This window comes from Flavobacterium lotistagni, from assembly GCF_011392125.1.
GTDB classification, from domain to species: Bacteria; Bacteroidota; Bacteroidia; order Flavobacteriales; family Flavobacteriaceae; genus Flavobacterium; species Flavobacterium lotistagni.
In genome coordinates this window covers 230,686-317,589 of sequence record NZ_JAAJBU010000003.1, presented here as the reverse complement: position 1 = coordinate 317,589, position 86,904 = coordinate 230,686, and the positions used below count along the sequence as shown (strand labels likewise).

The following is an 86,904-nucleotide window of genomic DNA, read 5'->3' as shown; positions in this document are numbered from 1 at the left end:
CCAATGTGATGGGGATATTCGCTCCACTAGCGTTGATTTGATAATTTACTGTGGCATTCGGCGTTCCGGTGAAACTAATAGTAGTAGTACCTCCAGAGCAAATCGTCGTCGTGCCCGATATCGTGGCGGTTGGAATCTGAATCACACTCACCAAAACCGAACCCGTCAAGATCTGGCTACAGTTCGGGGTGCCGCCGGTTTCAACACTAAGAATATTATATGTCGTATCTGAAGTGAGATTGCCCGTGGCGATACTCGCATTGCCCGTAGCATCCAAAGTAATACTCTGGCTGGTGCCGCCATTGATGTCATAATTCACTATCGCATTGCTTGTACCGGTGAAACTAATCGTGGTTCCTGTTCCGGCGCAAATCGTCGTGGCTCCAGAGATACTCGCTGTAGGAAGCGCTATTACAGTAATAGTAACCGATCCGGTTTGGGTTTGACTACAACTCGCTCCTACAGATACATCCACCAAATCAAATGTAGTGGTTGATGTTAATGGTAAAGTCGTAAAACTAGCTGTTCCTGCTCCGTCCAAAGTAATACTCTGAGCCGAACCGGTATTGTTTATCAAGTAAGTCACTGTAGCATTGGGCGTACCGGTAAAGGTTATCGTAGCAGTGTCGCCTGAACAAATCGTTGTGCTACTAGAGATAGACACCGTTGGCAGGTTGGTGATGCTAATGGTCGAAGAACCCGTAAGGCTCTGGCTGCAATTCGGTGTGCCGTTAGAATCAATGCTGATTAAATTGTAGGTCGTCGCGGTTGTTAAAGTACCCGTGTTGATTGTCGCGTTACCCGAAGCATCTAAGTTCGTGGTAGTGTTCGGACCTGTTCCAACGTTATAAGTTACCGTAGCGCCCGGGGTGCCCGTGATAGTCAAGGTTGTGCTCGTGCCTGAACAAATCGTAGTGCCTGACGATAGGGTGGCCGTGGGGAGTGGTTTAACCGTTATCAATACTGAGCCAGTCAATACTTGACTACAGTTAGGTATTCCTCCGGTTTCAACACGAACAATATTATATGTCTTATCACCCGTTAGATTTCCAGTAGAAATACCGGCATTTCCCGTCGCATCCAAAGTGATGGTTTGGTTGGCTCCTCCATCAATATTATAGGTTACAATCGCATTGGGCGTTCCAGTAAAACTGACCGTCGTTCCGGTTCCAGAACAAATAGTTGTCGTTCCCGAAATAGTAGCAGTTGGCGTTGGTTTCATCATCACTGTTACTGAACCTGAAACTGTTTGACTGCAATTGGGCGTTCCTCCTGTTTCAACACTTACCAAATCGAAAGTAGTGGTGGCTGTTATAGGCAGTGTAGTTAAAGTTGCGGTTCCTGCTGCGTTTAAAGCAATGGTTTGATTAGCACCAGAATTGTTAATCAGGTAATTTACGATAGTGCCCGGAGTTCCGGTGAAAGTAATCTGAGCTGTATCCCCAGAGCAAACTGTTGTCGTCCCGGAAATACTGACAGTTGGAATCGGCTTTACTTCGATAGTGGTAGTCGCGGTGCAAGAATCCGTAATTCCGGTTTCTAATGTTACGGTAAAAGTATAAGTTCCGGCTGTTGTAGGCGTTCCGGAAACCGTAAATGTCCCCGCAGAGAAAGACCCAATAACACCTGGCGGCAAATCAGCTAGAGGAACTGAACCAGTAGTAGCGCCCGTTGAAGAGGTATAGGTTATTGGAGTAATGGTATTTCCCACACAAACCGACTGGGTCGTTGATGAAGCCGTAACGGTACAAGTACAATTGTCAATAGTAACGGGTGCTGTCGTAGAAAAATAAGGACAGCCGCCAGTAGGAAGAATTTCATACTTAACCGTATAGGTATTTACCGCACTTCCAAAAGGAGTTATTGCTCCGGTGTTCGGATCGATAATCAAACCCGGCGGAGTAGCGGAATAAGTTCCGCCCGGAGTCAAAGCGGTATTAGTAACAGATTGGGGAGTCAACTGGTTGTTGCAATACGGACTCGCGCTATACGAAATAGTTCCCGATGGCCCGGGAATCACGTTCAGATTAAAAGGTTTTACCGATACGCAACCTGATCCGGTTCCGATATCTTCAATCCGAACATAAATGGTTGCCGAAGTACTCGAAATAGAGTAAGTCGCCAAATCCGCATCAGGGATAATTCCTGTAGGTAAGCCATATGTTGCCTCACCTCCAGCATTGGTGTTGTAATAAGTAATGAAATAATCTGCTGGGTTTAATGTCGAGGTGATACGGGCAGTCTGATCAATATTAAAAATATAAGGCCCTGGGGCAGAAGTACACAAATTCAAATCTAACGGCGGTGTGGCCGGAATTTCCGGACTGTAAACTACCGTGATATCATCCACTGCTAGCCTACATCCGCTCGGGGTGTATTCTTCAAAAGTGTAAACTCCAGCTTCGGTTAAAGGCAAATCAGGCGTCGTTTCCCCAGCAATCAAAACGCCATCTTTATACCATTTGATCAGGTTCGCGCTTGGGGTAACTCCGGAATTAATCGTTGCTACCGTACCATAACAAAGCGTAACCGTGTCGCCAAAGAAACCGCCACTAACAGACAATTGCAATGGCTCAATGCGGAAATTCTTGATAAAAACACCCGAATCAAACAAGTTGTCATTGCCCGGACCAGCATTGGCAATCGCTAGTTTAATATGATAGGTTTGCCCACAAATCAGAGGAGCTGTAGCGCGTAAAGGTCTGGTAAAACCGTCATACTGCAAATGCGGATTAGCTCCAGGTGTATTACCGATACCGTTGGCCACATAATAAGTACAATTTCGGCAAGGCCCTCCGTTGGCTATTCCGTTGTTGACATTGCCGATGGATACCACATTGGAGGCTGTTGTTGTGGTTGGAATTAACGCAATATTAATCGCCCCGCCAGCATAAGGACCCGCCAACCCTGGACCACTGAGAAAAAAACCAAACGTATCATTAAATGCAGAAGCCGTCCATTCAGGATACTCTTCAGAAGCAAAAACGTAATCGAAATTGAGCACCAATCCGGTAGCTACGAAATCAAATTCCAACAACGCCACATTATTGATCGCTTGCCCAGAAAGTAAAGCTAAGTCTGCGTCACCTTGCGTTACCGTCGCTGTTGGGTCGGAACTATTAGCGGCATTATTCGCACCGTTGGCTACAGTTGCCTTACCAGTGGTGAGCAAGATTCCGGCATCGAGACCCAAATTGGTCGGGTTGAAATTCGTACTGAACTCTGCCGCTTGATCTCTAATGGCCGCCGCTTGTGCAGCAGACCGGTTGAACTTGATATTGAAAGGCACTACCCCATTACCTACCAACACATCCTGAACCAAAGAAGCCGGTGTACGGGCAGTGTTGTTAATAATCAATTGTGCTTGGGTGGCCACTCCCAACAATAAAAACAGAACTAGTAAATTTTTCCTCATCCCTTTAAAACCCAACAAAAAGTTAAATAAATGCTTAATTGCCCAAATATAGATAAATGCACAACATATCTTCGTTAAATTTGCAAAAAAATAGCCTATCATGATTAAAATCAGCATAAAAGAAACCCAAAACCCGACGATTCTCAAATTCGAATTTCCTGACTTTATTACCCAAAACCAAAGCTTCGAATTCAAGAATATCGACGAGGCAAAATCTTCACCACTAGCCCAACAACTTTTCTATTTGCCCTTTGTAAAAACCGTTTACATTTCCGGGAACTTCGTCGCCATCGAACGCTACAGTATTGTCGAGTGGAACGATGTTCAGGAAGCCGTGGCCGAACAAATCGAAAACTTCGTCAACCAAGGTGGCGTGATTGTCAAAATCGACGAAGCTTCCGCTCAAAAACAACCCGTTACCGTTTACGGCGAAACCACTCCGAATCCGTCCACACTTAAATTCGTGGTCAATAAAATGGTCACCAAAAATGCGGTAGAATTCAAAAACATCGACCAAACCAGCCCGTCGCCACTAGCCAAAGCTTTGTTCGAATTCCCTTTTGTCAAAGAAGTTTTCATCGACGAGAATTACATTTCAGTGAGCAAATACGACTCTTACGACTGGAACGAAATCACGCTCGAAGTGCGCACGTTCATCAAACAATTCATTGAAAACGGCGGCACGGTGCTCGAAGAAAGTTACCTCGCCACGCCCAAAGCCGAGAAGCAGAAAATCGAAAATTTCGACCAGCTCGACACGACTTCTCAGCAAATTGTCAACATCCTTGAAGAATACGTCAAGCCAGCCGTAGCAGCCGATGGAGGAAACATTCTATTTGATTCCTACGACCCGAATGACAAACGCGTCAAAGTGGTGTTGCAAGGCGCGTGCAACGGTTGCCCTTCATCCACTTTCACGCTCAAAAGCGGCATCGAGAACATGCTCAAAGACATGCTGCAAGACCAGGAAATCAAGGTCGAGGCATTGAATGGCTAAGAAATTATAATTTTAAGCGTTTCTTTTAGAGGTGCTTTTTTATCAGAAGCTGATCCGGCTGTACGCTATTATCTTTTGCGCTGAACCCCAGCACAAAAGGATAGCCGCTGCCATCCGGGCTAGGGCTTTTATCCCAACAATCACTTCCAACTCATGAACGAACTCTCGAAAGAAACTAGCCCTTACCTATTGCAACACGCCAACAATCCGGTGCATTGGAAAGCCTGGAACGAAACCACTTTAACCCAAGCCAAAACCAGTAATAAGCTCATCATCGTAAGTATCGGCTATTCTGCCTGTCATTGGTGCCACGTCATGGAACACGAAAGTTTTGAAGACGATGAAGTAGCACAAACCATGAACGCAAATTTCACGAGTATCAAGGTCGATCGCGAAGAACGCCCCGATGTCGATGCTGTTTACATGAAAGCCGTTCAAATCATGACCGGGCAAGGCGGCTGGCCACTCAACATGATTACACTTCCAGACGGAAGGCCAATTTGGGGCGGGACTTATTTCCGCAAAAACCAGTGGATCAACGCGCTCGAACAGTTGCAGGAAATGTATCAGTCGCAACCGGAAAAAATGCTCGATTACGCCGAAAAACTGCAAACCGGACTCAACCAATTGTCGATCATTCCCGAGACGCAAAACGAAAACACCACCGACTATTTTTCGCCACTTATCGAAAAATGGAAAAAAAGTTTTGACCACGAATTCGGAGGCATGGCGCGCGCGCCCAAGTTCATGATGCCCAACAACTACGCTTTTCTAATGCGTTACGGCCATCAAAACAACGATCAGGATTTACTAGATTTTGTCGATTTGACGTTGACCAAAATGGCTTACGGCGGTTTGTTCGACACAATTGACGGCGGATTCTCGCGCTATTCAGTCGATATGAAATGGCATGTGCCGCACTTCGAGAAAATGCTCTATGACAACGGTCAACTGGTTTCGCTTTATGCCGATGCTTACAAACGCACCAAAAATCCATTGTATAAAGAAGTCATCGAAAAGACCTTAGCGTTCGTTTCTCGTGAATGGCTTACTGCTGAAGGGGCTTTCTATAGTGCACTTGATGCCGACAGCCTCAACCCATCCGGAAAACTCGAAGAAGGTGCATTTTATGTCTGGACCGAAGAAGAACTGCAGCAAATCCTTCAAGAAGATTTTGATTTGTTTCGCATCGTTTTCAACATCAATCCTTTCGGACATTGGGAACACGACCATTATGTTTTGATTCAAAGCCAATCTTTAGAAACCATCGCCAAGCAAAACAATCTTGCCATTGTTGACATTCAATCTCGCAAAAAAGCATGGGAAAAACAACTGTTTGAAATCCGGGAAAATCGCCCAAAACCGAGGCTCGACGACAAATGTTTAACTTCTTGGAACGCGCTCATGCTCAAAGGTTTTGTTGACGCTTACAAAGCATTACAATATCCAGACTATTTAAAAACCGCACTAGCTAACGCAAATTTCATTGTCAATAAACTTTGGTCGGCAGACGGCCATTTGTGGCGCAACTATAAAAACGACCAAGCCAGCATCAATGCGTTTTTAGAAGACTATGCCATCGTCATCGAAGCGTTCTCTGCATTGTATGAAGTCACATTCGATGAGCAATGGCTTCAAAATGCCAAGCAACTGACGGATTACAGCCTTGAGCATTTTTACGAGGAAAAGCTCGGTTTGTTCCGTTTTAAATCTGCACTTGACGAGCCTCTGTTTGCTTCGCATTTTGAAACCGAAGACAATGTGATTGCTGCTTCCAACTCCATTATGGCGAAGAATTTATACCGGTTAAGTGTTTATTTCCATCATGCTTATTACGAGAAAATCAGCCGCTCGATGACCAAGAAAATCCTTCCCACTATTGACTATCCGTCGGGATTTTCGAACTGGTTAGAGGCTGCTATGAATTTTTCACCCGAGCAAAAAGAACTTGCCGTTTGTAGCCCGAAAGCTATCCATTTCAGTGAAAAGTTTTCAGTACAATATTTTCCGAATGTTTTGCTAGCTGGCACTTCTAAAAACAGTGAATTGCCTTTTTTATCGAATCGGTTCCAACCTGAAGAAGATTTATTTTACGTCTGCCAAAACAAAAGTTGCCATTGGCCACAAACTGATTTTAACTGCGCTTTGAAAGAATTAGTTTCTTGAAAATGAATCGCTTCTATTTTTTTGTACATTTGAACGTTAACCATAAAAAAACAAACCATGGGATTAGGATCATTTTTTAAGAATTTATTTGGCTCGTCTGAAAAAGCGGGCGAAAAAGTAACTGACAAAGCCAATGATTTTGTAGACTCAGCGGTCGATAAAGCCAAAGAAGCCGCGGCTCCAATTTTAGAAAAAGCCGAAGAATACGCAGAAATGGCCCAAGAAAAAGCCAGCGAATATTCAGACAAAGCCGGTGAAGTGGTCGGCGATATTATCGAATCGGTCAAAGAAAAAGCGGCTCCATTGATGGATAAAGTCGACGAGTATGTAGACCAAGCCAAAGAAAAAATCGCAGACACAGTCGATTCAGCCAAAGACAAAGTAAATCACCTCATGGATGACGGTTCGGAAGAAGCCCAACAAAAAACTGAAAATACGGCCAACAGAATCGAGGAAGATGCCGATTAAATCATAGAAAAAGTTATTTTTGCACCAGTTATACCTTCTCAATTTGGGAAGGTTTTTTATTACTCAAAATGGATTTAAAAATAGACCTTATCGACCAATACGCCGCTTCTTTTACTAAAGTATTAATAGACTACGCGCCCAAGCTGGTCGCCGCTTTACTGATGCTCGTCATCGGGATTTGGGCCATTCGTTTTATTACCACCATTACCCGAAAAATCATGGTGCGCCGCGAAGTAGAACCCACTTTAATCGAATTTTTATCAGACATTATTTTCTGGGGATTAAGAATTTTGTTGTTCATCGCAGTAATTTCAAAACTTGGGGTTGAATCTTCGTCATTTCTGACCATTTTAGGTGCCGCGGGTTTGGCCATCGGTTTGTCTTTGCAAGGCTCGCTCTCGAATTTCGCCGGCGGTGTACTGATTATTTTGTTCAAACCTTTCAAGCTTGGCGATACCATCGAAGCCCAAGGTGTTTCAGGAATGGTGATTGACATTCAAATTTTTGTCACGCAATTGCTCACGGCCAACAACCAAGTGATTTTTGTACCTAACGGTGCTTTATCTAATGGAACCATTATCAACTATTCGCAGCAAAAAACGCGACGCACGGATTTGACCATCGGTATTTCTTATGAAACCAATATTAAAGAAGCCAAAGATATTATCACCAAAATCTTAGCTTCTAATCCTATGATTCACAAGCATCCAGAAGCTACAGTTACCGTTCGAGAAATGACTGACACAGGAATTAAACTGGCTATTCGGGCTTGGTGTGCCAATGAAGATTTTGGAGATGTTTGTGCCGCCATTTTCGAAGATTGCAAAATCGCTTTCGATGAGTCAAAAATCGATTATCAACCTTTTGTAAGAGAAAATTCGAAATAAAATATCGAGAATGTGGATTATCAGCAATTTTATTTACCAACTTAAAACTCTTCTTATGAAAAAACACATAACCGCCCTAATTCACATTTTATTTTTTGCCATGACTTCAATGGCGCAAATTAATGTAAACGACACGAATCTTGATGCCGTAATTTTGAGGCAAGGTGCAGGAAAAGTGTTTAGAAACCCTAAAAATTCGCAAGAGAAAATACTGGGTTCACCCTATCACCAACTGATGTTTGCTCAAGCCAAGGTGGACAATGTCGCTCAGAAGTATTTCATGCGGTACAATAATTATGCAGACGAATTTGAATTCATCACCCCGAAAAATGACACCTTAGTTCTGGATAAAATTGACGATTTCAGCAACATCACTATTTTAGGAACCAATAAAAAATACAAGTTGGTTACTTATTCTCCTAACTCCGAGAAACCTAAAAAAGGCTACTTGATTGAATTGTATCAAAAATCCTCTTTCGGTTTGTATAAAAGAGAATGGACTTCTTATTATGCTGGAAAAAAAGCTAAAACTACTTTGGAGAAAGACATGCCGCCGAGATACAACAAAGAAAAAGATTATTACTATTTGAAAGACGGAAACGGAAATATTTCTGATTTCCCTGAATCAAAAAAACAACTTTTCAAATTGTTTCCAGACAAGAAAGAAGCAATCGAAACTTTTGTGAAAGACAACAAAATTGATTTCGACCTCGAAGCCGACCGCATCAAAATCATTAACTTCTTAGCGCAGTAAATCTTACTTTTTAGGCGTTGTTGTCATGAAATCTTTGAGGTAATAGGGCTCGAAATAAGCCACATCTACAAAGTCGTTTTGCTGGAATTTCGCATAGCTCAGCAAGGCCATTTCACTAGCCGATGGATAAAGAATATCGTCTTTGAAGTGCAAATCTTCTTGGTTAAGAATTTCCCGGCATTTAGAGGCTCCATCGCCCAATAAATATATTGACCCAGAAAGCGTTTCAAACGAATTTGCTTCAATAATCTGGGCCTGGGTTTCCCTAACTTTCTCGTAGTTCGAATTAAAAACCGCAGTATAAGCTTCCATTCTGCGGGCATCAATCATTGGGATAATGAATCCTTCCGAAACCTGAATTCTTCGGGCCAAAACCTCGAGAGTATCCACCGTAATTAGCGGAATATTGAGCGCATAACACAACCCTTTCGCAGCAGAAACACCAATGCGCAAACCTGTATAAGAACCCGGGCCTTGACTCACGGCAATTGCGTTTAAATCTTTATAGTTGAGTTGCAAGCCCAGTAAGAGTTCTTCAATAAATACATGCAATTTTTCGGCGTGCGAATAACCCGACTCGGCTACTTCTTTGCAAAGCAAGGTTTGCCCATTTTGCGATATAGAAACAGAACAGTTCTTAGTGGACGTTTCAATATTGAGAATCAGTGCCATTATTTTTTGGGTTCGGTTGAATTTTTCTTGTCGGCAATTTTGACTTTATCGCCTGAATTTAAATCTTTGGCTACGGTGGTATATGGGCCAGTAATAATGACGTCGCCTTTTTGTATGCCTTGGGTGACTTCAATATTGGTGTCGTCTTGAATACCGGTTTTGATAATGCGGATTTTAGATTTATCGCCTACTTTTACGAAAACACATTCGTATTTCTTATCGCTTTTGGGCTTGACTTTATTTTCCTCAGAATTTGGATCTTCTACGCCCAGCTTCTTAACTGCTGTGGTGTCTGATTTGACTACTACAGCACTGATTGGAATTCCGAGTACCTTTTCCTTTCGCTGGGTAATAATATCAACTGTCGCGGTCATTCCAGGACGGAAAGGCGAATAGCTCGCCGGCTTGCCCATCAATAATTCCTGATAAGATTCCTTCAAAATTCTGACTTTGACTTTGAAATTGGTCACTTGATCAGCGGTTAAAGCAGTACTGGCCGAATTCGAAATACTAGTGACCACGCCGCGGAATTTCTTCTTTAAGTAAGCATCCACTTCTACTCTGGCCGAATCGCCGACGTTGATTTTTACGATGTCGTTTTCGTTCACATCTACTTCGACTTCCATGTTATTAAGATTCGCCACGCGCAAAAGCTCGGTTCCGGTCATTTGTTGCGTTCCCAGCACACGTTCGCCAAGTTCTACGTTCAGCATCGAAATCGTTCCGTCTGCCGGTGCATAAATGGTGGTTCTTCCGAGGTTGTCTTTCGCTTCATTCACCGTAGCCGACGCACTTTTTACATTGTAATAGGCCGATTGTTTATTGGCTTGCGCGCTTTCGTAGGCGGAAACGGCTTTGTCCCAATCTGATTTTGAGATAATGCCTTTCTCGAACAAGGTTTTACTGCGATCGTAATTCGCCTTGGCTTCGCGAAAAGCAGCATCGGCTTGACTTAAACCTGCTTTAGTTTGTGATAATCCTGCGATGGTTCTGTTATAACCCGATGTATACAAATCTGGGTTAATTCGCACTAGCAAATCGCCTTTCTTGACTACTTGTCCTTCTTTGATGGGCAGTGCGATGATTTCGCCAGAAACTTCCGATGAAATTTTAACTTCTATTTCCGGCTGGATTTTTCCCGTAGCCGAAACCGTTTCAACAATGGTCATCGTATCAGCGCGAGCCACCTCAACTTCAACGATGTTTTCTTTGTTGCCGATAATTCCTTTTTTTGACAGCACTATCAATACCACCACCAAAACTAAGGCAGCTCCGACTAGAAAATAAGTAGTTTTCTTTGACATAATCTGGTTTTTATTTAATTACCACGGGAACGCCAAAATAAAATTCGACCACCTTGGTTTTGAAAATATAATCGTATTTGGTGCGCAACACTTCGGATTGGGCGTTGGCATATAAACTTTGGGCTTGACTGAAATCAAAGGCATTCATCATACCAACGGCATAACGTTCTTTGGCGTAATTGAAAGCACCTTCGCGGGCCTGAAGTGAAGTGAGCGCGGCTTCATAAGCTTTGTAAGCACCTTTGGCATCAGTGTACGCGGTAAAAACACTCCGCTCTAAATCTAATTCTGCTTGTGAAAGGGCTATCTTGCTGCGTTCCAAAGCAACTTTTGATCTTGAAACATTATTGCGTGTGGCAAATCCGTAGAAAATCGGAACACTAAGTTGTACTCCGAAATTGTGGCCTTTATTGTCGCTGAACTGATTAAAAAATGGAGCTGCATTACCGTAACCAAGGAAATTTCCCGCATTGTCGAATTTTGGAATTTCGGCATAAGAAATCCTAGTGTTGAAAGAATAAAACCCTTTTAAAGTAGGCTGATAAGCACCTTTACTGATTTGAACATCTTTTTCTGAAATGGCGAGATTGGTTTGGGCAATCTTTACCTCGACGCGTTCTTGTTTCGCTTTATCGTAAATGGCTTCTGGCGTTTGAAACATGACTTCACTTTGTTTGGCGTCGTAATCCGGATCGGCCACGTCGAAATCGCGAAAATCTTTAAGCTGGAGCAATTGGGCCAAGCTTAATTTTGAGATGAGTAAAGTATTTTCACCGGCTATTACGCGTTGTTGGTCAGTGGCAACAGTCGCCTTGATATCTAACAAATCGCCACTAGGAATCGAGCCGGCATTGACTAACTCCTGAGTACGGACCATTTGTTTTTCATCAAGTGAAAGTTGCTCGCGCTGTACTTTGATGTTTTCCATGTTGAACAAAATCTGTAGGTAAGCATTGGCTACATTCAAAGCAATGTCGTCACGCATTTTGGAAAGTTTGTACTGAGCGGCCAATTGTGAAAGTTTGGCTTTGCGAAAAGTATTTTGGTTTTGAAGGCCTTTGTAGATATCGATTCCGGCATCTAAACCCGCAGAAGTAAATTGTGTAGTTTGATTCTCTAGAGTATTGGTGACGATGTTGGTATTCAATCCGATGTTCCAAGAATGAGAAGCACTGGCTCCAATACCCGGTAGAAAATTACTGACGGCGGCACTTTTTTCAATATCGGCACTTTGCGAATCTAGCTGGCTTTGCTTAATGCTGATGTTGTGCTCTAATGCGTATTGCACACATTCTTGCAGTGTCCATTTTTTCGATTGGGCTTGAACCGATAAGGAAACGACAAAGACAAAACTGATGATTTTCTTCATGCTAAATGGGTTCAAAGAGTGACAAAGGTACTGTACAATTTTAATTTTAATCTTACTTTTTGGTCAAAAAATAATCGTGGATGGTTTTGCATCGATACCAAAACAAAGCCGTTAGACCGCAGCCAATATTTTTTGTTACAAACCACCTGCAAATAATCCGCTTTGACTAATTTTGCGACACTAATTCTCTATACAATGACTATCGGTTTGCGTTCCTTATTATTACTATTCTTGATTTTGATAATCAGCAGTTGCAGCAGCACTCAAAAAATCGAAGCGTTAAAACCCGAACCGGACGATGCTTCTCCTTTGTTGTATGACAATGCGGTTTCTTACATCAACATTCCGGTAAAAATCAAACTCAAAGATATTGAGAACCAAACCAACAAAACACTCAACGGGCTAATCTACGAAGACAACAACATCAACGACGATGACCTCGAGGTCAAAATCTGGAAACTGGCACCGATTACTTTAGAACAAACGAACGGCAAAATAAAAACAGTATTACCGCTTAAAGCACTGGTAAAATATCGCATCGGCACAAACAAATTAGGCATCGACCTTTACAACGTAAAAGAATTCAACTTTAATGGCAATGTGAATTTGCTCAGCGAGGTGCATCTGACGAACTGGAAAATCAACACCAATACCGAATTCAAATCGCTGAACTGGAACGAAAGTCCGAGTGTGACCGTGCTAGGAAAAGCGGTGCCGATTACCTACTTGATTAATCCGGCCATCAGTCTGTTTAAAACCAAAATCGAAAAAAGCATTGATGCCGCCATAGCCCAATCGATGGATTTCAAACCGAACGTACTCGACGCTTTAGAAAAAATCTGTACGCCATTTCAGATGAATGAAAACTACGAAAGTTGGCTCAGGGTCGTGCCGCAGGAATTATATGTAACCGACTCAAAATTACAACCGAATGCCGTCGCTTTTGAAATGGGGCTCAAATGTTCTATGGAAACTTTGATCGGGCCCAAACCTGAGAATCGTTTCGACCGCAATAAAATCTTGCTCAAAGCTGTACAATCGATGCCGGAGCACGTTACGGCAAACATCGTCGCAGTATCGACCTATGAGCAAGCTTCGAAGATCATGACCAAAAATTTCGCCGGGCAGGAATTCGCATCGGGCAGTAAAAAAATCACGGTACAAAACGTCGGAATTTGGCACAAAGACAATAAAATGATTATCGCGCTCGATGTACTGGGAAGCGTTAACGGGCGAATTTACCTCAGTGGTTTTCCTCAGTATAACGATACTACTAAAGAAGTCTATTTCGATGATTTGAATTATGTGCTCGACACCAAAAGCCGTTTGATGAAAACTGCCAATTGGTTGGCACAAGGCTATATCTTGAAGAAAATCCAGCAAAGTTGCCGCTATTCGATCCAGCCCAATTTAGACGAAGGAAAAGCCAGTATGCAAAAGTACCTGAAGAATTACTCTCCGATGCCCGGCGTGTTTGTTAACGGCAGTTTGAAAGGAATCGATTTTCAGCGCATCCAACTCACCAACAAAGCCATTATTGCCTTTGTAAAAGTAGCCGGCGATGTTTCCGTTTCAGTGGACGGGTTCTAGGATTTGCGCTTGCGGTACATCCGGAAAATGAAAATACCGATGGCTCCAACCAAAATGTAAGGAATCATCATCAGGTAAACAATTCCGTCATTGACTGCTTCTGCTTTTTTTATATTGCCTTCACCTTCAAGCGCAGCCCGGCACATGGCGCATTGTCCGTAAGAAGAAATCCCAATCAAGAATATAAAAGTTCCCAATAAAAGCTGTCGAACCTTTATCGATTTTGGAATTCCGAACACGGCTTTTTTATACATAATATGGGGCAATCATCAAATAAACAATAACGCCCGTTACCGCTACATACAACCAAATCGGGAAAGTGATTTTCGCAATCTTTTTGTGGCGATCAAAACGTTCTGCCAATGCTCGAACATAACTAATCAACACCAAAGGAATTACGGCTATAGAGAGTAAAATGTGTGATATCAACAAGAAGAAATACACATAGCGAATAATGCCTTCACCGCCAAATTTGGTCGACTCCGAAGTCATGTGGTAAGCAACATACATTACCAAAAACATCACTGAAAGTGCGATAGCCAATGTCATTAGTTTTTCGTGAAGCTTGCGGTTGCCGTTTTTTATAGCCCTCACCGCAACCACAAGAACAATAGCCGTAATGCCGTTGATTGTAGCGTAAATCGGCGGAAGAAAAGTAAGTGGCTCTGTTTTGATACCAAAATCATCCAACTTTACGCTGAACAAAACTGCAACGACTACCGGAATCAATACTGACACGGCAATGATGAACTTATTGAATTTTTGCTCGAGCGAACCTTCGGATGCCAATGGCGACTGTATTTCTGTATTGTTTTTCATTATTCTTTTAATAAAATTGCAATGTCTTGTTTGATGGCCTTTACGCCGGTTTTTTCTAATCCATCATAATATAAAATTGGATTTCCGTAATCGTCTTTACGACAACGGATGTTTCCTTCTTTATCAATCAGGGCAAAAAGACCGGAGTGTTCAAAACCACCACTGGCTTTCTTGTTCTCACCGGCATATAAATTAAAACCCTTGTTGGCTAAATCGTAAATGTACTTTTTGTCGCCCGTTAAGAAATGCCAATTGGAAGATTTTACACCTAAGGATTCAGCGTGCGTTTTCAACACTTCGGAAGTATCGTGCTCAGGGTCAATGGTAATAGAAACAATGCCAAAATTCGGATTGCCAAAAAACTGCTGCTCTATATCGAGCATGCTTCGGTTCATGATTGGGCAAATTGATGGGCAAGTCGAAAAGAAAAATTCTAGTACATAGACCTTTCCTTTGTAATTGGTATTAGAAATTTTCTTTCCGTTTTGGTCTGTAAGTTCAAATTTAGGCGCTGGGCCAATCGTTTGCAATTTATCGGCTCCGGATTGGTTACCACTAACAGTATCTAAGCGTTCGCCTTTCACCACGTCACCATTTTTAATACGATCGATGATTTTCGGGACGGCGTAAATGCCGAACAATAAAACGATGAGCGACACCCAGATGTAGGATTTGTTTTTGAGCATAACAATAATTTATATTTGACGGTCTGCGTTGTTTTTCTTGAGAGCCAAACGGTATTCAGCCAAAATTACCTTGACATCGTCGGTCATTTCGTTATATAAATCGGACGGCGACGCGGCGTTGTAACCTTCTTTGTATTGGTCTTTGTCTTTGCGGCCGCGCAGGTTGCGTTTTTTATCGATGATAAAGACATTCTCGGTTCCAAAATGTGCATCGAGTTTTCCTTTGAGTTTTAATGTATTGTAAAAATCCTGAATTTCATTGGTGGGCGCAAACACAAATAACCATTTTGAAGTGTTGGTTAAATCTTTCAAGCTGTTCAGGATTTGCTTAACCTCGTCCTGCGTGCCTTCTGGAGCAATCATGACAAACTGGAAATCTTTGAAGTCTCGGTTTTTATTGTAAATTTTTTGATTCAAGTTGAAATAATTGCCCTTGTGCGTCAAAATATTATCGCCCGTAAAGCCTAGAATAGTAATTTTCTTATTGAGCGAGACCGGCTGCCCATCGAGTGATTTCCAATGCCCAATATCAGGAACTGACGGTGTCACAGTAGGCAAAAAAATAAAACTGTTGACACCTGTGGCAAAGAACAAATAGGCCACAATTGGCAAGACAAATAATATAAAAAGGATTAGGTTTTTTTTCATTGTGCGGTATCTGACAAAACCGTTACAAAAATAAAAAAAGGCACGCAATGCGTACCCTTTTCAGCGAATTAATATGTTGTTAAAAATTCCATTTTATTGTAGAATCTTTGAACACTTCAAAAATGTAATCTCCTTCGATGAGCAATATAAAAAGCAAGTAAATTACTAGAAAAACTACTGTTGCTACTACCGACCATCTAAGCCCTGGAGTTTCTCCTTCCATGTGCATGAAAGCCCAAACAATATAATAAGCTTTGAAAATAGTCAAAATATAGAAAATCCAATTTAGCAGGTTCATTCCTAAAAGCAAGTTATCGTGTAAAGCAGCAGGCTTGGTAATTCCAAGGATAACTTCTACTGTGGTGACTACTGATAGCAATCCGAAAACAAACCAGATTCTTTTGGTATTTGATGCGTGCTCGTGTGACATAATGATAGCTTAAATAGATTAAACAAGATAGAAAACGGTAAATACGAATACCCAAACTAAGTCTACGAAGTGCCAGTATAAACCGACTTTCTCTACCATTTCGTATGTTCTTCTCTTATCGTAAGTTCCTAGTAAAACGTTGAAGAAAATAATGATATTGATTACCACTCCAGAGAAAACGTGGAATCCGTGGAAACCAGTGATAAAGAAGAAGAAATCTGCGAAGAGTTTGCTGCCGTATTCGTTTCTCACTAAGTTGGCACCTTCGACTACTAAATGAGCATTGGCCAATCTTTTCTCAGATTCTGCTCTTGTTAGTACAGTTTTGTGTTTCGGCTTGCTTAGCGTGTGATCGATAGTAGCGTCTGCTTTGGTCGCTTTGTCGTCTTTGTAGATTACTTCAGTTCTTACTAAAATTTCAGGGTGCGCCTTGAACCCAGCCTGAACTTCGGCAACAGAATAGGTAGGCAAAGCCGGCTCACTCATGAACCATTTCCCTTTGTTGCGTTCGAGTTGCTCCCTTTCTTCTGGAAGTACTACCGCAAAATCTTCAAGCTTGACCCTTTTACCGGTATTGTCAACGAATTGCAACAAGCTTCCTCCTTTGGTTTCAATTGCACCATACTCACCGTGGATGAAATTCTTCCACTCCCAAGCTTGTGAGCCAACGAAAATCAAACCGCCAATGATGGTCAAAAACATGTAAAAAGCAACTTTGCTGCGGTTCATGTGATGCCCGGCATCTACCGCCAACACCATCGTTACCGACGAGAAAATCAGGATAAAAGTCATCAACGCTACATAGTACATCGGCGCTGAAACCCCGTGCATAAATGGGAAGTGAGTAAAAACCTCGTCTGGCAATGGCCAAGTTTCAATAAACTTAAATCTTGAAAAGCCGTAAGCCCCCAAAAATCCGGAAAAAGTCAAGGCATCCGATACGATGAAAAACCACATCATCAATTTGCCGTAACTCGCTCCGAGTGGCTCATTTCCGCCGCCCCAAGTCTTCTCTTCAGTGTTTGCAGTAGTAACTGTCGCTCCCATAAAGTTATTCGTTAAAAAGTTCCCAAATTTACATTTTTTTCTTATTTAAAGAAATATAAAAATAAAAACAAATAAACCCACAATAAATCCAGAAAATGCCAGTACATCGCACCTAGCTCTATTCCAAGGGTTTGACCTGAATTGTATTTTTGTTTAAAATGATTATAAATTATAATCAAAAGCGAAATCAATCCGCCCGCAAGGTGCGCCAAATGGGCAACCGTCACCACATACAAGAAAGTTGTTGTGATATTACTCGCAGTTCCGGTAAAATAATAACCCATTGCGATTACTTCTCCAAAACCCCTGAATTGCAAGAAAACAAATAAAATTCCGAGTGCCAAAGTAGCCCACAAATAACCGGATGTCGCGCTGCGGTTGTCTTTCTGGATGGCTTTTTTCGCCAAATGAAAAGTAATACTGCAACCAATAATCACCGCGGTGCTAATGAAAAAAGCGGTCGGCATCTGGAAATTCTTGAGCCAGTCAGCACGCGATTTACTCACTACGAAAGCACTGGTCAAGCCCGCAAACATCATTGTCATACTGAGCATAGCAAACAATAACAATAACTTAAACGACCGTTCGCTTCTGGCCTTCTCTTCCTCGGGTGTCATTTTATCGGGTGTCATTATCTTAAGAATTTATCGATGATATATACAATTTGCAACAAGGTAATATAGGAAACGCTCACCAACATCAGCGTTCTCGCCGCCTGAGCTGTTCTGGCTTTGTAAAGCTTTACCGCGTAGAACAACATCCACAAACCTAAAAGCAGCACAATCACTGCGCTAATTGGGCTAATCCATAAATCGCCTGTATAACCCAAAACCGGCAGCAACGAAGCGATAATCAGCCAAATTGTGTAGAGCAAAATTTGCAAAGCGGTGGATTTGTCTTTTTTTCCAGAAGGCAACATGAAAAATCCGGCCTTGGCGTAATCGTCATACAAAAACCAACCGATGGCCCAAAAGTGCGGAAACTGCCAAAAAAATTGAATCAGAAACAAAGTGCCCGCCTCAATTCCAAAATTACCGGTCGCGGCCACCCAACCCAGCATAAAAGGAATGGCTCCTGGAAACGCACCCACAAATACCGATAGCGGCGTCATGGTTTTGAGCGGCGTATAAACACTGGTATACAAAAAAATCGAAATCGCGCCAAACATCGCCGTCTTCGGGTTGATGGTATACAAAATGCCAATCCCTAAAATGGTAAGTAAGGTAGCGATTGTCAACGCAGTGCCTGTGGTCATTCTGCCTGAAGGAACCGGCCTATTTTTGGTACGATCCATCAGGGCATCGAGGTCTTTTTCAATTACTTGGTTGTAAGCATTCGATGCGCCCACCATGCAATATCCGCCCACTGCGAGCTTCAAAAGCACGAGCCAAAAGTCATGTTCGAAATCTGCCACGCCGAGCATAAAACCTGCCAGCGAGGAAAAAACCACACTCACCGCAAGCCGCGCCTTGGTAATCTCAAGAAAATCGGTCGTTACAGACTTTACAGAAACAGGATTTGCAGTTGCGTTCAAGGAAATCAGTGGTTTTTCAAAACTGCTGCAAATGTACTTTATCAAAAAGGATTTGACAAAAAAACAACTCATAAAAATCACCGCCCGCCTACGATTTTTTCTGAGTTTTTTCAGAAGCCGGGAACCTGCTCTTCACTCTATCTTTTGTGGCTATCAACTCAGGGGAAAGCAATAAAATAACTGCCGCCACAAAAGGATGCCGTTGCGATCAGGGCTAGGGCAAATCGCTAGTAATCGTAATACCAGTTGAAAATATCACAGCGCAAGCCCAAAGAAAACCAAGTGGTACTTTCTTTAAACGTGCTTAGCGTTTCCTGTGACGGGTCGAAATTGCGGTAAATCAAACTGCCGAAAAGTTTCAGGTTGGTTTGCGGATTGACCAAATAGCCTGCTTGCATATCAGCAATCATCACCGTGGTTTTGTTTCCTTGACCAATGACTACTTTAATATCATAAGGCCGCTGTTCGTTGTAGTTGCGGTATATGTTTGAGCCATAATTAAAACTATCGGCTGCCGTATTGAAATCGAGTCCGCGCACGCCATAAGTGAATTTGGCATCAGCAAAATAACGGCCTTTGTGGTAGCGTGCCACCAAAATCATCTCGCGAAAATTGCCGCCCCATTGATGCCCAACGTTCTGGTTCGCGTGTCCGTAGTTGGTCAGTGGGTCACTGTGCGAGTACACATAAGGGCGCACATGGTTGTATTCAAGTTGCAAAAGCAGGTTTTCCACATTAAAGGCATTGAAATACTTCACGCCCAACTGGTAACCGTATTTGTTTTTCCAACTTTGGTTGGATTTCTTCACTTCGGCGAGCGAAAACTCATCGAGCAGAAATTGCCCATACCAGTTGAGCTGGTTGTTAAACTTGTATTTGAAAGTGGCACCAAGCAGTGCATTTCCGGTTCGTGCTGAAGATGCAAATTCCACCGAACGGTAAAACACAATCGGGTTGAAGAAACTCATGTCAAACCCCCGTCCGTTGGTGTTGGCCCAAATCACCGATTCGAAAAGCCCGATGTTCAAGCGCTTAGTGGCATTCCAGCTCAAATAATGGTTCGCCATGTATTTGGTCGCGTAGGTTTTCTCACCAATTACTTCCGAGCGAATGTCTTTCAAGAACATATAGGTATTGGTATACTTGATTTTCCAGAAGCTCGTATTGATTTTGAAAAACGGATAAGGACTTACACCGTCAGTGGTGATTAAAGACCGATAACCATCACCGATGAAATTTCGGCCATAACCTGCTTGAAAAGTAAATATCTTACTCGGTGAATAAGTAATGTAGGCTTCTGCCATCGACATATCGTAAGCATCCTTTTTGAACCTTTTAGCAATGCCGACACCCGGAATTACCGCCGGATCACCTAAATCTGAGTCCGGGCCGTAAGGACGAATAGATTCTGCATATCGGTTGTAATAGTCTGCAAATCTTCCTTGGGTTTCAAAAATCGTCGTGCTGAAAGTAACCTGACGCCCCAATCCGCCTTGAAACTGGATTCCGCGGGTATTCAAATAAGTATATTTAAGTTCACTCGGACTGCTTTTTCCGAGTTGCAAATCAATAATGGGGTTAAAAGCAAACCAATAACCGTCACCTTGGATCTCGATTAAGTTTTCATTGAAAAGTTTGCGTCCCCACCAACCTTTTTTATCTTTTTTGAGCGCGTCGTTTTCTTTTCGAAAGTCAAAATACGGCGAAACCTCGGCATAAGAATAAGGCTTCACGGCCGTGTGATTGTTCGTACCCAATTGGTTCATTGCAGCATCGAAATGCGCATAGTAGCTGTGTGAGAACGGAACACCTAAACTGCTCTGAAACTTCGGGTTGTTGAATTTATGGTAAGTGACGTTATCGTATTCGCTGAGTTCCTTGTCGGCATTTTTGACATAGTTTCGGGCATCAGCCAAACGGGCTTCTTCGATTTCTTTGGCAAGCTCGGCAGCACTTTTCAATGGGACATCGATCTTTATACTGTACTTTGAATAGGTCGGAATTCCGTTGTAAGTGGCCGGTTCAATTTTCGGTAACTGCCCAAAAACACGTGTCGTTTCTTTAGAAAGTCTTTCCTCGTTGGCATCAATGTAAATTATTTTAAAAGTGCCTTCGGCCGTAACTTCGAACAACACCATGATCGTTCCTTTATAATTTGAGGTTTTCAAATCTTCCGGCACTTGGAAATTGCGGTAAACAAAATCGTGCACGTGAATGTTGAAACAATGTGCCGATTCTGCCTCATTCAAATTTTTACACTCCGGAAACATTGGGCTGGTAGCCTTGTTGGAAACCACGTTTTGCGCAGTCAAATTGAGCAACCCAAAAAGCAAAAAGAATAAAGGAAATATTTTTTTCATTCGAGAAAAATTAGTTTAGTAAGCCGATTCAGAAATTTCTCCGTCAGCAATGGCTTTCGCACCCGAAGTTCCGATTCTCTTCACGCCGAGTTGGATCATCTCGACCGCTTCTTGATACGTACGAACACCGCCGGCTGCTTTAATGGCTAATGGCGAGGCATTCTCGAGCATCATAATAATCGTTTCTACGGTGGCTCCGTTGGGTTCGCCATTTTTGGTAACATAAAAACCTGTTGAAGATTTCACGTACACGTTGTTGTAGGCATCTTCCTTGAAGTTCGACATCACGACATTCTTAATCAGTGTCGAAAGTTGTATAATCTGTTGGTGGCTCAATGCGGCCACTTCAATAATCCACTTGACTACTTTGTGATGCTCCAAACCCAAACGCGTGCAATTCAGGATTTCTTCTTTCACCAAGTCGAGATTGCCTTTTTGGAATGCTTTGTAATTGCAAACAAAGTCCAAATCATCTGCGCCATCATCAATCGCCTTTTGGGCTTCTTTCATTTTTTTGGCCCAAGAAGATTTGCCTTCAGGAAAGTCGATCACAGTTCCTATATGCAACGAAGATTTCGCCTCAAGTACCATTTCTTTGGCAAGCTTGACGCGCTCTGGGCGAATCATAATCAGTTTGAATTGCTCGTGAATGGCTTCTTGAATGAACTGGCGCGCCATCTGGATGCTTTCGGTTTCTGAAATACCGGCTTGTTCGGCGGTTTTCAGATAAGTTGAATCGAGGTATTGTTTGATATTCATGGCATAAAAATAAAAAATCCCACGGTTGCGGGATATTTTTTAATGAATTAATTTTTGATTCTTTTTTGTATTGACAATAGCAAGACAATAGCGAGAAAGGCTCCGAAAGTATTGGCAAAAACATCTACAATATCTGCCTTGCGCGAAGTGGTAAACAAGGCTTGGGCTATTTCAATCGCGACTCCGTACAGCAATGAACCTAAAATAACCTGAAAGGCTTGTTTGATTTCGTATTTGCCTCTGGCTTTAATATAACCAGACCACAAAACTGCAAAGACAAAATGTAAAAATACATGAACAACCTTGTCAAAACCGCCAAAACCAATACCAAACTTTGGCAAACTTTTAGAATTCATCAAGCAAAGAATGGCGATAAAAACCGTCCAGGCTGTTGCCGAAATCAAGTAAGGTTTCTCTTTAGGCTCCAATAAGGGCTTTGTAATCTTCACTCGAAAGCAATTGATCCATATCGGCCGCATTGGCCACTTTCACTTTCACCATCCAACCTGCTCCATAAGGATCTGTGTTTACTACTTCCGGATTGGTTTCCAATGCTTCGTTGAATTCGACAATTTCGCCTGCTACCGGCAAGAAAAGATCTGATACTGTTTTCACCGCCTCAACAGTTCCGAACACTTCGTCTTTGTTAAGGGTTTGGTCAACGGTTTCAACTTCTACGTAAACAATATCGCCCAATTCTTTTTGTGCAAAATCAGTGATGCCCACTGTAGCGATATCTCCATCAAGAGAAATCCATTCGTGATCCTTGGTGTACTTTAGGTTTGCTGGTATATTCATTTTATATTGATATTAAAGGCTCCAAAGGTATAAGTTCTGTTGGAGATTAAAAATTATTTACATTAATTCCCGAAATTATAACGCATCGTAAATCCGGCACGAATATTTGTCGTAGGGAACGAAGTCGAAATCACGGCTTTAGAGAACGAATGATCGTAGAAGAACAATACGGTTAAGTTCTTACTAAAAGCATAATCGGCACCAAGTCGCAAAGACCAAATATTTTGTCCGCCTGAAAGTTGGTTGTTATCGTAATCTAAATAACGTACGATGGTTTTGCTGTTTCTGTAAGACGCATCCAATTTGAGGTTAATATCACTTTTGATAATTCCGGTAGGGTTGTCTGCCAACTTCGAGGAAAAAATTACATCTTTGATTCGGTAACCCAAACCAATAGTATAATCGACTCCTTTGACTTCGGTCAATAAATTGTTGTCAAAACTCAATGACATCGAACGGTCTTTTTTCACTTCTGCCAAAATCTTGACCGAGTTTTTCATTTCGAAATCCAAACGAATCAGCGGGCTGAATTGCTCGACCAAATTAATATTGGAAATAAGTACTTTGTTGAGATAATTTCCACCTACATCTGTACCGATTGGGTTCTTGTCGTATTCAAAATTCGAACGGAATGCGTTAATCGTATAAGTCGCTTTATAGCCATGTTGCAGCGAAAGTCTTTTGAAATTGTCTTTGAAAAATTTGTAACGCATCAATCCGGTGTACTTGATGGTCCAGTTCGGAATTGGGAAATCTTTAAAAGTTCTGAGCGAAGTGCTTGAAGCATCCGACCCGGTATAAGCAGCCAAGAATGATGGAATTAATACCGCTTGGTTGTTCTTGCCAAAACCAACTGGAAATCCTTGATTGGCTGTATAAATGGCATAATTCGGGTTGTCGGTATTGGCCGGAATTTCATAACCCTGACCTCCATACCTCGGGAAATTTGTAGTGCCGTAGTAATTTTCAGCCAATCTGTTGGCAATAATCAGACGGTTGTTTCGGAAATCTTCGAAGGCAGCCGAATAATTCTCATCGCTCTGACTAAAAGCGGTTTTAATCAATACTGTCGATATGGAGTAATTACCAAAAGTGTATGGCGATCTAGAATTGTAAGCGCCCGTAATCGGATCTACATCGTACTGCTCGGAAAAGTTACTTACGTAGGTGCGGTCGGCGTTCAAATCAATTTTGAAATCCGGAAACAAATCCATATTGGCCGTGAAGTTGAAGGTGCGGCTGGTCACTTGGGTAAAACTTTGGTTGAAATCTTGGTAAGTCGTCAGCCATCCACTGGAAGCCGATTGCTGGCGAATGTCATCCTGTGAACCGAAAATGAATCCCAGTGTTGGTTTGGAAGAACCGAAAAAGCCCAAACCTGGAGTAAATCCGGGAAGCACCGTTCCTTTGTTTTCAATATAGTTCAAATTGATGGTCTTCACGCTGGTAAGCACACCAATTAAGCCATCCATAAATAAACTTCGACTCGAAGTCGCAGCAGCATTGTTGGTATTGACCACTTTCTGCCCAGGCTTTGGTGGCGCCGTTGGTTTAGGCGCCGGTTTAGCAGCTTTTTTGGTCAGGCCAATATACTTGTAAAACGAATCCATATTGAAAGCGGTGTTCAGTTTGTGTGAACTCGCATTTTGGATAGTATTTCCTAAGTTATAACCTTCTAGAACAGTCGTGTTTCGTTGCCAGTGATAGTCTCCGGTATAAGAATAAGTTGATTTAACGAAACTCAAAAACGGCAGTTTATTCAACGGCAAGTCATAGTTTACTACGAATTGTTGCGTATGGTTGTTGGGTTCTCCGGTGTTCCAATAATCCGTATATAAGGTAACGCTGTTGATTGGTTGGTCATTCTCATCGAGATAATTTCTAACGATATTGCTTGAGGAAGCCGTGTAATTCATCTTCAACGATTTGGTCAAATTGTAATTGAAACCATACTGGTAGTTGAACAAATAGTTCCTTCTGTACAAGGCATCCAGCGGCAAACCTACTACATCCACTTGACGGAATTGCTGTTTGTTGTATTGTCTGATAATGTTGGTGCTGAATGAAATGTTGGTCGGCAAGTAATTGAAATTAAAATCCGAAAGTAACTTCCAATAGGAACTTTTCTTCAAGAACTTGTTGTTTTTCAATGGCTCAACGGCTTTGGGCTGGAACGCGAAAGTATAATCAACAGTAGTGTTGACCGTCTGATCTAAAAACTTCTCAATTTCGTAATTATGTCTTTCCACTTGATTGAACGAATGCGAGAAAGTCAAATTTTCAGGGTCGTAAATACGTTGCTTTTGTTCAGGGGCACGCTCTTTTTTGACTCCGATAAAGTTGATGCTTTTGCGTTTGGTATAATCAATTGCGCGGTCTTTATATTCTGCTCTAAGATTCGGGTCTGAGGTAATGTCGAGCACCTTCTCGAGTTTGATATCTTGATTGAATGGATCGTATTGTGGGGTAATAGTTTCCTCTCCGATGGCATAATTGAACGGCAAATTGATGTGCCATTTCTTAGGCATGAGTTTGCCAAGACTAAGATTAGTGACGATATTATACTGTTGCACATCTTCACGGCTGCGTTCGTTTGGGCCTTGCTCTAGAGTTCCGAAACCAATGGTACTCATTTTTCCGGTAGCCGAAATGGTGGCAAAATCTGCCAAGTTGGTATCGATATTCACCAATGCGGCCATACCTCCATTGTTGTCCATTTCTGCCAAACGCAACTCGTTGAACCAAACTTCTCCTTTAATGGTTCGTGGGTTAGTTCCCTCGTTGGTAATGTTTCTAACGCCTACCATTAAGTTTCTAACCAAACCAAAGTTTGGATTACCGCGCACGCCCAATTTGAGCCCATTGGGTCTGGCGCCTGTTGGATCATAATAGATTTCTCCAGGATCCAGAGGTCCGTCATTGCGCATTTTGATTTTTAGGTTGGTAAGCTCTTCCAACTCTAAGTTGATATTGTTATCTGAAGGCCAAATATCTTCTGCTCTTCGGGCATCAGGCGAAGTGACTTTTAGCGGAATTTCCACTTCATAAAAGTTCTCAGTAAAGTCATTCCCGAAACGGATAAAAGCTGCCATCTCACCGTCGTTCAAAGTTTCATTTTGAAGTGCCTCAGCATGCAAGAACATCTTGAGTTTCTTGAACTGGCGCATGTCTACGTTGATGTTTTTGAATACTCCACGCGAATCTCCTATTTCTAGGCCCTGTGTTCCAGAAACCCTTAAAGCCAAAGATTGTTCGTTCTGATTGATAATCGTATTGTTGTTAAACAATTGCTCACGAACTACACCAGGAGGTGAAACATAATGCTTGGTTTGGGCATTCTCTAGAATATTGACCGATTGTACCTCAAATACCGTCGGGTCATCAGTCAAATCAGTATCCGCAATATCGAGTGATTTCGTATAACGTCTCCAATCACCACGCACCAAATCTAAGGCTCCGAAACGCACCGTAATCGGACTCTCAAAACCGGTCATGAACATCCTGATAAAGCGAATCGAGGTAAAATCACTAATACTTCCTATAGCACGTTCCCATTCAGAAACAGGAATTTTATATTGAATCCAACGGTAGGGTGTGCTTTCCTGACTCGCCCCAGGTGTTGAAGCGACGTCATCACGGATATCGGTCACGAATTTATCGGCTAAAGTAATATTCGGCTTCATCTCGATGCTGTACTCGTAATAAGCCTGAACCGTATCCATAGTGTTGTCGCGGTTCAAATCCTCTACATCAGGCAAGGTGGAATTTCCTCTGTTGTTATCCGATACGTCAACTGGCGAATTGCCTTGGGTTCCGTTATAATTCTTGTAACGCTCAATCACATCGCCACCAGCTTGTAAAAAATACTCATAATTATCCCCAGCAGGATCAGCCTCACCAGCGTAATTGGTATACTTGGTTCCTTCTACTGAATCAACCAAACCATCTAAACCTGCATCTTGAACCGCGCGATTGCCTTGATTGGTATCGAAAGCGTATATTAGCGACTGGGCGGCAGGCACTCTTCCCCACTCAGTATCTATGGTTAAGGTGTTAGAACCTGATTCGGGTAAACCATTTTCATATTGTTTTTTCCCATCTTTGAGAATGTCTTCAGAGATAGAGCCTAGATTGAAATAAATTCGTCCTGTATTGTTACTGTTTGTAGCTCCAACGCCATCATAAGGATCCATGACCCAAAACTGAATAAATTCAACGTTGGCTTGCTCAAAGTTGGTCGAATTCAAAGCTCTAGTGATTCCTCCAAAATTATCTCTCGGAGCCACTGAAACAGTTGTGCTATTGTTGTAAGGCCCGCGTTCATTAGGGTAATACGTTAAATCTAGGGTGTTGACAATCTGGATTTGCCCAGCAGCAATGTCGGTTCCGGGATACAACTCATCAATAAAAATCCTACGGGTACTGTTCAAAGAAATGTCGTCAGTGCTAATGCCTCCGGGTTTGGTGTAAATGATTGGATCGATGGTATACCAACTCAACTTGGCGCGTTTGTGGCCATATTCCAATGTGGTAGAATCTTCATTGAAATCAAAAGGACTGGGCGTTTCCGGATGCGAGCCGGTAGTCTGCACATCTGTATCAATAGCTGGTGTTGAAGACAAAGCCCATGACAATGGTGAACGCAAATCAATATTGGTTTGCGATCCTTCAAAGTCATCTACGTAAATAGTCGACTCTCCGTCAAAACGATCTGCTTTGGGCGTATCGGGCTTCAAGAAAGCGACTTCTCCACGGAACGAAATATTCGACGGTACATCGGTATCGATAAAAGGCAGCTTGTTGACCATTCTAGTAAAGAAAGGCACTTCAGTCGAAAAAGTAGTGTTAAGCCCAAATATTGTGTTGTTCACTGATTCTTGTCCGAAACTGGATTTTTGAGTCAGCGGACGCTCGGTCATTTTCAGGAAAGTAGCACCAATGAGGAATTTCTCTGAGATTTTATGATCGATGGTAAAACCCATGAATCTTCGGGTTTGTTGTCCGAAAGTAGAGTTATTCTCCACCGAAACCTGAATCGGCGTATTGGACGCTTGCAACGAAGGATCTAAAATCTGTACGCGGCCAGCTTGATAATTCACGCTGTAATCAATTCCTTCCACGAGCACTCGTCCACCAGCAGTAACTACAACCGAACCTCTAGGAACATTGAAAGCACCAATCGGAATTCCGTCGCCACCGGTAGACTTGAATTTTCCACGGAGTTGGTATTTGTTTTTGTCGGTATCTTGAAGTGCCGAAGCTTGAGTTCCGGTATACATTGCCCGGAAAACATACTTTCTTTGGTTGGCATTATAGGTCGTGGGATCTTTATAAGTTTCGGTTGAACCAGGTGTTTTCAATTTGTCAAAAATCAATTTTCCGAAAGGTTCGACTGTGGTAAAAATCAACCGCCCATTTTGCTGGTCAACGGTCATGCCTGGAATAAAATCGAAAAAACCATCACCGCCAGCTTGCGGATCGTTGGCAAAATTCAATCGATCGACATTGAAAACCTTCAATAAAGGAGTGTCGGTTACTTTATTACCGGGTGTATCAGGAAAAGTCGTACCAGCTACCGGAGAAATATAGTTAATCGGTGAAGGATCAGAATACAAAATATTGAATCTAAAATCCTGCTGCTCCAACTGGAAAGCACCAGGAATTTGATAAATATTCTTCATCATCAAGTTCCACACTGGCTTTTGGGTATTGGTCAGGTTGCTTTTGAGCATTTTCAAAATCAATGACTGCGTGGTAATAGTTTGGGGTTGGCCTGTATTCGGATCGAAAGAACCCGGTTGGGTAGCATCCACTCCATCATTTCCGAATTCACCTACTTGGTATACCTGATCGCCGACCGTATACTGATAAGCTACAGCCAATATTTCGTCATTAGATAGTCTTTGCTGCAAAGAGACATAACCCAACTGCGGGTGAAATGTATATTCACTAGAATTCAGCTTTCGGGCATTTTCAAGTTTGGAATAATCCAGACCTTCTAATTGCGCGATAGAACTGCCGGTTAAGGTATTGAACCCTGAACCTGCTGTAGCAATTTCACGAATATTCGAATTCAAATAACCCGCGCCACCAATAGCGTCATCAATTAAACCTGGATCGTACAAGTTGTTTTTGTTGTCTGCCGGAGAATCAACAGGATTACGGAAAAAACCTGCAGGCAAAGTCCCTAAGGAAATAATCTCGCTGTTTTCATAACCTGTAAGTTGTGCTTCTCCCAAATCTTGCAAAGCGACAATGTTTCTAAGGTTGTTGTTTGTGCCATTGACTCTGTTCTGACGGTTGGTAATCCAGACTTCCAAACGAGTAATTTGTACCCGACTGTCGATGAATGGATAACTCCTTAAAGCTGAATCGTATTTGTTTCTGAAATACTGTGAAAGGAAAAAGTGCCTGTCGTTGTCGTACTCCAATCCGAAAAGGTCGAAATCTTGAACGGTTCCACCGCCTTGTGCCGTAACGGTTTTAGTTTGTGATTTTTGCTCGGAGAAAATACCGGTAATGGTCGTTTTACCGAATTGTAGCTGGGCTTTAACTCCGAATAAACTTTGCGCACCACGAATCAGCGAACTGCTCAGGGGAAGGCTTACGTTTCCGACCTCGATTTTCTGAATGATATCGTCTTCGTCTGGCGTATATTCTAGTTTAATTTGGTTTTGAAAAGAAAAAGTCGATTCAGTGTCGTAATTCGCCGTCACTTTGAGTCGGGTCCCTACTTTTCCCATCAAACTCATACTGATGCGCTGGTCAAAATCAAAGTTAGTAGTGGAACGGTTTTGCGGCGAAAAAGCTGGGTTGTCTTGTTTGGTATGGCGCACGCCGAGATCGACTTCTACCGAACCGGTGGGCTTTACATCGATGGTATTGCTCCCGAAAATAGACGAGAAGAAACCAGAATTCACATAATAACGTGGCAGTAAATTTTTCTTTGCCGCTTCAGAGCCTTCTTTTTTACCGTCGATGGCATCTGACTTTTCTTTGAAGTACTTGCGCATCGATTCGCGAAGCATCAGTTGTTCGTATTCTTTGGGAGTAAGGATAATTGGGTAATTGATGTTGAAACCGTCTACACTGTTGGTATAAACGTATCTATCGGTAACCGGATCGTAAGTATAAGCATCTAAAATACTCGGCGGATTATCAAGGGTTAAAGTTCCTGTGGCATAACCTGGTTTGATACTGTCTGTGACTTCTTCATCTACTTGCGCACGAAGCCCGACACTGCTGAGCAGCAACAGCAAAAAAACACTGATTTTAAGAACCGATAATTTATTTTGTATGTATCGTGTTTTCAAGAATTATAAATTTTTTAAAGCCTGTTTGATAATCGATTCTACGGTTGCCTCTGCATCATTTTCCACAATTTTATCGACCACTTTCTCTGCCAATTTTTTGTTAAACCCTAAAACTTCCAAAGCAGATAACGCTTCGTCTTTGTTTGTATTGTTGGGGAAAATCGAAACTTCATCAAGATCGTATAGTTTTAACACTTTGTCTTTAAGGTCGAGAATGGCCCGCTGTGCCGTTTTCGCACCAATCCCTTTGATGGATTGCACGGTGGCTACATCGCCCGCAGCAATGGCACGGATAATTTGTTTGGGCTCGAGCGACGACAACATTGTTCTGGCAATGCTCGCCCCGATGCCCGAAACAGACAATAGCATTTTAAAAATTTCCCGCTCTGACTTCTCGACAAAACCAAACAAAGTGTGCGCATCTTCCTTAACTTGCAGATAAGTAAAAAGCTTGATTTGATCGGTGGCGGGAAGCAGGGAATAAGTATGCAGTGAAATGTTGATATGATAGCCTACACCACCGCAATCAATAACCACTTCGGTTGGTGTTTTCTCGACTAGTTTACCTTGAATATGTGCTATCATTGGTTTGTTAAAGCAGTCCCAAATATAGCAAAAAACTTTAATTGGGTTGCTTTATGCATTTTGGGTTAGAATTTTATTTCGAGATTCTTCACACGTTTGATTTTTTCCTGCGCATCGACCACTGCGACTGCTGCCATATTAACCATTTCTTCCACACTAGCGCCCAATTGGAAAATATGCACTGCTTTGCCCATACCCATCATAATAGGGCCAATCGAATCCACTTTGTAAAGCTCTTTAAGTAATTTATAGGTGATGTTAGCCGATTCGAGATTCGGAAAAATCAAGGTGTTGACCTTTTTACCAGCCAGTTTCGAAAACGGAAATTTAGCCTGAAGCATTTCTGGATTCAGTGCAAAATCGGCTTGAATTTCTCCGTCGACTATAAGGTCCGGATAGTAATTATGCAAATACGCCACCGCTTCTCTTACCTTGGAAGCACTTGGGTCTGAAGACGATCCGAAGTTTGAAAAAGAGACCATACCAATCACCGGTTCCATGCCGAACATTCGCACTGTTTTAGCCGTCATTAAGGCAATTTTCGCCAAATCATCGGCAGATGGGTTCGGGTTAATGGCCGTATCAGACAGGAACATCGGACCGCGATTGGTCATCATCATGTTGGTTGTGGCGATGAGTGAAATTCCCGGCGCCTTACCAATGAGTTGCATCACGGGCTTCACAACAGATGGATAACTTCTCGAAAATCCGGTTACCATCGCATCAGCTTCGCCTTCGTTAATCATCATTGCGGCAAAATAATTCCGCTCGCGCATCCATTTCTGGGCATCGAGCAACGATATTCCTCGGCGCTGTCTGCTTTTCCAATAGATTTCAGCATAACGCAGTCTGCGCTGGTCTTCTTCTTGGGTTTTCGGGTCGTAAATTGGCACTTCGGCGTCAAAGCCCAATTCTTCTTTTAGTTCTAATATAACTTCTTTATTTCCTAACAGTATCGGATAACCAATACCTTCTTCCAGCACAATCTGGGCGGCTTTCAGCACATCGAGATGATCGGCTTCGGCAAAAACAACACGCTTCGGATCAGTCTTGGCGCGGTTGGTCAGCAAACGAACCATTTTATTGTCTGAGCCCAGGCGTTCTAGCAATTCCTCTTTGTACTTGTCCCAATCATCAATCGGGTTAAGTGCCACACCGGAATCCATAGCGGCCTTTGCTACTGCCGGTGCCACTGTGGTAATCAATCTCGGATCGAAAGGTTTCGGAATGATGTACTCTCGGCCAAAAACAAGTTTAGTTTCGCCATAGGCTATATTCACCTGCTCGGGCACACTTTCTTTAGCTAAGGCAGCCAACGCTCGAACGGCAGCCATTTTCATCGCTTCGTTAATTTTAGTTGCGCGAACATCTAGCGCACCACGAAATATATAAGGAAAGCCTAAAACATTATTGACCTGATTGGGATGGTCTGACCGCCCTGTGGCCATGATGATGTCTTTCCGGGTAGCAATGGCTGTATTGTAGGCAATTTCCGGATTGGGATTCGCCATCGCAAAAACAATGGGATTTTCAGCCATACCCAAAAGCATTTCAGGCGTCATCAAATCTCCTGAAGACAAGCCTAAAAACAAATCAGCACCGACTAGGGCTTCTTCTAGCGAAATGGATTTGCCTTCACGAGCGTATTTCATCTGCATCGGAGAAATTGACGGATTGTCTTTGGTCAGTAATCCTTTGCTGTTGAACATATAAATATTCTCAGGTTTTACGCCCAGCAAAACATATAAATCCGCACAAGCCAAGGCCGCCGAACCTGCTCCAGAAACGACCATTTTGATTTTTTCGGCTTTTTTGTCGGCCAACTCCAGCGCATTGATTAAGGCCGCCGAGGAAATAATAGCCGTTCCGTGTTGGTCGTCGTGCATGACCGGAATCTGGAGCTCTTCTACCAATCGGCGTTCGATTTCGAAAGATTCGGGTGCTTTAATATCTTCTAGGTTGATTCCGCCAAAAGTAGGGGCGATATTCTTAACGGTTTCAATAAATTCATCGACATTCTTGGTGCCGATTTCGATGTCGAACACATCGATGCCCGCAAAAATTTTGAACAGCAAAGCTTTGCCTTCCATGACAGGTTTTGACGCTTCCGGCCCGATATCGCCTAGCCCTAAAACAGCGGTTCCGTTAGAAATAACCGCGACCAAATTGCCCTTTGCGGTATATTTATAAACGTTTTCTGTTTTCTTGGCAATTTCCAAACAAGGTTCGGCAACACCCGGCGAATAGGCCAGCGATAAATCTCTTTGGGTAGCGTATTTTTTGGTGGGAACGACTTGAATTTTTCCCGGCGTTGGTTTGGCGTGGTATAGTAAAGCTTCTCTTCTTTTGCTGTTATTGTTCATTTGTAGTTGGATTTGATTCCGACTGACAAAGGTAAAAGTATCGGTGTAATAAGGAAACTTTTTGGAGGATTAATCTCTATGAAAAACCAAAAAGACTACTTAGTTGATCGTCTTGGGTGCTTCTGGGCTAATTGGCTCTGTGGTTGAGTTTTCGTTATACTGGGTTTCTTCGATGTCTTGGCCTTTTCTGCCCAATTTTACTTTGGGTGCGTCTTTGGTTCCGGTAACCGTAAGTGGGATTCCGATGATACCCAGTGGTGGCAATCCTAAGCGCATTTTGATATTGAGTTGACCATCGAAACTGGTAGTTCCTTCTATCCGTGGTCGGAATCCGGCGAATTTGAATTTGAACCTTTCAATGGTAATAATGTTGTTTTTAATCGTGGTTTTAATATCCACCTTAGTCACGTCTGGATTGCGAATGGCGTCAGTATGGGTTTTATCGCTCACAGCTCCGAACATTTTGAAACCTTTCATCTTGACTTGTTTCACCGACAAAGTTCCGCCACCGGTTAGCGACGGATAAATAGGTTGCATGTTGCCATCCAGCTTGCCGCCTACTTTGTAATCTAGCGATACTTTCCCTTGGGCATTTTCGGCTGCAGAAGCCATTTCTCGGAACATTTTTATTTCATCATAAGCGCGTTTGATATCGAAGTTCTCGGCCTTAACTTTAAAATCGAAAGTAGCCCTTCTCGCATTGTCGCTAGCATAAAAAATATCCATGTTTACCGGACAATCGATGATATCAAAACCGGTGTTTTTGAGTTGCAGTTGACCGCCGGAAACCTTTAAATCACCCTTTCCTTTTTTGAGATTGAGCCCGTTGAAATCGACTTTTTCTGCATGGGCAAAGAACTGCAAATCAAAATTCTTTGGAATCACCACTACGCCAGTTTCGGTAGCAGCAGCTTTTGCCGTATTTGAAGCAGTAGTATCCACGGCCACCTGCGTCATAAATTCGTCGATGTTAATGTAGTTGGAAACCAAGTCGAATTTTCCTTTAAGTACCGCCGCATCAGAAAGTACAAAATCAATAACGTTTTGCAAATAGCCGTTCATTTTGAAATCCGACTGCCCGTAACTGGCAATGAAATCTGAGAAATCCATCTTGTCTTGACGGAACTTGAACAAACCTTCATTAATCGTGAATGGCTTTGGCAAATATTCGGTCGTGGTCTTGATGTTTTTGAGCTGCAAAGTACCGCTGTTTCGGAGTTTGTTGTAATTCCCGGCCATGGCGTCACTTTGTCGGCCTTGAAAAGCCACGTCGGCCTTGATGAATCCATTCATGTTCAAGCCTTTCATCGCAAAGACTTTGTACACTTTTCCTAGATCGATAGTACCTTTTGCTTTAAGATTGTATGCAACGTTATCAAAATTATCGAAACTGGCTTTGAGGTAAAACGGCTGGCCTTCAAAAACAAACGATGCCGGATTGATAACAACTTTAGACTCAGCAAACCTTCCACTTCCATTAGAAACCGAAGCCAGCATATTGATATTTTTGATTGGCCGCGGATAATATTGGGTTTGAATGTCGACACCCTTCATACTAATGATTCCTTTAGTCACCGGAAAAATCGACAGGGCTTTGTTGTATGCTCCGTTCGCTTTGAGGTTCATTTTGAGCAAACCTGCCAGTGTCATGTTTTCAAAACCGATGGCTTGATCGAGTTTTTTCAAATCGAGCGATGCCTGAATATCCGCTTTTATCTTAGGTTGTTTCAGCCCTTTGGACAAGACAATCGCTTTGAGGTAGTCTTTGCCAACATTGAAAAACAATGAGTCGAGTTTCACTTCAACATTTTCAGGGTTCAATCCGGGCAATTTGGTATCGAAATTCAGAAAGATGTTTGAAACCGGAAAAGGCGCATTCTTATATTCGATTTGCCCATCGCGGATTTTCATGTTGAACTGCAAATCGGGACTTTTTTGCTCCGAAGCAATGTATTGACCCTTTAGTGATAAAGCCAGCGAAGTGCTTCCTTTGACTTTGGTTTTCTCGAGCCAAGTGACGTATTCTGGCGGCAATGCGGTAAAGAAATCATTGAGGCGGCTGTCTTGCGAATCGATTTTGAAATCCATGTCGTAGCCGTTTTTCAAAAAATCGAATTTTCCGGTGAACTCTACCGGCAGTTTATTGATCTTAAGATTGTTCTGTTGGAAGACGAAGGCGAGCGAAGTCGTGTTGATTTTGGTAATCAAATCGGCCTTGATTTTCTTGTTGAGCAAATAGGCTTGCTTGTCGTAAGAGAAATTCAGCGAATCGATTTCGGCTTCAGTGTAAATATCAAAAACCGATTGGTCTAAGTCGCCTTTTCCGATGTAGTTGAAACCTTTGGCATCAATAAGGATTTTAGTAGACAAATCGTTGTACACCAAATGACTGTCGCGAATGTCAATTTTTTCTAATTTGAGCGAAGTGTTGGAGTTGGGGTCAGATGGCTTTTCGTCTTCGGAAACATAAACGTTGTAATTGGCTTCTCCTTTTTCGTTGACCCGAACATTCATCAGTGCATTGGAAAGGAAAATTTTATCAATCTTCACTTCGCTGTCGAAAATGAGGCTTTTCACATTGATTCCGAAAGCAATTTCATTGGCAGAGATTAAAGTTTCATTGCGATAAGGTGCCGATCCGTTGAGTTTGAAATCCTTTAAAGTTAAAGTTAGCGAAGGAAAATGGTTGAAAAAAGAAAGTTGGGCTTCAGAGAAATTCAACTCACCGTTGAGCCGCTCATTGGCGAAAGCTTTCACTTCTTGGGCTATTTTACCAGGAAATAAAATCGGAAACAAAAACATCGCAAGCAATAAAGCCAATATACTCAGCGCGGTGATTTTCAATGCTTTTACTAACGGTCTTTTCTTTGGTGTTTCCATGCGGCAAATTTAGCACTTTAGTTCAGTTGTTAAAACAAATCCCTGAAAAACAAAAAACCCTCTCAAAAAAATTCGAGAAGGCTTTTTTATTAATATAACTCAACTACTATTTTATTGCTTGATCAGCCTTGTGGTTTTCAAGCGGTTGTTGCTATCGGTGATTTTAACCAAATAAACCCCAGCTTTCAAATCAGTAACATCGAATCTCGAATCGATGCGTTGCGCGCCAAAAGTTTTCACGAGCTGCCCTGAAATCGAATAAACTTCCACTTTACTGGTGTTGGTATTGATTGAAAAATAATCGTCCGACGGATTGGGGAATAAGGTTACACTGTCACTCAAATCAAAAACGTCATTGCTCAAGGTAGCAGCACGATCGCCAAATACTCTGAATTGACCTGCTGGTATTGAGATAGGCGCCGTAGTATTGGTTACTTCATAAGTAGAATTGTCCATCAGGTTGTACCAAGTTCCGGTAGTGTAGAAATTCGGATTAATGGTTTGGTTTTCCACCGAGAAGTTGGCCAATATCACTACGTTTCTAATTTCATTGGTTGGCAAAGACGTATTGAAAACATAAATTCTTTGTTTGAGTGTATTGCCACCATCGGGACTGATAGAATAACTGCCTTCAAAGACCGGCTGGGTTTTCTTCAAATCGATAAATCTTGACCAGTCGCTATAAATTTGGGCCCTTTGCGGAACATTGAGCCAGTTATTGGTCCATTGGGGTTGTGGTTTGGTGTCGAGCTTACAATCTCCGGCTGGTGTACCGCCATCATAGTCGGTATTGACCGTTCCGTTGTTGCAAGTCCAGATGGAGTCGTTCATTCCCATTTCGGCAAAATGCCAAATCATTTTTGGTCCAGGAATCAAGATGGATGTAGCTCCAATAGCTGACATTCTACCTAGGGCATTGTTCAAATTATTCAAAGGCGAAGTTGTTCCGGCCACACCAAAAGTAATGGCTTCATACATCACCCTGTCTTTATCATGGCTTTCAGGATATCCCAAAAGTCTTTTAGCAGTAAAGCCACGTGAGTCTGAACCAATTCCGGCGATACTGGCTCCAGAACCTCTAGCCAAATCTTTGTATGCTGCATAAGATTCGCCCCACATCATAACCCCTTTGCTAATGCCATCTGCTTCGCCACTGATTCGGTAATTGGCCCATTGCTGTTCTTCATTGGCTGCCCCTAGGTGTTCAAAAATGGCATAGTGGTACGGATCTAAACTCCAAGAATAATCAGCATAAGCGCGCAGTACATCCACGCGGTCTTGCTGGTAGGAATTTGTACAAGCATCGCTCCCGGTGCAATTCTGTGTGAACCCTTTGGTTAAATCCCAACGGAAACCATCAATTTTAAACTCTTCAATCCAGTGTTTGATAACCCTTCTTACATAATATCTGGTGTATTCTGAACTGTGGTTGAAATCGTTTCCTACACTATAGCTGTGTGTGGCAGTAACATTAAAATATGGGCTATCTGATGCCGGACCACCCCAACCGTCTCCATCAGGATCAGACATCCACATGCGGTTCATCGGGTTTCTTCCGAAGGCGTGATTTAGCGCAACGTCAAGAATCACCGCAATTCCGTTTTGGTGACACAAGTCGATAAACTCTCGAAGTTTGTTCTCTGGACCGTAGAATTTATCTAAAGCCAGATGGAACGAGGTATTGTATCCCCAACTCTCATTGCCTTCATATTCCATTACCGGCATAAGTTCGATGGCATTGATCTTTAGGTTTCTGAAATAATCGATACGATCAATTAAATTTTGATAACTTCTTTGGGAATCAAAATCGCGAATCAATACTTCATATACCACTAAGTCTTCTTTTTTAGGCTTAGTAAAATTGGTGACTTGCCAATTGTAAGGTGTTTGTCCGGTTTTAAACCAAGTCACTTCTCTTTCTTGTCCGCTAGGATATGCTGGGATGTTCGGATAATTGACCGATGGAATGCCCGGGTCATCAAATGGTGATAACACCATAGTTGAGAATGGATCAGCAGTTTTTACTAATCTGGGCGAATTGGTCGTTGGCGTGTTATCAACTACCCAATATTGATAGGTATAATCAACGTTTGCTGTTAAACCTGTAAGTTCCAACCAGAATTTTCCGGTAGTTGGATCTTTTTTCATGGCATGACTCGGACCTGGCTGATAGTTGTTGAAGCTTCCGGCTACATAGATGAAATCTTTTCCGGGTGCTGTTAACACTAAGGTGGCTTTGCTTGGGTCAGAGGCGTTATAGTTGACTCCATCTTCTAATGTTGGGGACGGCAAGGCTTGCGAAATTACTCCGGGATCGACCACTACATAAAACTTTTTGGTTTGCAGCGAAGTGCCTTGTGAAACCTCTAACTCATAGCTTTGATTTTGCGTAATATCTGTGTGTGTGAACGAATAGGATGTTCCGCTAGCTGTATTGATACTGACTCCGTTGGCCTTGAGATTGTAATTTGCATCGCCGTTAGTATTGGTAGCCTGAATTGTTCTGCTGCCACCAGAATTGATAATGGTCGTACTGTTCTCAGCAGGTGTTGTAAGAGTGGTTTGAAAAAGCCCGACGTCGAAAATAAAATCGCCACAAGAAGGTGCCTTTTTTAAAGTTTGGGTGCCCGTAGCATTTCTGAAAACCATTCCCATTTTTGTGGCTCCGGCTTGCTGGGTTGCATTGAGCCCGAAGTATACACTTGGAGTCAAAGTAATGCGGTAAACCCCTGGCCCTACATTAGACATAAGTCCGACGCCATTGTCAACACCCCAATTTCCTATTACTGAAAATCCAAAAGCATTGGATGAATTTCCGATTCCAGCGTGCATATATACCTTGACCGGAGAATTTCCCATTGTATTACATGTTGTAATAGGATAGGTTACGGTAATAGTAATCTGATCTGTCACGTTGAAAGTAGCTGGTGAAATCGTTACTTGTGAGTACATCACAACCGAAAACAAGCTAAATAACCAACTGAATAAAACTGTCTTTTTCATAGTCTTCTTTTGTTAAAAAAGGGCTGTTATTAGGCAGCCCTTTCGTTAGCATTTTTTTAAATTTAATTAGCTACCAATTCGTAGGTGTAATTTCTTGGTGTGTTGGTATCCAATGTAATAACGTAATTCTGTTTACTTCCGTCATCGGTTCCCGGAACTCTAATGTCGCCCGCAGAGGTAGCCAAATCGGTAAGTGGATAATGATTCAGCACGCCAGAGGTTGAACCAGCACCTAACAGTGACACTGCCGGGTTTCCGTTCACCGATTTGAATCTGAACTTCCTGCCTTTGAAAAGTTCGAAAGTCAATTCCCATTTTTTGGTTGTTGAATTGTAAGTCATCGGTCGGTTTGTTGCAAAAGGAACTCCTTTAGCGGTACCGAAAATTCCAAAAGAAGTAAACGATGAGATAGCATATGATAGCGCGGGTACTCCATTAGTTGCAGTAGAACTCAAGTTTGCTTTTACAAAATAGTGCCCAGCAACAGCAACATTAAACGAATCAGAGCCTCCTGCCACCAAGCTTCCTGCAGTAAGTCCGTATACAGTTGGCGAGGTATAATCACCACAAGCATCCGGCTGATAGAATTTATAATTCCCCGGCTCTAGATACATATAACCTTCATAATCCGAATTTGTCAAGAAACTAGAACTGGCCAATTTCAATGCTGCATTCGGGTCGCCTGAATCCTTAACAAAAGCTAAAGCAAGTGGCGTTTTAGGATAACCTGTAACGGCAACAGAAATCGGATTTGAATATTGAGGAATCGAATTCGAAGAAATCCCCAATATCGACTTAATCTTGATATCGATGTTCATTTGGTTGCAATTAAAGCTAGGAAGTTGGTTCATCGCAGTATTCAAATCGTCTACTGACAAGGTTGAAGTTCTGGAGTCTGCTTCAGTATCAATCACCAAATCAGGAAGTACAACTTCATTAGCTGGGTTGGCTTGGTCAGATATAACCACGTAGTATTTGGGTACACTTGAAACACCATAAGTACTTCTATCCCAATTCAAAATCGCGAATGTATCACTTTTGTTGGCTTCAGAAAATACTGTTGGTGGTGTAACCAACGCATCTTTACGTAGTTCGAAAGCAGTTCCGCCAGCCACGGGGTCTTTATCATTTGTACACGACCAGAAAGCAGTAAATACAAGAAACAAGGTTGCTATTTTCAGTATATTTTTCATTGGTAATTCCATTTAATTAGTGTATCCTGGATTTTGTGTAAGATTAGGATTGGCCTGAATGGCTTTGAGTGGTATTGGAAACAAGTTGTAGTGTGCTGGTATAGAAGTTCCGTCTTTCACACCACCTTTCCATGGCCATAGGTATGAACCGCCTGTAAACTTACCATAACGAATCAAATCAGTTCTTCTGTGTCCTTCAAAATTCAACTCTCTGGCCCGCTCTTCTAGAACAAAGTCAGGTGTCAAATCTCCGGCTGTGATTGTGGTAGCGTTAGAACGGGTCCGAATATCATTCACATAGCCCACTGCTTCAGATACACTTCCTCCAGCTCCTCTTGCCACACATTCAGCATAAATTAGATAAACATCAGCCAATCTAAAAAGTGGAAAATCTGTGTTGGCAAATGAAGCAATAGTTGTAGTTCCTATGAAATTGGTGTTTCTGAACTTCGTTGAAGGAAATCCATCAATCCAGGCTTTATAATCGTTCATCTCGTAATTGTGGCGTTTTGCGGGATCTTCATTGCTTGACCCTGTCCAGAACAACTGAGCTCTGGCATCATTTGAAGCTTCAAGTGCAGCAGTAGAGTTTCCAAATAAACCATACCATGCTTTGGTTGCTCTATGCCCGCCCCATGCATTGGTTCCTCCACCTGGATTTCCGTAGTCATTGGCATTCATGGTAATGTCATTTAAACTTCCATTAATCAGATAAGTGGTATTGCCATAGCTTTGACTTACTTGTGAATCAGCAATTAAAGCATAAATAATCTCGTTTTTAGCAGAAGTCCGGTCATTGTCGGCTTGGAATAAACTTCCAAAATTGGGTGCTAAACTGTATCCACCTTCGTCAATCACTTTTTTAGCATAAGTCATCGCGTCTGCATAACGGTTGGTTCCTCTGTAAACTTCCGCATTCAAATAAAGCTTAGCGAGCAACATTCTGGCTGTAGATCGGTTGGCTTGTCCGTAACCGATATACATAGGCAGTTTTGGCTCAATGTCTAATAATTCAGATTCTAGGAAATCGAAAATCTCTGCACGGGTTGATTCCGCTTTTAATGTACCTGGCGCATCAGTTTCAAGTAAAAGAGGTCCTTTACCAAAACAGTCTATCAAATAATAATAAGCCAAAGCCCGTAAGAATCGCATTTCGCTGATGATTTGATCTTTACTGGATATATTGTATAAATTCATTTGATTAATTACACCATTAGCTTGGGTAGCCGTGTAATAAATCCTATTATACAAGTAACCAAAAAACTTGTTGTTGTTGGTCCAGTCTGTGGCTGTTGTAAGTTGGTCTAGCCCGTTATCACCCCATCGATTTTTCATGCCATCAGCAGTAAAATCCTGCAAGTTGATAATCCCTCTTAAGAAAGGTGATTCACCTGGGTCATCGCCGGGAACGTTAGTACTTCCTGGACCTGAAGGCCCAGATAAAGCTAAGGAGCCGTATACCTGAGAAACCAAACCGGCCAAAGTAGGCTGCTCTGCTAGTAACTGTTCTAGGTTTTTATCTTTCCCTTTAGGTTCTGTGTTAAGGTCGTCTGTACAACCAATGGATAGTAGGAGAATTAACCCTAATCCGATACCATGTATTTTAAATGTCTTCATCATTTATTTGTTTATTAAAAGTCAAGGCTTAACCCAAATGTATAGGTGATTGGTCTTGGATAGAAATTTCCATCAATAGCACCAAAATTTTCAGGGTCTTGACCAGAATAATTAGTAATCAAGAAAGCGTTATTAACTGATCCTGTTAGTTTGAGTGTCGATTTTTTTAAGAACTTATTGAATTTATACGAAAGTGAGATGTTATCGCATCTTAAAAAGGTAGCATCCTCTAGGTAGTGGTCTGAAAATGGTACATTGTTCAAACTTCCGGCAACAATCAAAGGATTGACAGATTCAAGAACATTGTAAAGCGCATTTCCATTTAATGAGGCAGCACTGCTCAGAGCTCCTTGGTTCTTTTGCTTCAAGTTATACACCTGACCGCCAAGTTGCCCTCTAAAATTAGCTGAAAAATCCCAATTTTTGTAACTGATGTTAGTATTGAATCCGTAGGTCCAATTAGGCTGAGTAGCCACATAGTATCTGTCGGCATTGGTAATCTGACCATCTCCGTTTCTATCAACATAAGAGCCCACAACGATATCGCCATTGGCATCATAAACCTGCTCGAATACCCATGCTGATCTAGGCTGATCGCCCACGTGATGATACAACAAATAAGAGCCTGTTCCTTCAACGCTGGAATCTTGAACCTGAACCACTGATCTGTCTTCCAGACTCGCTACTGTGCTATAATTGTATGCGATGTTTCCACCAAGCGTCCAAGTAAAATTATCATTACTGATAGGCTTTACATTCAAGGCAAATTCGAAACCTTCACCATCAATCTCTCCAATATTCTTCACAAAATCACCTGAAACAGTTCCTCCGGCTGGATAGGTAACCACAGCCAAAAGATCTGTAGTTTTACGTTTGTATACATCAACACTTCCCGATACCAAACCGTTTTTGAACAACTCGAAATCTAACCCAAAATTGGTAGTGATTGTGGTTTCCCATGTCAAATCTTCGCTATAGCTAAGCGGAGTATATACTGTAATGTTGGGTAGATATTGGCTGTTCAAATCCCCAGGTGTAAAAAGTAGTTGTGTTGGAAAATAGCCAACCGATTTACCTCCTAAATCAATACTCGCTATGTTAGATTGTCCGGTTTTACCCCAACCTAGTCTTAACTTCAAATCGCGAATTGTTTTGGAATCCTTTAGAAAAGCCTCTTCTTTAATTTTCCACGCTGCTCCCAACGCTGGGAAGTATCCCCAACGGTTAGCGGCTGTATATAATGATGTCGCATCAGCTCTCATGGTGGCAGTCAATAAGTATTTACCTAACAAATCAACATTGGTTCTAGCAAAGAAAGCCTGAAGGTTCAGTGGAGAGTAATATCTTTTGTTCGGGTCATTTGGATCAACTTTGGGAATTTGTACTCCAGTAACTGGGTCGGTCTGCGTTTCGTATTTATTGCCATCGACCTTGAAATTCTGATAAGAATATCCTGCCTGAGCATCAAATCTAGTGATGAACCCTGTGAGGCTTTTACTGTAAGCCAAATAGGCATCCATTGTTGTATTGGTAGAGGTTTGGTTCTCAAGATAAGCCAATCCGGGGTTGAAAATATATTGGTTTGGAGTGGTTGAGACTGGCACCCTTGTGTATTTAGCAATCGCGTTGTTGGAATAGCTTTCTCTGATTCTGGCCTGTGAGGCATCTATTCCTAAATTCAACACTGCTCGCAAATCTCTTAGGAACGGAAGCTTGTAATCAAACTCGATGTTTCCCAAGAATCTCAAAGCCCTTTCTGGCCTTTCCCTCTGATTCAAAACCGCTAAAGGGTTCCAAGAACCAAGAATAGAGTTGTTGGTGTCAAGCGATTGGGCATAGCCTCCGAAAATGCTTCCAGGACTTGAATCGTAAACAGGTTTGGTCGGATCCATACTCAAGGCATTCCCAAGAGAACCTCCTTCATCAATACTATTTTTATCGGTATATGTTCCTTTTGCGTTGAGATCGATTTTCAAATCATCGTTCAAGAATTTAGGAGTCATCTTGAAGGAATAGGTCAGACGCTCATAATCGCTCGTCTTTACTAACCCCTGAACATTGCTGTAACCTAAAGAAAATCTGAATGGAATTTTTTTGTATAGGTTGGCTCTAGCTGTAAAGTTATGGTCTGTAGAAATCGCCGTTCTTAGAATCTGATCTTCCCAATCTGTGTTACTCAAGATTCTACCCTCAATCACATCAGTAGTACCGAGGTCATCTGTAGCTGTGGTATTTGGATCATCAACTCCGAGCAGGTTGGTTTTAGTGGGATGATATCTCTGAATGAATTTCATGTATTGATCACCATTCATCACGTCAAGCGACTTAGCCAACTTACCCATGGAAACATTTGCCGAATAATTGAATTGCGGCTCTCCACTGGTTCCTTTTTTAGTGGTAATCAATATTACACCGTTTGAAGCCCTAACACCATAAATAGCAGTTGCTGAGGCATCTTTCAGAATTGAAAAACTCTCAATATCATTAGGATTTATTAACGTAAAAGGGTTATTCACCCCAGCTGGGTTCAAATCACTCAATGGCACCCCATCGATAATAATTAATGGATTGTTAGAAGCGTTCAGAGAAGCGCCTCCTCTAATTCTAATATTAGGTGCAGAGTCCGGAGAACCTCCATTATTGGTAATCCTAACACCAGCAGCTTTTCCCGCAAGTAATTGGTCAACCGACACAATGGCTCCTTTGTTAAAATCTTTGGAGGTAATCAACGACACCGAACCTGTTGCGTCTTTCTTTTTAGCAGAACCATACCCAACTTGGATCATTACTTCTTGCAACTGATTGGCCTGCTCTTCGAGGCTAACCGTAAGATTGGCTTCTCCGTTATAGGCAACAACTGCCGGGTTGTAACCAACATAAGAAAAACTGAGTTTGTCGCCTTTCTTGACTGGGCCAATTTTGAATTTTCCATCAAAATCAGTCTGACTGCCGGCGGTCGATCCCTGAATTAGAACGTTGACTCCCGGAATCGGCTGCTTCGATACTTTATCGAGAACAGTACCCTCTATGGTGCTTTGTGCAAAAATCCCCGAGGGCAGGAGCAACATAAAAAATAACAACTTTTGGTAAATTGTTTTCATACATTTTGTTTAAGTTAGAGTTTCGTTTTTTGAGCTTATACTTTACTTCGAAACGTTAAATTTAAGTAAATTTTTCGTTTTCCATGACTAACGCTTGTTAATTGTAGGTCGAAAACGTTTTCGTGTTGAAAACTTTCGAGTTGTATTAATTTTTTAAGTATAAAATTTCCATTAACCAAAAATAAAATTATCTTTATTCAGAAAACCACATTTACCTTTTGGGCCCACATGAAAAGAAAAGTCACCCTGAAACAAATCGCCAAAGAACTCGATGTTTCCATTTCTACCGTATCCAAATCCTTGCGCGACAGCCCTGAAATCAGCGAAGACACCCGTCAAAAAGTCCAAGCGTTCGCCAAACTTTATAATTATAAGCCCAACCTCATTGCGCTGAGTCTAAAAAATAAGAAGACCAAGACCATTGGCATTATCATCCCAGAAATTGTGCATCATTTTTTTGCAACGGTCATCAGCGGTATTGAGCACATTGCCAACGAACGCGGCTACAACGTAATTGTCTGTTTATCCGATGAGTCTTTCGACAAAGAAGTCATCAACATGGAAATGCTCGCCAACGGCAGTATCGACGGATTTATCATGTCGCTTTCCAAAGAAACCCAGCTCAAAAAAGATTTTCACCATATCAGTGAGGTCATCAATCAGGGAATGCCTGTGGTGATGTTCGACCGCGTGACCAACGACATTCTTTGCGACAAAGTGATTATCGACGATAGTCTGGCTGCGTATCAAGCCGTTCAAGATTTGATTAACAACGGTTTCGAGAAAATCGGATTAATTACCACTGTGGATTACGTCAGTGTAGGAAAACTAAGAACCGAAGGCTATCTCAAAGCACTTAAAAGCAGTGGCATTGTAGTCGAGGAAAATCGCATCGTCAAAATCGAAGACATTGATAATTGTGCCGATCAAATCGAGAAACTTATCGCTACCCAATCGCTCGATTCTATTTTTGCTGTGAATGAATTGTTCGCCGTAACCGCCATCAAAACCGCTAAAAAATTAGGACTAAAAGTTCCCGAAGACCTCGCCGTGATTGGCTTCACTGACGGAATCATTTCTACCTACTCCTCGCCTAGCATTACCACGGTAAGTCAGAACGGAATCAAGATGGGCAACAAGGCCGCACAGATGCTCATTGAAAGATTGGAAGCCGAAGACGAAGAAGACGAACAATACAAAACCGAAGTCATCGAAACGCATTTGGTGCTGCGCGAATCTACGCCGCCACTGCAATAATTTCAGCTTAAATTTCAACGCGTTGTTTATCGATAATTTTTAGGATTTCTTTGTTGAAAAGAAAAATAACCTATATTTACAGCCGATTTATCAGAACTTATACTTTACTTCGAAAATAATAGTAAGTTTTGATAAGCAAAGCGCTTATCGTATTGAATCTTTAAATTACGATAATGGAAAAGCGTAAATTAAGTTTCTGGCAAATCTGGAACATGAGTTTCGGGTTTCTAGGAATCCAGTTCGGTTTCGCCCTGCAAGGCGGCTACATGTCCAGAATTTTTCAAACTTTAGGTGCCGAGCCGCACGACATTCCCGGGCTTTGGATTGCTGCGCCGCTCACTGGGCTTATCGTCCAACCCATCATCGGTTATTTAAGCGACCACACTTGGTCGGCCAAACTCGGGCGAAGAAAGCCTTATTTTCTTTTGGGTGCCATCCTGAGTTCGTTTGCGCTGTTTTTCGTTCCGTATTCTTCAACTTTATGGATTGCTGCAGGATTCCTCTGGATTCTTGACGCCTCAATCAACATTAGTATGGAGCCGTTTAGGGCATTGGTTGCCGACAAACTTCCAGACGAACAACGCTCTTACGGATTTATTCTGCAAACACTCATTATCGGAATCGGTACTTGGGTAGCTTCTAACTTGCCATGGTTGGTTAAAAAACTAGGCTTTTCAGAAACTTCAGATTTGAATGTCATTCCAGAAAATGTAAAAGTCGCTTTTGGTATCGGCGCACTGGTTTTTTTAATCAGTATTCTTTATACTGTACTTACTACCAAAGAATATCCGCCTTCCGACCTTGAAGCATTCAAAAACAAAAAAAAGAACACCAATTTTTTCTCAGATATAAAAGAAGCCTACCAATCTATGACCGGCACGATGCTTAAATTGGGCATCATCCAGTTTTTCAGTTGGTTCGCTTTTTTTACCATGTGGAGTATGGCTACTCCGGCACTGACAGAACATGTGTTCAAAGCACCTGCTCCTTTGCAAAAAGATTTTGACCTGGCCGATGTTGCGCAAAAAATCAAATTTGACGAGCTCAATGCCGCCTTTCAATCGGCTTCGGATTCAGTAGGTTCAGCGATGGGATTATACGGACTTTCTTCGATGGCTTTTGCACTATTGCTCACTTTCTATTCGGCAAAAATCAAAATCAACAGAAAATACGTTCACATGTTCTCGCTCATTTCAGGTGGTTTAGGATTTATCAGCATGAGTTTTATTCCCGACCCATCTTATTTGAACTTGTCCTTTATATTAATCGGGTTTTCTTGGGGAAGTATTCTCTCGATGCCTTATGCAATGTTGTCAAGTTCTGTAGACGAAAACAAAATGGGACTCATGATGGGCTTGTTCAACATGTTTATTGTAATTCCTCAGATTATCGCTGCACTTGGCGGAGTAAATCTACTCTCGAAGATATTTGGTAGCGGTGCCATTGCCCCGATGTTACTGGCCGGAACTTCACTCGTGATTGCCGGTTTAAGCAACTTCTTAATTACCGACCCAAAAGTTATTAAAGGATAAACCTGCCTCAATGAACAAAAAAGCATTCATATTCGACCTCGACGGCGTGATCGTAGATACTGCGAAATACCATTTTTTGGCTTGGCAGAAAATTGCCAGTCAGCTCGGGATCGAATTTACCCCAGAACATAACGAAAAATTAAAAGGTGTGAGCCGGGTCCGCTCTTTAGACATCATCTTAGAACTCGGCAACATCGATGCTTCACAAGTCGAAAAAGACCAATGGCTGAAGCAGAAAAACGAAGACTATCTGTCCTATTTAGTGAATATGGATTATAGCGAAATCTTGCCCGGAGTAATGCCAGTGCTTGAGTATTTAAAAGAGCACAATCAAGGCATTGCACTCGGATCAGCCAGTAAAAACGCAAGACCGATTCTAGAGAAAACAGGCATCCTGCGTTATTTCGAGGTCATTATCGACGGCAACGATGTGAGCAACGCCAAACCCGATCCGGAAGTTTTCCTGCAAGCGGCTCAAAAACTCGGTATTGAGAACGCACAATCTTTTGTGTTTGAAGATTCAGAGGCCGGTATTCAGGCAGCGAATATTGCAGGCATGACAAGCATCGGTATCGGCGACGCGCAAATCTTGCATGAAGCAAATTACATTTTCAGAGACTTCACGTTCATGGATCTCCATTTCATCGAATCATTAATCAAAAAATAAAAAACGAAAAGAATAAGGTTTCGGCCTTAGCATGTCACTAATTGAAAAATCAAAAAAATGAATCAGGATTATATCAAAGCAGACAATTGGTCTATTATCGAAGAAGGATTTGATGCCGAAAGAGTAAAATCGTCTGAAAGCCTTTTCAGTATCGGCAACGGAGCCATGGGGCAACGCGCCAATTTTGAAGAGCACTACACCGGAGAGACTTTCCAAGGAAGTTATATCGCCGGTGTGTATTACCCCGACAAAACCAAAGTGGGCTGGTGGAAAAACGGTTATCCAGAGTATTTCGCCAAAGTACTCAACGCCCCAAACTGGATTGGAATCGATATCGAAATCAACGGAGAAGCTTTCGATTTGCACGCTTGTACACAAGTGTCGCATTTCCGTCGCGAGCTCAATATGAAAGAAGGCTGGTACCATCGCTCGTTCGAGGCCACCTTGAAAAACGGCACCCAAATTCGCGCAGACATCCGTCGTTTCCTTTGTATGGATCTTGATGAATCCGGAATCATCCGCTACGAAATCACTCCTATTAATAAAGATGCTACCATTGCTTACAAACCTTATGTCGATGCCGGCGTAAGCAACGAAGACGCCAACTGGGAAGAAAAATTCTGGGAACCGCTCGAGGTGAAGCACAGCCAGAATTCGGCTTTTGTGACCGCGCGCACTTTCAAAACGCATTTCATCGCAACGACGTTTATGCACAATACGATTTGGCTCAACGGCCAGAACGCGACCCTAAATCCGGAAAACGTCGAATCTAACAACGAAAAAATCCAATTCACTTACTCGGTGAATGTGGCTCAAAATACAACTTCATCGATAGAGAAAATCGGCGGCTACACCGTATCGATGAACCATGAGAACACGCTGGCGGCGGCTGAAAAAGTCATCGCAACCGCGTCGCAGCTCGGCTACGAAAAACTACTGGAGCAACAAAAAAACGCCTGGGCCAAAATCTGGGAAATGTCAGACATCACCATCGAAGGCGACGTAAAAGCCCAGCAAGGCATCCGCTTCAATATTTTCCAACTCAACCAAACTTATTCCGGAAAAGACTCGCGCCTGAACATCGGCCCGAAAGGCTTCACCGGAGAAAAATACGGAGGCTCCACTTATTGGGACACCGAAGCGTATTGCATCCCGTTCTATATGGCGACCAAAGACCAACAAGTAGCCAGAAACCTACTGACTTATCGCTACAATCAACTCGACAAAGCGATCGAGAATGCCCAGAACAATCTCGGATTTAAAAACGGCGCGGCTTTGTATCCGATGGTGACCATGAACGGCGAGGAATGCCACAACGAATGGGAAATCACCCACGAGGAAATCCACCGCAACGGGGCGATTGCTTTTGCGATTTACAATTACCATCGCTACACCGGCGATTACAGCTACATTCCTGAAAAAGGCCTAGAAGTTTTAATCGGGATTGCACGTTTTTGGCATCAAAGAGCGTCGTTCTCCAAGCAAAAAAACCAGTACGTCATTTTAGGCGTGACCGGGCCGAACGAATACGAGAACAACGTCAATAACAACTGGTACACGAACTATATCGCGAAATGGTGCATCGATTACGCCGCTGAGCAGATCCAGAAAGTCGCCGCAGAATACGCTGCCGACCACAAGCGCATCATCGAAAAAGTCAAACTATCCGATGCCGAAATCGCCGAGTGGAAAAAAGTTTCGGGTAATATGTATTTCCCTTATTCGCAGGAACTCGGCATTTACCTGCAACAAGACGGTTTCCTCGACAAAGATTTAGTTCCGGTGAAAGACCTCGACAAATCGCAACGCCCGATTAACCAAAAATGGAGCTGGGACCGCGTGCTGCGTTCACCCTACATCAAACAAGCCGACACTTTGCAAGGATTCTATTTCTTCGAAGACCATTTCACCAAAGAACAACTCGAGAAACATTTCGATTTCTACGAGCCGTTCACCGTACACGAAAGTTCACTCTCGCCTTGTGTACACTCGATCCAGGCGGCAGTACTCGACAAAATGGACATGGCCTACACGTTCTATTTAAGAACCTCGCGCCTGGATTTGGACGATTACAACAAAGAAGTCGAAGAAGGCTGCCACATCACCTCGATGGCCGGCACTTGGATGAGCATCGTAGAAGGATTCGGCGGCATGCGCATCAAGAACGACACGCTGCATTTCACGCCCAGAATTCCGAAACAGTGGGACGGTTATTCGTTCAAAATCAATTTCCGCCACCAGATTTTAAAAGTGTCGGTGCATCAGAATGAAACGAAATTTGTGCTCGAAGGCGATCACGAAATCAAAGTTGTGGTCAACGGAAAAGAGGTTTTGGTCGAGCCGAATAATTTAGTGACGGTTTAATTTTTGGGCGTTACGGGCGGGCTGTCCGCTATATCTTTTACGCCGAACACCGGCGCAAAAGGATGCCGCTGCCATCCCTAACGCATATAGTCTTCAACGGAAGACGACGTTCTTACTTGAGCTTCTTCTTTTGTCTTGATACAAATCGAAGATTCACCGAACACAACTGAAAAATAATAATCGTGTGAGGTAAAGAAGCAAAAATCAAGGCTGCACAAAATCAGCTAAAAATCCGTTCAGTTCGCCCTTTGGGCTCGGGTCTTAACGCTGATTTTATTAAGGCCACGCGTAGACAAATTTTCTTTTTCAGACGATTTTTCCTCGCGTAGATTTTTGGCGCTACGAAGGAGCCAAAAATAAAATAGAAACTTCCGCTTAGTGCGGCATAGTATAAAGTTGGCGTTAAAAAACTGAAACAATCAAGCGTTAAGAAAGAAATTCTGTTTGAGCCGAAGGCGAGTTAATTTCTTTTAGCTTGCTTGTTTCAGTTTTAGCCAATTTTATACGCCGCTAACGCCTTTTTGCTTCTTTTGCGGCGAGGCAAAAGAAGAAACAAACAACAACGCAACTATGAAAAAACTACTTTTTACCCTACTGCTAATCCCAATCCTAGTCTTCGGTCAACTCGACCGAGTCGAACCACCATTTTGGTACGCCGGAATGCAAAACCCCGAATTGCAAATCCTATTCTACGGCAAGAACATTGCCCAGAATACCGTTTCGGTTTCCAGCGGAATCGTCATCAAAAATGTTCAGAAAACAGAAAACCCGAATTATTTATTCGTTACTATCGATACGCAAAACGTTCCCGCACAGGATTTAGTTTTCTCATTCAAAAATGGCAAAAACGTTTTCACGAAAAACTACAGCCTCAAAACCAGACGTAAAGATTCCGCGCTACGCAAAGGCTACGATGCTTCGGATGTGATTTACCTGATTATGTCAGACCGCTTCGCCAACGGCAACCCGAACAACGACAGCAACAAATCAGTGACTGAAAAAGGCGACCGCGCCAATCCCGGAGGCCGTCATGGTGGCGATATCAAAGGCATGATCGACCATCTCGATTATCTCAAAGAATTGGGCGTTACCGCAATTTGGCCAACACCGATGTGTGAAGACAACGACGCCAAATATTCCTATCATACTTACGGGCAATCGGACGTGTATAAAACCGATCCGCGTTTCGGCACCAACGAAGAATACCTGCAATTATCATCCGAACTGCACCAGCGCGGCATGAAACTGATTATGGATTACGTGACCAACCACTGGGGCGCAGAGCATTGGATGTACAAGGATTTGCCGAGTTACGACTGGATTCATCAGTTTCCTGGATTTTCACAATCGAATTATCGCATGACTACACAATTCGACCCGAACGCTTCGGCCATCGATGCCAAAAACTGTATGGACGGCTGGTTCGTGCGCTCGATGCCCGATTTGAACCAATCTAACCCGTTGCTTCTAAATTATCTCACGCAAAACGCCATTTGGTGGATTGAATACGCTGATTTGGATGGCTTCCGCGTCGACACTTATTCTTATAACGACAAAGTCGGCATTTCCAAATGGACCAAAGCCATCTTAGATGAGTATCCGTATTTTAACATAGTCGGCGAAGTTTGGATGCACGACCAAGCGCAAATGGCTTATTGGCAAAAAGACAGTAAAATTGGCGCAATTGACAACTATAATTCTTACCTGCCGAGTGTAATGGATTTTACCCTACATGATGCTGTTGGAACTGTTTTCAATGAAGACGAATCGGCTTGGGACAAAGGCTTAATTAAAGTTTACGACAATTTCACGAACGATTTCCTTTATCCGAATCCAAACAACATCATGACATTTCTGGAAAATCATGACACGAACCGCTTCAACGAAATCTACAAGAACGACTTCAAAAAATACCAACTCGGACTAGCGCTTATTGCCACTGTTCGCGGTATTCCACAATTGTATTACGGCTCAGAAATCGGTATGGCAGGCGACAAAAGCAAAGGCGATGCAGACATCCGTCGTGATTTCCCAGGCGGCTGGAGCGGGGACAAAAACAACGCTTTCACCAAAGCCGGAAGAACGTCCGAACAAAACCAGTTTTTCGACTTCACTTCGAGGCTGTTCAACTGGCGCAAAACCAATACGGCAGTACATTTCGGGAAAATGAAGCACTACATTCCTGAGAACAATGTGTACGTGTACTTCCGTTACACCGACTCGCAATCGGTCATGGTGGTCCTCAATAACAGCAACAAAACGCAAACATTCAAAACCGCCCGCTTCCAAGAAAGCATCGGAAATTATAAAACCGCTAAAGACATTTTTACTTCCAAAAGCGTCGATTTGAAAAATGACATTTCGATTGAGAGTAAATCGGTTTTGATCTTAGAATTAGAATAATTTCTCGCGAAGACGCAGAGACGCAAATCTTTTAGTGTTTTCAATTATACAAGCCAATACATATATTTACGCCACATGACTGAAAATGAATTATCGAGAATTGTCGTGGACACCTGTTTTAGAATTCATTCAAAACTAGGCCCGGGACTTTTAGAAAGTGTTTATGAAACCATATTGTTTTATGAGCTTACCTCAATAAATTTAAAAGTTGAAAGACAAAGCCAATTCCAATAATTTGGAAACAAGTTAATTTGGATATTGGTTTTCGTTCTGATTTAATAGTAGAGAATAAAGTAATAATAGAAATTAAATCTGTTGAACAAATTTCAAATGTACATCCAAAACAGTTACTGACTTATCTGCGAATTACAAAACTTAAGTTAGGCTTACTAATCAACTTTAATGAGGCTTACATAAAAAACGGAATAACCAGAGTTGTAAACAACCTTTAATAACACAAGCTTTGCGCCTTTGCGTCTTTGCGAGATTTAAATAAGAATAATGAAAAAAATCCTTTTCCTTTTCCTGATTACTTCCGTTGCTTTTGCCCAGAACGCAAACCGGAAATTCGAGGGTTACAAGAAATCCGGCAATACAGTTGAAATCATTACCTCCGATGGTAAGTATATTTTGAAGCCGTACTCGGAGCACATCGTAGAGACTTCATTTCTCCCGAAAGGCGAAATTTTCAACCCCGAATCACACGCGGTAGTTTTGTCGCCCGGAAAAGTGAAAACCAAAATTACTGATAGCAAAACCAATCTAACGCTCAGCACGAATGGGATTTCGGTCAGCATCGAGAAATCGCCTTTCAAAATTTCCTATTCTTACAAAGGCAAAGCGCTGATTTCAGAGAAAAACGGCTACACCAAAAAGGATTCGACCGAAACCATCAATTTCAATCTCGACGATACCGAAGTTTTGTATGGAGGCGGCGCCAGAGCTTTAGGAATGAACCGCCGGGGCAACCGTTTACAGCTCTACAACCGAGCGCATTACGGTTATGAAACCCGTGCGGAACTGATGAATTTCACGATGCCGCTGGTGATGTCGTCCAAGATTTACGCAGTGCATTTCGACAATGAGCCGATTGGTTATCTCGACCTCGACAGCAAAAAAGACAATACTTTAGCTTACGAAACCATTTCCGGACGGAAAACCTATCAAATAATCGCCGCCGATTCTTGGACTGAGTTGACTAAAAACTATACCGATCTCACCGGAAAACAACCGCTTTTACCGCGCTGGGCTTTGGGCAATTTCTCGAGCCGTTTTGGCTATCATTCGCAGGAAGAAACCCAGAAAACCATCGACCGTTTCATCAAAGACGAAATTCCTGTAGATGCGATCATTCTTGATTTGTATTGGTTCGGCAAAACGATTCAAGGCACGATGGGCAACCTCGAATGGGACAAAGACAAATTCCCGAACCCAGACAAAATGATTTCGGATTTCAACAGCAAAGGCATCAAAACGATTCTGATTACCGAGCCTTTTATCCTGACTACTTCGAGCAAATGGCAAGAAGCCGTCGATAAGAAAATACTCGCCACCGACAAAACCGGAAAACCTTGCACTTATGATTTTTATTTCGGTAACACGGGCATCATTGATGTTTTCAAACCCGAAGGCAAAGCTTGGTTTTGGGACATTTACAAGAAAATGATCAACCAAGGCGTTGGCGGATTGTGGGGCGATTTGGGCGAACCGGAAGTATTTCCGTCGAAAGCCTTCACGGCTAAAGGAAAAGCCGATGCCGTGCACAATGTTTATGGCCACAATTGGGCGAAGTTAGTGGCTGACGGGTATCAGAAAGATTTTCCGAACCAACGTCCGTTTATTTTGATGCGCTCGGGTTATTCGGGTTCGCAGCGTTTCGGCATGGTACCTTGGAGCGGCGACGTCAACAGAAGTTGGGGCGGCTTGCAATCGCAAACGGAAATCGCTTTACAAATGGGCATGCAAGGAATGGGTTATATGCACTCGGACCTGGGTGGTTTTGCCGGCGATTATTTCGATAACGAATTGTACTTGCGCTGGTTGCAATATGGGGTTTTTCAACCGATTTTCCGTCCGCATGCGCAGGAAGAAGTCGCTTCGGAACCGGTTTACAAAGACATCGCAACCAAAGCCAAAGCGAAGAAATTGGTGGAATTGCGTTATCAGTTGCTGCCTTATAATTACACGATTTCTTTCGAGAACAACCAAAAAGGAATTCCGCTCATGCGCCCGCTTTTCTTTGAAGAACCAGACAACAAATCTTTATTATCAGTGAGCGAAACTTATCTATGGGGCAATGATTTCCTAGTAACTCCAATTACTAAATCTGCGGTGACTTCCACGTCGGTTTATTTCCCGAAAAACAATAGTTGGTTTGATTTCTATACCGATCAGCAATATTTGGGAGGAAGTTCGAAAATGGTTCCTGTAGCCGAAGACCATATTCCGGTTTTTGTGCGCGGCGGAGCGTTCATCCCGATGATCAAAACGATTCAGAATACCACTAAATATTCGTTGGCTAATTTTGATTTGCATTATTATTTCGATGAAAAAACCAAAGCGAGTTCCGGACAACTTTATAACGATGACGGTCTCACACCCAACGATTTCGAAAAAGGCCAGTACGAACTGCTCGGCTTTAAAGCCAATACAAATGAAAAAACACTCAACATTAACTTGAACACAACGACAGGGAAAGCTTTTACCGCAACAGATAAAAACGTAAACCTAATCCTGCACCACCTCAACAAAGTACAGAAAGTGAGCGTCAACGGGAAAGAAGCTGTCTTCAAAACCAACAACAACAGGCTGGAAATTCCCGTAAATTGGGCCAAAGGAACTGCTGTTAACATTCAAATCCAGTTTTAATATGAAAAAAACATTTGCCTTACTTTTAATCGCATTTGCCTTGAACAGTCCAGTCAGCCTAGCACAGAATAAAAAAACCAAAGCGGCAAAAACCGTCGTGAAAAAGCCGTTTGTCTGGGAAGGCGCCAATCTGTATTTCTTGATGACCGACCGCTTCTTCGATGGAAATCCGACCAAGCAAACCTATTTCAACCGAACCAAGTCCACAGCCAAACTGCGCGGTTTCGAAGGCGGCAACCTTCGGGGCATTATCGAAAAACTAGACGAAGGTTATTTCGATAAATTGGGCGTGAATGCCATTTGGTTCACTCCGATTGTCGAGCAAATTCACGATGGCGTAGATGAAGGCACCGGCCTTACTTACGGCTTCCATGGCTACTGGACGCGCGATTGGACGGCACTCGACCCGAACTTCGGTACTAAAAAAGATTTGGCGGAACTGGTAACAAAAGCCCACGCAAAAGGCATTCGGATTGTGCTTGACGGTGTAATCAATCATACCGGCCCTGTCACAGAAATTGATACCGTTTGGCCTTCGGATTGGGTGCGGACCAGCCCGCAATGTGATTATAAAACATATCAAAATACAACAGCTTGTACGTTAGTGAAAAACCTGCCGGACGTGCTTACTGAAAGCAATGCTAATGTGGAATTGCCTTCGTTTTTAGTCGAGAAATGGAAAAAAGAAGGCCGTTATGAATCTGAAATGGCGTCGCTTGATGCTTTCTTCAAAAGAACAGGTTATCCGCGTGCACCGAAGTATTACATCATCAAATGGCTGACCGACTATATTCTTGAATTCGGGATTGACGGCTATCGTGGCGATACGGTGAAACATGTCGATGAAGCGGTTTGGGCCGATTTCAAAACCCAATGCGATTACGCTTTCGCGATGTGGAAGAAAAAGCATCCTAAAAAAGTTCTAGACAACAACCCGTTTTATACCATTGCCGAAGTGTACAATTACGGCATCAGCGCTGGGCAAGATTTCGATTTCGGCGACAAGAAGGTCAACTATTTCAAACACGGGTTCAACAATATGATCAACTTCGAGTTCAAATGGAATGCGGCGCAAATGAGCTATGAAGGCTTGTTTTCGAAATATTCAGACAAGCTCAACGGCGAACTTAAAGGCTATAGCGTGCTGAACTATATTTCTTCGCACGACGATTCCAAACCGTTTGACGGCGCGCGCACTAAAAACTTTGAAGCTGGAACCAAGTTATTGTTAACGCCCGGTGTTTCCCAGATTTATTACGGTGATGAAACCGGTCGCTCGCTCGAAATTGAAGGCACTGAAGGCGATGCCACTTTGCGCTCGTTCATGAATTGGAACGAGGTCAAATCGAACCCGGAAACCCAGAAAATTCTGGCGCATTGGCAGAAAATCGGTTTGTTCCGCAAAAACCATCCGGCAGTAGGCGCGGGAATTCACGAGCAACTCTCGGCACAACCTTATGTGTTTTCGAGAACTTTCACCAAAGGAAAATACAGCGACCAAGTTGTGATTGGACTGGAACTAAAACCAGGCAAAAAAGACATTTTGGTCGGGAAAATTTTCAAAAACGGCACCAAAGTAAAAGACGCTTATTCGGGTAAAACGGCCGTAGTTACTGACGGGAAAGTTATTTTCGACACCGATTTTGACCTAGTTCTTATCGAGAAATTATAAATCCTACCTTTGCGCTTTGAACCAATAAACAAATGCTCAAAATAGGACATCGCGGCGCCAAAGGACACGAACCGGAAAATACGTTGGCTTCGATTGCAAAGGCGATTCAGCTCGGCGTTGACGCTGTGGAACTCGATGTGCATCTGAGTGCTGATGGCCAAATTGTGGTGATTCATGATGAAACCGTAAATCGGACAACCCACCGCGAAGGTATCGTGAACCAAATGAGTTGGACCGAGTTAAAAAACCTGCGTATTGATGGCGAACACACGATTCCGCTCTTGTCAGAAGTTTTCGATTTGGTCAACCGCCGGATCTTCATCAACGTCGAACTCAAAGGCGAAGGTACTGCCCAACCGGTTGTGGGTTTGATTCAAAAATACATCAACAATAACAACTGGGATTATAGCCATTTTCTGGTTTCCAGTTTTGATTGGAACGCTTTGCAGGAAGTACATCGGCTCGATCCCAAAGTTGCGCTGGGCGTACTCACTTTGACCGATATAGAACTAGCGGTTGGTTTTGCCGAATTCATCCACGCACGCAGCATTCATCCTTATTTTCATTTACTAACACGAGAAAACACAACACAAATGCAACGAAAAGGGTTTGAAGTTTTCCCTTGGACCGTCAACGAACCGGAAGATCTTGAAAAAATAAAATCATTCCACGTCAGCGGAATCATTAGCGATTTTCCTGAAAGAATATGAACCGGCAATACGACATTATTATTGTTGGCGGAGGCGCGGCAGGTTTTTTTACGGCAATCAATATTGTTGAGAAAAATCCGCGAACCAAAGTAGCGATTCTCGAACGTGGCAAAAACGTGCTGGAAAAAGTGCGCATTTCCGGCGGCGGGCGTTGCAATGTGACCCACGCTTGTTTCGTTCCGAACGAACTCGTGAAATTCTATCCGCGCGGCGAGAAGGAATTGCGCGGGCCGTTCCATCAGTTTTGCTCGGGCGATACCATTGAGTGGTTCGAAAAACACGGCGTCACACTTAAAATCGAAGACGATGGCAGAATGTTTCCTATTTCAGATTCCTCGCAAACCATCATCGATTGCTTCCTCAACGCTACTAAAAAATTAGGAATTGCAGTACTCACCGGACAAAGCGTACAGTCTATCTTTAAAGGTGACGGCTATTGGAAAATCGAAACCAACGCCGAGACTTTCGCTTGCCAAAAAATCGTCATGGCCACGGGCAGCAACCCAAAAATCTGGGAACTACTGCAAAACCTTGGGCATTCAATTGTAAATCCGGTGCCGTCGTTGTTTACCTTCAATATTAAAGACTCCCGGATTAAAGATTTGATGGGCGTTGCCACACCTGCTCTTGTGAAAGTGAAAGATACCAAACTCAGTGCTTCGGGGCCGCTACTGATTACTCATTGGGGCATGAGCGGGCCGGGCATTTTGCGTTTGTCGGCTTGGGGCGCACGGATTCTGCACGAGAAAAATTATCAGTTTACCATCATCGTGAATTGGTTGCCCGATAGCGATTTCAATGAAAGTATCGAAACCTTGAAGGAACTCAAGCACGAAAACGCAAAAAAAATTGTTTCAGGAAAATCTCCTTTGCATTTGCCAAACCGTTTGTGGGAAAGCCTCGTCAACGCTACCGGAATCAATGCTGAAACCAAGTGGGCCGATTTGTCTAAAAACCAACTTGTGAATCTAGCCAATCAACTCACTCAGGCACAATTTCAGGTGAATGGCAAAAGTACTTTCAAGGAAGAATTCGTTACGGCAGGCGGTATCGATTTAAAGGAAATCAACTTCAAAACCATGGAAAGTAAGTTGCTGCCGGATTTATATTTTGCGGGTGAAATAGTCAACATCGACGCGATTACGGGTGGCTTCAATTTTCAGAATGCTTGGACCAGTGGCTTCATCGTGGCCGAAACCATTCTGTAAAACCAACTTATCAACCAAAATATTTGAGGTCAATTGGCATGGTCAAAAAAACATCCGAACAAAGTTTTAGTCCTTTTAATTTCTACTAGAAGTATCAATCTCAGGATTTTTTTTATCGGTTCAACCACCAAATACTTGCGTTGAGCAACGTCGCAAAACTCACCCAAAGCAGATACGGAATAAAAAGATAACCCGCTACTTTGTCTATTTTATTGAACTTATAATAGGTTTCGTAAATCATCAACCAAAGCAAAACAACCTCAATCAAAGCCAGCAGCGGATTTTTCAATCCGAAAAAAAGAACCGACCAAAGCGCATTTAAAGCCAATTGAATAGCAAAGAAAATAAGTGCTTTGCGAACGGCTTCCCTTTCAAAATCGATGCGGTTCCAAACCAAACCGGCTGCCACGCCCATTAGTACATAAAGTAAACTCCAAACCGGAGAGAAAACCCAAGGTGGCGGGTTAAAACTTGGTTTAATCAACATCGGGAACCAAGTATTGACCGAAGACTGCGTAGCTTGTCCTGACAAAAATCCGACGGCGAGACAAGTGGCGACGAAAATGGCGATTTTGAGTGGCTTATTCATAAAGTCTGAGAATTAAGTGTTGTGTTGCCAGGGCAAAGTTAAGCATCGGCGTTTAACCAAAAGCAGTATATTTGTTCAAAATTTCCATGTATGCCTGAATCGGATTTTATTGCAGCGCCATTTTTGAATTTAATTGAACGCGGAACCTTCTCATGGAGCGCGCCGAGCAATATTGCATTAGTAAAATACTGGGGCAAAAAAGCGCACCAGATTCCGGCCAATCCGTCGATCAGTTTTACGCTGAATAATTGCAAAACCATTACTTCGGTCGTTTTTGAAAAAAAGTCAACTGACGAAGATTTTTCATTCGAGCTGCTTTTTGAAGGAAAGCCCAAGGAAGATTTCAAGCCCAAAATCGAGAAATTTTTAGAGCGTATCGCGACCTATTGCCTGTATTTGAAGCAATACCACTTTACCATCGACACGCGAAATACCTTTCCTCACAGCTCCGGAATTGCATCGTCTGCCTCGGGCATGGCCGCTTTGTCGATGAATATCATGAGTCTTGAAAAAGTCTTGAATCCTAAGATGACTGATGACTATTTCTATCAAAAAGCTTCTTTTTTGGCGCGTTTGGGTTCGGGAAGCGCTTGCAGAAGCATCAAAGGAAAAGCCGTTGTTTGGGGAAATCATGCAGAGATTAACGGAAGCTCTGATTTATTTGGCGTGGAATTCCCGGGTCAAATTCACCCGAATTTTGAAAACTATCAAGATACTATTTTATTGGTCGACAAAGGCGAAAAGCAAGTTTCTAGTACTGTTGGGCACAACTTAATGAACGGGCATCCGTACGCCGAGAATCGATTTCATCAAGCACACAGCAATTTATCGAAGCTGAAAATGGTTCTCGAAAATGGCGATTTGCAATCGTTCATTGAAATCGTCGAAAGTGAAGCCCTCACTTTGCATGCGATGATGATGGCTTCGATGCCGTATTTTATTTTGATGAAGCCCAATACTTTGGAGATTATTAACCGCATTTGGAATTTCAGAAAGCAATCCAATATTCCGGTTTGTTTTACGTTAGATGCTGGAGCCAACGTGCATGTTTTGTATCCTCAGAAAAATAAAGTGGAAATATTGCAATTTATTCAGGACGAATTGGTTGGCTATTGCGAAAATGGTCAGTATATTTGTGACGAAATCGGACGAGGAGCTTCTTTAATTAATAATGAATAGTTAATAATTAATAATTGGGAGTTCCACTATTTAAGCCATACAGATATTATTATGAAAAGAAATGTTGTCAAGGAAAAATCCTTTTTGTTTGCTTTGGATGTGATTCAGATATACAAGAAACTGAGTTATGAAAAAAAAGAATTTGTGATGTCTAAACAACTATTGCGCTGCGGCACGTCGATTGGCGCCAATATTTGGGAATCTGAATGTGCTCAAAGCAAAGCAGATTTTGTCAGCAAATTGTCCATCGCGTTAAAAGAAGCTAATGAAACTGATTATTGGTTTGAGCTTTTATACATCTCTGGTTTTATCAACCACGAAGATTTCAAAAACATTAAACCCAAAATATCGGAACAGTTGAAATTACTAACCAGCATCATTAACACCTCAAAATCCAGTTATTAATTATTAATTATTAATTATTAATTAAAATGAAAGGTCCTTTATTTTACTCGAAAATCCTATTGTTCGGAGAATACGGAATCATCAAAGATTCTAAAGGTTTATCGATTCCTTACAATTTTTATAACGGCGCACTGAAATCTGACGGAAACACTTCATCGGATGCCATCAAGTCCAACACGAACCTCAACCGTTTTGCCGCTTATCTGGAACAGCTCCAAACCGAACAACCCGATTTAGTGACTTTCGATATTGCTTCCCTAAAAAAAGACATTAAAAACGGAATGTACTTCGATTCGAGTATCCCCCAAGGTTATGGCGTGGGCAGCTCCGGCGCATTGGTCGCTGCGATTTACGACAAATACGCGCAAAACAAAATCACCGTTTTGGAAAACCTGACGCGCGAGAAATTGTTGCAACTCAAAAATATTTTCGGACAAATGGAATCTTTTTTCCATGGCAAAAGTTCCGGCCTTGACCCACTGAACAGCTATTTGAGCATCCCGATTTTAATTAATTCCAAAGACCATATTGAAGCCACCGGAATTCCGACTCAAAGCCGCACCGGAAAAGGCGCTGTGTTTTTGATCGATTCAGGAATTGTCGGCGAAACCGCTCCGATGGTGAACATTTTCATGGAAAACCTCAAAGAAGAAGGCTTCCGCAAAATGCTCAAAAACCAATTCGTGAAATACACCGATGCTTGCGTAGAGAATTTCCTTGGTGGCGATTTGAAATCGTTGTTCTCGAACACCAAGAAATTATCGAAAGTTGTTTTGAACCACTTCAAACCGATGATTCCCGAAGAATTTCACGGCATTTGGCAAAAAGGTATCGACACCAACGATTATTATCTGAAACTTTGCGGCTCTGGCGGCGGTGGTTATATTTTGGGTTTCACCGAAGACCTGGAAAAAGCCAAACAATCCCTTAAAGACTACAAACTCGAAGTCGTTTACCAATTCTAGTGAATTAAAAATGCTGAGTAGAAAGAACAAATTGCTACTGATGAAAATCGTCAGTTTGTTCTCGGTCATTCGCGGCTATAATATTCCCGTGATTGTCGTGGCGCAATACCTTTCGGCGATTTTTATTCTGGCTCCAGATAAAAGTGCGCTCTCTATCCTACTCGACTTTAAATTGTTTATTGTGGTTTTTGCCTCCGCGCTCACCATTGCGTCAGGCTATATCATCAACAGCTTTTACGACAGCAAGAAAGACCTCATTAACCGACCGAACAAATCGATGCTCGACCGATTGGTGAGCCAGAAAACCAAACTGCAGGTTTATTTTACGCTGAATTTCATGGCCACTTTATCGGCCTTGTACGTTTCCTGGCGTGCGAGTTTGTTCTTTGCGGTTTATATTTTCACGATTTGGCTCTACTCGCACAAACGCAAGAAATATGCGCTCTACAGCAACTTCATAGCGGCTTTTTTGGCAGTGTTCCCGTTTTTTGGCATACTGCTTTTTTACTATTATCGCTTGCCGCTGAACGAAATAGAGAACCGCACCAACGACTTGGCTGTGATTTTTACCCACGCCGCCTTCCTTTTTATACTGTTATTGGTGCGCGAGATGATCAAAGACCTCGAAAACATCAAAGGCGATTTGGCCAACGGCTACCAGACTATTCCGATTGTCTTTGGCGAGAAAACCTCTAAAAGCGCGATTACCATTTTACTTTTGATTACAGTGCTTCCGGTGTATCTGCTCATTAACGTGTTCGATGTCGGCTACATGGATTTGTATTTTTATGTCGGGTTTATGGTCATGATTTTTTTCGTACTTAAGCTTTGGCAATCTGAATCTAAAAAGCAATATTTACTGCTGCACAACTTGCTCAAATTCCTAATAATTGCTGGGGTTTGCTGCATTGTACTGATCGATCCGACGGTACTATGGCATGGCCGAAAACTCCTCGAAACTCTTTAATTTTTCAGGGCGTGACCACAAGGGTCGGGCTGTTCGCACTCGCTTTTTTGCGCACCACTTTTTCTTAAGAATGGCGTTTTATCCAGCGCAAAAAGAGCTCAAACAAATGCTGCCATCCCTCACGCGAGGTAGTTAATTGGTCGTCAGAAGTTTTATGGAAAGTTGACTTTTTTAGACTTACTTCGTATAGACCGCTGCGCTGTAGGATATAAGACCGCTTCGCTTTAAGATCGATTACGGAAACTTGGGTTGTGGTTTTCCCATTGAAATTTATCTAAAAAAGTTCCTCTTGGGCATTAATTCCACAGAACGAACATTCAAAATAATTCACATCCAAACCAAACGCAATGGGAACACGGAAGCGCTACAGCTGATGGATAAGTGCTAAAAGCTGACAGCCGACAGCTGAACGCTAATCCTCAAAAAGGGCTCTCGATATTAACACGAAAGCCCTAGCCCTGATGGCAGCGGCATCCTTTTGCAGAGCATCGCGGCGCAAAAGATATAGCGTACAGCAGGATTAGCTTCTAATAAAAAACTATCTTTGCCGCAGCAAAAATACCTCAGCCATGAATCAGAAACCGGGCAACAACCGCCGCAATGCCAAACCGGCCAGTGCCAAACCTAAACCGCCAATGCCGAAGCGTTCTCAGGCTAAGAAAGCCATACCTGAAAGCGCACCCGCTGCCAAACCGAGCAAAAACAAAGACGAAATCCGTTTGAATAAATACATCTCGAATTCAGGCGTTTGCTCTCGTCGCGATGCCGATATTTATATCCGTTCGGGCAATGTGAAAGTTAATGGCGTGCCGGTGACCGAAATGGGCTATATGGTCAAACCGGGCGATGTCGTGAATTTTGATGGTGCGGTGCTGACTCCGGAAAAGAAAGAGTACATCTTGCTCAACAAACCCAAGAATTTCACCACTACTTCTGAAGAAGGCCGTGAAGACCGCAATGTGCTCGAACTCGTGCGCGGCGCCTGCAACGCCAAACTCGCCCCGGTAGGCAGAATGGACATGACCACCACCGGACTTTTGCTGTTCACCAACGACACCGACTTGATTCGCAAATTCAGTTTGCCGAACCAGAAATCTTTTAAAATTTACCAAGTGTCGCTCGATAAAAACCTCAAGTTTGAAGACTTGGAAAAAATCTCAGGCGGCGTTACCTTAGACGGACATCGTTTGTATGTAGACGAAATCAGCTACATCGAAGGCCAACCCAAAACCGAAGTCGGAATCAAATTGCGCACAGCCAACGTTAAAGTGGTTCGCTCCATTTTTGAGCAGTTCAAATACAACGTTTTGAAAGTAGACCGCGTTTCGTTTGCCGGCCTCACCAAGAAGAACTTGCCGCGTGGCAATTGGCGTTTTTTGACCGAACAAGAAATTATTAATTTGAAGAATGTTTGAGAGAGTGCCTTAGTGCCTTAGTGCCTTAGTGCCTTAGTGCCTTAGTGCCTTAGTGCAAAATTAAAAAATATTGAATCGCTGCTTTTTGAGCGTGATTTTTCTTGAATATGGAACACCAAAACTTATCGATTGCCCACAAATGGTTTGCAGCTTTTAATGAGCACAATCTAGAATCATTACTCGATTTATACGACGACCAAGCCGAACATTACAGTCCGAAACTCAAAATCAAGAAGCCGGAAACCAATGGTCTAGTGAAAGGCAAAAAGGCATTGTGGGATTGGTGGCAAAGTGCTTTTGAATCGATTCCGAGCCTGCATTACCGCGTAACTTCGCTCACTGCCAATGACGACCGCGTATTTATGGAATATGTACGATCGGTGCAAGGTGAAGCCGATTTGCGTGTGGCCGAAGTGCTCGAAATCAAACAAGGAAAAATCGTATTCTCGCGCGTTTATCACGGTTAAGCTGTTAGCAGCAAACTGTTTTTAAACTAATTTTAGAGTAATGATTAAATGACCGGTACATAAGCTGCTGCATATCGTGTAAATTTCTATACCTTAAAATTAATCCTACAATCTCTTATAATCAATATAAAATCATTGGCTAAAACCGATAGAATTTTTATCGCTGTGTTTTGTGGAGCCCAACCCTTTTCGAGAGCTTGTTGAGTTTGGTTACAGAATTTTAACAGATAAATAAATACCCGCAATCCGCCGTAGCAAGGAAATTAAAGTTATATTTGTTTCAATACTAAAAATTACTTTATGAATATTTTCGTTGGAAGCCTTCCCTTCAGTATGGAGGAAGCAGATTTAAGAGCGTCTTTCGAGGCCTATGGTGCAGTGGATACTGTAAAAATTATTACCGATAAGTTTACCGGAAGAAGTAAAGGTTTCGGATTCGTGGAAATGACCAACGATGACCAAGCCCTTAAAGCCATCGAAGAACTCAATGGTGCTACAGTACAAGGCCGCGCGATTGTGGTCAACAAATCAGTACCAAAACCAGAAGGAGAAAGAAGAAGCTTTAGCAACAACCGCGGAGGTTCAAGCCGCGAGAGATACTAATCGGGATTGATTTTATAACACCCAAATTCTTATTTTACAAAACCATTCAAAGAATCGATTCGTCGGTTTTTTGAGTGGTTTTTTGTTGATAACTTCCAGCGGTTTCTTCGGGCAAAATCAGCTAAATTTGAAGTTCGTTTTTTTTCCAATCACAGCGCCTGAAATACCAACATGTACTTAATATTTGATACCGAAACCACCGGATTGCCCAAACGCTGGGACGCGCCCATTACCGACACCAACAACTGGCCACGTTGTGTTCAAATCGCTTGGCAGTTACACGACGAGATGGGAAAAATCATCGAACATCAGGATTATCTCATCTCCCCTGAAGGTTTCAACATTCCGTACGATGCCGAACGCATTCATGGTATTTCAACCGAATTGGCCACCGAGCAAGGCATTGCTTTGGCCGAAATGCTTGAAAAGTTCAACATTGCGCTATCGAAAACCAAGTTTATCGTCGGTCAGAATTTAGGGTTTGATATCAATATCTTGGGTTGTGAGTTCCATCGATTAGGGATTGAAAACAAACTGATTTCCACACCGGTTTTAGACACTTGTACCGAAGTCACGGCCTCGCTTTTAAAACTGCCCGGAGGCCGCGGCGGAAAATTCAAACTGCCCACGCTGACCGAGCTGCACCAATATTTGTTCAACGTTCCTTTTGCCGAAGCGCACAACGCCACCGCAGACGTTGAAGCCACCACGAGGTGTTTTCTAGAACTCGTCCGATTGGAAGTATTTACCGCCGAAGAATTGCGCGTCACGCCCGACTATTTCGAGAACTTCCGCAGTAAAAATCCGCGTCAAATTGATGCTGTAGGGTTGTTGCATACTAATTTAAAAGAAGCATCCGAGAAAATTCGTCAAAGAATGGGCGGCCAACAAAGTGCTCCAATTTCGCGACAAGAAATCTCCGAAAATCAACAATTGCTAGCCGATGTCGATTTTGCACATTTGCACAACCATACGCAATTCTCGGTTTTACAATCTACCATCAGTGTGGCAGCGTTAGTCAAAGCTGCCATCCAACAAAAAATGCCGGCAGTGGCCATCACCGATCACGCCAACTTGATGGGCGCTTTCCATTTTGTTCGCGATATTCTTAACCACAACAAAGCCGCAGAAGTTAAAAATGCTGCCGCTATTGAAAAAGGCGAAACCCCAACAGAGAAAACACTCAAACCCATCGTCGGCTGTGAATTTTACGTTTGTGACGACCACCAAGACAAAACCCGAAAAGACAACGGTTATCAAGTGGTGCTATTGGCCAAAAACAAAAACGGTTACCACAATCTGGCGAAAATGTCATCGATTGCATACACTAGTGGTTTTTATTATGTGCCGCGAATTGACAAAAATGTGATTGCGCAATATAAGGAAGATTTGATTGTACTTTCAGGTAATTTGTATGGTGAAATTCCGAATAAACTTTTGAATCTGGGTGAAAACCAAGCAGAAGAAGCGCTTTTGTGGTGGAAAGAAACTTTCGGCGAAGATTGCTATTTAGAGCTCATGCGCCACAATCAAGAAGACGAGAACCGCGTCAATGAAGGATTGCTCGCTTTGTCCAAAAAACACCAGGTTAAAGTTGTAGCGACCAACAACACTTTCTACATCAATAAAGAAGATGCCAATGCCCACGACATTTTGCTTTGTGTGCGCGACGGTGAAAAACAAACTACTCCGATTGGTCGTGGCCGTGGTTACCGTTACGGTTTGCCAAACCAAGAATACTACTTCAAGTCGGGCGAGGAAATGAAACGGCTTTTTCACGATTGCCCCGAAGCCATTTCCAACATTACAGAAATTATCGACAAAATCGAATCATACAATTTGGCGCGCGAAGTGTTATTGCCGAAATTCGAAATTCCGCAAGATTTTGTCGTGCCTGAAGATTTAACCGATGGCGGCAAACGCGGCGAGAACGCTTACTTGAAACACTTGACTTTTGCGGGTGCCAAAAGGCGATATGGAGAAATCACGCCTGAAATTCAGGAGCGCATCGATTTTGAACTCACCACAATTGAGAATTCGGGTTATCCGGGTTACTTTTTGATTGTTCAGGATTTCATTGCTGCAGCCCGAAATATGGGCGTTTCCGTTGGGCCGGGCCGGGGTTCTGCCGCGGGTTCCGTGGTGGCTTATTGCCTCGGTATTACCAACATCGACCCACTGATGTACAACTTGCTTTTTGAGCGTTTTTTGAATCCAGACCGTGTGTCTTTGCCTGATATCGATATTGATTTTGACGATGAAGGCCGTAGCAAAGTCATGGATTATGTGATCAACAAATACGGTTCAAAACAAGTCGCGCAGATTATTACTTATGGTACGATGGCCGCCAAATCCGCGATTCGTGATACCGCAAGAGTTCTAGATTTACCCTTATTCGAAGCCGACAAGATTGCCAAGCTGATTCCCGGCATGATTCCATCAAAATGGAGTTTGTCGCGCTTTTTAACTGATCAGGAAGCTGAGATTAAGAAGGTTTTGCGCCCAGAAGATTTCGACCGCATCAAGGAACTCATCAACCTTTCTAAAGAAGAAGACCTGAGCGGGGAAACCATCCAACAAGCCAAAGTACTCGAAGGAAATTTACGCAACACGGGCATCCATGCTTGCGGTGTGATTATTACTCCTGACGACATTACCAATTTCGTTCCGGTAGCTACGGCAAAAGATTCGGATTTGTTCGTCACGCAATTCGATAACTCAGTGGTAGAAAGCGCCGGCTTGCTCAAGATGGACTTCCTCGGGCTGAAGACCTTAACGCTTATTAAAGATACCGTCAAACTCGTAAAATACCGCACCGGCGTGGAACTCAACCCCGATGAATTTCCGATTGACGATGCGAAAACTTACGAACTTTTTCAACGCGGTGAAACGGTCGGGATTTTCCAATATGAAAGTGCCGGAATGCAGAAATACATGAAGGAACTCAAACCTACTGTTTTCAACGACTTAATCGCCATGAACGCTTTGTATCGCCCGGGTCCGATTGCTTACATCCCGAGTTTCATCAAACGAAAAAATGGCGAGGAACCGATTGAATACGACCTAGAAGCTTGCGAAGAATTGCTCAAAGACACCTACGGAATCACGGTTTATCAGGAGCAAGTAATGCTTTTGTCTCAGAAACTGGCCGATTTCTCTAAAGGTGATGCCGATGTTTTGCGTAAAGCGATGGGAAAAAAACAGCGCGACGTACTCGATAAAATGAAGCCCAAATTCGTAAGTCAAGCCGCAGCAAAAGGCCATTCGGAAGAAAAACTCGAAAAAATCTGGAAAGATTGGGAAGCCTTTGCCGAATATGCGTTCAACAAATCGCACTCGACCTGTTATGCTTGGGTGGCTTACCAAACAGCTTACCTCAAGGCCAATTATCCGGCAGAATACATGGCGGCTGTGCTCTCCAACAACATGAGCGATATCAAACAAGTATCGTTCTTTATGGAAGAATGTAAACGCATGGGCTTGCAAGTTCTCGGGCCGGATGTCAACGAATCTTTCTATAAATTTACCGTAAACGAAAATTATGCGGTGCGCTTCGGAATGGGCGCCATCAAAGGCGTTGGAATGGGCGCGGTAGAAACCATCGTGCAGAACCGAAAAGAAGTAAAATACAAGTCCATTTTCGATTTGGCCAAGCGCATTGACTTGCGGGCTGCCAATAAAAAAGCTTTTGAAAATCTGGCGTTGGCCGGTGGTTTTGACTCTTTCACAGGAACCAGTCGCGCACAGTATTTCCACGATGAAGGTGACGGCATCACGTTCTTGGAAAAAGCCATGCGCTACGGAGCAAAATTTCAGGAGAACGAAAATTCCTCGCAAGTGAGTTTGTTCGGAGAAGCCAGCAATGTGCAAATTCCTGAACCGGTAGTGCCTCCTTGTGAAGATTGGAGCACGATGGAGAAACTCGCCAAAGAAAAAGAAGTCGTCGGGATTTATATTTCGGGACATCCGCTGGACGATTATAAATTTGAGATGCAATATTTCTGCAGTGCCAAACTGGAAGCACTCAAGAATCTCGAACAATATCTTAATAAAACACTGAGTTTCGGAGGTATCATTACCAATGTTCAACATCGTACCGCCAAAAACGGCAAGGGTTGGGCTTCGTTCGTAATGGAAGGCTACGACGAAAGTTACGAATTCCGAATTTTTGGTGAGGAGTATTTGAAGTTCCGCCATTTCTTGATTCAGAATAATTTCACTTATATGAAAGTAGCTGTTAAAGAAGGCTGGGCCGACAAAGAAACAGGCAAAAAAGGCGAACCCAGATTGCAGTTTTTGCTGGTGCAATACCTTCAGGACGTATTGCCGGCTTTTGCCAAGAAACTCATCATTCATCTCAATATTCAAGATTTGCAGTCTGAGATGATTACCAAACTGAGTACTATTTTCCAATCCAACAAAGGCGAACACCATGTGGATTTTGAAGTACTAGAACTCGAAACCGTAAAGAAACAAGTGGAGGTGCCTTCAACTGAAATAGTAGGTGATACTGACGAAATTCCAACAGACGAGGAAATTTTGAGTGAAGACAACGCCCCAATGACCATGACCACGGAAGTGGAGGAAACACGTGTAGTGACCCGGCTTCAGATGCCAAGCAGAAAACTTAAAATTAAAATCTCAGGTGAATTGTTGCAGGAACTTGAAAAAATGCAGGTCAACTTCAAACTCAACTAATACTTGGTTCTAATGGTTTCCTGAAGAAGCTTTTTTGCCCGAGATCCACTTTGAAAAGCATCAACGCATATAAAAAAGCGGGAGCAGCCGTGCGCATGCCAGAATGGTTGATGGATAAAAACCAGAAAGCAAAAAAAACAGCCAGATAGACATTATGTCGGGTTTTGAAAAACAACACCAGTGGTGTGAGAATCAAAATCAAAATACTAAGCAAACCGCTGATACCATGTTCAGCCAAGAGTCTGGTTATTTCATCATGCGAACTGAACACTCTCGCGTTTTCAGCTTGATTAATTTTAATCCGTTCTCCAGGTCCAGTGCCTAAGATTGGGTTCTCAATAAATAATTTAATTTGCAATTCCGCCAAACCTTTACGGTCGAAATCTCGCTCTTTTAATAGGTTGCCCCGATGGTCTCGATTGGTATATCGGTTCAGGATTAGCCCGTTGGTTTGGTAATAAATTAGCCCCACCACCAATAAAACAGACAGTGTGAAATACATCGCGCCTATTTTAGCAATCGTCTTTCCAAAAGCATCAGAGAAACAATAGACAGAGCCTAAAAAAACCACGCAAATCGCCAATCCTGTAATCATTCCGCCACGTGAGAAGGTCATCAATCCCACATAACACAAAAAAGCTGAAATCGACAAATTAATCAAACTGAGTGCTTTTTTATTGATCATAATCACAAACTGCATAAAGAAAACAAACATGCCTAAACCCAATACTGTAGCCACTTGGTTAGGGCCAAAACCACCAGAGAACATGGCGTTGGAAGAAACACCTCGCATATAAGTATCGACCTCAGGACTATATAAAAAGACATAAACCCCACAACTCAAGATGGGAAGTCCCATGGCAATAATAACTTTATTTAGCGCTCTCAAAGTGAGTTTTTTATCAAAGGCATAGATGGCAAGTGCTCCCAAACAAATTGGGCCAGAAAGGTCGAATACAATTCCGTTAAAAGTACTTTTTGTAAGTGCTGTTAGATCTTTTTCAAACACAACACTCGGCACAAGAGCTAAAAGATAAATCCAGTAGGGAAATGACTTTTTCGAAAACCCATCATAGAAAACACCCAAACCGGCAAGTAATACCAATCCACATTTTACAAACTCATAATTCAAAAAATTACTGGTCATTCGCAGTAAAACCTCATTACCGATAAGATAACCTGCCACTTGAAGCACTTCATGATTCTTGTTTTGGTTCCAAAGAATATATAAAACCCCGAGCAAAGCTGTTGCAATTCCGTAATAAGTTCCCAAACTCGGGTTTTGAAATAGTACACTACCAAGAATAATGTGAAGAAATAGCAAGAAGAAATACTTTTTATCAGCAGATAAATTTGTGGCCCAAGAAGGTATAACTGTATCCATTGAAATTCAGGTCTAAGCTTTGAAACAAATGTAATCAAATGCCCAAATTTAGTTTATTGGTCAATTAGAATTTGATGGATGGCATTTAGAATTTGAAATCGTTGGGTTAGAATTTAGCTATGCTGTAATAGTGAAAAGTAATTTTTAATTGGGTGGATGTTCAGGTTTTAATCCTTACTTTTGTCGGCATAATACTAATCAAAAATAATTATGGCTTTAGCAATAACCGATGCTACTTTTGATGAAGTAGTTTTAAAATCAGACAAACCGGTAATGGTAGACTTTTGGGCAGCTTGGTGTGGCCCTTGTAGAATGGTAGGCCCAATCATTGATGAAATCAGCGAAGAATTTGCAGGTCGTGCCGTCATCGGAAAAGTAGACGTAGATGCCAATCAGGAATTTGCCGCAAAATATGGTGTAAGAAACATCCCGACCGTATTGGTATTCCAAAATGGAGAAGTAGTGGGCCGCCAAGTAGGTGTAGCTCCAAAACAAACTTACGCCGATAGCTTAAACGCCTTGTTGTAAGCAGTTTGAAAAATAAGTACAAAGGTTCGATATTCTCGAGCCTTTTTTATTGGAAAAATAAACCCCGACTGTTTGAATCGGAGTTTTATTTTTATTAGGGAAACTCTATTGTAATTTAGCCAGCCAATAGGAAGCATTCAAATGAAGCCGCGAATGATTGCCGCTGACTTCGGTCCAGCCCGGATATAACGTATCACTTGGGTTTCCGGTTCCATCATCGGCCGGTGAACTATCGGTGATTAAAAATACGCGTCCGTTGAAATACGTAGACGAAGCACACATAACTCCTGTTGTACTAGTTTTTGCCAAGCCGGTTTTCCAGATTAAACCTTTCACTGCTGCATTAGCTGAAGGCGTAATTTTAATTGAAGACCCAGCACTAAACTTTAATTGGGTTACCGCACCTTGAGAACCGTTAAGAATAGTGTTGGTTGCATCATTCAAAATATTAGTGGTCGTTTGTGAGAAATTGGTGAGTTCTACTGCCAGTCCGAATGGATTTGTTTGAACACTATTGTTGGTCATTAAATCGTTCCAGATGGCCGCCGAATCTTTACCGTCGTTGTTTCTATCTGAGCCGTTGTGGTTGGCAATCATTAACAACCCGCCGCCATTTTTGACAAAATTAATAATCGCCGTTTTTTGAGCTGCAGTAAAAAGAGTATTCGGCTCGTCAACGATATATACATTGTAATTCGACAAATCTTGCGGATTGCTCGTATTACCATAAGTGATGGCCGCACCTGGGGCTAAGGTTTCCACTGTGTGGCCTTCTTTAACTAGTGCGATACCCCAAGCAGAAAGACCGCCTCGCCAGTAATTTTCTGATGTAGTGGCTGTTACTGTACTTTGCAGCGGGCTCGGATAACGTATCGGTGTGCCGCTGGAATTTTCACAAATCACCCAATCTGCATTTCCGGCAGTTTGAGCTTTGGTAGCGTCAAATAAGAATTTTTTGGGTGTCGTAGTTCTCGCTTGCGGAGTAGTTGTAGGATTTGGCGATGTAGTTGCTTTTTCATCATTATTGCACGAGAATAATACCGATGAAATAAGCCCAACGAAGATAATTTTTCTAAAAATCATAGTTAGTAATTGATTTTGTTAGTGTTCAAATAAATGCATTTTGGGAATTTAAATAACAAATTGGTTTTGTTCCGAGCGATAAAACAGTTCTATCAGTAGAAACCCTATCTCAGATTCATTTTTTTTATTTTAAATCCTCTTTTTTTTGTGGCAATACTAAAGTAAAAACTGTTCCTTCATTTTTTTGGGTTTCAACCGAAATTTTACAGTCAATCGCTTTGGCTAAATCGCGAATCAGATGCAAGCCTAAACCGGTTTTGATGCCCACCACTTCTGTATCGTCATATAGTGCTTTGAACTGTTCTTGTGTTGCCCCTGGACCATTGTCTGTGATGGATAAATAAATGGTTTCATTGACTTGCCAAGCTTTCCAAACAATGGCCGGTTGGGATGTTTTCTCCAGAGCTTTCACCGCATTGGAAGTCAGGTTTCTCATGATGGTTTTGAGGTAATTCACATCCGTATTCACGATAATTTGGTCAGAATTCTTATACTCAAAAGCGATATGGGCTGAACTGGCAAAAAAGATCTTCAACTCTTCGAATAACATCTGAAGCTTAAACCTTTCTGGCTGCGGACGAAAATGTTCCATTTGGCCTTTGCTCCACAGCAGCATGTCCTCCATCGACACCACTAAATTTTCAGCCGACTCCATGGTTTGCTTCTCGATACTGGCTTTGGTAGTTTCATCGAGTAACTCGGGGCTTTCCTTTTGCAGATGCAAGAAGTGAATCAGGTTGTATACCGGACTGCGTAAATCGTGATTCAGAATGCTGAAAAAACGTGCTTTGATTTTGTTGGCTTGATCTAGTTCGTGGTTTTTATGAGCCAAATCTTGGTTCAAGACCCGCAATTTACGGTTGGTTTTTCTCCGGTTGTGACTTTGGTAAAATAGCATTCCTCCAATGATACTCAGTAAAACCACACCAAGAGTTAACATCCATTTTTGCTTTTCTTTGGCTTCGAGTTGCAGCTTTCGAATTTTAAGTTCGCGATCACGCAGCTCAATCGCACGTTTATCTTCCAAGTTTTTGATGGTTTCTTTGTTCTCAAAATTGAACACCGAATCTTCATAAACCATGGCTGTTTCATATGAGCTTAAGGCTGATTTATAATCGCCGCGCAGTTTGTGTACTTGGGTTAGACTCGAAAAATCATAGGCCAAATCTCGACTGCTATTGAGTTGCTGGTGCAACTTTACTGCTTTGTTCAAATTCACAATCGCGCTATCGAGAAAGTAAGTTTGATTAGAGTTTGCTTTTGCCTTACCAATAAAGGAATCGCCTAAAACCCCATGAATAAAAGCGATAATTTGTTGGTTTTGATTCCCTAGGCTTTGCTCTTTTATTGCTAAATGACAGTTTTGGATGGCCCTATCATAATCCCCTAGATTGTAATAAACCAGTGCGATATCTGATAAAATTCTTGCTTGAAGCTGTTCATTGTGAAGTTTGCGGTTTAAGATAATTGCCTGGTTGTAATAACTCAGTGCTTTATGTGGTTCTTGCAAGCTTGTATAAACCCCAGCTATATTTCTGTAAACAATAGCCAAATCCAAATCATTACCTAACTGCCGATTGAGTTGGGCTGCTTTATTAAAAAATGTAATCGCTTTGTTGTAGTTCTGAATACCAAAATAAACCGAACCTAAATTAGTAGCTATTTTAGCAACATACTTACGATCTCCAATAGTTTCCGCCGCTTTTAAGGCACGAAGCAAGTAATCTAGTGCGTGGGTAAAATCGCTTTTGTTGAGATAAATTCCGCCAATGTTCAGATATATTTTACTGGAGAGTTTGGGTGTGGCCCACTTCAAAGATTCCTGAAAATAAACCAAAGATTGGTCATAATCAAAATGCGAATTGTAAATGATACCGAGTTCGAAATTGGCTTTGGCGATGCCTTCTTTCCACTGTAATTCTTGCGCCAAATTCAGGGCTTGTTTGGCATAAGAAACCGCTTTGATGGTATCGGTTTCATTATAATACAACGAAATCTTATTGAGCTGATTGACTCGGGAAGTATCGGCTTTACTAGTTTTAAGCGCAGCCAGCATTTGGTTAATGTCTAGGGTTTTCTGAGCCCAAGTCATGGTCGAAAAAAGCAACAAAACCAGCCCGGAAAATTTCCCCATAACCCCTAACTAATAATTACTAACCACTAATTACTAATTCCTGTCTCACGACTTCCTTATAACTTCTACCCACCGGAAGTAAAGTGTTGTTGCTGAGCATCACTTCCTGCGCCATAATCTTCTTGACAAAAGGTTTCTGAATGGCAAAACTGCGATGAATCCTGACAAAAGCCTGAAACGGATCTTGCTTCAAAAGCGAACCCAAGTTAGACCAAACACAGTGCTTTTTCTGAGGCGTAACCAGCAGGGTATAATCTTTCAAAGCCTCAAGATATAAAATATCGAAAAGATTGACTTTGGATTTCTCCGAACCTTCTTTGATAAAAATCACATTCTCGCCAAAACTGAGTTCGAATAAATTCGCTTTTTCTTTAATTTCCAGAAACTGCTCAATGCGTTGCATGGCGCGCTGGAACCTTTCAAAACGCAACGGTTTCACAATGAAATCTAGGGTTTCCAATTCGAAACTCTCCACGGCATATTCTGCGTGTCCTGTGATAAAAATACAAACCGGAACATCCATAGCTTTTTTGCGCAGTGCTACCCCGCTGGAACCCGGCATATCAATGTCCAGGAAAAGAATATCTACTTTGGTTTTGCTTAAAACTTCAATCGCTTCATCAGCCGAAGCATACGCCCCAATGATATTGAGTTGGTCAAATCGTTTGGCAAACGAAACTACGGTAAGTCGGTCAACGTCTTGATCGTCAACGATGATACAATTCCATTTTTTCATTTTCAGCACATTAGCTTTCAAAAGTAAAAATTTCTGGGTTAAAAAAGCTGCTCGTATAATAAAATTGTCGTTCGTATAAAATTCCCACCCGGCGCGGTTTTAATGCCCAATTTTGCCGCAAAATAAGCAACAATGAAAACCATTTTTAGAGCATTTTTGATTCTTTTTACAGCATCGGCACAAGCACAAGTGGGGATTAATACTACTGCACCCGACGCACAACTCGACATCAAGGCCAGCAATTCGGTAGCTCCAGCCAATACTGATGGCTTGTTAATCCCAAGGGTTGACGCTTTCCCAGCTACTAACCCAACTGCGGCTCAGCAAGGGATGATGGTCTATTTGACTACTGCTTCTAGCGGCAATCTTCCCGGATTTTATTATTGGGACAATTTCACCACCAGTTGGGTTGGGGTATTATCCTCAGGAAAAGGCGATAAAGATTGGTATAAAGTGGGAACAACGAGTTCGCCAACAGCTATTACCGATGATGTGTACAGAACCAGTAAAGTAGGAATAGGAGAAACCAATCCATTTTCAAAATTGCATGTCAAGACCAATGCTTCAGGGATGACACCCAACCCTTTAGCTTTGGCTACTCTTGAAAATAATGTAAATACTTACTTCCATCTATTGTCAGGCACTGAATCTGGAGTGTTATTTGGGAGCAATGGTGTTTCTACAGATGGCGGTATCCTATACGGTGCTGGTTTGCCGCGAAGCCTTTTTTTTAGAACCAACGGAAACGCTAATAGGATGATCATTTCAGATGTTGGCAACATCGCTTTGGGGAATTTCATCCCGGTTTATCCTTTACATTTCCCGGCAACCCTCGGAGATAAAATTTCTATTTTTGGTAGCGGTGCCGCTCACTATGGTTTTGGAGTACAATCGGCGCTATTGCAAATGCATTCGGCAACCAGCACCGATGACATTGCTTTTGGTTACGGCAACAGCGCAGCATTTACTGAAAATGTTCGCTTCAAAGGCACCGGAGAAGTCGGCATCGGAAATTCAAATCCTACAGTCCCTTTGCATTTTGCTGCCTCTTTGGGAGATAAAGTCTCTCTATGGGGTTCTGGGGCCAATCATTATGGTTTTGGTATGCAATCTAACTTAATGCAAATTCACTCTGATTTTAATTTTAGCGACATTGCTTTTGGATACGGAAGCAGCGGTGCTTTTACTGAAAATGTAAGATTTACCGGAGATGGTTTCGTTGGTATAGGAAATAACAATCCTACTGTTCCGTTGCATTTTCCGTCCACTTTAGGAGATAAAATTGCTTTATGGGGAAGCGGATCTGGTTATTACGGCTTTAGTGTTCAAACTCTTGCCTTGCAGATTCATACCAGTAACAACAATGGAGATGTGGTATTTGGTCATGGCGCCACAACTGGTTTAACAGAGACCATGCGCATTAAAGGCAACGGAAAAGTAGGAATCGGTGAAACCAACCCATTTTCAAAATTGCATGTCAAAACCAATGCTTCGGGCATGACACCGAACCCTTCAGCGATGGCTACTCTTGAGAACAATGCCAACACCTACTTCCATTTGCTTTCGGGCGATGAGTCTGGGGTGCTATTCGGAAGTAACGGTGTTTCTACAGATGGCGGTGTTCTATATGGAGCCGGTTTGCCGCGAAGCCTTTTTTTTAGAACCAACGGAAACGCTAATAGGATGATCATTTCAGATGTTGGCAACATCGCTTTGGGGAATTTTGTTCCAGTTTATCCCTTACATTTCCCAGCAACCCTTGGAGATAAAATTTCTATTTTTGGTAGCGGTGCCGCACACTATGGTATTGGAGTACAGTCGGCGCTATTGCAAATGCATTCCGCAGCCAGTACCGATGACATTGCTTTTGGTTACGGTAACAGCGCAGCATTTACTGAAAATGTTCGTTTCAAAGGCACCGGAGAAGTAGGCATCGGCACCACTACGCCTACTGCTGAACTCGAAGTCAATGGTTTTACCAAAATGGGCACTACGGCACCGGCCGTGAAAATGCTTAAATTCACCGGAACCACCGCCGCGCTTCAAGGTAATACCTCCGTTATTTTACATGGCTTGACCAGTTCTAAAATACTTGCGGTTAATATTTTGGTAGAATACACCTCGGGTTCTAGCGTACCTCCTTCTTACACAGCCTCAGCAGGTTACGAATATGATTATTTTGTAAGTGCTACAGGAATCACCATTTGGAACAAAACTGGAAACTCAGCCAATATCTTGTCCAAACCCTTTAGAATTTTGGTGACTTATGAAGAATAAGCTTTACAAAGAAGATTTCTTGGGCAAGCTGATTTGAATGGTAGTTCCTTGCCCGATTTGACTTTTCACCTCGATTTTAGCCTCAATGGCTTTGGCTAAATCGCGAATCAGATGCAAGCCTAAACCGGTTTTGATGCCCACCACTTCTGTATCGTCATATAATGCTTTGAACTGTTCTTCATCAGCACCCAAACCGTTGTCTGTAATTGATAAAAGAATACCTTTTTCATTTTGCTCGGCTTTCCAGATGATGATTGGATTTTGGGTTTGCTCTAATGCTTTTACAGCGTTGGCAGTTAAATTCCGCAGGATGGTTTTGAGGTAATTTGGATCGGTGTGAATTTGCAAATTGGCCGAATCATGTAATTGCAATTCAATGTGATGCTCACCAGCGAAATGAGTTTTAATATCTTTAAAAAGCTCCGAAATATAAAAGGTTTTGGGCTGTGTCTCAAAATTGTCCATTTGATCTTTGGTCCACAATAGCAAATCTTCCATAGTTTGTAAAAGATTTTTGGCTGAAGTTAAGGTCTCATTTTCAATGCGCTCTTTTGACTCTGGTGTCAGTAATTCTGGACTTTGCTTTTGAAATTGAACAAAATGAATAAAACTATTCACCGGGCTTCTTAAATCGTGATTTAAAATGCTCAGCAATTGGGCTTTTATTTTATTTGAATAGGCTAGTTCAAGGTTCAGATCGGCTAATTTGCGATTGGCTTTTTTTCGTTGATGGTTCTGAAACCAAAGTAATGCTCCAATAATGCCCAAAAGCAAAATCCCCAACATTAAATAGTTTTTCTGCTTTTCTTTTGACTCAAGTTCGAGTTTATTGATTTTGATCTGATTGTCGCGCAATTCAATGGCTCTTTTGTCTTCGAGATTTTTGATGGTCTCTTTGTTTTCAGCGCTAAAAATAGAATCTTTATACACTTTAGAAAGTTGATAGAATTCCAATGCCGATTTGTAATTTCCTTGTAATTGATCAATTTGATACAGCCTGTCATAATCTTCAAAAAGCGCTTTTTGGTGATTTATTTTTTTGTTGAGGCCAACAGAATAAATAAAATGCGCTCGGGCCTTTTTTAATAATTCAGGTTGGTTGTTTTTTTCTTTTGCCATCTCAAGATATACACTCCCCATGATGCTTGAACAAAGCGAAATTACTGATTCATCGGGCGTTCCTTGATTGGTGATGGCGTTGGCGTTTTTGCAATACTCTATCGCCAAAGCGTATTTTTTTTGCTCATAAAAAACATTAGCCGTTGATGCCAGATAGGTGGCTTGCGCCGTTTTGTCGCCGAGTTTTTCGGTTATTTTCAGGCCGTTTTCGTAGCATTTGAGCGCAGAGTCAAACTGATGAATGTCATAATAGATATTGCCCAAGGTTAACAAAATTCTACTCAAACCTTGTTGGTTGTTGATTTTTTTATTGGCTTGCAACGCTTTCTGATTGTAAAAAATGGCCTTTTGTGTATCGCCCAAAGCATAATAAAGTGCCGCAATATTGTAATAAGTTGGGGCGATGCCTTGTGCATAATGCAATTTTTCTTTGATTTTCAAAGACTGAAAATAATAAGACAACGCTTTGCTGTATTGACTTTGATAGCTATAGGTCAACCCGATGTTGTTGAGCAAATCACTTTTTATTTTTTCATTTTTACTAGCCTTAAGCCCGAGGGCGTAATAATTCAGGGCCGATGGGAAATCAGATAAGGTAGAATAATTTAATCCGATGTTCTTATAGGCATTGGCTACACCGTCGGACCAATTTATTTTTTTAGCCAAGGCCAGTGTTTTTTGACCATAAATGATTCCTTGTTCGGGATTGATGTTGTGATAGGCAAATGAAAGCTGTCTGAGCGCATTTACTTTAAGCGTGTCGTCTTTCATTTTAGGCAGTACAGTCTGTAAAGAATCTATCAAAGCTTGTCCTTCTTTTTGCGCTTGAACTGTGCAGATGAAAAGGCAAACCAAAAAAATAAATAGTTTTTTCATAAGTGCTGCTTTAACTGGCTTTTATAACTTCTTCCGATGGGAATGGTCGCTCCGTTGATGAGTTCAATATCTGTAGCATGTATTTTTTTGATGAAGTGCTTTTGTATGGCAAAACCTCTGTGAACACGCACAAATGATTGAAAATCAATTTCTAAAAGTAGATTCCCGAGGTTGCGCAAAATGCGGTGTTTCTTTTGATTGGTGACCAACAAAGTATAATTTTTGAGCGCTTCGAGATACAAAATATCAGAGAATTTGAGCTTGGTTTGCGCATGTCCTTCTTTAATGTAAATATAATCAGCGCCCAATGTTGACTCAAAAAGATGCGCTTTTGAGGTGATTTCTAAATACGAATGGATGCGTTGTAAACTGAGCGTAAATCTTTCAAAAGTCAAGGGTTTTACAATGTAGTCCAAAGCCTCTAATTCAAAACCTTCCAGAGCAAATTCGGCGTGCGAGGTAATAAAAACACAAACCGGAACTTCAAGCGCTTTTTTTCTGATATCTATTCCTGAGAAATGTGGCATTTCAATGTCCAGAAAAACCACGTCAATACCGCCTTTACTGAGTGCTTCAAGAGCATCTTTTGAGGATGAAAATACGCCGACCACTTCTAAAAAAGAACATTCTTTGACAAACGAAAAAACCGTGAGTCGGTCTATTTCAATATCATCGACAATGATGCATTTCCACTTTTCCATTTCTGCGTGTATAGAGACAAATTTAGTTTTTTTTGAGCTCAAAAGATGTTATATATCCTTTTAAAAGGTTGTTGGTGTATGGATTAGTTTACATCTGCGCCGCTCATTCTAAATTTGAAGAGTCTTGATAAATCTTTTAGAAGTATGATTCGTTTATTGTTGCTTTTCATGTTGCTTTTTTTCGAACAAATAAGTTTTTCCCAAGTGGGAATTGGTACTACTGCGCCCGATGCTCAACTGGATATTCGTTCGAGCAATCAATCAGCGCCTACAGCTCATGACGGAATATTGATTCCTAAGATAGATGCATTTCCGGCGGTGAATCCGACTTCAAGTCAAGACGGTATGATGGTGTATCTCACAACAACTTCCGGGCTTAATTTACCCGGGTTTTACTATTGGAGCCAAACCGCAAGCAATTGGATCAGTATTGGCGGAACGCATCAATGGTCGCTCAACGGAAACAGCGCAACCAATCCTGTATCAAATTTTTTGGGCACCAAAGACAATCAATCGCTCATCATCAAAACCAATGATACTGAGAGATTGAAAATTGACAATACCGGTAAAATTGGAGTCGGAGGTGTCAATCCAACCTACCCGATGGAATTTAAATCAATCGTTGGCGATAAAATTTGTTTGTATAATACGGGGCCGTCTAAAAGTTATGGTTTTGGGATTGACAACAGTTTGTTGCAAATATTCAGTTCCAATCCTGGAAGCAGCATTGGTTTTGGCTACGGAAATAGTTTGTCATTTACTGAAAATGTTCGTTTTACTGGTTGGGGCGATGTGGGCATAGGCACTTCAAATCCGCAGTCAAAATTGCATATCAGAAACGGCAACTCAACCATGATCCCTAACATCAATGCTTTGGCAACCCTTGAAAACTCAGGCTCTAGTTATTTAAACATTCTTTCAGGTACTGAATCTGGAATTCTTTTCGGAGCCAATTCCACGGCTACCAATGGAGGAATTTTATACAATACACCCGGTTATACTGACTGCATGCAATTCCGTACCAGCGGAAATACCTTGCGAATGGTTTTGTCTGCAACTGGAAATATGGCTTTAGGACCTTTCATGCCTACCTATCCTTTGCATTTTTCTTCAACAACGGGTGACAAAATATCCTTGTGGGGCGGATTGGGCAATCACTACGGATTGGGTGTTCAAGGTGGTTTATTACAAATTCATTCCGCTACCAATGCAGACGATATTGCGTTCGGATTTGGCGAGAGCAATGCTTTTAACGAACGAATGCGCATCAAAGGCAACGGCAATGTAGGAATTGGAACCAATCCGAATTTCCCACTTCATTTTTCAGACCAATACGGTGATAAAATTGCGTTGTACGGAAATTCGGGCAATCATTACGGAATAGGAATTCAAAGCAATCTTTTTCAAATTCACACGCCAACGACTGCTGAAGATATTGTGTTTGGCTCGGGAAACAGTGCTGCCTTTACCGAAAAAATGCGCATCAAAGGCACCGGAGAAGTCGGTATCGGCACCAGCACACCCACTGCCGAACTCGAAGTCAATGGTTTTACCAAATTGGGATCAAATGCACCCGCCGTCAAGATGATTAAGCTTACCGGAACCACCGGAGCTACACAAGGAAATTCAACATTTATCGCACATGGTGTGAGCAGCAATAAAATTTTATCGGTCAACGTGATGGTTGAATACACCGCCGGAAATTTTGTGCCGCCTTCCTATAATGGTTCCATTGGTTACGAATACGACTATTACATTACAACCACCAGTGTTGTTATCTGGACCAAGTCAAGTAATTCAAGCAGTATTCTCTCAAAACCCATTCGTGTTTTGGTAACTTATGAAGAATAAGCTTTACAAAGAAGATTTCTTGGGCAAGCTGATTTGAATAGTAGTTCCTTGCCCGATTTGACTTTTCACCTCGATTTTAGCCTCGATAGATTTAGCCAAATCGCGCACCAAGTGCAAACCCAAACCAGACTTAATTCCCACTTTTTGGTCTGTGTCGTATAAGGCTTTAAATTGTTGCTCTTCGGCGCCTGGCCCATTGTCGGTAATGGTCAAAATGATTTGATGGTCATCTTGTTGTGCGTTCCACCGAATGGATGGTTTTTCTGTTCCGGCAAACGCATTAATGGCATTACTAGTAAGATTTCGAATGATGGTTTTCAAACAGTTTTCATCTGTATTTGCGAAAAGATTTTCTTGAATTTCGTAGCTAAAATCAATGTTCATGTATCCTGAAAAGACTTTTTGTGTATCCTGAAAAACCTGATGAATCGATGTTTTCTTCAGATTGGGCTTGAACTGCTCCATTTGGCTTTTGCTCCACAGCAAGATATCTTCCATTGAAGCAAGCAAATCTTCAGCTCCGGTAATGATTTTCTTTTCAAAACGCACTTTGGTTTGGTCATCAAGCAAATCGGGGTTTTCTTTTTGAAGGTGCAAAAAGTGAATCAAATTCGAAACCGGCGCGCGCAAATCGTGATTCAAAATACTAAAAAAACGTGTTTTATTTCGGTTGGCTTGCTCTAAATCTTGGTTGAGCAATTGTAATTTTTGATTGGCTTTTTGCCTTTGTCGGTTCTGAAACCAAAGCAAACCTCCGATGAGCAACAAGAAAACAAGACCCGATATGTAAAGGTATTTTTGTCTACTTTCAGATTCAAGTTTGACTTTGTTGAGTTGAATTTCTTTGTTTTTTAGCTCAATAGTACGTTGGTCTTCGAGCGACTGTATGGTTTGCTTAGATTCCTCACTATACAAAGTATCTTGGTACAAAGTATAGCGTTCGTGGGTTTCAAAAGCTTCTTTATACTTTTTTTGGTAACTGTATACTTTAGACAGCAATTCATAGCATTGGGCAATGACGGCCAAGTTTCCGCTGTTTTGGTCACCTTCAATACACTTCTTAAAATTGCTTTCGGCATCATTGAGCAAATTTACACCGGGCAGTCGCGTACCCTTTTCATACAGACTGAGGTAGATTTTTCCGCGTAAAAAATAAATCGAATAAATGAGCCGCAAATTTCCGGTTTGGGAAGCATAGGTTTCAGATTGGTTGAGAAACTCAATAGACTTTTCAAGGCGATTTAATTTAAAGTTAATCTCAGCGATTGACTTACAGGCGTTGCCCAATGAAAAAGGGTCACCGGCTTTTTGTGCCATCTCTAAAGATTGCTCTAAATAAGGCAAAGCTTTGAGATACTCGCCTTTGTTTTGATACTGAAATCCGATGCCCATGAGATTGGCGCAAATACTGGCCGGATTATTCATTTTTTTGGCTATGGCCAATGCTTTTTGATAATGGCTAATCGCTTTCTCTGGGTTTTCGATGTAATTATATACGGTGCCCATGAGGTAATTGGCCTCGGCAATTCCTTTGAGGTTGTTTTGGGATTCGTAGATTTTCAAAGCCAACAAGCTGTTTTTTAAACTCTGCGAATAATCACCCTCAGACAAGTAATACTTGGCAAGTAACTGGTGAACATCTGCTTTAAGGACAGTTTCTTTGGCCAATTTGAGAGCGCGGTCATAATGTGCTTTGGCCGAATCAATTTGCCCGAGGTTATTCAAATTCACGCCTTGGGCCATATGCGCTGTGGCAATCAAATCAGGGTTGCTGAGTTTTTGAGCAATTTCCATGGCTTTATGTCCGAAATCTAAACCTTGGTTTGGGTTGATGTTTCGGTATATTTTAGCCAGTTCAGTATAGATTTTTGACTTTGCTGCTGCAGGTGGATTTTGGTTCAGGGCGATCTGTAGAGAATCCATCTTTTTCTTGATGGCCGGAGGTTGTGCCATCAAACCCTGAAAGGCTAATAAAAACAAAACGATTTTTTTCATGAGAAATCTAATAAATCTTTATAACTGCGACCAATCGGAATTTTGATGCCCCCAGAGAGACCTACTTCAAGCGGCGCGGTATATTGAACATGGTTTTTCTGCACGGCGTAACTTCGATGGACACGCACAAAAGATTGAAAATAGGATTCTTTGAGTAAATTGCCCAAGCTCGAGAGCACGCAATGTTTTTTTTGAGGTGTGATAATGAGCGTGTAATCTTTAAGCGCCTCCAGATACAGAATCTCTTGAATCTTGATGCGCGTTTCCTTGTGTCCTTCTTTGATGATTACCGAATCAGTGCCGACACTTTTTTCAAATAAAGCCGCTTTTTGGCGAAGGTCAAAATACTGTTCTATGCGGGCAATGGTTTGTGCAAAGCGATCTTTCTTGACTGGTTTGATAATAAAATCTAAAGTTTCTAGACCAAAGCACTCAGCGGCATGTTCCGAGTGTGCCGTGATAAAAATACAAACCGGAACTTGTTGCATGATTTTTCTGAATTCTAATCCGCTCAGGCCGGGCATGTCAATATCCAAAAACAAAATGTCTGTATCGGGCGGAACTCCGCGTTTTAATGCCTCTTCGGCCGAGCTGTAAACACCGTTTATTTTCAAACAATCATGTTTCTTGGCGTGTGCCAAAACCGTGAGTCGGTCTATTTCATCGTCGTCAATAATCAAGCACGGATGTAAGCTCATTCGCAAGTCATTTGTTCAAAAATACAAAAAAATACATACCAGAAAAAAGCTTCCAATCTACACTCGTCTATTTAAAACGACGTTGGTCTATTGGCTGTTTTTAAGCCCAAATCAAGACAGCAACTTTGCCTGAAATATTAAATTATGAAAACAAGGCTGCAACTTTTATTCATAGTTTGTTTTATTGCGCAAGCTATGTCTGGGCAGGTTGGTATCAACACCACCACGCCCAATGCCCAACTCGAAATCAAATCGAGCAATCAGGCCACACCGGCCAATACCGATGGTGTGATTATTCCCAAAATTGATGCTTTCCCGGCCACCAATCCAACCGCTGCACAACAAGGCATGATGGTGTATTTAACGACGACTTCAGCGGGTAAATCTCCGGGGTTTTATTATTGGAACAATCCTACAACAACTTGGTTGGCTTTGGGCGGAACCGACGATGATTGGTCAGGAGCTGGAACCGGTGTGATGAAATCCAACTACAATACCGATAAAGTGACCATTGGACCGGGAGCTGGAACCGCTTCTAAATTAGACGTAGTCACCGGAAACGGAGCCGGACTTTTCAACGGATTAAAGGTCAACAACAACAATACTTCCGCAGGTGGTATTACCTACGGAGCCACCATTGAAAACAATGCCACAGGTACAAACCCAAAATACGGAATTTACAGTTCAGTTTCTTTGGATGGTACGGGTCCTAAAACTGCTTTAATGACCGGCCTTGAAACCAGTACTTCGCAAACTCAATCGGCCGTTGGAATCGAGAACATTGTCAACGCGCCA

The 86,904-nt window shown here is 42.2% G+C and carries 60 protein-coding genes and 1 pseudogene (1 of these 61 only partly in view); 28 read left to right on the top strand and 33 right to left on the bottom strand.

Annotated elements, in window-relative coordinates; all coding sequences use genetic code 11:
• The coding region (locus G4D82_RS06095; RefSeq protein WP_166335594.1) for a choice-of-anchor L domain-containing protein at positions 1 to 3,415 on the bottom strand (3,415 nt) is incomplete at its 3' end.
• Positions 3,416 to 3,515: 100 nt separating this feature from the next.
• On the opposite strand from G4D82_RS06095, the gene G4D82_RS06090 reads away from it, so the two are divergent.
• The 5 genes from G4D82_RS06090 (at position 3,516) to G4D82_RS06070 (ending at position 8,687) form a co-directional block, all read left to right on the top strand.
• On the top strand, positions 3,516 to 4,412 hold the full coding sequence (locus tag G4D82_RS06090; protein ID WP_166335592.1) for a NifU family protein: 897 nt from the start codon (positions 3,516 to 3,518) through the stop codon (positions 4,410 to 4,412).
• 153 nt (positions 4,413 to 4,565) lie between these two features.
• Complete coding sequence (locus G4D82_RS06085) at positions 4,566 to 6,578, top strand: thioredoxin domain-containing protein (protein ID WP_166335590.1); 2,013 nt, start codon at positions 4,566 to 4,568, stop codon at positions 6,576 to 6,578.
• Between the two features lie 57 nt (positions 6,579 to 6,635).
• Positions 6,636 to 7,046: a hypothetical protein gene (locus G4D82_RS06080; RefSeq protein ID WP_166335588.1), complete on the top strand. Its 411-nt coding sequence runs from the start codon at positions 6,636 to 6,638 to the stop codon at positions 7,044 to 7,046.
• Between the two features lie 68 nt (positions 7,047 to 7,114).
• Positions 7,115 to 7,933: a mechanosensitive ion channel family protein gene (locus tag G4D82_RS06075; protein WP_166335586.1), complete on the top strand. Its 819-nt coding sequence runs from the start codon at positions 7,115 to 7,117 to the stop codon at positions 7,931 to 7,933.
• A gap of 55 nt (positions 7,934 to 7,988) precedes the next feature.
• Positions 7,989 to 8,687, top strand: coding sequence for a hypothetical protein (locus G4D82_RS06070; protein ID WP_166335584.1), 699 nt, complete (start codon positions 7,989 to 7,991; stop codon positions 8,685 to 8,687).
• 3 nt (positions 8,688 to 8,690) lie between these two features.
• On the opposite strand, the gene tsaB is transcribed toward G4D82_RS06070, so the two are convergent.
• From tsaB to G4D82_RS06055, 3 genes are read right to left on the bottom strand one after another with little or no spacing between them, the layout of a single operon-like run.
• Entirely contained in the window at positions 8,691 to 9,359 is a 669-nt protein-coding gene (tsaB, locus tag G4D82_RS06065; RefSeq protein WP_166335582.1) for a tRNA (adenosine(37)-N6)-threonylcarbamoyltransferase complex dimerization subunit type 1 TsaB, read from the bottom strand.
• On the bottom strand, positions 9,359 to 10,663 hold the full coding sequence (locus G4D82_RS06060; RefSeq protein WP_166335580.1) for an efflux RND transporter periplasmic adaptor subunit: 1,305 nt from the start codon (positions 10,661 to 10,663) through the stop codon (positions 9,359 to 9,361). Before G4D82_RS06060 ends, tsaB begins: the two co-directional genes overlap by 1 nt.
• 10 nt (positions 10,664 to 10,673) lie before the next feature.
• Entirely contained in the window at positions 10,674 to 12,032 is a 1,359-nt protein-coding gene (locus tag G4D82_RS06055; RefSeq protein ID WP_166335578.1) for a TolC family protein, read from the bottom strand.
• A 195-nt stretch (positions 12,033 to 12,227) separates the two neighbouring features.
• On the opposite strand from G4D82_RS06055, the gene G4D82_RS06050 reads away from it, so the two are divergent.
• Positions 12,228 to 13,622, top strand: a complete 1,395-nt coding sequence (locus tag G4D82_RS06050) for a DUF4403 family protein (protein ID WP_166335576.1) — start codon at positions 12,228 to 12,230, stop codon at positions 13,620 to 13,622.
• On the opposite strand, the gene G4D82_RS06045 is transcribed toward G4D82_RS06050, so the two are convergent.
• The 20 genes from G4D82_RS06045 to G4D82_RS05950 all read right to left on the bottom strand — a co-directional run bounded on the left by G4D82_RS06045 (position 13,619) and on the right by G4D82_RS05950 (position 44,758).
• Positions 13,619 to 13,876: a hypothetical protein gene (locus G4D82_RS06045; RefSeq protein ID WP_207788130.1), complete on the bottom strand. Its 258-nt coding sequence runs from the start codon at positions 13,874 to 13,876 to the stop codon at positions 13,619 to 13,621. The genes G4D82_RS06050 and G4D82_RS06045 overlap by 4 nt on opposite strands.
• Entirely contained in the window at positions 13,869 to 14,441 is a 573-nt protein-coding gene (locus tag G4D82_RS06040; protein WP_166335574.1) for a DUF420 domain-containing protein, read from the bottom strand. The genes G4D82_RS06045 and G4D82_RS06040 overlap by 8 nt, the downstream gene beginning before the upstream one ends.
• Positions 14,441 to 15,127, bottom strand: a complete 687-nt coding sequence (locus G4D82_RS06035; protein ID WP_166335572.1) for an SCO family protein — start codon at positions 15,125 to 15,127, stop codon at positions 14,441 to 14,443. Before G4D82_RS06035 ends, G4D82_RS06040 begins: the two co-directional genes overlap by 1 nt.
• A 9-nt stretch (positions 15,128 to 15,136) precedes the next feature.
• On the bottom strand, positions 15,137 to 15,775 hold the full coding sequence (locus G4D82_RS06030) for a hypothetical protein (RefSeq protein WP_166335570.1): 639 nt from the start codon (positions 15,773 to 15,775) through the stop codon (positions 15,137 to 15,139).
• Positions 15,776 to 15,854: 79 nt separating this feature from the next.
• Positions 15,855 to 16,205 (bottom strand): cytochrome C oxidase subunit IV family protein, encoded by a 351-nt coding sequence (locus G4D82_RS06025; RefSeq protein WP_166335568.1) that lies wholly within the window; start codon positions 16,203 to 16,205, stop codon positions 15,855 to 15,857.
• Between the two features lie 18 nt (positions 16,206 to 16,223).
• Positions 16,224 to 17,252 (bottom strand): cytochrome c oxidase subunit 3, encoded by a 1,029-nt coding sequence (locus G4D82_RS06020; protein ID WP_166335566.1) that lies wholly within the window; start codon positions 17,250 to 17,252, stop codon positions 16,224 to 16,226.
• A gap of 41 nt (positions 17,253 to 17,293) precedes the next feature.
• Positions 17,294 to 17,884 (bottom strand): cytochrome c oxidase subunit 3, encoded by a 591-nt coding sequence (locus tag G4D82_RS06015; RefSeq protein ID WP_166335564.1) that lies wholly within the window; start codon positions 17,882 to 17,884, stop codon positions 17,294 to 17,296.
• The gene (gene cyoE, locus G4D82_RS06010) at positions 17,884 to 18,786 is read right to left on the bottom strand and encodes a heme o synthase (protein ID WP_207788132.1); all 903 of its coding nucleotides are present in this window, start codon (positions 18,784 to 18,786) and stop codon (positions 17,884 to 17,886) included. Before cyoE ends, G4D82_RS06015 begins: the two co-directional genes overlap by 1 nt.
• A 227-nt stretch (positions 18,787 to 19,013) precedes the next feature.
• Positions 19,014 to 21,146, bottom strand: coding sequence for an energy transducer TonB (locus G4D82_RS06005; protein WP_166335560.1), 2,133 nt, complete (start codon positions 21,144 to 21,146; stop codon positions 19,014 to 19,016).
• A gap of 15 nt (positions 21,147 to 21,161) precedes the next feature.
• Positions 21,162 to 21,905 carry a deoxyribose-phosphate aldolase gene (gene deoC / locus G4D82_RS06000; protein WP_166335557.1) on the bottom strand — a complete coding sequence of 248 codons (744 nt, stop codon included), beginning with the start codon at positions 21,903 to 21,905 and terminating at the stop codon, positions 21,162 to 21,164.
• A gap of 47 nt (positions 21,906 to 21,952) precedes the next feature.
• The gene (locus G4D82_RS05995) at positions 21,953 to 22,354 is read right to left on the bottom strand and encodes a VanZ family protein (protein WP_166335555.1); all 402 of its coding nucleotides are present in this window, start codon (positions 22,352 to 22,354) and stop codon (positions 21,953 to 21,955) included.
• A complete protein-coding gene (gcvH, locus tag G4D82_RS05990; protein ID WP_166335553.1) occupies positions 22,323 to 22,703 on the bottom strand; it encodes a glycine cleavage system protein GcvH in 381 nt (126 codons plus the stop codon). Before gcvH ends, G4D82_RS05995 begins: the two co-directional genes overlap by 32 nt.
• Before the next feature lie 62 nt (positions 22,704 to 22,765).
• Positions 22,766 to 30,016: a T9SS outer membrane translocon Sov/SprA gene (gene sov / locus G4D82_RS05985; protein ID WP_235924310.1), complete on the bottom strand. Its 7,251-nt coding sequence runs from the start codon at positions 30,014 to 30,016 to the stop codon at positions 22,766 to 22,768.
• Positions 30,017 to 30,019: 3 nt separating this feature from the next.
• Positions 30,020 to 30,601: a Holliday junction branch migration protein RuvA gene (ruvA, locus tag G4D82_RS05980; protein ID WP_166335551.1), complete on the bottom strand. Its 582-nt coding sequence runs from the start codon at positions 30,599 to 30,601 to the stop codon at positions 30,020 to 30,022.
• Between the two features lie 65 nt (positions 30,602 to 30,666).
• Positions 30,667 to 32,964 (bottom strand): NADP-dependent malic enzyme, encoded by a 2,298-nt coding sequence (locus G4D82_RS05975; protein WP_166335549.1) that lies wholly within the window; start codon positions 32,962 to 32,964, stop codon positions 30,667 to 30,669.
• A gap of 99 nt (positions 32,965 to 33,063) precedes the next feature.
• Positions 33,064 to 35,844 carry an AsmA family protein gene (locus tag G4D82_RS05970; RefSeq protein WP_166335547.1) on the bottom strand — a complete coding sequence of 927 codons (2,781 nt, stop codon included), beginning with the start codon at positions 35,842 to 35,844 and terminating at the stop codon, positions 33,064 to 33,066.
• A gap of 111 nt (positions 35,845 to 35,955) precedes the next feature.
• Positions 35,956 to 38,847, bottom strand: coding sequence for an alpha-amylase family glycosyl hydrolase (locus tag G4D82_RS05965; protein ID WP_166335545.1), 2,892 nt, complete (start codon positions 38,845 to 38,847; stop codon positions 35,956 to 35,958).
• Between the two features lie 62 nt (positions 38,848 to 38,909).
• Positions 38,910 to 40,040 (bottom strand): SusE domain-containing protein, encoded by a 1,131-nt coding sequence (locus G4D82_RS05960; RefSeq protein ID WP_166335543.1) that lies wholly within the window; start codon positions 40,038 to 40,040, stop codon positions 38,910 to 38,912.
• 12 nt (positions 40,041 to 40,052) lie between these two features.
• A complete protein-coding gene (locus tag G4D82_RS05955) occupies positions 40,053 to 41,660 on the bottom strand; it encodes a RagB/SusD family nutrient uptake outer membrane protein (RefSeq protein WP_317167560.1) in 1,608 nt (535 codons plus the stop codon).
• Between the two features lie 11 nt (positions 41,661 to 41,671).
• On the bottom strand, positions 41,672 to 44,758 hold the full coding sequence (locus G4D82_RS05950; RefSeq protein WP_166335541.1) for a SusC/RagA family TonB-linked outer membrane protein: 3,087 nt from the start codon (positions 44,756 to 44,758) through the stop codon (positions 41,672 to 41,674).
• A gap of 228 nt (positions 44,759 to 44,986) precedes the next feature.
• On the opposite strand from G4D82_RS05950, the gene G4D82_RS05945 reads away from it, so the two are divergent.
• From G4D82_RS05945 to G4D82_RS05900, 10 genes and pseudogenes are all read left to right on the top strand, one after another.
• Complete coding sequence (locus G4D82_RS05945; RefSeq protein WP_166335538.1) at positions 44,987 to 46,015, top strand: LacI family DNA-binding transcriptional regulator; 1,029 nt, start codon at positions 44,987 to 44,989, stop codon at positions 46,013 to 46,015.
• A 173-nt stretch (positions 46,016 to 46,188) separates the two neighbouring features.
• Positions 46,189 to 47,547, top strand: coding sequence for an MFS transporter (locus G4D82_RS05940; protein ID WP_166335536.1), 1,359 nt, complete (start codon positions 46,189 to 46,191; stop codon positions 47,545 to 47,547).
• A gap of 10 nt (positions 47,548 to 47,557) precedes the next feature.
• On the top strand, positions 47,558 to 48,214 hold the full coding sequence (gene pgmB, locus G4D82_RS05935) for a beta-phosphoglucomutase (protein ID WP_166335534.1): 657 nt from the start codon (positions 47,558 to 47,560) through the stop codon (positions 48,212 to 48,214).
• Between the two features lie 57 nt (positions 48,215 to 48,271).
• Complete coding sequence (locus tag G4D82_RS05930; RefSeq protein WP_166335532.1) at positions 48,272 to 50,578, top strand: glycoside hydrolase family 65 protein; 2,307 nt, start codon at positions 48,272 to 48,274, stop codon at positions 50,576 to 50,578.
• 570 nt (positions 50,579 to 51,148) lie between these two features.
• Complete coding sequence (locus tag G4D82_RS05925; RefSeq protein ID WP_166335530.1) at positions 51,149 to 52,981, top strand: glycoside hydrolase family 13 protein; 1,833 nt, start codon at positions 51,149 to 51,151, stop codon at positions 52,979 to 52,981.
• A gap of 75 nt (positions 52,982 to 53,056) precedes the next feature.
• Positions 53,057 to 53,433 (top strand): annotated as a pseudogene (locus tag G4D82_RS05920) (GxxExxY protein).
• A 49-nt stretch (positions 53,434 to 53,482) separates the two neighbouring features.
• The gene (locus G4D82_RS05915; protein WP_207788129.1) at positions 53,483 to 55,849 is read left to right on the top strand and encodes a glycoside hydrolase family 31 protein; all 2,367 of its coding nucleotides are present in this window, start codon (positions 53,483 to 53,485) and stop codon (positions 55,847 to 55,849) included.
• Between the two features lies 1 nt (position 55,850).
• Positions 55,851 to 57,521 (top strand): alpha-amylase family glycosyl hydrolase, encoded by a 1,671-nt coding sequence (locus G4D82_RS05910; RefSeq protein ID WP_166335528.1) that lies wholly within the window; start codon positions 55,851 to 55,853, stop codon positions 57,519 to 57,521.
• Positions 57,522 to 57,553: 32 nt separating this feature from the next.
• Positions 57,554 to 58,231, top strand: coding sequence for a glycerophosphodiester phosphodiesterase (locus G4D82_RS05905; RefSeq protein WP_166335526.1), 678 nt, complete (start codon positions 57,554 to 57,556; stop codon positions 58,229 to 58,231).
• The gene (locus G4D82_RS05900; RefSeq protein WP_166335524.1) at positions 58,228 to 59,439 is read left to right on the top strand and encodes a BaiN/RdsA family NAD(P)/FAD-dependent oxidoreductase; all 1,212 of its coding nucleotides are present in this window, start codon (positions 58,228 to 58,230) and stop codon (positions 59,437 to 59,439) included. The genes G4D82_RS05905 and G4D82_RS05900 overlap by 4 nt, the downstream gene beginning before the upstream one ends.
• A gap of 112 nt (positions 59,440 to 59,551) precedes the next feature.
• Here the strand turns inward: G4D82_RS05900 and G4D82_RS05895 are convergent, their stop codons facing one another.
• A complete protein-coding gene (locus G4D82_RS05895; RefSeq protein ID WP_166335521.1) occupies positions 59,552 to 60,028 on the bottom strand; it encodes a TspO/MBR family protein in 477 nt (158 codons plus the stop codon).
• A gap of 90 nt (positions 60,029 to 60,118) precedes the next feature.
• Between G4D82_RS05895 and G4D82_RS05890 the strand changes: the two genes are divergently transcribed.
• The 8 genes from G4D82_RS05890 (at position 60,119) to dnaE (ending at position 70,727) form a co-directional block, all read left to right on the top strand.
• Positions 60,119 to 61,207, top strand: coding sequence for a diphosphomevalonate/mevalonate 3,5-bisphosphate decarboxylase family protein (locus G4D82_RS05890; RefSeq protein ID WP_166335519.1), 1,089 nt, complete (start codon positions 60,119 to 60,121; stop codon positions 61,205 to 61,207).
• 51 nt (positions 61,208 to 61,258) lie between these two features.
• Positions 61,259 to 61,612, top strand: coding sequence for a four helix bundle protein (locus tag G4D82_RS05885; protein ID WP_166335517.1), 354 nt, complete (start codon positions 61,259 to 61,261; stop codon positions 61,610 to 61,612).
• 26 nt (positions 61,613 to 61,638) lie between these two features.
• Entirely contained in the window at positions 61,639 to 62,577 is a 939-nt protein-coding gene (locus G4D82_RS05880; RefSeq protein ID WP_166335515.1) for a mevalonate kinase family protein, read from the top strand.
• Between the two features lie 10 nt (positions 62,578 to 62,587).
• Positions 62,588 to 63,544, top strand: a complete 957-nt coding sequence (locus G4D82_RS05875; RefSeq protein WP_166335513.1) for a geranylgeranylglycerol-phosphate geranylgeranyltransferase — start codon at positions 62,588 to 62,590, stop codon at positions 63,542 to 63,544.
• 569 nt (positions 63,545 to 64,113) lie between these two features.
• Positions 64,114 to 64,959, top strand: a complete 846-nt coding sequence (locus tag G4D82_RS05870) for a pseudouridine synthase (RefSeq protein ID WP_166335511.1) — start codon at positions 64,114 to 64,116, stop codon at positions 64,957 to 64,959.
• A 107-nt stretch (positions 64,960 to 65,066) separates the two neighbouring features.
• Complete coding sequence (locus tag G4D82_RS05865) at positions 65,067 to 65,426, top strand: nuclear transport factor 2 family protein (RefSeq protein WP_166335509.1); 360 nt, start codon at positions 65,067 to 65,069, stop codon at positions 65,424 to 65,426.
• 300 nt (positions 65,427 to 65,726) lie between these two features.
• Entirely contained in the window at positions 65,727 to 66,029 is a 303-nt protein-coding gene (locus G4D82_RS05860; protein ID WP_166335507.1) for an RNA recognition motif domain-containing protein, read from the top strand.
• Between the two features lie 171 nt (positions 66,030 to 66,200).
• Positions 66,201 to 70,727: a DNA polymerase III subunit alpha gene (gene dnaE, locus G4D82_RS05855; RefSeq protein ID WP_166335505.1), complete on the top strand. Its 4,527-nt coding sequence runs from the start codon at positions 66,201 to 66,203 to the stop codon at positions 70,725 to 70,727.
• Here dnaE and G4D82_RS05850 read toward each other — a convergent pair.
• The gene (locus tag G4D82_RS05850) at positions 70,720 to 72,111 is read right to left on the bottom strand and encodes an O-antigen ligase family protein (protein WP_166335503.1); all 1,392 of its coding nucleotides are present in this window, start codon (positions 72,109 to 72,111) and stop codon (positions 70,720 to 70,722) included. The genes dnaE and G4D82_RS05850 overlap by 8 nt on opposite strands.
• 210 nt (positions 72,112 to 72,321) lie before the next feature.
• On the opposite strand from G4D82_RS05850, the gene trxA reads away from it, so the two are divergent.
• Positions 72,322 to 72,639, top strand: coding sequence for a thioredoxin (gene trxA / locus G4D82_RS05845; protein ID WP_166335500.1), 318 nt, complete (start codon positions 72,322 to 72,324; stop codon positions 72,637 to 72,639).
• Positions 72,640 to 72,744: 105 nt separating this feature from the next.
• Here trxA and G4D82_RS05840 read toward each other — a convergent pair whose 3' ends face one another.
• The 3 genes from G4D82_RS05840 to G4D82_RS05830 form a co-directional block, all read right to left on the bottom strand.
• Complete coding sequence (locus G4D82_RS05840; RefSeq protein WP_166335497.1) at positions 72,745 to 73,722, bottom strand: hydrolase; 978 nt, start codon at positions 73,720 to 73,722, stop codon at positions 72,745 to 72,747.
• Between the two features lie 124 nt (positions 73,723 to 73,846).
• The gene (locus G4D82_RS05835; RefSeq protein WP_166335495.1) at positions 73,847 to 75,856 is read right to left on the bottom strand and encodes an ATP-binding protein; all 2,010 of its coding nucleotides are present in this window, start codon (positions 75,854 to 75,856) and stop codon (positions 73,847 to 73,849) included.
• Between the two features lie 19 nt (positions 75,857 to 75,875).
• Positions 75,876 to 76,592: a LytR/AlgR family response regulator transcription factor gene (locus tag G4D82_RS05830; protein ID WP_166335493.1), complete on the bottom strand. Its 717-nt coding sequence runs from the start codon at positions 76,590 to 76,592 to the stop codon at positions 75,876 to 75,878.
• Between the two features lie 132 nt (positions 76,593 to 76,724).
• Here G4D82_RS05830 and G4D82_RS05825 point away from each other — a divergent pair, with 132 nt between their 5' ends.
• A complete protein-coding gene (locus tag G4D82_RS05825; protein ID WP_166335491.1) occupies positions 76,725 to 78,869 on the top strand; it encodes a hypothetical protein in 2,145 nt (714 codons plus the stop codon).
• Between the two features lie 3 nt (positions 78,870 to 78,872).
• Here G4D82_RS05825 and G4D82_RS05820 read toward each other — a convergent pair whose 3' ends face one another.
• Positions 78,873 to 80,864, bottom strand: coding sequence for a tetratricopeptide repeat-containing sensor histidine kinase (locus G4D82_RS05820; protein ID WP_166335489.1), 1,992 nt, complete (start codon positions 80,862 to 80,864; stop codon positions 78,873 to 78,875).
• Positions 80,861 to 81,565, bottom strand: a complete 705-nt coding sequence (locus G4D82_RS05815; RefSeq protein ID WP_166335487.1) for a LytR/AlgR family response regulator transcription factor — start codon at positions 81,563 to 81,565, stop codon at positions 80,861 to 80,863. Before G4D82_RS05815 ends, G4D82_RS05820 begins: the two co-directional genes overlap by 4 nt.
• Before the next feature lie 144 nt (positions 81,566 to 81,709).
• Between G4D82_RS05815 and G4D82_RS05810 the strand changes: the two genes are divergently transcribed.
• The gene (locus G4D82_RS05810) at positions 81,710 to 83,416 is read left to right on the top strand and encodes a hypothetical protein (protein ID WP_166335485.1); all 1,707 of its coding nucleotides are present in this window, start codon (positions 81,710 to 81,712) and stop codon (positions 83,414 to 83,416) included.
• Between the two features lie 3 nt (positions 83,417 to 83,419).
• Here G4D82_RS05810 and G4D82_RS05805 read toward each other — a convergent pair whose 3' ends face one another.
• Both G4D82_RS05805 and G4D82_RS05800 read right to left on the bottom strand, forming a co-directional pair.
• Positions 83,420 to 85,411 (bottom strand): tetratricopeptide repeat-containing sensor histidine kinase, encoded by a 1,992-nt coding sequence (locus G4D82_RS05805; protein ID WP_166335483.1) that lies wholly within the window; start codon positions 85,409 to 85,411, stop codon positions 83,420 to 83,422.
• Positions 85,408 to 86,109: a LytR/AlgR family response regulator transcription factor gene (locus tag G4D82_RS05800; RefSeq protein WP_166335480.1), complete on the bottom strand. Its 702-nt coding sequence runs from the start codon at positions 86,107 to 86,109 to the stop codon at positions 85,408 to 85,410. Before G4D82_RS05800 ends, G4D82_RS05805 begins: the two co-directional genes overlap by 4 nt.
• Positions 86,110 to 86,253: 144 nt before the next feature.
• Between G4D82_RS05800 and G4D82_RS05795 the strand changes: the two genes are divergently transcribed.
• Positions 86,254 to 86,904, top strand: the beginning of a protein-coding gene (locus G4D82_RS05795) for a tail fiber domain-containing protein (protein ID WP_166335478.1). Its footprint extends 2,418 nt past the window's final position; 651 of the gene's 3,069 nt are visible here — the first part of the coding sequence; the start codon lies at positions 86,254 to 86,256; the stop codon falls past the right edge of the window.

Excerpts from the sequence above, each read along its gene's own strand:
- G4D82_RS05875 (WP_166335513.1), top strand. The coding sequence starts at position 62,588 with ATGCTGAGTAGAAAGAACAAATTGCTACTGATGAAAATCGTCAGTTTG.
- G4D82_RS05910 (WP_166335528.1), top strand. The coding sequence starts at position 55,851 with ATGAAAAAAACATTTGCCTTACTTTTAATCGCATTTGCCTTGAACAGT.
- G4D82_RS05810 (WP_166335485.1), top strand. The coding sequence starts at position 81,710 with ATGATTCGTTTATTGTTGCTTTTCATGTTGCTTTTTTTCGAACAAATA.
- G4D82_RS06070 (WP_166335584.1), top strand. The coding sequence starts at position 7,989 with ATGAAAAAACACATAACCGCCCTAATTCACATTTTATTTTTTGCCATG.
- G4D82_RS06055 (WP_166335578.1), bottom strand. The coding sequence starts at position 12,032 with ATGAAGAAAATCATCAGTTTTGTCTTTGTCGTTTCCTTATCGGTTCAA.
- G4D82_RS05815 (WP_166335487.1), bottom strand. The coding sequence starts at position 81,565 with ATGGAAAAGTGGAAATGCATCATTGTCGATGATATTGAAATAGACCGA.
- G4D82_RS06080 (WP_166335588.1), top strand. The coding sequence starts at position 6,636 with ATGGGATTAGGATCATTTTTTAAGAATTTATTTGGCTCGTCTGAAAAA.
- G4D82_RS06030 (WP_166335570.1), bottom strand. The coding sequence starts at position 15,775 with ATGAAAAAAAACCTAATCCTTTTTATATTATTTGTCTTGCCAATTGTG.
- G4D82_RS05925 (WP_166335530.1), top strand. The coding sequence starts at position 51,149 with ATGAAAAAACTACTTTTTACCCTACTGCTAATCCCAATCCTAGTCTTC.
- G4D82_RS05825 (WP_166335491.1), top strand. The coding sequence starts at position 76,725 with ATGAAAACCATTTTTAGAGCATTTTTGATTCTTTTTACAGCATCGGCA.
- G4D82_RS05890 (WP_166335519.1), top strand. The coding sequence starts at position 60,119 with ATGCCTGAATCGGATTTTATTGCAGCGCCATTTTTGAATTTAATTGAA.
- G4D82_RS06035 (WP_166335572.1), bottom strand. The coding sequence starts at position 15,127 with ATGCTCAAAAACAAATCCTACATCTGGGTGTCGCTCATCGTTTTATTG.
- G4D82_RS06025 (WP_166335568.1), bottom strand. The coding sequence starts at position 16,205 with ATGTCACACGAGCACGCATCAAATACCAAAAGAATCTGGTTTGTTTTC.
- G4D82_RS06085 (WP_166335590.1), top strand. The coding sequence starts at position 4,566 with ATGAACGAACTCTCGAAAGAAACTAGCCCTTACCTATTGCAACACGCC.
- deoC (WP_166335557.1), bottom strand. The coding sequence starts at position 21,905 with ATGAATATCAAACAATACCTCGATTCAACTTATCTGAAAACCGCCGAA.
- G4D82_RS06090 (WP_166335592.1), top strand. The coding sequence starts at position 3,516 with ATGATTAAAATCAGCATAAAAGAAACCCAAAACCCGACGATTCTCAAA.
- G4D82_RS05830 (WP_166335493.1), bottom strand. The coding sequence starts at position 76,592 with ATGAAAAAATGGAATTGTATCATCGTTGACGATCAAGACGTTGACCGA.
- tsaB (WP_166335582.1), bottom strand. The coding sequence starts at position 9,359 with ATGGCACTGATTCTCAATATTGAAACGTCCACTAAGAACTGTTCTGTT.
- G4D82_RS05800 (WP_166335480.1), bottom strand. The coding sequence starts at position 86,109 with ATGAGCTTACATCCGTGCTTGATTATTGACGACGATGAAATAGACCGA.
- G4D82_RS05975 (WP_166335549.1), bottom strand. The coding sequence starts at position 32,964 with ATGAACAATAACAGCAAAAGAAGAGAAGCTTTACTATACCACGCCAAA.
- G4D82_RS06015 (WP_166335564.1), bottom strand. The coding sequence starts at position 17,884 with ATGACACCCGATAAAATGACACCCGAGGAAGAGAAGGCCAGAAGCGAA.
- G4D82_RS05915 (WP_207788129.1), top strand. The coding sequence starts at position 53,483 with ATGAAAAAAATCCTTTTCCTTTTCCTGATTACTTCCGTTGCTTTTGCC.
- G4D82_RS05820 (WP_166335489.1), bottom strand. The coding sequence starts at position 80,864 with ATGAAAAAACTATTTATTTTTTTGGTTTGCCTTTTCATCTGCACAGTT.
- dnaE (WP_166335505.1), top strand. The coding sequence starts at position 66,201 with ATGTACTTAATATTTGATACCGAAACCACCGGATTGCCCAAACGCTGG.
- G4D82_RS05880 (WP_166335515.1), top strand. The coding sequence starts at position 61,639 with ATGAAAGGTCCTTTATTTTACTCGAAAATCCTATTGTTCGGAGAATAC.
- G4D82_RS06005 (WP_166335560.1), bottom strand. The coding sequence starts at position 21,146 with ATGAAAAAAATATTTCCTTTATTCTTTTTGCTTTTTGGGTTGCTCAAT.
- G4D82_RS05965 (WP_166335545.1), bottom strand. The coding sequence starts at position 38,847 with ATGAAAAAGACAGTTTTATTCAGTTGGTTATTTAGCTTGTTTTCGGTT.
- G4D82_RS05905 (WP_166335526.1), top strand. The coding sequence starts at position 57,554 with ATGCTCAAAATAGGACATCGCGGCGCCAAAGGACACGAACCGGAAAAT.
- G4D82_RS05950 (WP_166335541.1), bottom strand. The coding sequence starts at position 44,758 with ATGAAAACAATTTACCAAAAGTTGTTATTTTTTATGTTGCTCCTGCCC.
- G4D82_RS06020 (WP_166335566.1), bottom strand. The coding sequence starts at position 17,252 with ATGGGAGCGACAGTTACTACTGCAAACACTGAAGAGAAGACTTGGGGC.
- G4D82_RS06050 (WP_166335576.1), top strand. The coding sequence starts at position 12,228 with ATGACTATCGGTTTGCGTTCCTTATTATTACTATTCTTGATTTTGATA.
- G4D82_RS06060 (WP_166335580.1), bottom strand. The coding sequence starts at position 10,663 with ATGTCAAAGAAAACTACTTATTTTCTAGTCGGAGCTGCCTTAGTTTTG.
- G4D82_RS05895 (WP_166335521.1), bottom strand. The coding sequence starts at position 60,028 with ATGAATAAGCCACTCAAAATCGCCATTTTCGTCGCCACTTGTCTCGCC.
- G4D82_RS05805 (WP_166335483.1), bottom strand. The coding sequence starts at position 85,411 with ATGAAAAAAATCGTTTTGTTTTTATTAGCCTTTCAGGGTTTGATGGCA.
- G4D82_RS05945 (WP_166335538.1), top strand. The coding sequence starts at position 44,987 with ATGAAAAGAAAAGTCACCCTGAAACAAATCGCCAAAGAACTCGATGTT.
- G4D82_RS05940 (WP_166335536.1), top strand. The coding sequence starts at position 46,189 with ATGGAAAAGCGTAAATTAAGTTTCTGGCAAATCTGGAACATGAGTTTC.
- trxA (WP_166335500.1), top strand. The coding sequence starts at position 72,322 with ATGGCTTTAGCAATAACCGATGCTACTTTTGATGAAGTAGTTTTAAAA.
- G4D82_RS06075 (WP_166335586.1), top strand. The coding sequence starts at position 7,115 with ATGGATTTAAAAATAGACCTTATCGACCAATACGCCGCTTCTTTTACT.
- G4D82_RS06045 (WP_207788130.1), bottom strand. The coding sequence starts at position 13,876 with ATGTATAAAAAAGCCGTGTTCGGAATTCCAAAATCGATAAAGGTTCGA.
- G4D82_RS05885 (WP_166335517.1), top strand. The coding sequence starts at position 61,259 with ATGAAAAGAAATGTTGTCAAGGAAAAATCCTTTTTGTTTGCTTTGGAT.
- G4D82_RS05970 (WP_166335547.1), bottom strand. The coding sequence starts at position 35,844 with ATGGAAACACCAAAGAAAAGACCGTTAGTAAAAGCATTGAAAATCACC.
- G4D82_RS05955 (WP_317167560.1), bottom strand. The coding sequence starts at position 41,660 with ATGATGAAGACATTTAAAATACATGGTATCGGATTAGGGTTAATTCTC.
- G4D82_RS05960 (WP_166335543.1), bottom strand. The coding sequence starts at position 40,040 with ATGAAAAATATACTGAAAATAGCAACCTTGTTTCTTGTATTTACTGCT.
- G4D82_RS06040 (WP_166335574.1), bottom strand. The coding sequence starts at position 14,441 with ATGAAAAACAATACAGAAATACAGTCGCCATTGGCATCCGAAGGTTCG.
- G4D82_RS05870 (WP_166335511.1), top strand. The coding sequence starts at position 64,114 with ATGAATCAGAAACCGGGCAACAACCGCCGCAATGCCAAACCGGCCAGT.
- G4D82_RS05850 (WP_166335503.1), bottom strand. The coding sequence starts at position 72,111 with ATGGATACAGTTATACCTTCTTGGGCCACAAATTTATCTGCTGATAAA.
- G4D82_RS05860 (WP_166335507.1), top strand. The coding sequence starts at position 65,727 with ATGAATATTTTCGTTGGAAGCCTTCCCTTCAGTATGGAGGAAGCAGAT.
- G4D82_RS05865 (WP_166335509.1), top strand. The coding sequence starts at position 65,067 with ATGGAACACCAAAACTTATCGATTGCCCACAAATGGTTTGCAGCTTTT.
- G4D82_RS05835 (WP_166335495.1), bottom strand. The coding sequence starts at position 75,856 with ATGGGGAAATTTTCCGGGCTGGTTTTGTTGCTTTTTTCGACCATGACT.
- gcvH (WP_166335553.1), bottom strand. The coding sequence starts at position 22,703 with ATGAATATACCAGCAAACCTAAAGTACACCAAGGATCACGAATGGATT.
- pgmB (WP_166335534.1), top strand. The coding sequence starts at position 47,558 with ATGAACAAAAAAGCATTCATATTCGACCTCGACGGCGTGATCGTAGAT.
- ruvA (WP_166335551.1), bottom strand. The coding sequence starts at position 30,601 with ATGATAGCACATATTCAAGGTAAACTAGTCGAGAAAACACCAACCGAA.
- G4D82_RS05900 (WP_166335524.1), top strand. The coding sequence starts at position 58,228 with ATGAACCGGCAATACGACATTATTATTGTTGGCGGAGGCGCGGCAGGT.
- G4D82_RS05930 (WP_166335532.1), top strand. The coding sequence starts at position 48,272 with ATGAATCAGGATTATATCAAAGCAGACAATTGGTCTATTATCGAAGAA.
- G4D82_RS05840 (WP_166335497.1), bottom strand. The coding sequence starts at position 73,722 with ATGATTTTTAGAAAAATTATCTTCGTTGGGCTTATTTCATCGGTATTA.